The organism is Lysinibacillus sp. SGAir0095 (genome assembly GCF_005491425.1).
Classification (GTDB): domain Bacteria; phylum Bacillota; class Bacilli; order Bacillales_A; family Planococcaceae; genus Ureibacillus.
Map to the genome: position 1 here is coordinate 2,602,472 of NZ_CP028083.1, position 115,343 is coordinate 2,717,814.

119 protein-coding genes and 2 other annotated features (2 of these 121 running past the window's edge) are annotated in these 115,343 nt (G+C 35.9%); of the genes, 15 read left to right on the top strand and 104 right to left on the bottom strand.

Features of this window, described 5'->3' with window-relative positions; genetic code table 11:
* Both secDF and C1N55_RS12815 read right to left on the bottom strand, forming a co-directional pair.
* Nucleotides 1-1,722 carry the 5' portion of a protein translocase subunit SecDF gene (gene secDF, locus C1N55_RS12810; RefSeq protein WP_137729194.1) on the bottom strand. It extends 546 nt beyond the left edge of the window, so the window shows 1,722 of its 2,268 coding nt (coding positions 1-1,722); its start codon is at nt 1,720-1,722; its stop codon lies beyond the left edge, outside the window.
* Between the two features lie 264 nt (nt 1,723-1,986).
* Nucleotides 1,987-2,304 (bottom strand): post-transcriptional regulator, encoded by a 318-nt coding sequence (locus C1N55_RS12815; protein ID WP_137729195.1) that lies wholly within the window; start codon nt 2,302-2,304, stop codon nt 1,987-1,989.
* Nucleotides 2,305-2,396: 92 nt separating this feature from the next.
* On the opposite strand from C1N55_RS12815, the gene C1N55_RS12820 reads away from it, so the two are divergent.
* Nucleotides 2,397-3,914 (top strand): putative polysaccharide biosynthesis protein, encoded by a 1,518-nt coding sequence (locus tag C1N55_RS12820; protein WP_137729196.1) that lies wholly within the window; start codon nt 2,397-2,399, stop codon nt 3,912-3,914.
* Here C1N55_RS12820 and C1N55_RS12825 read toward each other — a convergent pair.
* From C1N55_RS12825 to C1N55_RS20955, 8 genes are all read right to left on the bottom strand, one after another.
* Entirely contained in the window at nt 3,900-4,538 is a 639-nt protein-coding gene (locus tag C1N55_RS12825) for a DUF421 domain-containing protein (protein ID WP_137729197.1), read from the bottom strand. The two genes, C1N55_RS12820 and C1N55_RS12825, sit on opposite strands and share 15 nt — an antisense overlap.
* Nucleotides 4,539-4,758: 220 nt before the next feature.
* A complete protein-coding gene (yajC, locus tag C1N55_RS12830) occupies nt 4,759-5,019 on the bottom strand; it encodes a preprotein translocase subunit YajC (RefSeq protein WP_137729198.1) in 261 nt (86 codons plus the stop codon).
* Nucleotides 5,020-5,162: 143 nt separating this feature from the next.
* Nucleotides 5,163-6,308 (bottom strand): tRNA guanosine(34) transglycosylase Tgt, encoded by a 1,146-nt coding sequence (gene tgt / locus C1N55_RS12835; RefSeq protein WP_137729199.1) that lies wholly within the window; start codon nt 6,306-6,308, stop codon nt 5,163-5,165.
* Nucleotides 6,309-6,402: 94 nt separating this feature from the next.
* Nucleotides 6,403-7,440 (bottom strand): tRNA preQ1(34) S-adenosylmethionine ribosyltransferase-isomerase QueA, encoded by a 1,038-nt coding sequence (queA, locus tag C1N55_RS12840; RefSeq protein ID WP_137729200.1) that lies wholly within the window; start codon nt 7,438-7,440, stop codon nt 6,403-6,405.
* 17 nt (nt 7,441-7,457) lie between these two features.
* Nucleotides 7,458-8,462, bottom strand: a complete 1,005-nt coding sequence (gene ruvB, locus C1N55_RS12845; protein ID WP_137729201.1) for a Holliday junction branch migration DNA helicase RuvB — start codon at nt 8,460-8,462, stop codon at nt 7,458-7,460.
* 12 nt (nt 8,463-8,474) lie between these two features.
* Nucleotides 8,475-9,095: a Holliday junction branch migration protein RuvA gene (ruvA, locus tag C1N55_RS12850; RefSeq protein ID WP_137729202.1), complete on the bottom strand. Its 621-nt coding sequence runs from the start codon at nt 9,093-9,095 to the stop codon at nt 8,475-8,477.
* Between the two features lie 179 nt (nt 9,096-9,274).
* Nucleotides 9,275-10,132, bottom strand: a complete 858-nt coding sequence (locus tag C1N55_RS12855; RefSeq protein ID WP_137729203.1) for a phosphotransferase — start codon at nt 10,130-10,132, stop codon at nt 9,275-9,277.
* Between the two features lies 1 nt (nt 10,133).
* Nucleotides 10,134-11,459: a LysM peptidoglycan-binding domain-containing protein gene (locus C1N55_RS20955; RefSeq protein WP_305036252.1), complete on the bottom strand. Its 1,326-nt coding sequence runs from the start codon at nt 11,457-11,459 to the stop codon at nt 10,134-10,136.
* 146 nt (nt 11,460-11,605) lie between these two features.
* Here C1N55_RS20955 and C1N55_RS12865 point away from each other — a divergent pair, with 146 nt between their 5' ends.
* Nucleotides 11,606-12,139, top strand: coding sequence for a transcription repressor NadR (locus C1N55_RS12865; protein ID WP_137729204.1), 534 nt, complete (start codon nt 11,606-11,608; stop codon nt 12,137-12,139).
* A 61-nt stretch (nt 12,140-12,200) separates the two neighbouring features.
* On the opposite strand, the gene C1N55_RS12870 is transcribed toward C1N55_RS12865, so the two are convergent.
* The 36 genes from C1N55_RS12870 to C1N55_RS13045 form a co-directional block, all read right to left on the bottom strand.
* Nucleotides 12,201-12,587: a thiol-disulfide oxidoreductase DCC family protein gene (locus tag C1N55_RS12870; protein ID WP_137729205.1), complete on the bottom strand. Its 387-nt coding sequence runs from the start codon at nt 12,585-12,587 to the stop codon at nt 12,201-12,203.
* A gap of 13 nt (nt 12,588-12,600) precedes the next feature.
* Nucleotides 12,601-13,473, bottom strand: coding sequence for a prephenate dehydratase (gene pheA / locus C1N55_RS12875; protein ID WP_137729206.1), 873 nt, complete (start codon nt 13,471-13,473; stop codon nt 12,601-12,603).
* Nucleotides 13,474-13,583: 110 nt separating this feature from the next.
* Nucleotides 13,584-14,039, bottom strand: coding sequence for an ACT domain-containing protein (locus C1N55_RS12880; protein WP_137729207.1), 456 nt, complete (start codon nt 14,037-14,039; stop codon nt 13,584-13,586).
* Nucleotides 14,040-14,077: 38 nt separating this feature from the next.
* Nucleotides 14,078-15,367 carry a GTPase ObgE gene (gene obgE / locus C1N55_RS12885; RefSeq protein ID WP_137729208.1) on the bottom strand — a complete coding sequence of 430 codons (1,290 nt, stop codon included), beginning with the start codon at nt 15,365-15,367 and terminating at the stop codon, nt 14,078-14,080.
* A 5-nt stretch (nt 15,368-15,372) separates the two neighbouring features.
* Entirely contained in the window at nt 15,373-15,900 is a 528-nt protein-coding gene (locus C1N55_RS12890; protein ID WP_137729209.1) for a Spo0B domain-containing protein, read from the bottom strand.
* A gap of 321 nt (nt 15,901-16,221) precedes the next feature.
* On the bottom strand, nt 16,222-16,521 hold the full coding sequence (gene rpmA, locus C1N55_RS12895) for a 50S ribosomal protein L27 (RefSeq protein ID WP_036201727.1): 300 nt from the start codon (nt 16,519-16,521) through the stop codon (nt 16,222-16,224).
* A 16-nt stretch (nt 16,522-16,537) separates the two neighbouring features.
* Entirely contained in the window at nt 16,538-16,882 is a 345-nt protein-coding gene (locus C1N55_RS12900) for a ribosomal-processing cysteine protease Prp (protein ID WP_107934609.1), read from the bottom strand.
* Between the two features lie 17 nt (nt 16,883-16,899).
* Nucleotides 16,900-17,208, bottom strand: a complete 309-nt coding sequence (gene rplU, locus C1N55_RS12905; RefSeq protein WP_036201725.1) for a 50S ribosomal protein L21 — start codon at nt 17,206-17,208, stop codon at nt 16,900-16,902.
* 14 nt (nt 17,209-17,222) lie between these two features.
* Nucleotides 17,223-17,300, bottom strand: a sequence feature (ribosomal protein L21 leader region).
* A gap of 43 nt (nt 17,301-17,343) precedes the next feature.
* Nucleotides 17,344-17,982, bottom strand: coding sequence for a site-2 protease family protein (locus C1N55_RS20795; protein ID WP_240758292.1), 639 nt, complete (start codon nt 17,980-17,982; stop codon nt 17,344-17,346).
* Complete coding sequence (locus tag C1N55_RS12915) at nt 17,955-18,506, bottom strand: M23 family metallopeptidase (protein WP_168193855.1); 552 nt, start codon at nt 18,504-18,506, stop codon at nt 17,955-17,957. The genes C1N55_RS20795 and C1N55_RS12915 overlap by 28 nt, the downstream gene beginning before the upstream one ends.
* A gap of 347 nt (nt 18,507-18,853) precedes the next feature.
* The gene (gene minD, locus C1N55_RS12920) at nt 18,854-19,651 is read right to left on the bottom strand and encodes a septum site-determining protein MinD (RefSeq protein ID WP_137729211.1); all 798 of its coding nucleotides are present in this window, start codon (nt 19,649-19,651) and stop codon (nt 18,854-18,856) included.
* A gap of 1 nt (nt 19,652) precedes the next feature.
* Nucleotides 19,653-20,321, bottom strand: coding sequence for a septum site-determining protein MinC (locus tag C1N55_RS12925; protein WP_137729212.1), 669 nt, complete (start codon nt 20,319-20,321; stop codon nt 19,653-19,655).
* A gap of 29 nt (nt 20,322-20,350) precedes the next feature.
* Nucleotides 20,351-20,875 carry a rod shape-determining protein MreD gene (mreD, locus tag C1N55_RS12930; protein WP_137729213.1) on the bottom strand — a complete coding sequence of 175 codons (525 nt, stop codon included), beginning with the start codon at nt 20,873-20,875 and terminating at the stop codon, nt 20,351-20,353.
* Complete coding sequence (mreC, locus tag C1N55_RS12935; protein WP_137729214.1) at nt 20,876-21,799, bottom strand: rod shape-determining protein MreC; 924 nt, start codon at nt 21,797-21,799, stop codon at nt 20,876-20,878.
* A 12-nt stretch (nt 21,800-21,811) separates the two neighbouring features.
* Nucleotides 21,812-22,831 carry a rod shape-determining protein gene (locus C1N55_RS12940; protein ID WP_137729215.1) on the bottom strand — a complete coding sequence of 340 codons (1,020 nt, stop codon included), beginning with the start codon at nt 22,829-22,831 and terminating at the stop codon, nt 21,812-21,814.
* Between the two features lie 515 nt (nt 22,832-23,346).
* Nucleotides 23,347-24,045 carry a RadC family protein gene (radC, locus tag C1N55_RS12945; RefSeq protein WP_137729216.1) on the bottom strand — a complete coding sequence of 233 codons (699 nt, stop codon included), beginning with the start codon at nt 24,043-24,045 and terminating at the stop codon, nt 23,347-23,349.
* A gap of 14 nt (nt 24,046-24,059) precedes the next feature.
* A complete protein-coding gene (locus C1N55_RS12950) occupies nt 24,060-24,647 on the bottom strand; it encodes a Maf family protein (RefSeq protein ID WP_137729217.1) in 588 nt (195 codons plus the stop codon).
* Nucleotides 24,648-24,740: 93 nt separating this feature from the next.
* Complete coding sequence (locus tag C1N55_RS12955) at nt 24,741-25,400, bottom strand: hypothetical protein (RefSeq protein WP_137729218.1); 660 nt, start codon at nt 25,398-25,400, stop codon at nt 24,741-24,743.
* 174 nt (nt 25,401-25,574) lie between these two features.
* Nucleotides 25,575-26,828, bottom strand: coding sequence for a bifunctional folylpolyglutamate synthase/dihydrofolate synthase (locus tag C1N55_RS12960; protein WP_137729219.1), 1,254 nt, complete (start codon nt 26,826-26,828; stop codon nt 25,575-25,577).
* Nucleotides 26,818-28,107: a bifunctional folylpolyglutamate synthase/dihydrofolate synthase gene (locus tag C1N55_RS12965; protein ID WP_137729220.1), complete on the bottom strand. Its 1,290-nt coding sequence runs from the start codon at nt 28,105-28,107 to the stop codon at nt 26,818-26,820. Before C1N55_RS12965 ends, C1N55_RS12960 begins: the two co-directional genes overlap by 11 nt.
* A 285-nt stretch (nt 28,108-28,392) precedes the next feature.
* Entirely contained in the window at nt 28,393-31,044 is a 2,652-nt protein-coding gene (locus C1N55_RS12970) for a valine--tRNA ligase (RefSeq protein WP_137729221.1), read from the bottom strand.
* A gap of 74 nt (nt 31,045-31,118) precedes the next feature.
* Nucleotides 31,119-31,370, bottom strand: a binding site (T-box leader).
* A 274-nt stretch (nt 31,371-31,644) separates the two neighbouring features.
* On the bottom strand, nt 31,645-32,616 hold the full coding sequence (locus C1N55_RS12975) for a hypothetical protein (protein ID WP_137729222.1): 972 nt from the start codon (nt 32,614-32,616) through the stop codon (nt 31,645-31,647).
* 220 nt (nt 32,617-32,836) lie between these two features.
* Nucleotides 32,837-34,123, bottom strand: a complete 1,287-nt coding sequence (gene hemL, locus C1N55_RS12980; protein ID WP_137729223.1) for a glutamate-1-semialdehyde 2,1-aminomutase — start codon at nt 34,121-34,123, stop codon at nt 32,837-32,839.
* Nucleotides 34,124-34,125: 2 nt separating this feature from the next.
* Nucleotides 34,126-35,106: a porphobilinogen synthase gene (hemB, locus tag C1N55_RS12985; RefSeq protein ID WP_137729224.1), complete on the bottom strand. Its 981-nt coding sequence runs from the start codon at nt 35,104-35,106 to the stop codon at nt 34,126-34,128.
* The gene (locus C1N55_RS12990) at nt 35,093-35,860 is read right to left on the bottom strand and encodes a uroporphyrinogen-III synthase (RefSeq protein WP_137729225.1); all 768 of its coding nucleotides are present in this window, start codon (nt 35,858-35,860) and stop codon (nt 35,093-35,095) included. The genes hemB and C1N55_RS12990 overlap by 14 nt, the downstream gene beginning before the upstream one ends.
* A complete protein-coding gene (gene hemC, locus C1N55_RS12995) occupies nt 35,853-36,782 on the bottom strand; it encodes a hydroxymethylbilane synthase (RefSeq protein ID WP_137729226.1) in 930 nt (309 codons plus the stop codon). Before hemC ends, C1N55_RS12990 begins: the two co-directional genes overlap by 8 nt.
* 43 nt (nt 36,783-36,825) lie before the next feature.
* On the bottom strand, nt 36,826-37,653 hold the full coding sequence (gene ccsA, locus C1N55_RS13000) for a cytochrome c biogenesis protein CcsA (protein WP_137729227.1): 828 nt from the start codon (nt 37,651-37,653) through the stop codon (nt 36,826-36,828).
* Nucleotides 37,654-37,983: 330 nt separating this feature from the next.
* Complete coding sequence (hemA, locus tag C1N55_RS13005; RefSeq protein ID WP_137729228.1) at nt 37,984-39,345, bottom strand: glutamyl-tRNA reductase; 1,362 nt, start codon at nt 39,343-39,345, stop codon at nt 37,984-37,986.
* A gap of 265 nt (nt 39,346-39,610) precedes the next feature.
* The gene (gene yihA / locus C1N55_RS13010) at nt 39,611-40,192 is read right to left on the bottom strand and encodes a ribosome biogenesis GTP-binding protein YihA/YsxC (protein ID WP_137729229.1); all 582 of its coding nucleotides are present in this window, start codon (nt 40,190-40,192) and stop codon (nt 39,611-39,613) included.
* 3 nt (nt 40,193-40,195) lie between these two features.
* Nucleotides 40,196-42,514, bottom strand: a complete 2,319-nt coding sequence (gene lon / locus C1N55_RS13015; protein ID WP_137729230.1) for an endopeptidase La — start codon at nt 42,512-42,514, stop codon at nt 40,196-40,198.
* A 282-nt stretch (nt 42,515-42,796) separates the two neighbouring features.
* Complete coding sequence (gene clpX, locus C1N55_RS13020) at nt 42,797-44,065, bottom strand: ATP-dependent protease ATP-binding subunit ClpX (RefSeq protein ID WP_137729231.1); 1,269 nt, start codon at nt 44,063-44,065, stop codon at nt 42,797-42,799.
* A 307-nt stretch (nt 44,066-44,372) separates the two neighbouring features.
* A complete protein-coding gene (gene tig / locus C1N55_RS13025) occupies nt 44,373-45,665 on the bottom strand; it encodes a trigger factor (RefSeq protein WP_137729232.1) in 1,293 nt (430 codons plus the stop codon).
* Nucleotides 45,666-45,771: 106 nt separating this feature from the next.
* Nucleotides 45,772-46,770, bottom strand: coding sequence for a tetratricopeptide repeat protein (locus C1N55_RS13030; protein WP_137729233.1), 999 nt, complete (start codon nt 46,768-46,770; stop codon nt 45,772-45,774).
* Nucleotides 46,771-47,120: 350 nt separating this feature from the next.
* A complete protein-coding gene (locus C1N55_RS13035) occupies nt 47,121-48,002 on the bottom strand; it encodes an NAD-dependent epimerase/dehydratase family protein (protein WP_137729234.1) in 882 nt (293 codons plus the stop codon).
* Between the two features lie 14 nt (nt 48,003-48,016).
* Entirely contained in the window at nt 48,017-49,066 is a 1,050-nt protein-coding gene (locus C1N55_RS13040) for a DUF4097 family beta strand repeat-containing protein (protein WP_137729235.1), read from the bottom strand.
* On the bottom strand, nt 49,067-49,384 hold the full coding sequence (locus C1N55_RS13045) for a PadR family transcriptional regulator (protein ID WP_137729236.1): 318 nt from the start codon (nt 49,382-49,384) through the stop codon (nt 49,067-49,069).
* A 366-nt stretch (nt 49,385-49,750) separates the two neighbouring features.
* Here C1N55_RS13045 and C1N55_RS13050 point away from each other — a divergent pair, with 366 nt between their 5' ends.
* Together C1N55_RS13050 and C1N55_RS13055 are read left to right on the top strand one after the other, a co-directional pair.
* On the top strand, nt 49,751-50,497 hold the full coding sequence (locus C1N55_RS13050; RefSeq protein ID WP_137729237.1) for an SDR family NAD(P)-dependent oxidoreductase: 747 nt from the start codon (nt 49,751-49,753) through the stop codon (nt 50,495-50,497).
* A 122-nt stretch (nt 50,498-50,619) separates the two neighbouring features.
* A complete protein-coding gene (locus C1N55_RS13055) occupies nt 50,620-51,108 on the top strand; it encodes a hypothetical protein (RefSeq protein WP_137729238.1) in 489 nt (162 codons plus the stop codon).
* Nucleotides 51,109-51,150: 42 nt separating this feature from the next.
* On the opposite strand, the gene C1N55_RS13060 is transcribed toward C1N55_RS13055, so the two are convergent.
* From C1N55_RS13060 to C1N55_RS13135, 16 genes are all read right to left on the bottom strand, one after another.
* Complete coding sequence (locus C1N55_RS13060; protein ID WP_137729239.1) at nt 51,151-51,792, bottom strand: PAQR family membrane homeostasis protein TrhA; 642 nt, start codon at nt 51,790-51,792, stop codon at nt 51,151-51,153.
* A 310-nt stretch (nt 51,793-52,102) separates the two neighbouring features.
* Nucleotides 52,103-53,383 carry an L-lactate MFS transporter gene (locus C1N55_RS13065; protein WP_137729240.1) on the bottom strand — a complete coding sequence of 427 codons (1,281 nt, stop codon included), beginning with the start codon at nt 53,381-53,383 and terminating at the stop codon, nt 52,103-52,105.
* A 681-nt stretch (nt 53,384-54,064) separates the two neighbouring features.
* Nucleotides 54,065-54,487 carry a universal stress protein gene (locus C1N55_RS13070; protein ID WP_240758294.1) on the bottom strand — a complete coding sequence of 141 codons (423 nt, stop codon included), beginning with the start codon at nt 54,485-54,487 and terminating at the stop codon, nt 54,065-54,067.
* Nucleotides 54,488-54,586: 99 nt separating this feature from the next.
* Nucleotides 54,587-55,444: a hypothetical protein gene (locus C1N55_RS13075; protein WP_137729241.1), complete on the bottom strand. Its 858-nt coding sequence runs from the start codon at nt 55,442-55,444 to the stop codon at nt 54,587-54,589.
* A 193-nt stretch (nt 55,445-55,637) separates the two neighbouring features.
* Nucleotides 55,638-56,459, bottom strand: coding sequence for a C40 family peptidase (locus C1N55_RS13080; protein ID WP_137729242.1), 822 nt, complete (start codon nt 56,457-56,459; stop codon nt 55,638-55,640).
* 12 nt (nt 56,460-56,471) lie between these two features.
* Nucleotides 56,472-57,239 carry a serine hydrolase gene (locus C1N55_RS13085; protein ID WP_137729243.1) on the bottom strand — a complete coding sequence of 256 codons (768 nt, stop codon included), beginning with the start codon at nt 57,237-57,239 and terminating at the stop codon, nt 56,472-56,474.
* A gap of 8 nt (nt 57,240-57,247) precedes the next feature.
* Nucleotides 57,248-58,180, bottom strand: coding sequence for a S66 peptidase family protein (locus C1N55_RS13090; protein ID WP_137729244.1), 933 nt, complete (start codon nt 58,178-58,180; stop codon nt 57,248-57,250).
* Nucleotides 58,181-58,190: 10 nt separating this feature from the next.
* Entirely contained in the window at nt 58,191-59,132 is a 942-nt protein-coding gene (locus C1N55_RS13095; RefSeq protein ID WP_137729245.1) for an ATP-binding cassette domain-containing protein, read from the bottom strand.
* Entirely contained in the window at nt 59,125-60,183 is a 1,059-nt protein-coding gene (locus C1N55_RS13100; RefSeq protein WP_370452527.1) for an ABC transporter ATP-binding protein, read from the bottom strand. The genes C1N55_RS13095 and C1N55_RS13100 overlap by 8 nt, the downstream gene beginning before the upstream one ends.
* Before the next feature lie 12 nt (nt 60,184-60,195).
* Nucleotides 60,196-61,170: an ABC transporter permease gene (locus tag C1N55_RS13105; protein WP_137729247.1), complete on the bottom strand. Its 975-nt coding sequence runs from the start codon at nt 61,168-61,170 to the stop codon at nt 60,196-60,198.
* Nucleotides 61,170-62,114 carry an ABC transporter permease gene (locus C1N55_RS13110; protein WP_137729248.1) on the bottom strand — a complete coding sequence of 315 codons (945 nt, stop codon included), beginning with the start codon at nt 62,112-62,114 and terminating at the stop codon, nt 61,170-61,172. Before C1N55_RS13110 ends, C1N55_RS13105 begins: the two co-directional genes overlap by 1 nt.
* Nucleotides 62,115-62,222: 108 nt before the next feature.
* Entirely contained in the window at nt 62,223-64,058 is a 1,836-nt protein-coding gene (locus C1N55_RS13115; protein WP_137729249.1) for a peptide ABC transporter substrate-binding protein, read from the bottom strand.
* A 33-nt stretch (nt 64,059-64,091) separates the two neighbouring features.
* The gene (locus C1N55_RS13120; protein WP_137729250.1) at nt 64,092-65,159 is read right to left on the bottom strand and encodes a dipeptide epimerase; all 1,068 of its coding nucleotides are present in this window, start codon (nt 65,157-65,159) and stop codon (nt 64,092-64,094) included.
* Nucleotides 65,160-65,171: 12 nt separating this feature from the next.
* The gene (locus C1N55_RS13125) at nt 65,172-65,966 is read right to left on the bottom strand and encodes a M55 family metallopeptidase (protein WP_137729251.1); all 795 of its coding nucleotides are present in this window, start codon (nt 65,964-65,966) and stop codon (nt 65,172-65,174) included.
* The gene (locus tag C1N55_RS13130; protein WP_137729252.1) at nt 65,963-66,568 is read right to left on the bottom strand and encodes a M15 family metallopeptidase; all 606 of its coding nucleotides are present in this window, start codon (nt 66,566-66,568) and stop codon (nt 65,963-65,965) included. Before C1N55_RS13130 ends, C1N55_RS13125 begins: the two co-directional genes overlap by 4 nt.
* A 425-nt stretch (nt 66,569-66,993) precedes the next feature.
* Entirely contained in the window at nt 66,994-68,043 is a 1,050-nt protein-coding gene (locus C1N55_RS13135; RefSeq protein WP_137729253.1) for a DmpA family aminopeptidase, read from the bottom strand.
* A gap of 258 nt (nt 68,044-68,301) precedes the next feature.
* Here C1N55_RS13135 and C1N55_RS13140 point away from each other — a divergent pair, with 258 nt between their 5' ends.
* The 4 genes from C1N55_RS13140 to C1N55_RS13155 all read left to right on the top strand — a co-directional run bounded on the left by C1N55_RS13140 (nt 68,302) and on the right by C1N55_RS13155 (nt 70,580).
* Nucleotides 68,302-68,475 (top strand): hypothetical protein, encoded by a 174-nt coding sequence (locus C1N55_RS13140; RefSeq protein WP_036201682.1) that lies wholly within the window; start codon nt 68,302-68,304, stop codon nt 68,473-68,475.
* A 185-nt stretch (nt 68,476-68,660) separates the two neighbouring features.
* Nucleotides 68,661-68,951 (top strand): hypothetical protein, encoded by a 291-nt coding sequence (locus C1N55_RS13145; RefSeq protein WP_137729254.1) that lies wholly within the window; start codon nt 68,661-68,663, stop codon nt 68,949-68,951.
* A 184-nt stretch (nt 68,952-69,135) separates the two neighbouring features.
* Nucleotides 69,136-69,405, top strand: a complete 270-nt coding sequence (locus C1N55_RS20800) for a Parvovirus coat protein VP1-like protein (protein WP_137729255.1) — start codon at nt 69,136-69,138, stop codon at nt 69,403-69,405.
* A gap of 152 nt (nt 69,406-69,557) precedes the next feature.
* Nucleotides 69,558-70,580, top strand: a complete 1,023-nt coding sequence (locus tag C1N55_RS13155; RefSeq protein ID WP_137729256.1) for a threonine aldolase family protein — start codon at nt 69,558-69,560, stop codon at nt 70,578-70,580.
* 110 nt (nt 70,581-70,690) lie between these two features.
* On the opposite strand, the gene C1N55_RS13160 is transcribed toward C1N55_RS13155, so the two are convergent.
* Nucleotides 70,691-72,265 (bottom strand): sensor domain-containing diguanylate cyclase, encoded by a 1,575-nt coding sequence (locus C1N55_RS13160; protein ID WP_137729257.1) that lies wholly within the window; start codon nt 72,263-72,265, stop codon nt 70,691-70,693.
* Nucleotides 72,266-72,657: 392 nt separating this feature from the next.
* Here C1N55_RS13160 and brnQ point away from each other — a divergent pair, with 392 nt between their 5' ends.
* Nucleotides 72,658-73,968: a branched-chain amino acid transport system II carrier protein gene (brnQ, locus tag C1N55_RS13165; protein WP_137729258.1), complete on the top strand. Its 1,311-nt coding sequence runs from the start codon at nt 72,658-72,660 to the stop codon at nt 73,966-73,968.
* Between the two features lie 67 nt (nt 73,969-74,035).
* Here brnQ and C1N55_RS13170 read toward each other — a convergent pair.
* From C1N55_RS13170 to C1N55_RS13200, 7 genes are all read right to left on the bottom strand, one after another.
* Nucleotides 74,036-75,609 (bottom strand): IS3 family transposase gene (locus tag C1N55_RS13170; protein ID WP_137729259.1). Its coding sequence is split into 2 segments (ribosomal slippage): nt 74,036-74,970 and nt 74,970-75,609, totalling 1,575 coding nucleotides; the frame shifts between segments, so codons are not numbered across the junction.
* Between the two features lie 163 nt (nt 75,610-75,772).
* Nucleotides 75,773-76,957 (bottom strand): NupC/NupG family nucleoside CNT transporter, encoded by a 1,185-nt coding sequence (locus C1N55_RS13175; protein ID WP_137729260.1) that lies wholly within the window; start codon nt 76,955-76,957, stop codon nt 75,773-75,775.
* 452 nt (nt 76,958-77,409) lie between these two features.
* Nucleotides 77,410-78,306, bottom strand: coding sequence for a transglutaminase domain-containing protein (locus tag C1N55_RS13180; protein ID WP_168193856.1), 897 nt, complete (start codon nt 78,304-78,306; stop codon nt 77,410-77,412).
* 256 nt (nt 78,307-78,562) lie between these two features.
* The gene (locus C1N55_RS13185) at nt 78,563-79,108 is read right to left on the bottom strand and encodes a dihydrofolate reductase family protein (protein WP_137729262.1); all 546 of its coding nucleotides are present in this window, start codon (nt 79,106-79,108) and stop codon (nt 78,563-78,565) included.
* A gap of 56 nt (nt 79,109-79,164) precedes the next feature.
* Complete coding sequence (locus tag C1N55_RS13190) at nt 79,165-80,127, bottom strand: alpha/beta hydrolase (protein WP_137729263.1); 963 nt, start codon at nt 80,125-80,127, stop codon at nt 79,165-79,167.
* A gap of 731 nt (nt 80,128-80,858) precedes the next feature.
* Nucleotides 80,859-82,025: an IS256 family transposase gene (locus C1N55_RS13195; protein WP_137727068.1), complete on the bottom strand. Its 1,167-nt coding sequence runs from the start codon at nt 82,023-82,025 to the stop codon at nt 80,859-80,861.
* A gap of 678 nt (nt 82,026-82,703) precedes the next feature.
* Nucleotides 82,704-84,761, bottom strand: a complete 2,058-nt coding sequence (locus tag C1N55_RS13200) for a metallophosphoesterase family protein (RefSeq protein ID WP_168193857.1) — start codon at nt 84,759-84,761, stop codon at nt 82,704-82,706.
* Nucleotides 84,762-84,932: 171 nt separating this feature from the next.
* Here C1N55_RS13200 and C1N55_RS13205 point away from each other — a divergent pair, with 171 nt between their 5' ends.
* The gene (locus tag C1N55_RS13205) at nt 84,933-85,265 is read left to right on the top strand and encodes a hypothetical protein (RefSeq protein ID WP_137729265.1); all 333 of its coding nucleotides are present in this window, start codon (nt 84,933-84,935) and stop codon (nt 85,263-85,265) included.
* A gap of 117 nt (nt 85,266-85,382) precedes the next feature.
* On the opposite strand, the gene C1N55_RS13210 is transcribed toward C1N55_RS13205, so the two are convergent.
* Nucleotides 85,383-86,276 carry an NAD(P)/FAD-dependent oxidoreductase gene (locus C1N55_RS13210; RefSeq protein ID WP_137729266.1) on the bottom strand — a complete coding sequence of 298 codons (894 nt, stop codon included), beginning with the start codon at nt 86,274-86,276 and terminating at the stop codon, nt 85,383-85,385.
* A 366-nt stretch (nt 86,277-86,642) separates the two neighbouring features.
* Between C1N55_RS13210 and C1N55_RS13215 the strand changes: the two genes are divergently transcribed.
* A complete protein-coding gene (locus tag C1N55_RS13215) occupies nt 86,643-87,266 on the top strand; it encodes a GntR family transcriptional regulator (protein ID WP_137729267.1) in 624 nt (207 codons plus the stop codon).
* A 286-nt stretch (nt 87,267-87,552) separates the two neighbouring features.
* On the opposite strand, the gene C1N55_RS13220 is transcribed toward C1N55_RS13215, so the two are convergent.
* From C1N55_RS13220 to C1N55_RS13295, 16 genes are all read right to left on the bottom strand, one after another.
* Complete coding sequence (locus C1N55_RS13220; protein ID WP_205758472.1) at nt 87,553-88,164, bottom strand: C40 family peptidase; 612 nt, start codon at nt 88,162-88,164, stop codon at nt 87,553-87,555.
* Between the two features lie 6 nt (nt 88,165-88,170).
* The gene (locus tag C1N55_RS13225) at nt 88,171-88,395 is read right to left on the bottom strand and encodes a helix-turn-helix domain-containing protein (RefSeq protein ID WP_137729268.1); all 225 of its coding nucleotides are present in this window, start codon (nt 88,393-88,395) and stop codon (nt 88,171-88,173) included.
* A 9-nt stretch (nt 88,396-88,404) separates the two neighbouring features.
* Nucleotides 88,405-88,887 (bottom strand): DUF2975 domain-containing protein, encoded by a 483-nt coding sequence (locus C1N55_RS13230; protein WP_137729269.1) that lies wholly within the window; start codon nt 88,885-88,887, stop codon nt 88,405-88,407.
* Nucleotides 88,888-89,125: 238 nt separating this feature from the next.
* Nucleotides 89,126-89,497, bottom strand: coding sequence for a VOC family protein (locus tag C1N55_RS13235; RefSeq protein ID WP_137729270.1), 372 nt, complete (start codon nt 89,495-89,497; stop codon nt 89,126-89,128).
* A gap of 110 nt (nt 89,498-89,607) precedes the next feature.
* A complete protein-coding gene (locus tag C1N55_RS13240; protein WP_137729271.1) occupies nt 89,608-89,985 on the bottom strand; it encodes a VOC family protein in 378 nt (125 codons plus the stop codon).
* Nucleotides 89,986-90,247: 262 nt separating this feature from the next.
* Nucleotides 90,248-91,000, bottom strand: a complete 753-nt coding sequence (locus C1N55_RS13245; protein WP_137730647.1) for a GNAT family N-acetyltransferase — start codon at nt 90,998-91,000, stop codon at nt 90,248-90,250.
* A gap of 142 nt (nt 91,001-91,142) precedes the next feature.
* Nucleotides 91,143-92,543: a M48 family metallopeptidase gene (locus C1N55_RS13250; RefSeq protein ID WP_137729272.1), complete on the bottom strand. Its 1,401-nt coding sequence runs from the start codon at nt 92,541-92,543 to the stop codon at nt 91,143-91,145.
* Nucleotides 92,544-92,692: 149 nt separating this feature from the next.
* Nucleotides 92,693-94,249, bottom strand: a complete 1,557-nt coding sequence (locus tag C1N55_RS13255; RefSeq protein ID WP_137729273.1) for a GNAT family N-acetyltransferase — start codon at nt 94,247-94,249, stop codon at nt 92,693-92,695.
* A gap of 70 nt (nt 94,250-94,319) precedes the next feature.
* Nucleotides 94,320-94,892 carry a glycerol-3-phosphate acyltransferase gene (locus C1N55_RS13260; RefSeq protein WP_240758296.1) on the bottom strand — a complete coding sequence of 191 codons (573 nt, stop codon included), beginning with the start codon at nt 94,890-94,892 and terminating at the stop codon, nt 94,320-94,322.
* Nucleotides 94,893-95,421: 529 nt separating this feature from the next.
* Complete coding sequence (locus C1N55_RS13265; RefSeq protein WP_137729274.1) at nt 95,422-95,934, bottom strand: GNAT family N-acetyltransferase; 513 nt, start codon at nt 95,932-95,934, stop codon at nt 95,422-95,424.
* A 123-nt stretch (nt 95,935-96,057) separates the two neighbouring features.
* Nucleotides 96,058-97,023, bottom strand: a complete 966-nt coding sequence (locus tag C1N55_RS13270; protein WP_137729275.1) for a quinone oxidoreductase family protein — start codon at nt 97,021-97,023, stop codon at nt 96,058-96,060.
* 176 nt (nt 97,024-97,199) lie between these two features.
* A complete protein-coding gene (locus C1N55_RS13275) occupies nt 97,200-97,646 on the bottom strand; it encodes an NUDIX hydrolase (protein ID WP_137729276.1) in 447 nt (148 codons plus the stop codon).
* 141 nt (nt 97,647-97,787) lie between these two features.
* The gene (locus tag C1N55_RS13280; RefSeq protein ID WP_137729277.1) at nt 97,788-98,042 is read right to left on the bottom strand and encodes a hypothetical protein; all 255 of its coding nucleotides are present in this window, start codon (nt 98,040-98,042) and stop codon (nt 97,788-97,790) included.
* A gap of 207 nt (nt 98,043-98,249) precedes the next feature.
* Nucleotides 98,250-98,468: a hypothetical protein gene (locus C1N55_RS13285; protein WP_137729278.1), complete on the bottom strand. Its 219-nt coding sequence runs from the start codon at nt 98,466-98,468 to the stop codon at nt 98,250-98,252.
* 262 nt (nt 98,469-98,730) lie between these two features.
* A complete protein-coding gene (locus tag C1N55_RS13290; protein ID WP_137729279.1) occupies nt 98,731-99,096 on the bottom strand; it encodes a hypothetical protein in 366 nt (121 codons plus the stop codon).
* Nucleotides 99,097-99,257: 161 nt separating this feature from the next.
* Nucleotides 99,258-99,764: a nucleoside-diphosphate sugar epimerase gene (locus C1N55_RS13295; RefSeq protein WP_137729280.1), complete on the bottom strand. Its 507-nt coding sequence runs from the start codon at nt 99,762-99,764 to the stop codon at nt 99,258-99,260.
* A gap of 513 nt (nt 99,765-100,277) precedes the next feature.
* Between C1N55_RS13295 and C1N55_RS13300 the strand changes: the two genes are divergently transcribed.
* Both C1N55_RS13300 and C1N55_RS13305 read left to right on the top strand, forming a co-directional pair.
* Nucleotides 100,278-100,787: a DUF2179 domain-containing protein gene (locus tag C1N55_RS13300; RefSeq protein ID WP_137729281.1), complete on the top strand. Its 510-nt coding sequence runs from the start codon at nt 100,278-100,280 to the stop codon at nt 100,785-100,787.
* A 477-nt stretch (nt 100,788-101,264) separates the two neighbouring features.
* Nucleotides 101,265-101,714, top strand: a complete 450-nt coding sequence (locus tag C1N55_RS13305; RefSeq protein WP_137729282.1) for a DUF4429 domain-containing protein — start codon at nt 101,265-101,267, stop codon at nt 101,712-101,714.
* Between the two features lie 293 nt (nt 101,715-102,007).
* On the opposite strand, the gene C1N55_RS13315 is transcribed toward C1N55_RS13305, so the two are convergent.
* The 17 genes from C1N55_RS13315 to C1N55_RS13390 form a co-directional block, all read right to left on the bottom strand.
* A complete protein-coding gene (locus C1N55_RS13315) occupies nt 102,008-102,337 on the bottom strand; it encodes a YolD-like family protein (RefSeq protein WP_137729284.1) in 330 nt (109 codons plus the stop codon).
* A gap of 18 nt (nt 102,338-102,355) precedes the next feature.
* Entirely contained in the window at nt 102,356-102,697 is a 342-nt protein-coding gene (locus C1N55_RS13320) for a YhjD family protein (RefSeq protein ID WP_168193858.1), read from the bottom strand.
* The gene (locus C1N55_RS13325) at nt 102,694-102,915 is read right to left on the bottom strand and encodes a transcriptional regulator (protein ID WP_137729286.1); all 222 of its coding nucleotides are present in this window, start codon (nt 102,913-102,915) and stop codon (nt 102,694-102,696) included. Before C1N55_RS13325 ends, C1N55_RS13320 begins: the two co-directional genes overlap by 4 nt.
* Before the next feature lie 103 nt (nt 102,916-103,018).
* The gene (locus C1N55_RS13330; RefSeq protein ID WP_137729287.1) at nt 103,019-105,340 is read right to left on the bottom strand and encodes a type IV secretory system conjugative DNA transfer family protein; all 2,322 of its coding nucleotides are present in this window, start codon (nt 105,338-105,340) and stop codon (nt 103,019-103,021) included.
* A gap of 12 nt (nt 105,341-105,352) precedes the next feature.
* Nucleotides 105,353-105,613 carry a hypothetical protein gene (locus C1N55_RS13335; protein ID WP_137729288.1) on the bottom strand — a complete coding sequence of 87 codons (261 nt, stop codon included), beginning with the start codon at nt 105,611-105,613 and terminating at the stop codon, nt 105,353-105,355.
* Nucleotides 105,614-105,649: 36 nt separating this feature from the next.
* Nucleotides 105,650-105,886: a Rossmann-fold NAD(P)-binding domain-containing protein gene (locus C1N55_RS13340; RefSeq protein WP_137729289.1), complete on the bottom strand. Its 237-nt coding sequence runs from the start codon at nt 105,884-105,886 to the stop codon at nt 105,650-105,652.
* A 2-nt stretch (nt 105,887-105,888) separates the two neighbouring features.
* A complete protein-coding gene (locus tag C1N55_RS13345) occupies nt 105,889-106,299 on the bottom strand; it encodes a hypothetical protein (protein WP_137729290.1) in 411 nt (136 codons plus the stop codon).
* A 103-nt stretch (nt 106,300-106,402) separates the two neighbouring features.
* A complete protein-coding gene (locus C1N55_RS13350) occupies nt 106,403-106,984 on the bottom strand; it encodes a hypothetical protein (RefSeq protein WP_137729291.1) in 582 nt (193 codons plus the stop codon).
* Between the two features lie 309 nt (nt 106,985-107,293).
* Complete coding sequence (locus tag C1N55_RS20565) at nt 107,294-107,452, bottom strand: hypothetical protein (protein ID WP_168193859.1); 159 nt, start codon at nt 107,450-107,452, stop codon at nt 107,294-107,296.
* Nucleotides 107,453-107,562: 110 nt separating this feature from the next.
* On the bottom strand, nt 107,563-107,775 hold the full coding sequence (locus C1N55_RS13355; protein ID WP_137729292.1) for a hypothetical protein: 213 nt from the start codon (nt 107,773-107,775) through the stop codon (nt 107,563-107,565).
* 141 nt (nt 107,776-107,916) lie between these two features.
* The gene (locus tag C1N55_RS13360; RefSeq protein WP_137729293.1) at nt 107,917-108,789 is read right to left on the bottom strand and encodes an N-acetylmuramoyl-L-alanine amidase; all 873 of its coding nucleotides are present in this window, start codon (nt 108,787-108,789) and stop codon (nt 107,917-107,919) included.
* Nucleotides 108,786-109,220 carry a phage holin family protein gene (locus C1N55_RS13365; protein ID WP_137729294.1) on the bottom strand — a complete coding sequence of 145 codons (435 nt, stop codon included), beginning with the start codon at nt 109,218-109,220 and terminating at the stop codon, nt 108,786-108,788. Before C1N55_RS13365 ends, C1N55_RS13360 begins: the two co-directional genes overlap by 4 nt.
* A gap of 99 nt (nt 109,221-109,319) precedes the next feature.
* The gene (locus C1N55_RS13370) at nt 109,320-109,691 is read right to left on the bottom strand and encodes a hypothetical protein (protein WP_137729295.1); all 372 of its coding nucleotides are present in this window, start codon (nt 109,689-109,691) and stop codon (nt 109,320-109,322) included.
* Between the two features lie 15 nt (nt 109,692-109,706).
* Nucleotides 109,707-110,861: a hypothetical protein gene (locus C1N55_RS13375; RefSeq protein ID WP_137729296.1), complete on the bottom strand. Its 1,155-nt coding sequence runs from the start codon at nt 110,859-110,861 to the stop codon at nt 109,707-109,709.
* A 4-nt stretch (nt 110,862-110,865) separates the two neighbouring features.
* Nucleotides 110,866-112,374 (bottom strand): phage tail protein, encoded by a 1,509-nt coding sequence (locus C1N55_RS13380; protein WP_137729297.1) that lies wholly within the window; start codon nt 112,372-112,374, stop codon nt 110,866-110,868.
* 177 nt (nt 112,375-112,551) lie between these two features.
* A complete protein-coding gene (locus tag C1N55_RS13385; RefSeq protein ID WP_137727085.1) occupies nt 112,552-113,910 on the bottom strand; it encodes an IS1182 family transposase in 1,359 nt (452 codons plus the stop codon).
* A 271-nt stretch (nt 113,911-114,181) separates the two neighbouring features.
* A complete protein-coding gene (locus tag C1N55_RS13390) occupies nt 114,182-114,550 on the bottom strand; it encodes a DUF2513 domain-containing protein (RefSeq protein WP_168193860.1) in 369 nt (122 codons plus the stop codon).
* A gap of 242 nt (nt 114,551-114,792) precedes the next feature.
* Here C1N55_RS13390 and C1N55_RS13395 point away from each other — a divergent pair, with 242 nt between their 5' ends.
* The gene (locus C1N55_RS13395; protein WP_137729299.1) at nt 114,793-115,134 is read left to right on the top strand and encodes a hypothetical protein; all 342 of its coding nucleotides are present in this window, start codon (nt 114,793-114,795) and stop codon (nt 115,132-115,134) included.
* A 74-nt stretch (nt 115,135-115,208) separates the two neighbouring features.
* On the top strand, nt 115,209-115,343 hold the 5' end (the start) of the coding sequence (locus C1N55_RS13400) for a hypothetical protein (protein ID WP_137729300.1). 243 nt of this gene lie beyond the right edge of the window; only the first 135 of its 378 coding nucleotides appear in the window; it begins with the start codon at nt 115,209-115,211; its stop codon lies off the right edge, out of view.

Consider the following 115,343-nt stretch of genomic DNA (forward strand, 5'->3'; position numbering starts at 1 on the left):
AGCTTTAATAGCATTCTTGACCAACTCTTCTCCAACTGTAGGAGATACTGTACTAACACTTGGTTCGTGTCCATAATCTTCTAATACTACTGCCTTATAGTTCAGTATTTCTTGTTGCGTTAAATCTTCTTTATAAGTAACGACAGCCGTATTTTGCTCTTCACCTGAAATAATGACCTTTTCAGAAGGGAAGCCAATTTCGTCTAGATAATCGGTTACTTCTTCCTGAGTAATTTTTTGATTTGCTAGAATTTCTACTCGGGTACCACTTGAGAAGTCGATTCCTAAATTCAACTTGAAAATTCCTAGGATTACAACACCTACAATTAGAATACAAATCGATAATGAATAGAATTTCTTCCGATTTTTAACGAAGTCAAAGCGATCGAAATTCGTAGATAAATCTAGTGTTTCTACTCCTTCTGATACATCATGAACTTTCGATTTACGTACCCCGTATAAAACAGGACTGTTGAAATATCCACTATTAATTAATAAACCTAATAAAATTCGAGATAACCATACAGCTGTAATGAAACTTAGCACAATCGAAATCATTAAAGTTGTAGCAAAACCTTTTACTGAGCTTGTACCAAAGAAGAATAATACAGCTGCTGCAAGTAAAGTTGTTAACTGTGCATCAATGATTGCTGTTAGTGACTGTTTTGAACCATGTTGATATGCCTCTTTGATAGACTTACCCACACGCAGTTCTTCTCGAATACGTTCAGCAGTTAAAATGTTTGCATCCACGGCCATCCCTATACCAAGTACTAGTGCTGCAATCCCTGGTAATGTTAATACTGCGTTTATGGCATTGAATACTGTTAAAACTAAGTAAGTAAATACCGATAAGGTAATAATGGAGACAAAACCTGGTAAACGGTAGTAAAGAACCATAAAGATGAATATAATTAGAACCCCTACTACACTCGCAAATACTGTACTATCTAATGCTTGTTCACCAAATTGTGCACCAACAGAAGTTGAGTAAATTTCTGTTAACTTTACCGGTAATGCACCAGCATTTAATACACTCGCAAAGTCTTTTGTCTCTTGGACAGTAAAGTTACCGCTAATCATGACATCAGTAGTGTTTAAAACTTGATCTACACCTGCAGCAGATATGAATTTCGGATCTTCTTTTTGTGATTCTGCTGCATACGAATCTACGCCTTCTTCAAAATCTAACCAGACTACTAACAGGTTTTGACCAAGACCCATTTGAGATACTTGCTTTGTAACTTCTGCAAATTTTGCAGCATCTTTTAATGTAAGTGTCACTATCGGAAGGTTTTGCTGATCAAATGAAGCAGCTGCTCCACCTTCTTTTAGATCCGTACCATCTAATAAAATATTATCGTTTACATCTCGGAATGTTAAGTTCGCCGTACTTGATAACAATTCGCGAGCGGAAGATTGGTCTTCAATTCCTGCTAGCTGGACACGAATGCGATCCTCACCTTCAACTTGTATACTCGGTTCACTTACCCCGAATTGGTTAATACGGTTTGAAAGTGCTGTAGTCGTATCAGTCATAACATCCTTCGTTATTTCTTGACCATCAACAAGCGACTCTACTTCATATAAAACTTCAAACCCACCTTGTAAATCAAGCCCGAGTTTTACGTCCTTTAAAACTCCTTGTACTGTTGCACCCATAGCAGCAAATAGTACAACTGCGATTAGTACAAAAGTAAAAATACGGCTTTTAAGCTTCATCTGTAAATCCTCCTCAAATTAGTGTATACAGCTTGATGTATACACACTAGAAAAACATCGTTTGCCGCAAATGTCCGCTATATCGATGTCACTTGATTTAATATAATAATTCAAATTCATTATCATATTAGGTAAAAAACTAGCATTTACTATAAGAATTTCGATTTCTATTTAGTTTAAACTATCAAACTAAATGAGTATAGTTTATGTACAAAACTCATTATGAAACACGATTCGCTAGCTGTCAAACCAATATACATGGTTTTATTTATCACCATCTACATTTTTGTGCTTTAATAACGCTTGTAATTCACTATGACTTATGTCTCCGAACCAATTTTCCGAGCGGAATTGCTGTATTTGAAAATAGCTAACAATTTCTGAAGGCTTCACAGAAAAAATCGTCTCTACAATTTCATATAAACGTAGATCTTCTACTTTTTTCTTTCTCCATTTTTTCTTGACGCAAAAATTCCAAATATCCTCCAAGACAATTCCATCGTATTCATAATAATTTATTTCATCCAATTTGCTTTGTAATACTGGTAAAACCTCTCTGTATAGCTGTTCGAACTGAATCATGACAATCCCCCCAACCAATAGTTTTAACTCACTACATTCAAGCATACAAATATTGTATCTGATATTTCTTGAAATGAGAAGGGATTGAATGAATGAGTTCATTTGTAAAAGGAACTGTATTTCTAACGTTTGTTATTTTTTTATCTAAACTGTTCGGCTTCATCTATAGGATGCAGTTTATGCGGGTTGCAGGTGAAGAAGCAGTAGGTATATATATGACTGCCTATCCAGCATTTATCTTCTTTGTTTCCCTATTACAATTAGGTATACCAATAGCAGTGGCGAAAGTTATTGCCGAGCTGCATGCAAAACGAAGAGATCACCAACTAAAGGCTGTTATGACAACAGCTTCCAGATGGGCAATTGTCTCAATTATTGTTTTCACACCACTACTCTATTTATTTATACCATACTTAGCTGGGACACTTTTACATAATGATGCAACAAGATTAACCCTGTATATTGGTTTAGGGGCTGTTCCAATTGTAGTATTTTCTGGTTTAATTAGAGGTTATTTACAGGGCATTGCTGTAATATCTGCAACTGCTTGGTCACAAATGTTAGAGCAGGTTATTCGAATTGCATTAATTACATTGCTATTACCTTTTTTAGTTACTGCCGATAATCCTGCCTTAACTGCTGCATATGCAATGGCAATCACTGCATTTGGTGAAGTTTTTTCTTTCATTTATTTATTCATTCACTACCAATATAAGAAAAAGAAAACAAAGAAAAACGAAGCAGATAAAGCCTATCCTGCAATGCCACTTCTAAGGATTGCTGTGCCATCTGCAGGCAGTCGATTATTTGGTACTTTCACTTGGTTTTTAGAGCCGATTGTTTTCTTAAAAGCACTGACAGTTTCAGGACTGACAGCTGTGGGAGCTACCACATTGTATGGGATCATTTCTGGTGTACATGTTCCATTGCTTCTTTTCCCATCATTTATTCCAAACGCACTTGCTATTGTTCTTATTCCAGCAGTCAGTGATGCGGTTGCAAGAAGTAATGTCCAATTATTAAATGAACGGATTGGTATTTCATTACGTTTATCTTCATTGGTTGGTTGTTATGCCGCCACTTATTTCTTCATCCATGGAGACGAGCTTGCAATGAAGCTCTTTCATTTAGAGGAGAATCGCGGCTTTATGAAAATATTGGCACCGATATTTTATTTTTATTATATTCAAAGTCCACTCCACTCTATTTTACAGGCTATCGATGAAGCACGTCCTGCAATGATGAATTCAATTTATGGTGGATTAGGAAAGCTATTTGTCATGTTTGTACTAGCCTCTCAGCCATTTATCCAGGAATACGGCGCTATTATTGCGATTGGCTTCGGCGTTCTAGTAACTTCCTGCTTACACATAGCTACACTACGTGGGCATAAAATGATTGCCGCTGGTTTTAGATTCTTTGCCATTCCATATGGAATTTTCATTTTAACTTGTTTTATTCAGACCTATCTTATCCCAAAGGTGTCATTTAATTTTTGGACAAACAGTGCCTTTACCTTAATCATCTTGACTCTATTGTTAATTCTGACAAACCAAATTAAGTGGAGTGACTTTAAAGTTTTACGATCAGTCGTTTCACGACGTCTTTAATTGCACATAAATTTTGTTGTTTTCATAACAGCAATAGAAAATATCTTTTATCCTTTCATCAAAACCTTGTTCTTTTAATTCATTATGAAGCCACTCTTTATCTTTGTTGAGGAGTTTTAAATGCTTTTCAACGATATAACCGTCCACAATAAGAGGTAAGATAAGAGGGTCGTCACTTTTTAAAAAAATGGATATTTTTCCTGAGGGTTCTAAAAAAGCATAGTCAATCTGCTGCACAGATGGAACCCTTTCTTCCCGCATTTGTTGAAATAAGTCATCTAAATTGTAACGTTGTTTTCGCATTTCTTCTTGGTCAATAATTCCATCACGGACTATCAGAGAAGGATCACCATCAATTACATCGCGCATTTTTTTACTCTTTAAAGTTAATAAAGAATTTATAAATTGAATGACTAGTAAAATGATAATTGGAAATATATTTTGAAGAATCGGCTTTTCAACATCTTCCAACGCAAAGGCAACACATTCAGCGATTAAAACAAATACTACCAAGTCCATAATACTTAATTCGCCAACTTCTCTTTTACCCATTAGGCGAAAAACAACAATGATAAAAATATACAGAAAGACAGTTCTAATAAGAATCTCAATATAAGTATCCATATCTCCACACCCTTCCATACACATTTTGGGCACACGTGAATATAAGTATTCATTGAAAAGAATTCCTATAAAAAGAACCATAGAACTGATGTTATCCAAAATACCATGTTTAAAATTACGTTTTTAAAAACACCAAGCTCGATTACTTTACCGCTAATAATGAAAAAAGCTTACTAACTCGGTGCTTGTCCGATTTAGTAAGCTTTTGATTTTAGTATTATTATTCAGTAATTACTCGACCAATTGCTTGGCGCTCGAATTTTAAACGAGTTTTACCATCAACAATAATGTAAATAGCTCCATCCTCTAGAGCATCTACTTCTCCATGTAGTCCACCGATTGTTACTACACGGTCACCACGTTTAATGCTATTTTGCATTTGAACTGTTTGTTTCTGTTTCTTTTGTGCTGGACGGATTAAAATGAACCACATCGCAACGAACATAATAATAATTGGAAGTAAACCAACTAAAGTATCCATAGATTTATGTCCTCCTTTCTAAATCTCACTTCTTAAGTATAGTATAGAATGAATAGAAAAAGCGATTTGAAACTATTATTTTTATGAAAATAATCACACTTTTTCATATTCTTCAATATTTCGACATATTAGTGAACTGTTTTTTAGAAATTTTTAGCATCTGGCTTATTAAATCCGTATTTTTCGAAGAATTCTTCGCGGAAATCACCTAGACGATCTTCACGTATCGCTTGTCGAACTTGTTCCATTAATTTTAATAAGAAATGTAGATTATGATAGGTTGTTAATCGAATACCAAATGTTTCTTCTGTTCTAATTAAATGTCGGACATAGGCACGTGTATAGTTTTTGCAAGTATAGCAATCACAGTTCGGATCAATTGGGCTGAAATCACGAGCATATTTTGCATTTTTCACTACTAAACGTCCTTCTGATGTCATTAATGTACCATTTCTTGCGATACGAGTTGGCAATACACAATCAAACATATCAATTCCACGAATCGCCCCATCAATTAATGAATCGGGAGACCCAACTCCCATTAAATAACGAGGCTTATTGTCAGGTAATAGTGGTGTTGTAAACTCGAGCACACGATTCATAATGTCTTTCGGTTCGCCTACAGAAAGGCCACCAACTGCGTATCCTGGGAAGTCTAGTTCCACTAATGCCTCTGCTGAACGTTTTCGTAAGTCCTCAAACTCTCCACCTTGTACAATTCCAAACAATCCTTGGTCTTCAGGACGAGCATGTGCTTCTTTACAACGTTTTGCCCAACGCGTTGTACGGTCAACGGAATTTAACATATATTCATAAGTTGCTGGGTATGGTGGACATTCATCAAATGCCATCATAATGTCAGAACCTAAATCATTTTGGATTTCCATTGCTTTTTCTGGACTTAAGAAAAGCTTGTCCCCGTTTAAATGATTACGGAAATGAACGCCCTCTTCTTCAATTTTGCGAAAGTCGCTTAATGAAAAGACCTGGAAGCCGCCTGAATCTGTTAAAATTGGACGATCCCAGTTCATAAACTTATGAAGTCCACCCGCTTCTTTTACAATCTCATTACCAGGACGCAGCCATAAATGGTAGGTGTTAGATAGGATGATTCCAGCATCCATCTCTTTCAGCTCTTCAGGCGACATCGTTTTTACAGTTGCTTGTGTTCCAACCGGCATAAATGCTGGCGTTTCAAAGGAACCATGTGGTGTATGAACAATTCCAAGTCTTGCTCCTGTTTGTTTACATGTTTTAATTAATTCATAAGTTACTGCTGGTTTTGTCATTAGAAAAATTTCCTTTCTCGTGTGGAGTAAATACAGTACTCCTATTAGTCTTTAGGTTTCCCCATGTTATTAAACAAATTATCGCAAATAACATTTAGCGAGTTGGTCGAATAAACATCGCATCTCCAAAACTAAAGAAACGATATTTTTCTTCCACCGCTTTATTATACGCATTCAAAATGATTTCTCTGGAAGTAAGCGCACTTACCAGCATGACTAAAGTAGACTTTGGTAAGTGGAAGTTTGTAATTAAGCCATCGATTGCTTTATATTCAAAGCCCGGGTAGATAAAGATATTTGTCCAGCCATGCTCGGCTCGAATTTCTCCATCATATTTTTGTGCAATTGTTTCAAGTGTACGTGTAGATGTTGTACCAACTGCAACGACTTTTCCACCATTCTCTTTTGTACGATTAATAATTTTGGCCGCTTCTTCTGTCACACTATAAAACTCGGAGTGCATATCGTGGCTCTCAATTGAATCTACACTTACTGGCCTGAATGTTCCAAGTCCAACATGTAGGGTAATAAAAACAATCTCTACGCCTTTTTCTTTAATCTGTTCCAAAATTTCATTGGTGAAATGTAATCCGGCTGTTGGTGCTGCTGCCGAACCAATTTCTTTCGAATAGACCGTTTGATAGCGTTCCCGATTTTCTAATTTTTCATGGATATAAGGAGGTAGAGGCATTTCACCCAGCTGATCTAATATTTCATAAAAAATCCCATCATAGGTAAACTTAAATACTCGTCCCCCGTGGTCTAATTCACCTATACAAGTTGCTTTAAGCAGACTATCACCAAAAGTAATCTCAGTGCCAACTTTTACTCGTTTTGCTGGTTTAACCAATGTTTCCCACTCATCATCATTACCTTGCTTCAGCAATAATACCTCGATATGGGCACCAGTTTCTTCTTTTACACCAAACAGTCTTGCAGGCATAACGCGAGTATCATTTAAAACCAGACAATCGCCCTTTTGTAATTCATCCACAATATGCGGGAAATGACTATGTTCAATTTCTCCTGTTTTACGGTCAACTATCATTAACCGACTCGCTGTTCTGTCTTCTAATGGAGTTTGAGCAATTAGCTCTTCGGGTAAATGGAAATCAAAATCTTCTACTTTCATTTTTACAACTTCTTTCGTTATGATTGTTCTGGATAAGTATAACCAAAATGGTCATAGGCTAATTTCGTTGCTTCTCGACCTCTAGGCGTTCTTTGGATAAACCCAATTTGCATTAAATAAGGTTCATATACATCCTCGATTGTCTGACTTTCTTCACCAATGGATGCTGCAATGGTGTCAAGGCCAACAGGTCCGCCCCGGAAACGTTCAATCATGCTCATCATTAATTTATGGTCAATATGATCTAGTCCTTGAGGGTCTACTTGCAGTAATTCAAGTGCTTGATTTGCTAATGGATGTGAAATAGCACCATCCCCTAAAACCTGTGCATAGTCGCGAACTCGTTTTAATAAACGGTTGGCAATACGTGGAGTCCCTCTGGAGCGACGTGCGATCTCCCGGGCAGCCAGGCGTTCTATATCAACATTAAACAATTGACTGCTGCGTACAACAATTTCCTCAAGTGCTTCTTCATCATAAAAATCTAGTCTTAATAAAACACCAAATCGATCTCTTAATGGTGCAGACAATGCTCCTGCTCTGGTTGTAGCGCCGACCAATGTAAAAGGTGGTAAATCTAAACGAATTGAACGAGCTTCAGGCCCCTTTCCTACTACAATGTCTAAGCAAAAGTCCTCCATTGCCGGATAGAGAACTTCTTCTATTGCTCGAGGTAGACGGTGTATTTCATCTATGAATAAAACATCTCCTGGTTGCAGGGAGCTGACAATTGCCGCTAAATCACCAGGCCGTTCAATTGCTGGACCACTAGTTAATCGAATATTAACATCCATTTCATTGGAGATAATTGTAGCTAACGTGGTTTTCCCAAGTCCAGGAGGTCCATATAGCAATACATGATCAAGGCTTTCTTGTCGGAGCTTTGCGGCTTCAATGAATATATTTAGACTCTCTTTGACCTTATGCTGACCGATATATTGGGAAAGTTTTTGTGGCCTGAGAGATAGCTCATATTGCTCATCAAAGTCATTCGATTCACTTGAAATAATTCGTTCGGCCATGATTCCACCTCCTTACTTCATTTTTAGCAACAGCTGTAATGCTTGCTTCATATAGCTTTCTGTAGTCGTGAGCTCATCGTTATCCTCTAAACTTGGTCTAATTTTCGTCAATTCTTTATCAGAGTATCCAAGTGCAAGTAAAGCCAAGATTGCTTCTTCTAATTCTTGTTTGTTTGGGTTAACACCGAATAATGGCAATTCATCCTCGGTGCTTGGTAATTCAACTTGATCCAGCAATGAACCCAGCTTACCTTTTAAATCAAGAATCATTTGTCTAGCGGTCTTTTTTCCTACGCCAGGAAACTTTACTAAAAAGGCTTCATCTTCCATCTCAATAGCAGAGATTACTTGTGAAGGATTGCCACTAGCTAATATAGCTAAAGCTCCTTTTGGACCAATTCCCGACACTTGAATGAGCTTACGGAACAGCTCTCTTTCATCAAGTGATTTAAAACCAAATAGCATTTGGGCATCTTCTCTTACATGCATATGTATATAAATTTGTTGAAGCTCTTCTTTTATGCGAAAGGCAAAAGGATTTGACGTAAAAATCTGCCATCCCAATCCTTGCTGCTCCAGAACTACGTATTCAGGTGTGATTCGTTTTATTTTTCCAATTATATAATCATACATCTTTGATCCCCCACATTCACTGCTATAAATTATAGCATATTGTTGGGTTTACCCCGAACAAATTTAATTGACCCTGACACATAGCCAATATTAAAACAAAAGAAAGACCGTCATTTTAGACGGTCGAGTTACTTTTATAATTGATAAGCGATACCTTTATTTTATCATATTATGCGCTTTTAGTGATGATTTGAATGTAATTTTTCAGTTTGTAATATTAATTCAGGCCAATGCCTTAATGCTTTTTCCGTAAACGGCATTAAATAGTCTAAGAAGGCTTCCCTCTCATACTTACCTAATTGCAAAGCATAAAGCCATTCTCTTAAGAGTTCATTAGGATACTGCAAGTAATTGATTTTTGGTAAGCATAAATGATATAAATAAGGATTTTCATTTAATAATTTCTCTAAGTCATAATCAATTGTAGGTAAAACGCGATGCATCCAAAGAAGCATTTCTTCCGCTGAATCACCTACAACCGCCAAATCATAATCAATTAATTTCATCTTTTTGTCTTTGCAAATTAAAAAATTATGATGCACTACATCCCCATGTAACAAGGTGAGCTTTCCATCGATTTTTTGCTTTTGCTTACGCATTTGTTTTAATACCCTACTCGCGAATAAGGTAATATCATAATAAGCATGCTGCAATAATGGAAGCAACTCTTTTTCATTGATTAAAAAGCGTTCTAATCGTGCATTCCATTTTTGATAAAGTTGTTGTCTCGGAAAAATAACCTGGTTTTTCCAATCAATTTTTTTGCTCGTATCATGTAAAGCTTTCAAAATTTTAAAGCTTTGTTTTCGATGAGACTCGATTGAAAAATCCGCACTAAAACTTCCATGTTGCCAATATTGTACAACAAGATCCTCATCCTTGCTTTTAACTAATGGAATAACATATGGAAACTTAATATCCTCAAGCTGACGGTGAATTGCTTTAACTTTTTCTGCAACATTAACGTGATCATATTTCTTTATAAATAACGTCCCTTGTGCTGTCTCTTTCTTCCATATATTGCTCTTGATTTGCATTTTAATAATTCCAAGGTCTGTTTTGTGGTAAATAAGGATTATTAGGATATGCTTGGTTGTTAGATTGCATCGTTTGTTGTGGCATCATTTGTTGTGGCATCATTTCTTGGGACATCATCTGTTGCGGCATCATTTCTTGAGGCATCATCTGTTGCTGCATAAATTGTTGTGGCATCATCTGTTGTGGCATATATTGTTGCATGTAATCTCCGTAAGGGTTTTGAGAATATGGATAACCGCCAGTTCCATAGTTGAATCCATCTTGATAGTAGTCAGCTACTTGCCCTTGATCTTCAGCAGGGGCGTAAGGATTGAAATCTTCAAAACCTTGCGGAGCAGCATTTGTTGCAAAATCTTGGCCATCCATTTGTGCTTTTACCTCAGAAGAATCTAATAACCAATCCGGTAATCCATCATGTTCATCATAAGGACCTTCCATTGCAGGAGCAACATCTGTCATTGGGGCCATATCATAGTTCGGCTCAAAGTACTGCATACCATAAGGCATCATTTCATGAGAAGGATATCCTCCTCCACCACATCCGCAGTCGTTAAACTGTTGTTGTGGCATTTGTTGATAATCATACTCATCGTGACCACATGGGACATGTTGATAATTAGTGTAATCATGACCACATGGCTGTGGCTGATGATAATGCTGTTCTTGGCAACCACATGGGTTATGATAGTATACCTGTTCATGACATCCACATGGGTTATGGAAATGTGCTTGCTCATGACATCCACAAGGTTGTGGTTGCGGTTGTGGACAGCATACATAAATTATTTGAGGCTGTGGCAATGGTACTTGAACGTACTGAACCTCTTTTTCCACGGTTGTCTCGACATCAACTTGCGTTTGTGGTGCTGGCATTTGAATATAAATTGGTTGTGGTGCAGGGGCTGGTGCAGGTAATGTCTTGGGTTGCTGGAAATGCATTTGCGGCGCAAAATCTAATTGAAATTGCGGCGTTAGCTCTACTTTCGGCGCAGGCATCGGCTGTGGTACCGGTGCTGGAATCGGTGCAGTTTTCACAACTTTCGGCACTTCTTTAACAGGTTGAGCCTTTTCAATAGGCTTTGTTTGTTCTACTTTTGGTGCAGTAAGCTTTTCTTTATTTGACATCGGTGCAGTTTGCTGCCCTTTTGTCATTGTTGAATTTGGTGTTGCAGCTCCACCTTCTGGTAAAATAATCTCCATGCCCGGTACAATATAATCAGGGTTAGCTAAATGTGTATTTAAATTTTTTAATTCATCAAGCCCAATCCCATACTGTTTCGCAATTCGCCAAAGTGTCTCACCTTTTTGAACAATATGAATTCGCACAAACATCCTCCTTTTCTCGTTTTATAATATGTGATTCAGATGAAAAGGACACAAAAAAATAAAACGCTTTGTGTGGTTCCTCGTGATAAACTATGAATAATAGCGTGATGTATATACATGAAATTCCATATGAAAGAGGTAATAAAATGAAAAAAATGTTAGGCGAAGATCGTCGACATGAATTGCTCCATATGTTAAAAACCAAAAACGAGCCTATTACTGGAACAGATTTAGCAAAATATGCAAATGTTTCCAGGCAGGTGATTGTCAATGATATGAACTTACTAAAAGCACGAAACGAGCCCATTGTTGCAACGAGTCAGGGGTATATGTTTCTGAAGCGTGAAGATAATCATGAAGTTTTCGAAAGAAAAATTGTCTGTTTACATACAGCGGAGCAAGCAGAAGATGAAATGTTAACGATTGTTGACTGTGGAGTCACATTAAAAAGTGTTATCATAGACCATCCTGTTTACGGGGAAATTACAGCTTCTATGATGTTATCCAATCGACACGATGTAAAGAGTTTTCTTCAGCGTGTTAATGAAACAAAAGCAAATTATTTATCTGTCTTAACAGACGGTACACATTTACATGAGATTTCTGCCCCATCTAAAGAACTTTTAGATCGAGCTGAACAAATGCTAAGGGAAAAAGGATTCTTAATCGAAGAAGAGTAGCAAGAACGATAAGAATAATACTAAAAAAGCGGGCACTCGATTTGCAAGTAGCCCACTTTTTTTAATGTAAAAATCTTTCTAATTCTTCTTTAGTCGGAATTTTGCATTCAGTTTTCTTTCCAAGCTTGTGACGATTTTTAGCAATAAGATCATAGACAGCATCTCGTAAGAAAACTGGGATAATCAGGAATGGATAAAATAACTTCCACAGATGATCTAACTTCTTACAAATTCTTAATGCTGCTGTGGATTTTACATAGCTTTTATCCCCTTCAATGTATATCATACTATCTATAGTTTTTGGGATTTTAAATTCTTCTAACAACTTTTGCCCAATTTCACTTTGAATGGAAGCAAATTTAAAGTACTTGTTTTGATCCCGCTTAATGATAAATTGAACACTAGCATCACAGAAATGGCACTCACCATCAAAAAGAATTATGTTCATTTACTCACCTCTATTACTCTTGTGTTAGATATGTATAATACGTACCAAGAGATTTTACATTACAGCCAAGGGCCTCCAGTTCTTCCATAGCACCCTTCATCATTGCTTCATTTTCATCTGCATGTACGTCCATAATGAAGAAATACTCACCTAATCCTGTTTTCAACGGTCTTGATTCAATTTTGCTTAAATCGAGCTTTCTCCAAGCAAAAACAGAAAGTACTTGATGCAATGCCCCCGATACGTTTACAGGCAATGTAATCATTAATGTTGTCTTTGCATGGCCTAATGATTTCTCTATAGGCAAGCGGGTATTATTTTTTGATAATACAAGAAATCGAGTATGGTTAAATTGAAAATCATGGATATTTCTTTGCACAATTTCTAAATCATACTTCTCAGCAGAGGAAATATTGCCGATCGCCGCAATACAACGATCTGGATTCTCAGATACTAATTTAGCTGCAGCAGATGTTGAGGAATAGCGTTGCAAAGGAACTGAACTAAAACGATAATACAGATATTTATGACATTGTGCTAAAGCATGCGGGTGAGAGTAAATTTCTTCGATTTCTTGCCAATTTTCTTTTTGATTTTTATGTACCATTAAATGCTGTTGAATCTTGGATAAACAATCCGCAACGATATACAAATTGGCTTCGTGATACAAATAATCAATCGTCAAAGGTACCGTACCTTCTATCGTATTTTCAAGCGGGACAACTGCTAAGTCCACCTTTTCTTCGGACACTGCTTCTATACACTCAGGAATCGTTGAAAAAGGCATAAGTAATCCATTAGGGAATAGACTCTCTGTTGCCAAATATGTAAAAGAAGCTTCGGGTCCTAAATATGCTATTCGTTGATTTACCTCTTCATTTTTCACTTTTTTTGCCCCCTTAATTATCTAACAAGTGTCATTATTCAATCATTTTAATATTGAAAAAGAGAGAGCAATAATTAAATCCTGCTCTCTTCTTTTCTTTATTTACTTAATTAAAGTGCTCCTGAACTGATTACCTCAGCCGATTCAACAAATTCCAGTTTTTTCAATTGTTGAATAAGTTCGTCTAGTTCGTATACCATACTCGTAACATCTAAAGATAACGTTACATTTGCCCTTCCCTGAATTGGGATTGTTTGATGGATCGTTAAAATATTGCATTGCGCTACACTTATGATTTCCAGTAAACTTGCAAGTGTTCCTTTTTCATCTTGCAATTGTATAAAAATCGTTAAAATTCGTTCACGTACAATGGAGTGGAAAGGAAAAACAGCATCCCGATATTTATAAAATGCGCTTCGCGATAAATCCACTTCTTTTACCGCATCCCAGATTGAAGAAACTGCTCCACTTTGTAATAGATGCTTGGCTTCTAATGTTTTTTGCATTGCATCTGTCAGCACATCTTCTCGAACTAAATAATACCGTTGATTAGCAACGTTTTTCATACTCTCCCCCCAAAACTCATGCGATTCAAAACTATAATTTATTCTATAAATTCAAATTCGAATTCCATTAAGCGGACGATATCTCCGTCTTTTGCTCCACGTTCACGTAAAGCATCATCGACACCCATTCCGCGTAATTGTCTTGCAAATCGTCTAATACCATCTTCACGACTGAAATCAGTCATTTTGAATAGACGTTCAATCGAATAGCCAGATAATACATAAGCACCGTCATCATCACGAGTAATTTCGAAGTCTTCACCTTTTTTCTCATGCTTATATAGTACAGTTGCATCACTATCTTCGGCAACCACTTCATGTAATTCAAAGTGAGGTGTTACTTCAAGCAAGTCTGCGATTTCAAACAATACAGGCTTAAGACCTTGGCGTGAAACTGCTGAAACAGCATAAACCTTAACAGAATCTCCAACTTTTTCTTTAAATTCTTTTAAGTTTTCTTCTGCATCCGGCATATCCATTTTGTTTGCTACAACAATTTGTGGTCTTTCAGTCAAACGCAAATTGTATTGCTTCAGTTCTTCATTGATTGTTACGTAGTCCTCATATGGATCACGGCCTTCCATACCAGACATATCAATAACATGGACAATTACTCTTGTTCGTTCAATATGTCGTAGGAATTGCATGCCTAATCCAACGCCCTGATGTGCCCCTTCAATCAGTCCAGGTAAATCTGCCATCGCAAAGCTTCGTCCATCTTCTGTTTCAACCATACCTAGATTTGGAACAATTGTTGTGAAGTGATACGCTCCGATTTTAGGTTTGGCTGCCGAAACAACAGAAAGTAGAGTTGATTTACCTACGCTAGGGAAGCCAACTAAACCTACGTCAGCTAACACTTTTAATTCTAATATAACATTTAATTCCTGTCCTGGCTCACCTTTTTCTGCAAGTTCGGGAGCCGGATTGGCAGGAGTGGCAAAACGACTATTTCCACGTCCACCGCGTCCTCCACGTGCTATGACTGCGGTTTGACCATGTTCCACTAAATCTGCAATGACTGCTCCAGTTTCTTCGTTCATAACGACTGTACCTGGTGGAACTTTTACTACAAGGTCAGTGGAGTTTCTTCCGTGCATTCCTTTACTCATCCCGTGTTCGCCACGGTCTGCCTTAAAGTGGCGTTGATAACGGAAATCCATTAGAGTTCGTAGTCCTTCTTCTACCAGGAATACGACATTTCCTCCATTTCCTCCATCTCCACCAGCAGGGCCACCATTTGGTACGTATTTTTCACGGCGAAAGGCGACCATACCATCTCCACCGTCTCCACCCTTCACATAAATCTTGACGTGATCGACAAACATTACATTCACTCCTGTTCTACGCTCAAAGCATACTTCCACTCATTTGCAGTTTGCTCATATGTTTGAACCTTAAAATTATTATTCTCTTCTTGATTGAATAATGGTGCTTCCCACTTCCCCTTTAAGCTAAAAAGCAAAGTGAAAATTTTCTCATTTGATTCAATTGAGATATCTAGCAGCTGTTCAGTATAAGGATCCAGAGAATCACACACATGAATAACTGTCTTTTCTAAGTATTCTACAATTAGTTCATCTTTTTCCAAATCAACTGGAAAAGTTACATTACTATTCAAAGTTGTTTCAAATTCTTGATATCTCCACTGCATAGTCTGTAACCATTCCACCGTTTTAGGTAATTTTAATTTATTGATATTTGAAAAAGTTTTACTCTGCTCTGAAAATTTTTCAATAATTGATTTTGCTTCTTGGACCCTACCTAGATCTAAGTTCATTTTTAGTAATTGAAGTTGATTCATATAATCATGATTAGCAAATTTTAAAACATCAATAACCGAAAGTGTTGAAGTTTTCATATTAGTCCTCCAAACGTAATAGAAAAATCCTACCAATATCTTCATTAGTATAACAAGTTTTTCTATTTTTCGCCTTTCATTGCTCTAAAGCGTGTAGTAATACTATAAGAAAATTTCAGACATTCATAGATAATTTTCGATACCTTCTAATTTAAGACAAGAAATTATACGAACATAATTACTCTAATACATGAAAAAGGACTGCTGGCTAGCAGTCCTTTTTGGCGGATAGAGAAGTATAAGTTGCCTATCCTCATAAGAAAAGACATCAACTCGACCTATTTTAGGTCGAGTTGTGTTTTTCTGATATAATATATACTTTTAAGCTTCTTGAGCTACAGGGTATACACTAACTTTTTTCTTGTCGCGACCTAAACGTTCGAATTTAACAACACCATCCACTTTAGCGTAAAGTGTGTCATCTCCACCACGGCCTACGTTTGTACCTGGGTAAATTTTTGTACCGCGTTGACGGTAAAGAATTGAACCACCTGATACGAATTGACCATCAGCACGTTTAGCACCAAGGCGTTTTGACTCAGAGTCACGTCCGTTCTTTGTAGAACCTACCCCTTTTTTCGAAGCGAAAAATTGAAGGTCTAAAGAAAGTAATAATTTCATGTCGTTCCACCTCCTACTAGGCTACTTGGTTGTAGTTGATTTTAATATATTGTCCGTAAGTTTGGACCATCGAGTACACTTGAGCAGTCATAACTTGGACAATAAGTTGTAATTTTGCATCGACTTCTGCGTCAATATCGGTAGGAAGATCTACGCGAAGGTAGCCTCCACCTTCTGTTGCCTGGTCGATTTTAGGTTCGATTTGTAATAATGCATAAATGGCATTTACAGTGCCAATGGCAATTGTAGATGCACCTGCGCATACTAAATCCTTACCTGTTTGATCATACTCAGCATGACCAGAAAATTCGAATGCAGAAACATGTCTATTTTCATCGTGATGAATTGTAACAGTTATCATTTCATTCACCTCGACTCTTAAGCGTTGATTGTTTCAACAACTAATTTCGTGTAAGGTTGACGATGACCTTGTTTACGACGGTAGTTTTTCTTCGCTTTGTATTTGAATACAGTAATTTTTTTTGCGCGTCCTTCTTTTACAACTTTCGCTGTAACAGTAGCACCTGCAACAGTTGGAGCTCCAACTTTAACTGTTTCTCCACCTACGAATAAAACTTTATCAAAAGTAACTACTTCGTCAGCTTCAACACCTAGTTTTTCAACATAGATCTCTTGTCCAGCTTCTACTTTGATTTGTTTTCCACCAGTTTCGATAATTGCGTACATTAAAATGCACCTCCTCTTAGACTCAGACTCGCCTGTATTGAAAGGTGATCTATTCGATACTTAAGACCTTCCCAGAGCGGTTGTAGCACGGGTGCTACAAACAATAACATTACAATACTATCATAGGACAGACTTTTAAGTCAACCGTTTAATTACATGTTTCTCAAATGCAAAACGGTATTTTCTAAATCTCCACGCATTCACAATTTGTATAAATAAAAAGATACTCAAAACGAGTAAAAATAAAGTTTTTGGCAATAAAATAAACGTGATAAATACAGTAATCATAATTAATATAAGTGAAATCGTTAAATAGTATTCAACCACCCGAATACGAGGGTAAAAAATATGAATAAGTGCCATAATAATACGCCCACCATCTAATGGCCATATCGGGATAAGATTAATTCCAAGCAAGACAATCTGAATTTTCAATAAGGGGTCTGCTAAAAGCGGGTCAAGTAAAGGAATCGCTGCAATACAACAAAGAGTCGCAATCGGTCCACCAAGTGCAATAATCAGCTGCTTTTTCGGATCTATCGAATTACCGCCTTTTAGTTCAATTTCCCCCCCATATGGCATTATCACACAGCGTTCGACCTTCACTTTACAAAGCAAAGCCGCTACGATATGTCCCACTTCATGAATAATTAAGGAAGATAAAATAAGTGCATAATAAGATACATTACCATATAAAACAATAGTAAACAGAATCGGCAAAAATAATGGATGAATGGTCATACGCATCATGATTGCGTATGCTCTTTCATCCATTCTAAAGTCTCCTCTAGGGTTAACACTTTTCCGCCTTCTTCTATTTTTATATATAGATCCCCAGGTTCCTTATTCGCAAGCGTACCTCCTCGTTCAATCGATGTATATGGCAATAATGAAAACGAATCCACATTACCGTAAGTAACAGTAGTATCATCTTCATAAAATACGGAAATTGTCTTGCCTGTATTTTTTGTATGACCTGTATAGACAACAAGTCCATTTTCAATCGCAAGAATCGGGATTGCTTCTTCGAATGTTAGCAGGTACCCTTGGTCAAACGGTTTTACTGATACAAACGATAAAAGCTCTTTGTTTACACTTTCTGATGATACCGTAATCTTCTCATCTTCTTCTTGGCCGAATACTTCTCGTAGCACATTCCGCATAATGGTTAAGTCTTCAGAGCTATAAACAATTTTTTTCACATCTACCGCTAATTGCCCCCTCTCTTGCAAACGAATACCCAATATGACGACCCCGCAGAGAACAATAGCCGCTATCCATTTCCATTTCTTGTTCACTACCTCATCCATTCTCTTTTTTTATAGTATATGAAAAATATGAAAATAGGATTCTAGTGGAAATGAAAAGATACTGTCCAATTACGTCGAATGCAAAAGGAAAATAAATCTAATCCTTTAAGTAGTTGCTGCGATTGTTCCTTGTCGGACGCTTCCACCGGATTTTACCTATTCGGGTCAGAAACTTCACTTTTTCGTTTGGTCAATTAAGGACTGAATCCGTAAACTCATTCTAAGAGCCAGCGCCTACTTTAAGTATTTGGCATATATAGAATTCAACAAAAAAAGACTGCAGTCAACTCAACACTTCCGAGTTTTCTACAGTCTTAGGCTATAAAATTTAATTATTATTTCGAGAAAATAGAAATGAACTTTTTGAACATTCCTTTAGAATTGTCTTCAATAGACATTAATGGAACTGATTCACCCAGAATTCTTCTTGCAATATTACGATACCCTAAAGAAGCCTTACTATTTGGATCCATGACAATAGGTTCACCTTTGTTAGATGAACTGATTACGTCTTCACTATCAATAACGATTCCTAATAAATCAATTGATAAATGCGTTGTAATTTCATTTATATCCAATGAATCTCCACTTTTCATTAAATCTTTACGAATACGGTTAATAATTAATTTTGGCGGTTCAATTGCTTCCTGCTCCAATAGTCCGATAATACGATCTGCATCTCGAACAGCCGAAATTTCAGGAGTTGTTACTACAATAGCACGATCAGCACCTGCTACTGCATTTTTATAACCTTGTTCAATACCCGCAGGACAGTCAATTAAAACATAATCATATTCACGCTTTAACTCGTCTATTAAACTCTTCATTTGCTCTGGTGTAACGGCATTTTTATCCGTTGTTTGAGCAGCAGGCAATAAAAATAGTTTTTCATCAACACGTTTGTCCTTTACTAACGCTTGATGGATCTTACAGCGACCTTCTACGACATCGACTAGGTCATATATAATTCGATTATCTAAGCCTAACACTAAGTCTAAGTTACGTAAGCCAATATCTGTATCTACTAAACATACTTTTTTCCCTTGAAGAGCCAATGCAGTTCCCAGATTGGCAGTTGTTGTTGTCTTACCTACTCCGCCTTTACCTGAAGTTATTACGATTGCTACACCCACATTAGCTTCCTCCTTTAATCGTACTTAATAATGGACGTATTTTTCTTACTTCTTGAACTCGTTCATATGAAATTATGCCATCTCTATTAATATATGCAAAGATTTGTTCAGAATTTTCTTTGACAAATGGTTGTTCATTGGACATAACTTCGATTTGGTCGTCAATTAAAACGTGGGTAGGTTCAAAATGTGACGCAACGATTATAGCCTCTTTATTTCCATTTACGCCTGCATGGGCAATTCCTTTTAAATTACCAAGAACATAAATGCTTCCACCAGCTTCAATTTTTCCATTTGGATTTACATCACCAATAACAACAATATTTCCATCCGTTTTAACTATTTGTCCAGAGCGAATAATCCCAATAAAGGTTTCACTCTGATCTGTTAGTACTTTTTCATTACTTTCTTCAATAGTAATCACATCACTATGCACTTTTGAAACGTGCATATTGCCTGGGCCTTGTACAATTGCGATGAGCTCATTTTGTTGTGCACTCAGTAGGTAGCGATTTCCTAGATGCAGTTGTACATCAACTTTTCCATCGATTCCACCTTCTGAAACTTTGCGTTCAAGTTCTTCCACCAGTTCTGCGTAGGCGCACTGATCATCAAGCCGAAGTACCAACCCCGCTTTAGTCCCCTTAATATGGACAAGCTGTTTATTCATAAGAAAGCGACACCTCACGCTAAATCAATTTAAGAATTATCTCGGGCACGCTGTAACACACGCGCATTGATTAAATATTTAAATGCCCAACCAAGCATTATTAGAAATAATAGGTTTGCGATTATAGTTGGCAGTAAACGGTTGCTTAAAAAATCGCTTACCGGTATTGTTGTAAACTGAATAAAATAAAAGAAATAATATAAAAAAACTTCCATTAAAGCTACTAGCACTACGGATAGGATTGTTGTAACACTTAAATGTTGATGGATAAATTTTACAGTAGACCCAGCAATAAAACAAACAAGTGGATATAAAAAGGAATATAATCCAATAATATCAATGTAAAACACATCATACAAGAGTCCAAAAATTAATCCATACAAACACGCTCTTTTTTTACTATAGTAGATGGAGATAAAAATCAAATAGAGTATAACAAATCGAGGTACTAGCGTTAGAGTTTGCTCTCCCCAACTGATTGGTGAAAACAATGCAAACTCCGGCTCTAACAAAAATAAAACAACTGCTACAAAAGGGATTAAGAATCGTATCATTTATTCTTCACCTTCAGTAGTATCAGTAGTTTCACTTGTACCATTTGTTAAATCCCCATTAGTACCAGCACCATCAGAACCGTCCACTGAGACTGCAGTTCTTTTGGCAATAATCACATCCTCTAGCATGGAGAAGTTTGCAGCTGGTTTTACATAAGCCATTTTTGTAAGGCCATAGTCATCAGTTGTCACTTCAGTTACTTCACCAATTAGGATTCCTTTTGGATTGATTCCACCTAAACCTGACGTCACTACTTGCTCTCCCACATCTACTTTAAAGCTAGAATCGATTCTCTTTAATATTAATTCATTACGTTCAGCGTCATATCCTTCTATTAAACCAAAAACATCCGATTTTTCTCCTTGAACGATAGCAGATACGCGATAATTTGGATTGTTTGAGTATAATAACTCAACTTCAGAAGTAAATGGTGTCACTAAACTAATTTTACCGATTAAGCCATTTGCTGTCATGACAGCCATATTGAGTTGAACACCGTGGGATGAGCCTCTGTTTAGAATTATTTTTTCTTCCCATTGGTCTGGATTTCGGGCAATGACTGTTGCTTTTAGCGGATCAAAATCTTTTAAACTATCTTCTTTGTCTACCAGTTCTTTTAAAGATTCATTTTCAGATTGCAATGTATTAACTTCTGCTTGAAGTACAGCAAAATCTTCCAAACGCATTTTTAAACGTTTATTTTCTTCGTACGTATTTAATAAAGAATTAATATCATTAAAAATACCTGTTATGTAATTAGCTGGCTTTGCAACAATGAACTGAGCAAAGCCAACTGTGTCTTTAATAAATTGTTCCGGAACGCTTGCGTTTTGTCGATCTCGTAAAGAGAAGCTAATCAATGCCACAAGGAAAATTGTGCCAACTAGTAGCAGTATTAATTTCTTGTTCGTAAAATGTGGCATTGCGAATCCTCCTTACCCTTTCATCTGTTGAGAACGAACTAAATCGATATGGTCTAATGCTTTACCTGTTCCAATAGCCACACAATCTAGTGGATTTTCTGCGATAAATACAGGCATGTTTGTTTCGTCACTGATGACTTTGTCTAGGTTGCGTAGAAGTGCCCCACCGCCAGTTAGAACAATGCCTCTTTCCATAACGTCCGCGGAAAGCTCTGGAGGTGTTTGTTCTAATGTTTTTTTCACTCCATCTATAATTGCTGAAATTGCCTCTTTTAAAGAATCCGAAATTTCTTCAGCAGTGATTTCAATAGTTTTTGGTAATCCAGTTAGCAAATCACGTCCGCGGATTTCCATTTTTTCGTTGCTATCATCTACACGGGCTGTACCGATTTCGATTTTGATTTTTTCTGCAGTACGTTCACCGATAGTCAAGTTATACGTTTTACGGATATAGCTGATGATGGATTGGTCCATTGCATCTCCCCCGATACGTACCGATTCACTTGTTACGATACCACCTAACGAAATGACCGCTACCTCTGTTGTACCACCACCGATATCAACAACCATTGAACCAGTTGGATCCCATACAGGTAAGTCTGCCCCAATCGCCGCTGCGAATGGCTCTTCAATTGTAAAGGCTTCTTTTGCACCTGCTTGTCTAGAAGCATCGATTACGGCACGTTGTTCTACCGATGTAATACCATATGGTACACAAATCATAACATTCGGCTTTTTCCAGTTTGAACCTGAATTTTTTAGAGCTTGTTTTAAATAATACTGAATCATTGATGTTGTAATATCAAAGTCAGCAATAACACCATCTTTCATCGGTCTAATGGCAACAATTGACCCAGGTGTACGGCCAATCATATTTTTTGCATCGTTACCAACAGCAACAATGTCCCCAGTTTTAGTATTTTTAGCAACTACTGAAGGTTCTCGTAATACAATCCCTTTTCCTTTAATGAAAACTAATGTATTCGCTGTGCCAAGATCAATCCCGACATCCTTATTTCCTAATCCAAACAAATTTAGTACTCCCTTTCTTTTTTTAAGCAATCTATTAAAGCGCTTAAAATCATAAGAATTATTATAGCTGAAAAGCTCAAAAATTTATAGTGTCACATGTACTGTTCTACCATATTTCTCTAATGATTCATTATTACACGGATAGGTGATTTTATGTTTTGCTGATATCCGCATAAGAAAATTCATCGATTTTCGCTATTATGGCGAAAAATTGCGATTTTCTAATCGACATTTTTCATTTTATTTCGATTTTGCCCATGAAACAAATAAAATAATTATGTAAGTTTTTACATTCATGTAACAAGTGCTCCATTGAAATGACGAAAAATATAAAAATAGGTTCGCTGAAATGAAAATGAAATATAATACGCGTACAATTACAATTTATGAGCTCTTACTTCATCATTTTGTAATAATGTTGTCATTTGTTTGTTATGTGATTTTATTTTAATTTGCCCCCAAAAAAGTCGAATATCCATCAAATCGGACATTCGACTAAAAACTCTTTATGAAAGTTACATATATCCTTTTTCTTTTAGGCTAATGTATTGATGGTCACCAATAATTACATGATCAATTAATTCGATCCCTATAATATATCCCGCTTCTTGCAAACGTTTTGTTACTTCAATATCCTCTGGACTCGGCGTTGCATTGCCACTTGGATGATTATGTGAACAGATAATCGATGCTGCAGAACGCTTCACCGCTTCACGGAAGATTTCGCGCGGATGAACAATACTTGAATTTAAACTTCCTATGAATATCGTTTGTTTATGCATTACTTGGTTTTTTACATTTAAAAATAAAACCACAAAATGTTCCTGTTGAAGCGAAGACATTTCAGGCATTAAAAAAGTAGCAGCATCCTGCGGAGAACGAATGGTAAACCGATCATCGACTTGTTTTTGAGATAATCTTCTACCTAGCTCAACAGCAGCTAAAAGTTGCACTGCCTTCGCCTCGCCAATTCCCTTAATCGACATGATTTCTTCTATCGTTGCGTGTTTCAGTTCATGTAATTTTTCGAAATAATTCAATACACGATTTGCAAGAGTTAACACAGACTCCTGCTTCGTACCTGTCCGCAATAATATCGCTATTAATTCTTGGTTTGATAAACTTTGCGCTCCTTGTCGAATTAACCTCTCCCTTGGCCGATCCTCTACATGTACATCACGTATCATAAGCTCGGGAAATGGGGCAATCGTCATTCATTTATCACTTCCTATAATTTTAGAATGTTTAAGGCAAGTAGTTTTTCAAATAGGCTTGCTAATGGTAATCCGACGACATTGTTATAATCACCAACGATATGATCAACAAAGAGAACGCCATCTGTTTGGATTCCATAGCCTCCTGCTTTGTCAAATGGATCACCAGTCTCGATATAGCTTTCAATTAGTTCTCTTTTTAATTTTTTAAAGAATACTTTTGTTTTCTCTACAAATACGTCTTCTCTACCATCCGGTTGAATAATGACAACCGCAGTCATTACTTGATGAGCGTTTTCTGAGAGTCTAGTTAAGTGTGAGATTGCTTCTTCTTTATCTTTTGGCTTATGTAGTAATGTGTCTTCAAAGACAACTACAGTATCTGCACCAATGATTGTTTTGCCCTTCCCTTTTGTTGCTACATCACGTGCTTTTAATAACGCTACTTCTTGTACATATTCATCCATTGTTTTAGCTTGTACAGACGTTTCCTCTACATCACTTGCGATTACTTCAAAGGGAACACCTAATTTTGAAAAGAGTTCCTTTCTTCTAGGTGATGCAGATGCTAAAACAAGATGCTGATTCGTTTTAAAATTCATTTCCATTCCTCCTATTCTAATGATAGCCGAGGAATGGAAATTTGAAAAATCCTACTCCATTTTCAAATCTAATTTTTCACTTTTTTTACTTGTTTAAAATTCAATTTTCATACAATCATTTTTTTCAAAATAATGAGCAATCAGATGCAAACGAGCTGTACCTAAATCCTGTGAAAAGCTTGATAATGCTGAAGTGATGGCTTGCCAATCCTGTGGAATATTATCTGGGACGTTACCATCTTGAAAATAAAATTTTGAGGGGTCATTGTTTTCTAAAACTGTAGGCAGTCCTTTTAACGTTTCTTCAGTGCAAGCTGATGCTGATAATTTAAAGGTCTTTGCAAAAGAAGTTGGGTCTTCTGATAAGATGAGTTCTTCTCTAATCGGTGTAACTGCAGACCACACATGGTATTTTCCATCTACTTCTACAGTTGCACTTGTATTTAAAACAGGATTTTCCGAGATAAAATCCAATGCAGATTCTTCACTCGTAAAAACTCCATATTGATTCGCGTAAAATTCTACTGAGGAACTATCTTCCACTACTTCATTCGTTCCATCATTGGATGATTGTACGGGGATCACTTCTTCTTCACCTTCCCCTGAACTTGCTTGCTGCTGCTCTTGGTTTGTTGATGAATTCATAGAACTGAGCAAAAGCACAAAAAATACTACACCAGCGAGGCCCGCTATAGAACCAATCACTGCTGCATTTCTCAATTCTCGTCTTCCTATTACATTTGGAAATTTCATATGCATCACCTCATATTTTAACGGTAACAAATCTAGATTAAAAAAAAGCGAGACAGTTGTCGTCTCACTTAAAAAATATTTCGCAAAAAACGCCATTAATCGATTCGTTTCAACATCACCTATTCATACTATTTACAAATGGTGAATATTTAAATCAAATACTTTTCAAAATTATTATTTTAATAATAATCGCTCTCTCATCTCGGTTAGTAAATATAGTGAGCCTGTTACAAAGGTCTTACCGGATTTTGAACTTGCTGTTTTAAGAAATGCAGTATAATCCTTCAACACTGTTGCTTGTGAGGCTGTTGATAGTGCAAGCATTTCTTTTGAAGTCATGGCTCGCTTATTTTCAAAGTCAACAAAGTAAAATTCATCACTTACTTGCTCCAATTGCTGAAGAACTGACTTTACATCCTTGTCGGCTAATACTCCCACGACAAATCGAATCCGCTCGTCTGGAAACTGTTGCTTAATGGTTTGAACAAGTTTCTCCGCACTTGCAGGGTTATGCGCACCATCAAAATAAACATTCGGTAAAACTTCTTCAAAACGCCCAGGTAAACTTGCTGCAAGAACAGCATTTCGAATTTTGTCTACATCAATTTCTAGTTTAAAGTACTCGGCTATTTCAAAAAATGCAGTGATTGCTATAGCCATATTATCAGCTTGGTGACTTCCCGGTAATATTCGAGATAAGTTATTTATTACCAACCCTTTTTCATCGTTTGTATACAGATCATATGTATTTTCAATTGAGACTTCAAATTGATTTCCAAGTGAAATTAAATCTGCTTGTTTGTCATAGACTTCATTTTCAATTACAGTGTATGCATCTATCGGTAATCTCCCCACAACGACGGGGATATCCTGTTTAATAATTCCTGCTTTGTGCTTGGCAATACTCTGAATTGTTGGGCCCAGAAATTTTGTATGCTCCAGAGCAATACTTGTGATGACGGAAACAACCGGGGTAATCACATTTGTACTGTCCTCACGCCCCCCCATGCCAGTTTCCAATAACACTAGATCAACCTCTTGCTGAGAAAAATAAAGAAAAGCAGCACAAGTTAATAACTCGAAATCCGTTAATTTTCCGCTTAGACCCGCTTCTTTTAGCTGTATAAAAAGCCCATCCATTTCTTGTTCCGAGATTGGGTTCCTATTAATTTGTAGCTGATCATGGACATCGACTATACATGGAGACATAAATTTCCCTACAATTAAACCGTGCTTTCTCGCTAATTGTTCTAGAAATGCAATTGTTGAACCCTTTCCATTTGTCCCGGCAACATGCACGAAAGAACAATTTTTTTCAGGGTTCTGTAACAATTGAAGTGCTTCCTTCATGGCACCCAGACCTGGTTTTATCGATACATCACTTTCAACTGCCCACTTTTTCTTATAATCATCTAATCTAGGAATCATACTTATCTACCTTTTCTACTAGTTTTTTGCGCACTTCTGCAATGAAATATAAAGAGCCTGTGATGATTAATAATTCATCTGACTGCAAGGATTTCATTTCATTTTCGATCAACTGCTGCCAATTGTCATTGATATGTATAGTGGGATGCTTTGATTTGGATGCTAGTACATCTGCTTTCGTCGCTCTTGGCAAATTAATTTGAGTAAAGCTCATCGAAGCTGCAACTTCATCCATCAATTGTATACTTAGCTCATGGTCTTTATCTTGGAGCGCAGCATAAATAAATTTATATTTTTTAGTTGGATATACTTCCTTCAAAGTATGAATTAAGCTAATCGTCCCTTCCGAATTATGGGCACCATCCAGTATAATCCGTTCACTCACATTCTCAAAACGCCCTTCCCACTTTGCCTTTTGTAATGCTTTTTTGATAGTCGCTTCTTGTATGGACATATCAAATAATAATGAAGCTGCAATAGCAAGTGCAGCATTGTTGATTTGATGTTCTCCTTGCATTGCTAAGGGAATTTCTTTCATTTGATAATTCCCAAAAGAGAAATTGAAATACTGAGGGGATCCTTTCTTTAAACTTTCTATCTCAATCTCTTCATTTAAGAAGTAGCACTCTGATTGACATTCAGTTGCTTTTTGATAAATTACTTTCTTTGCTTCTAATTGTTTAACTCCCACCACTACTGGTTTTTCTTTTTTTATGATTCCTGCTTTTTCGATAGCTATTTTTTCAATCGTGTCTCCTAAAATCTCTATATGTTCCAGCGATATTGTTGTAATCACTGAAACAGCAGGTGTAATAACATTCGTAGAGTCGATTCGTCCACCAATTCCCGTTTCCATTAAGGCGATATCGATATTCGCATTCGCAAAATATAAGCACGCAATCACTGTCATAATTTCAAAAAAGCTTGGATATTGTCCATCCAATTGATTTTGAATGACGTCATCTACCCTGTTAGCACAGCTTAAAAAATGTGCATCTGTGATCTGTTGGTGATTAATTGTTATTCGTTCATTGACCCGCTCTAAATGAGGAGAGATAAAGGCCCCAACACGCAGACCATGCTGCATTAGAATTTCACGCGTGGCATTCAACGTGGAACCCTTCCCATTTGAACCAGCAAAATGAATAAATTTGACTTTTTCATGAGGGTTGTCCAATTCCAATAATATTTTTCGTACTGCTTCAAGTGGCTCGCCTTTATATGTACTTGCCCTTAAGTTAAAAATAAATTCGGTACATTCATCAATCGAATGAAACATGTCTATTTCTCCTAAGCATTTATAATTTATATAATAAAACTTTCGCATACTCTCTAGCATTTGTAAAATAACAAAACTAGAATGGATTTATTATTTTACAAAGCCTCCATGAAAACTTGAACTAAATCTAAGTAGATCTACCAAGAAAAATCGTAATTTAGTGTTTAGCAACTTTCTAGTATTGATTTATCTATCCTCAAAAGAAAAAAGACTGTAGAACCTACTCGCAATTTCGAGCAGGTCTACAGTCTGTTGCACAAGAACCTAGGACATCAATTAAGTGGATTACATATTGTTCAGTTCTGCTAAGCGTTTTTCAACTGCTTCGTGTTTCTCTTGATACTCCGCTAGTTTTTCACGTTCTTTAGCAACTAAACTTTCAGGTGCTTTCGAAACAAATTTTTCGTTTGAAAGTTTACCATTCACAAGCTTTACTTCTTTTGCCCACTTTTCAAGTTCTTTTTCCAAACGAGAAATTTCTTCTTCTAGATTAATTAAACCTGCAAGTGGTAAGTAAATTTCTGCCCCTGTTACAACCGCTGTCATCGATTGAGCAGGTGCTTCCATCGCTACACCGATCGTGAGGTTTTCTGGGTTACAAAATTTTTCGATGTAGGCTTTGTTAGTTTCTAAAATGCTGGCAATTGCTTCATCGTTCGCCGAAATTGTTAACGGCACCTTCTTACTCATCGGCGTATTTACTTCCGCACGGATATTACGTACAGAGCGGATGATCTCTGTTAAAAGCTTCATGCTTTCTGCATCTTGTGTAAAGTTGAATTCTTCTTTGACAGTTGGCCATGCCGCAACGGTAATCGAGTCCCCTTCATGAGGAAGGTGTTGCCAGATTTCTTCAGTAATGAATGGCATCATTGGGTGAAGTAATCGCATTGTGTTATCTAAAACATATGCCAATACAGAGCGAGTTGTTTTCTTAGCAATTTCATCTTCACTGTATAAAGGAAGTTTCGCCATTTCAATATACCAAGAACAGAAGTCATCCCAGATAAAGTTATAAAGTTCACGGCCAACTTCACCGAACTCATATTTATCTGATAAAGCTGTTACACGCTCAATTGTTTCATTCAAACGAGTTAGAATCCATTTATCTGCAACATTTAAATCACTAGTTAAATCGATTTCTTCAAATTTCAATCCTTCCATATTCATAAGGGCAAAACGTGAAGCATTCCAGATTTTATTGGCAAAGTTCCACACGGACTCTACTTTTTCAGTAGTGTAACGTAAATCTTGACCAGGTGATGAACCTGTTGCTAAGAAGTAACGAAGTGCATCTGCACCAAATTGGTCAATTACATCCATAGGGTCAACACCATTACCAAGGGATTTGCTCATTTTGCGTCCTTCACCGTCACGAACTAAACCGTGAATTAATACATCTTTAAATGGACGTTCGCCAGTAAATTCTTTTCCTTGGAAAATCATGCGAGATACCCAGAAGAAGATAATATCGTAACCAGTTACTAATGTGCTTGTTGGATAATAACGTTTAAATTCTTCATTCTCAAGATCTGGCCAGCCCATTGTTGAAAACGGCCATAAAGCTGAAGAAAACCAAGTATCTAATACATCTTCATCTTGTGTCCAGTTGCTTGCGTCACTAGGTGCATCTTTTCCTACATAGATTTCACCAGTTTCGTTATGATACCAAGCAGGAATTTGGTGACCCCACCATAATTGACGAGAAATACACCAGTCATGGATATTTTCCATCCAACGGTTATACGTGTTTTCAAAACGATTTGGTACAAAATTTACTTTTTCGTCTTCTTGTGTTTGCATGGCTAGTGCTTCTTCGGCAAGAGGACCCATCTTAACAAACCATTGTGCTGAAAGGTAAGGTTCAACTACAGCACCTGATCGTTCTGAATGACCAACTTGGTGAACATGTGGTTCAATTTCAACTAAAACGCCTGCTTCTTGCATGTCTGCGACAATTTGTTTACGGCATTCAAAGCGATCCATACCAGCATATTTCCCAGCAAGATCATTCATAGTTCCATCTTCATTCATAACAAGAATACGTTCCAAGTTATGGCGGTTACCAACCTCAAAGTCGTTAGGATCATGAGCAGGCGTCATTTTAACAACCCCAGTTCCGAATTCCATGTCAACATAAGTATCTGCAACGATTGGAATTTCACGACCAACGATTGGAAGAATTACTGTTTTCCCGATTAAATGTTTGTAACGTTCGTCTTCCGGGTGTACGGCAACGCCAGAGTCCCCAAGCATCGTTTCTGGGCGGGTTGTGGCAACACGTAATTTCCCTGAACCATCTGCTAATGGATACTCCATATGGTAGAAAGCACCCTCTACTTCTTTATGGATAACCTCGATGTCTGATAACGCGGTTTTGGCTGCTGGGTCCCAGTTGATAATGCGTTCACCACGGTAAATTAAATCTTTTTCATATAACTTTACGAATACTTCTTTGACCGCATCAGATAAGCCTTCATCTAAAGTAAAGCGTTCACGGGAATAGTCTAATGCTAAACCTAGCTTTGCCCATTGTGCACGGATATGGCTAGCATATTCACCCTTCCATTCCCAAGTTTTTTCAAGGAATTTTTCTCGTCCAAGATCGTATCTTGAAATTCCGTCTGCACGTAATTTTTCCTCTACTTTTGCTTGTGTCGCAATTCCCGCATGGTCCATACCTGGCAACCAAAGAGCATCATACCCCTGCATACGTTTCATACGAATTAAAATATCTTGTAATGTTGTATCCCATGCGTGGCCTAAGTGTAATTTACCTGTAACGTTTGGAGGCGGAATTACGATGGAATATGGTTGCTTCCCGCTTTCAGGCTGTGCTTCGAAAAATTTCCCCTGTAGCCACCACTCATAGCGTCCAGTTTCAATACTTTGCGGATCATATTTTGTTGGCATAGATAGGTTTTGTTGTTCTGTCATATTGACTCCTCCTTATATAGTTGTTTGGCAAGTAGCGAAATAGAATAAAAATAAAAAAACTCCTATCGCCCTAGTAAAAGGACGAAGGAGTTTTGAATTCGCGGTACCACCTTTAGTTCCGAGTTAGTGTCATCATACATCTACGAATTTCCACCAAAATCTCGGCTCTCAATTAGCTAACGGGTTTTACCCGGCCTTTTGCTACTGCTATTTCACAAAAGCTGCTCCAAGGCTACCTTCAAATGTTGCTAGCAGAAACTTTTCAGCTACCGTTTCCTCTCTATAGCAAGCAAGAACATTTTACTCTTCCTCTTCAACGCATCTATCCTTATTCACTTGTACTTTGCTTCGTCTTGGCTCTTATATTATCAGAGAGACATTTCATAAACAAAGTATAACTGTTCTTAAAGTATAATATACCACCAACAGTTTTCAAGTGACAACATTTTTAATCAAAGGAAGAAAAAATTTAAAGAAAAGATATTGAGCTATTGCTACTACAGAGGCTACATTTTTTCAGCTTGATTAAATATTTTTGATGCATTCAAATTGCGTTTCATCTGCTATTTATAACGAGATAGCATAGGAGTAACTAGCTCATTACTCGCGGTAGCTTTTATTTGAAACATTCAATAGTGTGTAGGATTCAGTAAGCTCATTATAAAAATCATCCGCATCTGTAGGGAAGTATTGATTTTTAGCCTCCACTACTTTTTCTATTTCAATTTTTTCTGCAGTTGGTTCTTCCATTTTAATTTCAACATTATCGTCTATCATTGTGCCATCACTCACATCAACACTTGGTATAGCCTTCAAGCTCGGGCTGTCATCAGCTATACCCAATGAATCCTCGGCTTCATCAGTGTTACTGAAATTTACTTCAGTTGTTTCCTCCGGTGGTTGTCCTTCAGGAATGATCGATTGTTCTGGAAAAATGCCATCCGTTCCGCCAAATTGTATTTCTTCCGTATAGGGTGATTCTTCTTTTGGCAGAAAATCTTCAAATGAAGGTGCAACATCGATTAAAGGTCGTTCAGGCTGCTCATTAACTGGTACTTTTGGAGTTTCTTCAGAAACAGGTAGAGTCTCTTGAAATACCGGCTTTTCAGGTAATGGAATTTGTTGAAATTCTACAGGGGACTGCTCTTCAAATTGAAATAACGCACCTTCGACCGTCTCGTCAAATTGACAATCCACATCCCATTTAAACGTGCAGTTCGAGCCATCATAAACAAAATGGGAAACATCATTAATACTTACTAATGGCGAGCTATCAGAAGCAACCTTATCACGAGGCAGGTCTACCTCTAAGGGCAATGCATACTCGAAGTATCCATTATTCCCTTCAAACTCAAGCTCTTCAATTAATGTACCATCGCTAGTTTCTGGTAGCTCATTTGGATTAAAACGAGCTATCGCAGCAATATGATAGATACCCACTAACCGTAAAGAGTCTTCAGTTTCAATTTGCTGCCAAATTGGTTTAACATCTACAGAAACCACTTCTTCTACGACACCTAACTGTTCTGGAAAAACAAATTGTGTCATCATATCCCAATTAATTTTTTGCATCTGGCATCCCTCCCGTAACTACCATATGCTAGAAGATTATAAGTATGCTTATGTACACATGAAATATCACTTTTAAGAAGCATTTTAGTTATTTGAAACGCCATTACAGACCAATCGAGAAAGCCTTAGAAATACATATTCATTTTAGATAAGAAATTCGATGTAGATTGCAAAAAAAACACCTTTCCATTTTAGAAAAGGTGTTCTACTAGTAAATAGTTTATTTTGCTAGTTTAGCGAATACATTGTGGAATGCTTGAACTGTTTTGGCAATATGCTCTTCAGTATGTGCTGTCGAGATAAATAATCCTTCAAATTGTGAAGGTGGTAGATAGATTCCTTCTTCAGCCATTAACTTAAAGTATTCAGCAAACATGGCTAAATCGGATGTTTTTGCAGATTCAAAGTCTACCACTTCTTCGTTTGTTAAGAATAAACCAATCATTGATCCAGCACGGTTAACTGTATGTGGAATATTGTATTTCGTTGCAGCTTCACGAATACCAGCCTCTAATTGATCTCCAAGCTTTTTGAAATGCTCATAGGATTCAGGAGTTAAACGCGATAATGTTTCAATACCTGCTGTCATAGCTAGTGGATTACCCGATAATGTCCCTGCTTGATAAACTGAACCAGCTGGAGCAATATGTTCCATAATCTCACGTTTCCCTGCGAATGCGCCTACTGGAAGGCCGCCTCCTACTACTTTACCTAAGCATGTTAAATCAGGGTTTACGCCAAAGTAGCCTTGAGCACAATTGTAATCTACACGGAAGCCAGTCATTACTTCGTCAAAAATAAGAAGTGCACCGTTTTCTTCTGTTACTTTACGTAATCCTTCTAAAAAGCCTGGTTTTGGAGGAACAACACCCATGTTCCCTGCAACTGGTTCAACAATTACTCCGGCAATTTGCTGACCAAATTTTTCAAATACAACTTGTACGGCTTCTAAATCATTATAAGCAACAGTCAATGTGTTTTTGGCAATATCAGCTGGTACCCCAGGGCTGTCTGGTAAACCAAGAGTAGCAACACCTGAACCGGCCTTGATTAATAATGAATCACCATGACCATGGTAAGAACCTTCAAATTTTAAAATGATGTCTCTTCCTGTATACCCGCGTGCTAGACGTAATGCTGCCATTGTAGCTTCTGTTCCTGATGAAACAAAACGAACCATTTCAACTGAAGGTACACGGTCAATTACGATTTGAGCTAATTTAGTTTCCAAAAGAGTTGGTGCACCAAATGACGCCCCTTTTTGAACTTGTTCTTGAATTGCTGCTACCACTTCCGGATGTGAGTGACCCAAAATAAGAGGTCCCCAGCTTAGTACGTAGTCAATGTATTCATTGCCATCGATATCTTTAATAATGGCTCCCTTACCTGATTCCATGAAGATTGGGTCGGTATTAACAGATTTAAATGCACGAACTGGACTGTTTACCCCACCAGGCATTAGATTTACAGCTTCTGAGAAAGCTTGAATAGATTTTTCATATGACATAATTATTTACCCTCCAACCAGCGAGCAACATCTTTTGCATGATAAGTTAGAATCATGTCGGCTCCAGCTCGCTTCATACCTAGTAAAGTTTCCATTACAACTGGTTTTTCTTCGATCCAACCATTTTGTGCAGCCGCTTTGATCATAGCATACTCTCCAGATACGTTATAAGCAACGATTGGTAATGTGTAGTTATTTCGAACATCTCGAATGATATCTAAGTATGATAATGCCGGCTTGATAATTAAGAAATCTGCACCTTCTTCAATATCAGACTCCGCTTCACGGAATGCTTCTAATCGATTAGCTGGGTCCATTTGATACGTTTTACGATCACCAAATTGAGGGGCACCATCTGCTGCTTCACGGAATGGACCGTAGTAAGCAGAAGCATATTTTACAGCATAAGACATAATCGGAACATCTTCAAAACCAGCTTCATCTAATGCAACTCGAATTGCTGAAACGAAACCATCCATCATGTTAGATGGTGCAATAATATCTGCACCTGCTTTAGCTTGAGAAACGGCAGTTCGACCTAATACATCAAGAGAAGCATCATTTAAGATTTTCTCTCCTTCTACAACTCCACAGTGGCCATGATCCGTGAATTCACATAGACATGTATCTGCAATCACGATTAACTCTGGATGACGCTCTTTAATTTGACGAGTAGCTTCTTGAACGATTCCATGGTCATGGAAAGCACCAGTACCAACTGCATCCTTTTCAGCCGGCAAACCGAATACAATCACTGCAGGAATTCCTAACTCTACTACTTCATCTACTTCAGCATTTAAAGTATCTAAAGAAAATTGGAAAACACCAGGCATAGAACTTACTGGATTTTTAATGTTTTCGCCTTCCATTACAAAAATCGGATAGATTAAGTCTTCTTTGTGCAAATAAGTTTCTTTAATCATTGATCGCATAGCTTGTGATGAACGAAGACGGCGATGTCTTCTGAAATTAAGTTCTGTCATGTCTATTTTCCTCTCTCATTCGAATTTCCTCTATAACTGCCAACATTGTATAGTCAGCAGGCTTATATGTAACTTGAGCTCCATAATACTCAATTCTCGCTGCTGTAATATGACCAATACTTGCATATTTAGCTTTTCCCCATCCAATAACAGGAGCAATATGCAATGCAAAGACATCCACAGCAGATGGACTTGCAAAAATAATAATAGGTTGGTTTCTAGATTTAACTAACTGAATGAACGGCTCAATCGCAGATAAATTATCTTGTGTTTCATATACAGTCCATTCAACTAGTTCGAACGGTAGCCCAACTCGTAATGTGTCTTTAGCTTTACTTCCTCTTAAGAACATACAGCTTGGATTATTCCCCGCTATTTTCGGAAACTCATTTACAAATACATCGGCACTGAAAACAGTTGGAGTAAAGCTTACATCGAAATGATAGCTCTTCAGTAATTCAGCTGTCTTAGAACCCACTGCGGCAATTTTCCCATTAAAGTGGGAAGTATTCAACTGATGACGCTTGATTTTTGTGCAAAAGGCTTCAACAGCATTTTGACTCGTAAAGATTAACCAATCAAAATTTTTCGCTTGCTCTAATTTCACCTGATCATCTTGTTCAATTATTTCAGCCGTTTCGATAAGTGGATAGGAATAAGCTTCCGCGCCTAATGCTTCGATTTCAAAAAGGACAGTCGTTGTTTTAGAAGAGCCTGTGACAACAACTGTTTTCCCACTAAGTGGATTAAGCATCTAGCTCAGCCTTTACTTTTTGAATTAAATCATAGGCCCCTTGCTCTGTTATAATTTTTGCTACTTCTTTACCTAGTTCCTCTGGATTTGTTCCTGTTAATGTTTCTTTAAAAATCACAGATGAATCAGGGGCTGCTACTAATCCTGTGAAAGTGATTGAGTCTCCTTCAGTTGTTGCATACCCTGCAATCGGTACTTGGCAGCCACCATCCATTGCAGCTAAAAATGCTCGTTCTGTATGAGCTTCATTCCAAGTGATTGGATCCGTTATTTTTGCTAATTCCGCCAAAAGCTCTTTGTCCTCTGCACGGCACTCGATACCTAGTGTGCCTTGTGCAACAGCTGGTAAGCAAATATCTATATCTAAATATTCAGTTACAACATCATCATTCCAGCCAAGACGCTTAAGTCCTGCAGCAGCTAAAATAATCGCATCAAATCCTTCATTTTCTAGTTTAGCTAATCGTGTTTCTACGTTTCCACGAATCCATTTAATTTCTAAGTCTGGTCTCGCTTGTAATAGCTGTGCACCTCGGCGCAGTGAGCTTGTCCCTACAACAGCTCCTTTAGGAAGGTCTGCAAATTTAACATGTCCATTCGATATAAAAGCATCTCTGGCATCTTCACGAGGAGGAATACAGCCGATGACTAATCCTTCTGGTAATACAGCTGGCATATCTTTCATGGAATGTACTGCAAAATCTATTTCTTTGTCGTAAAGAGCTTGCTCAATCTCTTTTACAAATAAGCCTTTACCACCGACTTTGGATAATTGAACGTCTAAAATACGGTCCCCTTTTGTCACAATTTCTTTAACCTCAAATTCAAAAGGAACTCCTGCATTTTTTAGTTCGTTGATGAACCAGTTTGTTTGTGTTAAAGCTAACTTACTTCTTCTCGAACCTACTATAATTTTTCTCATAATGAGCCTACCTTTCTTCTATTGGAACACCTTACTAAATAAATTAATACCAAATGTGGAAGTTAGATAATTTACTTCCTAAAAAGAAATTAATCACTACTAGTAAAAAAGTATAAATTTGTGCCCAGGCAAAATTTAACCCCGTTAATTTCCCACTGTGGTGCAACACTAAAATCAATAAATAAATGATAGTAATAACAAACGACCCTAATATTTTTATATCAAAAATTGACAGCGCATCGAGTTTCAAAAACGCCCATTCAAGCCCTAAAAGCAGGCTAATAAATATAATTGGAACACCAACAAGAATCGAATAAAGCATCCACCTACTTGTCTGATGTAAATCTGGGAGCCTTGACCATAATTTCGTATACTTTTTCTGTTTTAATAATCTATATAAAATTAAATATAAAACAGAGAAAACAAATGATAGAGAAAAAGCTGCATATGAAAGTATGGCAAAGGAAATATGAATGAATAGCATCTCCGATTCAAGTGATTTCACCAGCGGATTCGATACCTGAGTTGGAGCAAATAAATGGATTGTGACAAAAACAAATCCTAATACATTAATAAAAAACACAGGTAAATCTACACGTGCGATACAATGTAAGAGAATAGAAAGTGTCACAAGTAACCAAGCATAAAAATAAATTCCTTCTGTTAATGAAAGAATTGGAAATCGTTTTGTTTCGACAATATACAATAAGAAGAAAATTGTTTGTAATACCCATACAATGGAGATTAACCAAAACCCAAATCGACGAATTTTTACACGTTTATAGAAAAAATCAATGAAATAGAAAACGATACCGGTTGCATATAGGACAACCATTATTTCATAAAGCCCAGCCATTGCTAATTGTGTCATTTCGCTACCCTTCTTCATCTTTTACAACTTTTATGAAGCTAATACCATATTTACAATTTTTGCTTAAAATTATGTAAAATTTCCATCTGCAAAAGCTATAACTGTCTAGCCCAACAATAATAAATTGTTGCATGTAAGCAAATTTGTAAAAATAGGCGTCCTCGTATCTATTATTTTAACATACAGATACGAAAACGCCTCAATTTCATAATCATTATTACGCCTTGACTAAATCGACACTAGTCTTATTTTATTAGTGTGAATCTACTATAGACTTGTACAAAAACTTTTGATTTAAGGATCAAATCTTCAAGCCCAGGTTGAATAAAATTAGAATGACAGTTTTCCATCTAAAACGGATGTTTTCTGTGAACTTTCAATAAACACTTTTTCTTTTTGTTGTTGCTCGTTCACTTCTTCAACAACTTCTTCTTCAATCCCAAAAATTTGTTGGAATAGTTGAAGCTGTTGATTTGCTTTTGGAGAATTTGCCAATTCCTTCGCTTGCAAAATTGGGTCCTTTAGCAATTGATTAATGATGGATTTCGTATGCTTATTTAAAATTTTCATTTCCCGCTCAGTTAAATTCGGCATTTTATTCTCAATGCTTGCCATCGTTTCCTGCTGGATCCGATTTGCTTTTTTACGCAATGCAGAAATCACAGGCACAACCCCAAGAGTAGCAAACCAATCCTTGAATTGAATGACCTCTTGTCCAATCATTTCCGTAATTTCTTTCGCAGCTTGTTCACGTTCTGCTAAATTCGCCTCAACAATTCCTTGTAAGTCATCGATATCATATAAGAAGACATTTGGTAAATCGCTGATATGCGGATCAATATCACGCGGTACTGCAATATCTACCATAAATAGTGGTTTTCCTTTACGTAAACGCTCTACAAATTGCATTAGTTCATAATCAATAACATAGTCGGTAGCACCTGTTGAACTAATTAATATATCCGCTTCTAATAACATACATTGCAATTCTTGCATTGATTTTGCATCCCCGTTAAATTTAGATGCAAGCTTCTCAGCTTTTTCAAACGTTCGATTGACAACTGTAACTTTGCCTACTCCATTGCCATAAAGATTCTGAATCGCTAGTTCACCCATTTTACCAGCGCCTAAAATAGCAACATGCTTATTTTTTAAAGAACCAAAAATCTTTTTAGCAAGCTCAACTGCTGCATAAGAAACGGATACTGCTTTTTCATTTATCGTTGTTTCGTTATGTGCACGTTTAGCAAAAGTAACAGCTTGTTTAAATAGATGATTATAAATTGTACCTGTTGTACCAACTTCTTGAGCATCCAAAAAGCTCTTTTTAACTTGTCCAAGAATTTGCGTTTCACCTAGCACCATTGAATCAATTCCAGATGTAACACGGAAGAGATGATGGAGTGAATCGTCATCTTCACGGATATAAAGATGCTCATCAAATTGCTCAACTGATATATCGAACCATTTAGCTAAAAATTGTTTAATATAATAACGACCTGTATGCAGTTGGTCTACCACTGCATAAATTTCAGTTCGGTTACAAGTTGAAACAATTACGTCTTCTAATATGCTTTTTTCTTTTTTTAATGCTGCCATCGCCTTCGGTAATTCACTCTCAATAAACGACAATTTTTCGCGAATTTCGACTGGCGCAGTTTTATAATTCAAGCCTACTACAAGTGTATGCATGAACTTACACCTCACACGATCTATTTCATAATTTCTATTCTAACATAAAGAAAGCGTTATCCACACTCATTTTGTGAACATGATATGAAATTATTCATCTTTTTTTAAATTAGAATGATTCTAAAGTAAGTGTAACAAATATTACATAATGTTTCAATAAGGATGACTTATAAAGAAATATTGCGAATATTTTATTAGCATAAAAAGACTTAATTAGACAAAATGCACTAGCGAGTCTTCACTAGTGCATTAAAGTATGTAAGCATTACATTCGTTTTTCAATTTCTTGCCAAGCTTGTTCAAATCCAAGCCCAGTTTCAGATGAGAAAACGATTAATGGATCATTTTTATCCATCTCTAATGTTTCTCTAACTACTTTTTTATGCTGATCCCATTTACCTTTTTTAATTTTATCGGCTTTAGTCGCAATTATAATTGCAGGGATGTTGTAATACTTTAAGAAATCATACATCATGATATCATCGTTTGTAGGTGGGTGACGTAAATCAATGATCAATACAACAGCACGCAATACACTACGCGCTGTTATATATCGTTCAATCATTTTCCCCCAGGCTTCACGTTCAGTCTTTGAAACTTTTGCGTAGCCATAACCAGGTACATCTACAAAAAACAATTGCTCTTCGATTTTATAAAAATTCAAAGTTTGAGTTTTCCCTGGTTTTGATGAAATACGAGCTAATGCTTTTCTCCCAATCATTTTATTGATAAATGATGATTTACCAACATTTGATCGACCAGCCAATGCAAATTCAGGAAGTCCATCCTCTGGATACTGCTCTGGCTTTACGGCACTGATGACCATTTCTACATTATGGACTTTCATTGTTTAAAAACCTCCAACAAGCGCTATTTTCAGCACTTCTTCTGCAGATGATACAGGCTTAAACGTAAGTTGTTCACGAATACTCTCTGGAATATCATCAATATCTTTTTCATTATCTTTTGGAATAATGATTGTTGTTAGTCCCGCACGGTGGGCACCTAATGATTTTTCTTTTAGTCCACCTATAGGAAGTACGCGACCACGCAAGGTAATTTCACCTGTCATCCCAACTTCACGTTTAATTGGTTTATTGGAAATTGCTGAAACCAAAGCTGTTGCCATTGTAATCCCTGCAGAAGGACCGTCCTTTGGCACCGCACCTTCAGGAACATGGATATGAATATCATTTTGATCAAAATACTCATTATCAATTTGTAGTTTATCGGAAAGTGAACGTACATAAGATAATGCTGTTTGAGCAGACTCTTTCATTACATCCCCAAGCTTACCTGTTAATATTAGCTTACCCTTACCTGGTGTTAAGGAAACTTCAATTTGTAGAGTATCCCCACCAACAGTAGTATACGCTAACCCGGTTGCCACCCCGATTTGGTTCTCTTCTTCTGCTTGGCCATAGTGGTATCGATGTTTCCCAAGCATTTCTTCTAAGACTTTAGGATTAACCGTTACACGCTTTTTCTCACCTGACACGATAATTTTGGCAGCCTTACGACATAACGCTGCAACTTGCCTTTGCAGATTACGTACACCAGCTTCACGTGTATAGTAACGAATCAAATCAATGATTGCTTCGTCTTTAATGACTAGCTGAGATTTCTTCAAACCATTCTCGCTGATTTGCTTTGGGATTAGGTGATTTTTTGTAATCATTGTTTTTTCAATTTCCGTATAACCAGCAATTGAAATAACTTCCATACGGTCAAGAAGCGGACCAGGAATTGTACTTAAATCATTCGCTGTTGCAATGAACATAACCTGCGATAAATCATACGGCTCTTCAATATAATGGTCACTAAAAGTACTATTTTGCTCAGGGTCTAATACTTCCAGCATCGCTGCAGATGGATCTCCACGGAAATCATTTGACATTTTGTCAATTTCATCAAGTAAAAAGACAGGATTGACTGTTCCCGCTTTTTTCATCCCCTGAATGATTCGACCTGGCATTGCACCTACATATGTTCGTCGGTGACCACGGATTTCTGATTCATCTCGAACACCACCAAGTGACGCACGTACGAAATTACGATTTAAGCTTTCTGCCACAGAGCGAGCTAAAGAGGTTTTACCAACTCCCGGAGGTCCTGCTAAACATAAAATTGGGCCACGAACAGAGTTCATCAGTTGGCGTACAGATAAATATTCTAAAATCCGTTCTTTTACTTTTTCTAATCCATCATGATCGCGATTCAGTATTTCTTCTGCATGCATAATATCAAGGCGATCTTCCGTACTTTCTTTCCACGGGATTGTTACTAGCCATTCAATATAATTTCGAATAACGCCACTTTCTGCACTGGCTGCAGGAAGCTTCTCATAACGATCTAATTCTTTAATAGCAACCTTTTCAGTCGATTCAGGCATACCAGCATTTTCTACACGCTTACGTAACTCTGCAACTTCACCTGTTTTGCCCTCTCTGTCCCCAAGCTCAGCTTGAATTGCTTTCATTTGTTCACGCAAATAATATTCTTTTTGCGTACGTTCCATCGCTTGCTTCACTTTGGAGTTAATCTTTTTCTCAAGGTTTAACACCTCTTGTTCATCGTGAAGACGGATAATTAGATGATCCAAGCGTTTTTTTACATTAAAAATCCCGAGTACTTCTTGTTTTTCTGCAACTTTAAATGGCAAGTGAGAAGCCACGATATCTGCAAGCCGACCAGGTTCTTCAATATCTAAGATTGAATCGATGGTTTCAGTCGTAATCTTGTTTGAGGATTTCGCATACTTTTCGAAATAACTGACAAGCGTTCGCATTAAAGCCTCAATTTCAGTATCCTTTTCCTTATCATCCTCGTGCACTTCTAAATCTACTGTTGTAAAGTCTTTTTGCTCTTGATAGTTACTCATCTTAGCACGACTTATACCCTCAACTAAGATGCGGAGAGTACCGTTTGGAAGTTTTAACATTTGCTTTACATTCACTAAAGTTCCAATTGAATAAAGCTCATCTTCTTTTGGTTGTTCAACACGTAAATCCCTTTGCGTTGCTAAGAAGATTTCATTGTCATTTAACATAGCATGCTCTAAAGCAGCTACTGATCTTGCTCTCCCTACATCGATATGTAAAACCATTGAAGGGTAAACTAATAAACCACGTAGTGGTAATAGTGGTATATTTTCGATTGTTTTACTCATGCGGGTATTCACCTCCATCCACGTTTTCCGAAACAACCCGCTTTGTTAGTATGTCTAAAATCTCAGACATTTCACTTACATAATCATAATAAATTTTGTAATAGTAATTACGATTCCATTAATTCATTTTATCCTACCTACTACTTATTATGTAAATAAATGCTCAAATTAGACTCCTTATGTATAAAGTTTATTTTGGAAGAAAGAGCTGACTTACGACAAGCGTTATTGACGCCAGTTCGAAGTCAGCTCTCCATCCTAACTATACTGAACTCAAGCTACTTAAGCTGAAGTTTTTTTATCGTTCTTTTTTAATTCAGTGCCATCAGCAAGAATTAATTTTGGTGTTTCTTTGTCTGTAATTGTTTCCTTCGTCACAATACATTTTACTATATCTTCACGGGAAGGAAGCTCGAACATCATATCTAGCATTGTCGCTTCAATAATCGAACGTAACCCACGGGCACCCGTTTTACGTTCAATTGCTTCTTTCGCAATTGCTATTAACGCCTCATCATTAAATTCCAACTCAACTTTATCAAGCTCAAGCATTTTTTGATATTGTTTAACTAGCGCATTTTTAGGTTCAGTTAAAATTTGAACTAGAGCGTCTTCATCAAGTTGTTCTAATGATGCTAAGACTGGTAAACGACCGATAAATTCAGGAATTAAACCAAATTTCAGTAAATCCTCTGGAATTAATTGTGAAAGAAGTGAAGCTTTGTCTTCTTCCATTTTCTTTGGATCTGAACCAAATCCAATTACTTTTCTACCTTGGCGACGTTTAATAATTTGTTCAATTCCGTCAAACGCTCCGCCAACGATAAATAGAATATTCGTTGTATCTATTTGTAAAAATTCTTGATGCGGGTGCTTTCTTCCACCTTGTGGAGGAACACTTGCTACCGTTCCTTCAAGAATCTTAAGTAATGCTTGTTGAACACCTTCGCCCGATACATCACGTGTAATAGAAGGATTTTCAGATTTACGAGCTACTTTATCGATCTCATCTATATAGATAATTCCTTTTTCTGCACGTTCAATATCGTAGTCTGCTGCTTGTATTAATTTTAGAAGGATATTTTCAACATCCTCCCCAACATAACCCGCTTCTGTTAGTGAAGTCGCATCTGCAATGGCAAATGGCACATTTAAAATTCGAGCTAAAGTTTGAGCAAGGAGTGTTTTCCCACTACCTGTTGGTCCAATTAAAACGATGTTCGATTTTGATAATTCTACATCATCAATTTTACTGTTCGAATTAATACGTTTATAGTGATTGTACACTGCAACAGCTAATGCTTTTTTGGCGCGCTCTTGTCCAATAACATATTCATCTAAAATCGATAAAATTTCTTTTGGTTTCGGGATTTCTTGAAAATCAATTTCTTCTTCGACCCCTAGTTCCTCTACAACGATTTCAGAACACAGTTCGATACATTCGTCACAAATGTATACGCCTGGTCCAGCTACTAGTTTTCTTACTTGTTCTTGTGGTTTTCCACAGAACGAGCACTTTAAATTGCCTTTTTCATCATTAAATTTGAACAATGTGCTTCACCCCTATTCAAGCAACAATCTTACAAGATTCTGTAATCATTATCAAATAAGTTGTTTTGTATAAGCTCATAATTAAAATATATTATAAGCATTTTTTGTCTATGTATTATTCAGTATGTCAGAATTAAAACATTAACTCCACTAAGAACTATTACTTTAATGTAAAAATTATTAACAATCTGAAATTTTCTAGTTTGAAAACAAGGTACGGTAATAGGCCGTACCTTGTTTATCAACTAATATTAAACTAACATCTTACATTTTTACAAGCAATTACATTATACTGTAAAAATGAATATTATTCAGTAATTTTTGCATTTTCAACTAAGAATTCTACTGTTTTTTGAGTACGAATATCGTTCTCTAAAATTTCAGTAGTTCCGCCTAGAGCACCTAAAATTTGGTCAGCTGTCATACCGAATTGACCAGACATTTTTTCTAACTCAGCTTTAACATCTTCTTCAGTTACTTCGATGTTTTCAGCTTTTGCAATAGCTTCTAGAACTAATGAAACGCGAACGCGGTTTTCTGCTTCTGGACGCATTTGTTCATGTAAAGCATGCTCGTCTTGACCAGAGAATTGGTAGTAAAGGTCTAAAGTCATTCCTTGCATTTGTAAACGTTGACCAAATTCTTCGATCATGCGGTGAATTTCGTTGTGAGTCATGCTTTCTGGAATTTCAATCTCTGCATTTTCAGCAGCTTTTTCAACTAGCTCATCGCGTAATGCACTTTCAACATCTGCTTTCTTTTGCTCAACTGTTTGTTCTTTCATTTTCGCACGTAATGCTTCTAAAGATTCTACCTCTGGGTCGATTTCTTTTGCAAATTCGTCGTTTAGTTCTGGAAGAACTTTTGTTTTAACTTCTTTAACAGTTACTTTGAAAGTAGCTTCTTTACCAGCTAACTCTTCAGCGTGGTATTCTTCTGGGAATGTTACAACTACGTCCTTAGCTTCGCCAGCTTTTAAGCCTACTAATTGCTCTTCAAATCCAGGAATGAATGATCCAGAACCGATTTCTAATGCGTAGTCTTCACCTTTACCGCCTTCGAATGCTTCTTCACCCAAGAAACCTTCGAAATCGATTGTAGCAGTGTCACCAGTAACGATTGCTGCATCTTCTTTGATTTCTAACTCAGCTTTACGAGCTAATTGCTCTTCAATTTGAGCTTCTACTTCTTCATCAGTTACGACAGTTTCGCCCTTTTTAACTTCTAAACCTTTGTAGTCACCTAGTTTTGGCTCAGGTTTTACAGTTACTTTTGCAGTGAAAGTGAAGCTTTCACCTTTTGCGAAGTTTTCAGTTCCATCGATTTCTGGGTAATCAACTGGAGTGATACCAGTTTCATCGATAGCATTTGAGTATGCATCTGGAACTAGAATTTCTAAAGCATCTTGGTATAGCGCTTCTACGCCAAAACGTTTTTCGAACATTGGACGTGGCATTTTACCTTTACGGAATCCAGGCACGTTGATCTCTTTCACTACTTTTGCAAAAGCTTTATCAATCGCTTTATTTACTTCTTCAGCCGGTACTTCGATTGTTAATGTACCAATATTACCTTCTTGTTTTTCCCACTTCGCTGACATATATAATACCTCCAAAATTAGTTTACAATTGTTAGACAAACCACTCGTATCTACGATTTTGACAACCATTTTAGTATAACATAGATACTCGCAGTTTCAACTTTTTTCATACTTCTTGTAGTTCTGTTAACTTTTCGAGAATCTGCAAAAATTCTACCAGCTCATAATCCATTTCTTGAACACTTCCAAACATCGTTCTTACTAAATCAATATAGCTAATCGCCACATCTTCAGTCTCATAATGCAACCATTCAAACGGATAAGTTACAATTGCATGTTTAGAAAGAAGATATTCTACCATTTCCAATGTAGAGGGATCTTTTTCTAATTTCCCGATGATGATTTTTGAAATTGCAATAAACTGAGGCATTTTTGTCGGCAATTCCATGACGGAAGGATTCACATACTTTTCTTGATTAAACTTACTTATCTTTAGGTTTACGTCCACTTGTTGCTCGACAAGTAAAATCAATACAATACTCTTAATAAAAGGATGTGTTGCTTCATTTTCGATAATGGCTTTTAAGTGCTTCACGATTGGTCGAATGTTCATTGTAGTTAGTTCATGTATTCTTGTTAGTTGTTTATTTGGTGATAGAGACATAAACTTTTCAATTTGGAATAATTCCTCATCTATTTCATTGACACTAGTCAAGGTGTCTTCCTGTTTTTTCGCATTGTCAGCAATGTTTGCATTTATGTCTTTTAACCGCTCAAATTTATCGATCTGTTCTTGGGGAATAGCCCCTTCCTCCAGTAATGATGTTATTATAGTTTCCACTTGTTTATATTGCTTTAGCTGCATACAAATCGTTAGATACAATTCCATTACTTCTAAATACATCGTTGGACCAATATTTAATAATTGTTCACAAACTTCCTTAGCTTTTTCAAAGGATTTTGTTTCATATAGCGAATAGGCATAAACACTAAGGGTTACTTCATCGCCTTCGGAATATTTTAATGCTTCTTCAAAGCTGTTATTTGCCAAATCATATTGGTAGTTTTCAACATATTCATGGGCACGAGCAATTAATTTTTCAACTGTACCAGGAAATATTACGACATTTTCGTATGTTGTGTATTTTTTTTGTTTCCTTTTCAAAACGTCTCACTCCCGGAAGTCAATTAGAAAACTTGAAATTATCGAAAAGCCCCATTTCGATAAGCATTTTTAATCTATGAAAGATAAATGAATTTTTTATTTCCTTATCTGCCAATGAAAATATTACCAGTCAATCCATTTTATTATTTTAACATTTTATATTCTATAGGAACAATCTATTTTACCATATACAAGTATTAACCTGTTTTTCCCGATTTTAATCGATGCCAATCGGGGACTAAAGTTTTATATTTAATAGGCGTAATTTGCTGGAATTTTAAAAGATGAAATCAAAAAAGCTACTTTTATAAAGAGTGACCTTTATAAAGTAGCACGATTATTAGGTATTCTTATTTTACTTGCTGAGATAATGTTTCCACAAGATCCGGCAGCCAAGCCTCTATTGACTGGCAAGTAAATCCTGCCTGAATCGATTTTGCCTGAGACATATACCAGTCTTTCGGAACTGCAAACGGAGATCTTGACTCCTCATCTCCAACAAGGGCTATTTTTGCTTTCTTCCCAACATTCCATTCAATCATTTCCATTAATTCTTTTAATGAATAGGTACCAGTTGAAGTTGCATTAAATGGTCCTTCAACTCCTGAGAACCCTGCGAATTGTAAAAAGCGTCCTGCATCGTCGGATAAAATATAAGACATGCGAGCCTCCATATTTAAGAAGCTAATGACTTTTTCTTCTGAAACCCTTTCAATATGAAAATGCAATCGTCTTGTATAATCGTCTTCACCTAAAACGATTGGAAAACGCACGGCAACAACAGGAAATTCAGCCTTTTGAAAGAATACCGCTTCGGCTTGACGTTTCCCTTCACCATAAGAGAAATCCGTTACACTTCCATTTCGAATCTCATAATTATATGGATCAAAATCTCCTTCAGAAAGATTGGCCCCTAAATCTAAATAAGTAGACATCGTGGAGGTGAATACATATTTTTTGGTATTCCCATTAAAAATTTCGCAAGCCGCCAATGCATCATTTGGTGAAAAACAAATATTATCGTAAATAATATCCCATTGTGAGTTTTTAAAGGTAGTTGCCAAATCACGTTTATTTGTTCGATCTACAATGACATGATCTACCTTATCTCCAAAAGAGTGCGCAGTTTTCCCACGAGTTGCAATTGTTACTTCATGCCCCTCTGCTACAAGTGTTTCCACTAGCTTTTTTCCAAAGAATCTCGTACCGCCAAATACTAAAATCTTTTTCACTATGTTATCCCCCTTTATGCTTCCTGCAAAACTGCTGTTGCTACCGTGATACGTCCATTATCAGTTTTGAAACGTATCGGTATTGAACCATCCCCAAATTCAAATTTCTTTCCTTTTTCTCCATAAACACTGACGCGACCAGAATCCGTCTTAACAGAAAGAGAGACATCATTTAACACTTCATCCGTTTTTAAAAGAATGCTTCCATTATCTGTTTTCCATTGCAATGGTTTTGTTACCTGAGGAATATATCCTTCAATCCTGCCGTTATCAGTAGTTGCCCAAATTTCTCCCATTACTTCATTTATTTCTATACGACCATTGTCAGTTGAAAGCTCAAACCTTTCAGCTCGGGAGTGATTTACGCTTACTCGCCCATTATCTGTTGAAGCAACGACATTTGTGAAATTTGAATCATTCAAGATAATTCGTCCATTATCCGATTTCGCTTTTAATGTTCTTGCCAATAATGATTTCATAAATATTTTCCCGTTATCCGTCTCGATTTTTATCTTTTTAGCCTGTAGTGATTCAATTTCAATTTTCCCATTCTCATTCACCATTGTTATTTTTTCATATAATTTTTGAGGCAGTTGAATTGTTACATCAACTGATGCTAAACCAAAGCTAAAATGAATAAAGAAAAATTTCTTAAAACCCTCTTCACGCTTGATGCGAATTTTCAATGTATTTTCGATAACTTCCATTGTAGCCTTCGTTTTCCCATCCTGATCTATCACATTAATAGTTGGTTTATCGTCCTCGGAAGGAATAACAGTTATATTTGCCTTATCAGCTTTAATGTCAACATTTTGAAAATACGGATTTACATCGGGATTCATTTCTACGTGCGAAACAAACTCTTCTTCTGAGTATGCAGCTAAAAGTTCCATTGCCAGCTCATCGACAGGCCCTAAAGATTCAACTATTGCTTCTTCATTTTTACCTTCTGCCCTACCATTAGCAAAATATTCTCTAAAGTCACGTAATATATCTTTTCGTTCGTCTTCCTTTAATAAAAATAATTCCTTCTCAAGTACTTCTAGAAATTTTTCCTCAGACATTTACTTTTCCTCCCCCTGAATTAATTCATTTACACCTTTACTAAAGTTCTGCCACTCCTCACGAAGTTCCTTTAAATTCCCTTTGCCTAAAACTGTAATTTGATAATATTTACGTGGTGGTCCTTCAGTTGATTCTTTTAGATATGTTGTAAAATATCCCTCCGACGTTAGTCTTCTTAATAGTGGATAAACAGAACCCTCTGAGATCTCTATCTGATTTGAAATAGCTTGAACTAGTTCATAACCATACATATCTTGTTGATCTACAAGAGCAAGGACACATAAATTTAATACACCCTTCTTAAATTGAACGTTCAAGTTCTTCACCTCTTCCACTACTGTTCATTATACAGTAGTGTATCATGCACGTATTATTCATTGCAAGGTACTAACTAATATTTATCGAAAAATTCAGATACTATTACTTCTAAATTGTGAAATTTATTTGATAATGAATAATAATTAGCATCAAAACTACTCTAGTTTAAGTTAGTACTGCAACGGGAATGTAAACGTGTGTACATACATTATTTATGTATGGCCAGCCATCTTGCACTATAAGACGAGAGATATGCAGATACAAGAAAGTGGTTGCTTCATAATATCCGAGTCAACCACTTTTCTTTTTAGGACAATTTCATGTATTTTATGATTATCCAATAAAAATAAAAAAGTAGGGATATTATGTTTGTAGATAAAACTGTTATCATCACTGGGGCCGCCATGGGGATTGGAAAAGAAGTTGCAACTCAATATGCACAGGCTGGTGCTTCTGTTGTTATGGCAGATATAAATGAAGAACTAGGTCAATCCATTGCGAAAGAACTTGTTAGTAATGGCTACAAGGTTATTTTCGTTCCAACCGATATACGCAAAGAGCAAGACGTTATTCATTTAATGACATCTGCTGTCGAACACTTTAAAACGATTGATATTCTCATTAACAATGCCGGTATTTTCAAATCAATTTCACCTTATGATATTCCGATGGATATATTTGATAATATCATCAATACAAATTTACGAAGTGTCTTTTTGTGTTCAAGAGAAGCTGCTAAGTTTATGAGATTAAATTCAAAAGGTGGCTCAATTGTATCCTTAGCTTCAACACGTGCATTTATGTCAGAACCTAATTCTGAATCCTACGCTGCAACGAAAGGTGGAATTGTTGCACTTACCCATGCACTTGCCAGTTCGCTTGGAACTGATTCAATTCGGGTAAACTGTATTTCGCCAGGTTGGATTGAAACCGGTGATTATGACGATTTAAGAGAGATAGACCATCTCCAACATTTTTCTGGTCGTGTAGGAAGACCGGATGATATTGCACGTGCTTGTTTTTATTTAACAGATGAAAAGAATACTTTTGTTACAGGCATGAATTTGACAGTTGATGGCGGGATGACAAAAAAGATGATTTATGAAGAATAAAGTGAAGTTGATCGACTAACACCTCTTAGTTAGTCGATTTTTTTGACTTCAGATTTAATAGCAACATTATAAATATACGCATATATTACAAATAGCTTATATCGGGAAAGGAGTTAGCGAACATGAATCCTCCCAAAACAAATTTTTCTAAACCAAAAATCTTTCTTAACCCCCAATCAGATAGTCATGTAAATCAAGACTCTTACAATATCTCGTATTTGGACGAGAAAATTAGTACCGATTTAAAACAAATCATTGAAAAACAAGCAATACTGGAACAATCACTCATTAAATTTCACCAAATAATTAATAATCTCATGCTAAATACAAAATACTCAACTAATCTTTTAAGTAGTCACTTAAAAATTCTTCAAAACACAATGATTGAACTGATGAATAAACCTGTTCAAAATGAAGAGTTCCTTAAAATCATGAGGAAAACTGTGCCATCAAAGAACATAAAGAAAATCTATGTAAACGGCTCCCCCATTGAAGTCAGTGCTTTGCTTGATTTCCATGAACGTAAAAATTCAGTAACCTTTTTAACACCGGATAATCACACATTAATAGTGGATATAACACAGATAAATGGATTTGAACTACAGCAATAAAAAACCTGTACAGATCTCATGTAGGAGTTGTACAGGTTCGTTCTACATATAAAAGTAAACTGTAAGATACATAAACAAGCTACCACCCATTACAAACACATGCCATATCGCATGATTGTATGGGATTTTCTTATTTTTATAAAAATAAGTTCCAATTGTATAACTTATACCCCCTGCTAGAAGAAGGAGAAATCCGTTCATAGTAATAAATTCCAACATCTGCTTATAAAAGACAATCGCAAGCCACCCCATACCTAAATAAACAAGGAGTGATAACCTTTGAAATCGGTGTACAAAGTACATTTTAAAGACAATGCCTATTAGTGCCAATCCCCACTCTATGGAAAAAATTATCCACCCTGATTTACCTCCAATCGCTATTAAGGCAACTGGTGTATAAGTCCCTGCAATCATCAGAAATATCGAGCTATGATCCAGCTTTTTCAGAAAACTTTTATGTGTAGGCCATGCGTGATACATAGTTGATGCCGCATATAAACAAAACATAGAAATACCAAAAATAAGATAGCTAACAAATTCAATAGATGAGCCTTCAACACGCGCTTTTTGAACCAAAAGTAAAGTAGCTGGGATCGAAAGAATTGCACCTATTCCATGACTTATTGAATTCAATAGTTCTTCCTTCTTGCTATAACTACTCTGAACAGCCGTCAATTGTGCCATTTTATTCACCTCATGTTAATACTATCTCATAATGATTCAAATACAAGAATAGTTAGTTGTAACAAATTTCAAATGATATTTGTCATAGAACTTTCAAAGTCTCATTTGATAAAAATAGATATAAAAATTTTACACAAAATGCTCTTTTTGGTCAAAATTACAATAAAATCTCTTAATCAAGTTGACGAGTTACAAAGATTGTATTACAGTTTTCACGAATAACACCTTGTTATATAACAAAACTTACTAAAAAAACCGAATAAGGACATGTGCGAAATGTCCAATATTCGGCAGTTTAACTAATTTTCTATTAAGATGTTGTAGTTGAAAGATCTGCAACAGAATCTTTTTTATTTTGTTCTAAAGATTTTTTCTTTTTATTTACATCAGCACGTAGCAATAATGAAATTAGAAGTGAAACTGCAATCAGACCAGTAAATAGATAGAACACTGGAATATAGCTATCATACATATTTTTCACTGTACTAACGATGATTGGACCAAAAACGCCACCTAAAGACCATGTTGTTAATAGATAACCATGGATTACTCCAAGCTGCTTTGTACCAAATAAATCACTTGCATATGCAGGTAGGTTAGAGAATCCACCGCCATAACAACTTACTACTAAGAAGATGAATAATTGGAAGATGATAACGTTTGTTGTATACGGTAATACTGCAAATGTGATAACTTGAATTGTAAAGAAGATAACAAAGATATTTGTACGACCAATATAGTCAGAGAATGCTGCCCAGATTAATCGGCCACCACCATTAAATAATCCCATTACACCAACCATTGTTGCAGCTCCAGCAACAGATAGCCCTACAATTTCTTGAGCCATTGGTGAAGCAACAGAAATCATCATAATACCTGCCGTTACATTCACTAAGTGCATGGACCAAAGCATCCAGAACTGTCTTGTTTTAACAGCTTCTTTTGCAGTCATTTGCGCTAAATCTTGTTTTACTTTTTTCTCACCAGATTCAGTTGCCTTCTTCATTCCTTCAGGCATAAACCCTTTAACTGGAGGTGCAATATAAGAAGCCCCTAAAATCATTAAGATAAAGTAACTTACCCCTAAGATAAAGTAAGTAGTTGAAATCCCTACACCCTCCATTAAATTTGCTGCTACAGGAGCAGTAATTAAAGCACCTGATCCGAACCCTAATACAGCCATCCCTGTTGCTAATCCGCGACGATCAGGGAACCATTTTACTAAAGTCGATACTGGAGCAATGTATCCGATACCCATACCTAAACCACTTAAAACTCCGTATGTTAACCAATATAACACAACAGAATCCATGAGTATTGCTAAACCAGCACCTGCTTGTCCAGCTCCAAATAATACAGCAGCAACCATTGCTGATTTTCTTGGGCCCATTTTTTCTACTAAACTACCAAAAAGTGCTGCTGCAAAACCAGCAAGACCCATCATAATTGTAAAGGCTACAGTAACGTTCGTTTCACTCCATCCCATCTCTGTTACGATTGGAAGTTTATATACACTGTAGGCATACGCCCCTCCAATTGATAGATGAATTGCTATGGCAGAAAGAGCGATTAACCATCGATTTTTCTTCATAATTCTCTTTTAGCCCCTCTCTTTGTAAATGTGATAAAGTTGTGAACAACTCTATCTCAAGATAACATTTACAAAATGTGAAATGCAATAGTTTTTTCAAAAAAATTATTTGTGTAAAAGAGATTTTTTCTGCATTTCATAGAAAATATGAAGATAAGCGCAATTCCCCTACTTATATAGAAGTAGAAAAATCATTCAAAATTGCTTTCATCCTATAATTCAACGGAACCATGCAAGCTCTTGTTATAAAACAGTTAAAACCTTCACAAAACGACATTTACAGAGATTTTAACACAGATATTAGAGTAGAATTTAAATGCATTTAAAAGTAAATTGCATACATTTTGTAGAATAAATAATATACAAATTATTTATTAATGGAACATCTCGCCAATTTATATACCCTTCCTATTTATGCTATTACATAATAGCTCTATGATATATCAGAATAATTTTTATACCACGAAATTCACGAAACAAAATTATTCCGCTATTATGTAGAATAATTTTTCATAAAAGAGAAAATTTCAATTCCAGATTTTAAAATTTCTTAATCAATTGAATAATTTTGTTGATTGTTGATGGAATACATTTCTGATACAAAACTCCATTATACAAAAAACACCCATTTCCTGAAGAAATAGATGTTCATGTTCTTTATAAAGATATAGCTAGTTTTTGTTACCGAACAAGTTGTACGTCACAGCTTGCTAAACGTACAATACTTTCTGCCACTGATCCAATGACCATTTTTTCAAGATTATTAGCTCCTGTTGCTCCGCAAATCAGCAATTCGACACCAGAAAGGTCTGTTAAGATTTCCTTTGGGGAGCCCTCTTTGACAACAACATCAACAACCGGAACTCCTGCAGCAACAACTTGATTTTTTAGCTGATCCATCTTTGTTAAACTTTCTTGTTTTAATTGTTCAGCGTAATTTAAGTCATAGGCAGAAATAGAACCAAAGGATTTTGTATCAACTACGTTTACTAATTGAATGGTTGCATCATTATCTTTCGCTACAAGAATTGCACGGTCAAGAGCTTTCATTGACTGCTTTGAAAAATCAATTGCTACTGCAATTTTTTGATAATGCTTTATCATAATCGCCCTCCAATATTATCATTATTTCATAGTACCCATTATTATTTAAAATAAACGAAAAATAATGTAATTTTCGGGTAAACACTTAATTTTTATATCTTAACTTAGAGCTACTGCTTTTAGTTTTCTTGCCAGATTATAGAGATCTTCGCCATCCACTTTAAAATCAGTTCCCATCGAAACGGATAACTCGAAATGATTGTCTTTCGTCATCCGGACTTCTCCAACTCCAATAAAATTAACTGTTTTCACCCGATTCAACCATTCTTTAATTGCCCAAAATTTATTTTCATAGCTTTTATTTAAAGGGTCTTTTTGGAAATTATCCAAAAAGACAATTGTCATTTCCATATCTTGATAACCAATGATCATTTCAGCAGCTGAATCAAGTAATTCGATATCTTTTATCAATCCCTTAACAATTCTATTTTTCCCAATATCGGCAGGTCCAATTTCATGGACAAATCTTGATAAAAGTTTTTTTCCTTTAACAGGAGAAAAATCTTCAGCAATTGTCCCACCAAAAAGCGTCATTTGCGCTGATTCAAAAGCATTCGATTTCACTTTACGTTGGCTGATTTTTTTAATCACTGCAGAATCTTGTTCATTCTTCGGAATATTTTGTTCATCCATGACCATTGATTTGTAAGCTCTCATTAATGCATTCTGTTTATGTCTCTTACTAATATTGACCGAAATTTCCATGTCCTTGCCACCAATTTGACGAATTCCTTCCCGCTCTAGATTGTATGGGCAAGTTGGAGTGTGATTGCTATATCTCCAAGTTTTATAATACCCTTTCTTCCCGCTACTATAGGATAATTTAGCAGGGCAATTCTCAGTAGGGCAATATAGCTTGCCCTTATATGCAGCAATATATTTCTTTTTGGTCATTAGTCTAATAGGTATCATCTTCATGTCATCTTCTGTTACGAATCTCGCTTTTGATATTCGCATAAAAATACCTCCAATGAATTGAATTTAGTTTTTACATTGTCAACTACATTTAATTGAAAGAACGCAACTAATCAAAAGACTTATAACCACAATCGTTCGATGCCCTTTTGCAAGACTAGGGAATTGTTATACTTTTCTCTGACGAAAAAAGCACACCATCTTTCGAACATTGATGATGTGCTTCTAGCTGTCATTATTTTTCAGGAAATAAGCTTCCTACTGCCGTAATTGTTGTAGCTAAATCTTCCCGATAATGGGGATGTTCTTTATTTAGACTATTAATGCTTACTTCATTTCCTCCAAGTGAAGAGTGTACATATAAATCGTCACCCATATACATGGCAATATGTCCAGGGAAGTATAAAAGATCCCCTTTTTGTATTTGCTCCATGCTGATTTCTTTGATAGGGAAGCCATCCATAATTTTGGCATCCCGATAGATTGTTACCCCATTTAACATATACGCCATTGAACATAGACCAGAACAATCTATGCCTAAAGGGGATTTCCCACCCCATCGGTAGGGTGCTGTGAGGTAACATAGTGCTGTTTTTACCACTTGATCTCTAAAAACCGCTTCTGAAACTCCTTTAAATTCAACCTTTTCTTTTATCCATTGTTTTCGGGTATACCCTATATCACCTGATGCTAATTGAATCATTGCCCACTCTTTATTCAGGTCTGCATTCGGCAATACTTGAACAATTGAGCCTTTAACAAGTGTTTCAAGTTTTGTACTTTGTATTTTTGGCTCCTGCAATACATCTGCAAAGGCTTGATAAATAACGGAAGTAGCATCCTTTTGCCATGCTTTAACCTTGTTTATGTCGACTAATAAGTCCGAGCCCTTACAAAACCCTTCATAGCGATAAGGAGTTTTCACATAAACCCAATCATTTTCTCGCTGTTCTACTATTTCTACGATCATGCCATATAATCCTTCATCAATTAACTCGGAGTTGGCATTTGGCTCTGAATGTAAATTAGCGACCATCGATTTGATAATTGCCTTCAAAAGAATCTCCCCCTATCCTAAATGGCCATATATTATCCTGGAAATCTTCCCAATGATTTGTTTCGCTTCTTCGTTATTTGTATGCTCAGTGACAAAAACACCAATGATATAATCATTCTTCTCGGTAAAAACAATACCAACATCATGTTCAACAGTCTCTAAACTACCTGTTTTATGAGCGATCTTTATATCGTCAGCAATATATCTTTTTAATGAATCGTTGATACGTTGTCGACTTAATATATTAATTACTAACTCACTATGTTTCTTTGATAATAGCTCGCCTCGATAAATTGCTGTAAAGAGTAATGCCATATCTTTAGCCGTCGTTGTATTGTCAAAGCCACTCTCCAGTTGAACAAAATCCATCATCTTGCGCCTGATTCTTGTATGCCCTAACCCAATTTTTATAAAATACTGATTTAACTTCTCAAAACCCAATAAATCTATGAGAACATTTGTCGCTGTATTATCACTTACAATAATCATCCATACTAACAACTCATGTAAGGTAGCTTCTTCTGCTTCTAGTTCTGTTAACACACTAAATTCAACTCGATTATCTGGAGTAATTTTAACCATCTGAGAGATTGATTGATTTTGATTTTCCAAATGATCAAGTACAGCTAATAGAATTGGAACTTTTATCAGGCTAGCACTAGAGAAAACATCATTTATATCTTTAGATAAAAGCAATTCATTCGTTCTAGCATCGTTTACTATTAATTTAACATTATTGTTAAGTTGTTCTCCTAAAAAATTTTGAATGTCTTTTTCCATCATTGCCCCTATTCAATTACTTCGATTATTTTTGTTTCGGTATTAACAGTAATTGTTCTACCTAAGGGAAGTGACATCGTCGGTAAGCAATGTCCACAGGCAATATCCATTAAAATCGGTTTATTCAATGGAACAAGGATCTCCTCAAAGATTGTTTTTAGACGTAAACTATGCTCTGGACGATTAGCATCTTGTGGCCCACAATTTGTCCATGCACCTAATAAAATACCAACGGCATCATCTAGCTTGCCTGATAGCTTAAGTTGAGTAAGCATTCGATCTACACTTCGTTCATATTCATCTATATCTTCTAAAAATAGAATTTTACCCTTTGTATCTATTTCATATGGTGTTCCAAGTGAGGCGGTTACTAATGTTAAATTCCCTCCGACCAGCTGACCTGTAGCTTTTCCCGGAACAAGTGTTGTCATTTCTTGATTAGATGGATTCGCTAAGTAATAATTCTTGTCTTCTGTCAAAGTAACACTTTTCAAAAATGACGACCAAGTGTATTCATCCATCTCTGGTTTAATGAATTCTGTAGAGGGCATTGGGCTATGGTATGTTACTAAATCGCATAGCTGGTTAAAAGCGATATGTAATGCTGTCACATCACTATATCCAGCAAATACTTTTGGATTCTGTTTAATCATCTCATAATCCAGTAATGGTAATATTTTGGTCGCTCCATAGCCACCTCGAATGCTAAAAATTCCATCTATTGACGGATCACCGAACATTCGATTTACATCTTTTGCACGAAGTTCGTCGCTCCCCGCTAAATAACCATGTCTTTCTCTGCATGAATCTCCTACAACCACTTTATAACCTAGTTTTTCAACTGCTTCAACTGCATGAGGCAAGCTTTCTGGAGGTGTAGCACTTGAAGCACCAATTAGACCAATTGTATCTCCCTTTTTTAAAGCTTTTGGAATCTTCATAAAATATATATCACACTCCTATTGTAAACGTTGTACGATAACGTGAGATTTCTTCTTCATTGGCAAGCACAAAATGACCTTCCTCTATTTCTACAAATGAAGGAGGGTCCAGCACATAGTTATGCTGCGTGGGGTCATAAATTTCAATTGTTTTTGCACGCTCTTTATAAGGATTCGGCTCCGGAACAGCCGAAATAAGAGCTCTTGTGTATGGGTGAATTGGTTTAGAGAAAAGTTTCTCGGTTTCCGCTAATTCTACAATTTCCCCTTTATAAATAACTGCTGTTCGATCAGTAATAAAACGAACAATTGATAAATCATGGGCTATAAACAGATAAGTTAAATCGTTTTGTTTTTGTAAATTTGATAATAAATTTAATACTTGCGCACGTATCGAAACATCTAGTGCCGAAATTGGTTCGTCCGCAATAACAAATTCCGGCTCCATTACCAAGGCACGGGCAATCCCAATCCTTTGCCGTTGACCACCTGAGAACTCGTGTGGAAAACGACTTGCAAACTCTGGAAGTAACCCTACTTCTAACAGGGCATTTCGAACTATTTCCAAACGCTCGGCATCGCTTTTATATCTTTTCGTATTAACTAATCCTTCTGAGATGATATAATCAACCTTTGCTCGCTCGTTTAAAGATGCCATAGGGTCTTGAAAAATCATCTGAATCTTTTGAGTGATTTCTCTGTCCCAATCCTTTGATATCTTGCCATTAATCGGATTACCCTTAAATAATATCTCGCCACCTGTTACTTCATTAATTCGCATAATGGAACGACCTATTGTGGTTTTTCCTGAACCCGATTCCCCTACAAGCCCAAATGTTTCGCCTTTATAAATTTCAAAACTTACATCTCTGATTGCCTGGAATTTATTTTTTCCTTTCCCAAAGGTAACATTTAAATTTTTCACTTCCAGCAATACTTCTCTATCATTCATAAGCGTAACGTCTCCCCTCTTCAAAGAATGCTTGTAAGCTTTGTGGAGGATCTACTTTTGGTGCATCTGAATGCAGTAACCAAGTTTTTGCAAAGTGCGTTTCTGTTACTTTAAAGAAAGGAGGACGTTCAACAAAATCAATGTTCAATGCATATGGATTACGAGGTGCAAACGCATCACCTTTTATCTCCTTAAAGAGATTTGGTGGTGTTCCTTTAATCGAGTATAACTCTTCTCCTTTAGCTCCTAATTGAGGTAAAGAGGATAGAAGAGCCCATGTATACGGGTGTTTTCCATCAAAGAATACTTCATGGGTTTTACCAACTTCGATAATATCACCGGCATACATAACCGCAATGCGATCAGCTACCTTTGCAACAACCCCTAAATCATGGGTAATGTAGATTGTTGTTAGTCCATACAGTTCTTGCAGATTTTTTAAGAGCTGTAAGATTTGGGCTTGAATTGTCACATCAAGAGCAGTTGTAGGCTCGTCACAGATCAATATTTTCGGATTACAAGCTACTGCAATGGCAATGACGATTCTTTGTCGCATCCCACCTGAAAACTCATGCGGATATTGCTTATAGCGTTTTTCAACATCATGGATTCCCACATCAGTAAGCAGCTTTAATGTTTGGTCATATGCCGCTTTCCCTTTTAGGCCTTGGTGTAGGACTACACACTCTTCAATCTGTTTTCCTACGGTTTTTAATGGATTAAGTGAAGTCATTGGATCTTGTGTGACCATTGCAATTTCTTTTCCTCGAATTTTAAGCCAATCCTTTTCTGTACTAAACTCCGCTAAATCGTAATCCTTATAAAGAATTTTCCCTTGATCAATAAAACCATTCTTGTCCAATAAACCCATAATGGATTTTACAAGGACAGACTTGCCCGAACCTGATTCACCTACAATTGCTAAACTCTCCCCTTTGTAAAGATCAAGAGAAATATCACGAATTGCTGTAAGCACTTGGCCACGCAGTTTAAACTTTATGATTAAATTTTGAATAGATAAAATGCGTGACTTTGCGTTGTTGTCTTCCATCGCCATCCTCCTCTACACGTGATTTTTTGGATCTGCTGCATCCGCAAATGCATTACCTATAATATAGAAAGCAATCGTTATAATACTTAATACAACACTCGGGAAAATTAATTGATAACGTAAATCTGGTGACATCATTAATACACGTCCTTCATTGATTAAGTTCCCTAATGATGGTTCACTAATTGGCAAGCCTAGACCGATATACGTTAAAAACACTTCTGCGCCAATAGCAAACGGAATCGCTAAACTCATTCGAAGCATTATAACGGAGATTAAATACGGCAGTAAATTCTTTAGGATAATTCGATAGCTTGGCGTCCCTAAACATTTTGATGCCAGGTTATACTCACGGTCTCTTAATATCACAATTTGATTTCGAATAAATCTCGCCATCTCCACCCAGCCAGTAATACACATAGCTATAATGATGGTTGAAATGCTAGGTCGCAAAATATAAGACATTAAAATCAAGACGATTGTTGTCGGTATATTTTCAACAATGTTATAAACTTGTGTAATTGGTGCTTCAAGTTTCCTAGAAAAGCCCCAAAGTGCACCAACTGAGATTCCTACTACCACTTCTGCCAAAGCAACAACAAAGCCTATAAATAGAGAGGTCCTTGTTCCAGCCCAAATTCGCGACCATAAATCTTGTCCGATTGAATTCGTTCCAAACCAGAAATCCGAACTCGGCGCAATGTTCCGAGCTTGGGAACCCGTTTGTTCATCTATATAAATCTCTGTTGGTGATTTTTGAAATGGTAGATATGGTTGAACGATAACAAAAGTAATAATCAGCCCGACTACTACTAAAAGAAAAACAGCCACACGATTTTTTAAAAACGATTGCCATGTTGAACGCCAATAGGAATAATTTGAATAACCTGTTTGCTCAGCCTTTTGTTCATCGACTACGGCAAAATCAAATAGCTTCTCGTTTGACTTTTGTGAAATATTCGAAATTTCTTCTGAATAAATTCCCATTAACGCACTCCCCCTCCTTTACCAAGCTTGATTCGAGGATCAACAAGTGCCATCGCTAAATCGCCTAAGAACAATCCAATAATTCCAAGAGAGGAGAATATCAAAACTAGACCTTGAACAACGGAATTATCTTGACGTTGAATTACATCAACAAGTAAACCGCCCATCCCTGGAATTGAATATAAGGATTCAACATAAATAGAACCTGTAATAGTAAACAAAATTGTTGCTGGCAAGTACTGTGCCATAGGAATAAAAGCGTTTCGCATCACGTGCTTAAACATTAATGTACGTTCCTTTACCCCTTTAGCTCTCGCTAGTTTAATGTAATCTTTGTTTAGCTCATCGACCATGTAACGACGCATCCACATTGCATATGAGGCAGTAGGAGCCAATGCCATGGATGTTAAAGGCAAAATCCAACTTGCAGAATTATATTCATCAAACAACATAGGTAAATTGAAAATATCCGTCACATACATTTGGATGAAAATATAATAAACAGCAGCCGGTACAGCAACAACGAATACAATGTATCCTGTACCTAAACGGTCTAGCCATCGTCCTTTCATATGGGCCATTAAAATTCCTAAAGGAACCCCAACAATTAGCGACAGTGCAACAGCGCCAAGTCCAAACAGTAACGAATACATTATCTTTTCAGATATGATGGTAGTTACTGGGACATCCGTACGATATGTAACAGAAGTTCCTAAATCACCTTTTAATAAGTCTGAATAGAAATTCCCTAATTGAACAATCAATGGGTCCCGAAGCCCTAAATTTGTTAAATATACTTCCTGTTGTTCTGGTGACATTTTCTCAGCTGCAGCTCCTAAGTATCCTTCTTCAGGCATTAGGCGTAGTAATGAGAAAACAATGGTAATGATGATGAATAGCGTTAATACGGATTGCAACAATCGTTTTCCTATATACCACAACATATTCTAACCCCCCAACAAATTAAGCCAAAGAATGAAGGAAGGAGATGCCAAAGGTGGTCTTTAGTCATCTCCTTCTTCATTACAATAGTTAAAATCTATTTTTTAAAACTATTCTTCTGCATTGGCCAGCGCTTCTGCACGTTCTTGTTCCCAAGCGGCTTGTGCTTCTTTAAATTCTTCGTTACTCATTGGCTTATCTAATACTCTTTGGCCTTTAAACTTCTCAGCCGTTACACCAAATGGAGAGTATTGTGCTTCAAATGGATTTAATTTGGAAGCAATGTATCCTGTACCGCCTACTGCATAAGGAATAACAAATGCCTCTTCAATAAGGAAGCTTTCTGCTTCAGCAAATAGTTCATATCGTTTAGCTAAATCCATTTCTGCTTTAGCAGCATCTACCATGTTTTGATATTTTGATTTTCCATTGGATTCTGTATATCCTTCTGCAAACTCAGGCTTATTATAAGATCCACCTTCAGTAAACGGATCAGTGTAAGAGGCAGGGTCTGCATAATCAGGTCCCCAGTTTACTTCTAATAATGCAAATTTACCTGGTCGACGTACTTCACCTAAGAATCCAGTAGAAGGACCCGCTTCTACTATCACATCAATGTAGTCTGTACCTAGTAAGCCCTCAAGCTGTTGCTCCACCACTTGTGACCGGTTAGCCCAGTCCGGAGAACCCGAGTTATATGGCATTAACACTTTAACTGGGAATGTAGCTTTTCCATCAAGTTCAGCAATTGCTGTTTCTTTAAATTCTTTAGCTAAATCTCCATCAAATGAGTCTGTACTTGTAATATCCGCTAATGGAGCTAATTGTGTATAATCAACGCCATCTACATCGACAAAGTTCTTCGGTGTAATTGAATTATTCAGCATATCTTCCGGGTTGTAAGGTTCTGTTGTCAACATTGCCGATACTCGGTCAAGTGCATGGAAAAGTGATTTACGGAAGTTTTTGTTGTTTACAGCCACTTTCCAGTTTTCTGGTTCATATTCAGCATCAAATTGTGGATCAAAGTTTAATGCATAGAAGTAAGTATAGAAGTTATTTTGACTTTGACGTACTTGAGATTTTTTCTCTTCATCATTAAACCATTCATCGATAACAGATGTTGGGATTAATGCTGAGTCAACTTCTCCACGTAAGAATAATTCCGGTGCTACAGTACCAGCTTCTTTATTGTATTTATAGCGAATACGGTCAATTAACACATTTTCTTTATCCCAATATGTGTCATTTTTTACTAGTACACGTTCATTTTGTGGTTCAAATTTGTCTAGGATGTAAGATCCGTTGTATAGGAAGTTTTCTTTAGTTGTCCCAAAGCTTTCTCCTTTTTCAGCTAAAAATTCACCATTTACTGGGAAGAAACATACATAGTTCAACATGGAAAGGAAATATGGTGTTGGATTTTCCATAGTGTATTCAATTGTGTGATCATCTAATGCTTTTACTCCAACTTCTGCAAAGTCTGTAACTTCACCATTATAGAAAGCATCGCCGTTTTTAACGACAGTTGCAATCCAAGCAGTTGATGATTCATTTTTTGCATCAAGCACATAATTTAAGCCATCTACAAAGTCTTGTGCCACTACATCTGCATACTCTTCTCCTTCATTCGTTACCCATTTGACACCTTCACGAAGTTTAAAGGTCCATACAGTGTTATCTGCATTTGCAGACCATTCTTCCGCTAAACCTGGTTTTACAATTCCATACTGGTCGTACTCAATTAAGCCATCTACTAAATTTGCTGCAACTGCAAATTCATTTGTTTCAGAAGTTTTTAAGTAATTAAGTGTTTTAATCTCTCCTGAATAAACTGTACGGTATTCTGAAACTTCTCCTTCAGAAGACTCGTTTTCTTTGTCGCTACACGCTGCTAGAACTAAGACAGTAACTGTAGCTAAAAGCAATAACCACAACTTTCTCATAAAACCCCTCCTGTTTCTTTACTATCTCTTTTTTTATAATGAAAATCCGATTCCAGGTTCACTTGACATTGTAATGATTTGTCCATTAAATGTCGGACCACCTATCACAGGATCATTCATACATAGCAAAGGCCCATCCAAATCAATCATCGTGATGTTTTTCTGAGATGCAGCAAAATGAGCAGCAGCACTTACACTAATTTTCGTTTCTAACATGCAGCCAATCATGCATTCAATGCCATTCGCTTCTGCAATATGGACAATTTTTTGAGCTTGATAGATTCCACCTGTTTTCATTAACTTAATATTAATTAGATCAGCAGCCCGTTTTTCAATTAGCATGATTGCCTCCTTTGGAGAAAAAACACTTTCATCTGCTAAGATATTGGTTAACGTATTGGATGTTACATAACGCATTCCTTCTATGTCACTAGAATGAACAGGTTGTTCCACAAGCTCGATATTTGTATTGGCATCCTCCAGTGCACCAATTATTCGGACAGCTTGCTTAGGTGTCCAGCCTTGGTTAGCATCTACTCGTAAAGTGGTATTTGGTCCAACTGCTTCACGTATTGCAATAACACGTTCAATATCACCAATTGGATCCTTTCCAACCTTCACTTTGAGTATGTTGAAACCTCGTTCAACTGCACTTAGGCTATCCTTAACCATCTCGTCCACATCATTCACGCTTATCGTGATATCTGTAATCAGTTCCTTTCGGTAGCCGCCTAATAATTTATAAAGGGGTGTCTTATAATGTTTTGCATACAAATCATAAATCGCCATGTCAACCGCAGCCTTAGCGCTGGTATTTTTAACTATACTTTTTTCCATTCGCTCCATGATTGCAGCAATTTCCTCTATATCCATTCCGACAATTGCTGGTTTAATAAATTCAGTAATGGCATGTGATATTGATGCGCTTGTTTCACCTGTAATCACCGCTGTTGGTGCAGCCTCGCCGACACCAATGTGACCATCATCCGTATAGATATAAATTGCAATATTTCGAATATTATCTACAGTTCTTAGCGCTGTTTTAAATGGTGTAATAAGTGGTGCTTCTACCACTCCTACTTGAATATCTGCTATTTTCATTCCATCACCTATCTACGTTAAAAACTGTAATATACGTAAAACTTCATAATAATCATCTGTTACAAACTCTACAGTATTATGCGGCTTAAAAGTCGCCCCTGGGTAGAACGAATTACGAAAGGCACGAGCATGATCACGGTAAACTATTTCGACTACAAATTTTTCAGGCAGCTTTACTTTTAGCGTTTCGCGGTCAATCCGCATGGCTTCTTCTACTAATATTTTAGTTTCTTTAATAGTTAATTTCGGACTTACACTAACTGTTGCACTACCAATGCCTTCTTTAGTAGCAAAAGTAATGATATTTTCATTGAAATCATGAATTTCTTCTGTGAGACCAACATCCCCACTTACAAAGGCGACCGGTACTCCATATAAACTAGCTGCATAGGTATTTATTAAAAATTCACTGACATATTCGCCATTAATTTTTACATCTGCATTCACTACTAATGTGTGAGCTAACGGATTACGATGACTCCCGCCTTTACTGTGGTAGCCAATAAAAATAGCACGGTCAAAGCTTTCATCCAAACCTGCTACCATACACATCGGGTCACCAGTCCACCCTCGGATGACCTTACAATTTACCGGTAAATTTGATATATCAAGATTTCGAGCAGAATCGTGGGCATCTTTCAGCAAAATTTCTGTAGCACCTCCTGCAATTGCACCTTCAATAGCTGCCTCTACTTCCTTTGTCATTTGCTTTAAAAAAGGTTGAATATCTTGTGTATTGAGCTCTGTCTCAATCCAAGCCGTTGTACCAGTAATCCCTTCTATATCTGCACTAATATAAACTTTCATAAATATCGAAACTCCTTTATTTGATTTGTCTCAATTATTGCTTCAATTGCTCCATACTTCGCTTCCGTTGCATTCACTCGCCTTGCCCAGGTTACATTACCATAGTCGTAATGCCACCATTCCTCTGAATAATTCGTAAATCCAACAGCTGTCATCGCATGAAATAAAATACGCCTATTCCTCAAGGCTTCTTCATTTTCATTCGGATATTGCTCATAATAGCAAGTTGCAGATTTTTTGCTCATTTCATCAAATGCACTTCCAAGATCTAACGGGTTTCCTGCTAAATCACCTAAGGTTAAATCAAGAGCTCCACCTGTTAAATGAGGAGAGGTTTTATATGGTTCTATACTTGGAAATGCAACAAATTTCAACGTTTCTTTTAAAACATCTTCTTCCGAAAAATATGGATTTCTTTTCTTTATAACTTGTGAAAATAATTGGAACAAATATTGTTGTACCTGAAGTGGTCTATAACCATCATATAAAATGAAACTATAGTTTTGAGGCAATAGATTTAATGCCTCAATCAATCTCTCATATGTGTTTTTACGAATATAAATCGATTTTAGACTATCGGGAATTCCTTGTTCATAATACATCGATTTTGAAAATACTCTTGGATGAACATCTACAAGATTTACTATTGGTTCATAACTCTCACAAATTTTAGGATTATGGATGATAGCAGACTGTTCTACTCTTGGAATTGGAGTATAAATCTTTTCTAGTATTGGAAATCACCTCACACTATGTAAGAAAATGTATCAAAGAATATGAATATTTTGATTATTCCGTATTTAAAAACAAATCTATCATACTTTACATTTTTTTACTAGGTATTAAATAATATTTATGGAAATTAAATATTTATTTAACATTATTATGTAATAATATATTTCTGCCATCTATTTACCTCGAATGTTACTATTTAAAAGATGTATCCAATTCCAAAAATTACATTTTATATATAAAAAAAGTTATTTAAGGTCTTGGAATTCCTTAAACAACTTAATATACCTAATATTTAAAATTCATATGCATGAACCACATTACCATTTCGACCAGTAGTTGTTTCAGCTTGAGAAAGGGAGTTAAGAATAGCTTCTTCAGTAGTTTCTGCCGCTGCTGCAAACAATTGGTTCATAACTGGGTGATCCTCACGCAGCTGTGTTCGGCTTTCAATCACTTCATTTGATGAATGAGGATTCTTGTGTGCAGTTGTAAAGCCAATCACAATATCACCACTTCCGTGCGCAAAATAGCTTCCCGTTCGCCCCAACCCAATACTGCAACGTTTAATTACACGTGTTAATTGCCTACTGCTAAGGGGTGCGTCTGTTGTAAAAACAATCATTATTGATCCGTCTGTAGGAGAAATTGTGGACTCAATTTGTTTGGATGATAGCTTATAGTTTTCTTTTGCAAACTCTGTGCTCTTTCCGAAATTAGTTAATACCAAACATCCAACCGTAAATGACACTCCAACGTCTTCATCTTCTACAATACGGGAAGATGAGCCAATTCCACCTTTGTATCCAAAGCAAACCATCCCTTTTCCTGCACCAACTGCTCCTTCCTGAACAGCTCCAGCTGATGCTTTCTCAATTGCTTCAATTGCATGACTAGGAGACACATAACACTCTCTTATTGAATTTAAATGGCTATCATTACATTCCCCAACTACAATATTAATGGTGCCGGTTTTGATTCCGATTTCCTTATTAGAATCTAACATGTATTGAAGTGTTCCTTGAGTTACATGAGGCACACTAAAGGTATTAGTTAGCATGATTGGTGATTCGATCACACCGAGTTCATTTACCTGGATAAGCCCGGTGGATTTTCCAAAGCCATTTATTACATAACTCGAGGCCGTCACCTTATTTTGGAACAAATTCCCGCCATGTGGTAATATTGCTGTTACCCCTGTACAGGCATATTCACCTACTTTTCCTAGTTCCTTATCTAACGTTACATGGCCGACCTTAACACCCGAAACATCAGTAATACAATTTTTCTTTCCAGTTGGAAGGTTTCCGATCTTAATACCTAATTCACGCACTTTTTTGCCCATATGTACACCCCTTTAAAACTATTCTATGTACGCCATGTTTTGCCCTTATCCTATTAAAATAAGCTATTATTTAACTTCCACAAAAGACATTTAATTCCTTCTTTGAATACAGACTCAAATTTTTAACCCTTACTTCTCGTTATTATGTGTTAAGACAATACATTTAAACAAAGAAAATCGAATAGTTACTGTGTTTCAATGTCATAATAGGGATGGTGATATTAACACCTACTAACTTTCGATGTGGAGGAAACTTTTATGAACAATTTTCGTGAAGGCTTAATTCCAACTGTACTTGGATCAGCTGTAACTGCAGCAGGGTATGCTATGAAACAAAAGGGTTCTAACCAAATGTTGGCGAATACCATTTTCGGGTTCGGATTAGCACATATAGTCTTAGGTGCAATTGACCTAGTAGAACATCGTCGTTAGTAGCACCAAAGAGCACATTTTGTGCTCTTTTTTCTTTGTTTAGTATTGGCTTTATTTCACTTTTCTCTAAACCTAACCATCATGATTGTTTTTGGTTATTTTTTACTATTAAACTTTTAAGCCTTTCCTCATTGGCTATAGAAAGTAAAAAATTGATACAATGAAATAAAAGGCAGGTGGAAGATTTGATAGATGCAATCGGGGAAACATTGGGTATTATCATAGCCACAGTAGTCATTTGCTCTGTTGTATATTTTGTATTACTCGTTGTTTTTCGAATTATTTCAAATATCTTTTATTTCTTCAAGTGGTTGAAGATGACACCTGCAGAACGTACCTATGAAAAACGCGTTAGGAAAAGAAATTCTCAATCTAAAAGCTCAAGTGGATGGTGGACTTTCGACTCTGGGAGCGGTGGTAGTTCAGACTGTGGCGACAGTGGCGGCGATGATGGCGGTGGTGGTGGCGGCGATTAAGCCACTAAACCATTTTATATTTTTAGTGTATTAACCTCGAATTCCTTTCATAAAGGCGTTTGAGGTTTTTATATAGACAAATCTACAATACAGTTCCTTGTATAAACTAGTTGAAAAGCCCTTACTAGACTTGTCAGAGACACATATGCTAGTAAAACTAGAAATTAGAAAAGAGGTTGTACTTATGAGACCCGGTAGAATTGGTTTCTGCTATCCGGGATACCGTTATTGTGGACCTGGTTGCTCTGGCCCAGGCTCCCCTACAAATCCCGTGGACGCTTGCTGCAAATTCCATGATGAGTGCTATTTATACAATAGAGATAGAAGAACTAGAAGGTATTGCGACGATTTATTTCAGCAATGTTTACAACAATATTCCTTCATGAACAATAAGCTCGGAAAAGATGCTAGATTATTTTCAGGGGCTATTAATATGAAGAATTTTTTCTTTTAATATATACAGGCATGACTACTCAATGAAAAGTATTCATGCCTAGCCTTACAATCTCCTCTTTAATTTTTTTCATTTAATCTAATTTTCGAAACATCTTGAATTTAGAAATTAATGTTATACTAATTAAAAATAGCAAAGAAGGTCCTCTGAAAATGAAATACAGTTTTAAAAATGATTATAGTGAACTTTGCCATCCCGACATATTAGAAGCCTTGCTAAAAGCTAGCAACGAACAAAATAACGGATATGGATTGGACAAGCATTCAGAAGATGCAAAGAAATTAATTCGAGAAAAGCTGGAATGTGATGATTGTGACATTCACTTCGTAACGGGGGGTACTCAAGCAAATGCTTCTGTTATATCTCATATATTGCGTCCCTATGAGGCTGTATTAGCGTGTAGTTCTGGCCATATTAATGTTCATGAAACCGGTGCAATTGAAGCAACCGGTCATAAAGTTTATACTGCTCCGGGTATAGATGGAAAGCTAATTCCCGATGATATTGAAGCTGCATTAAAGTACCATCAAGATGAGCATATGGTGAAGATAGGGATGGTTTACATTTCTCAATCGACAGAGATTGGCACAGTCTATAGTGAAGCTGAATTGAAATCATTATATGATTATTGTAAAGAGAATCGTTTATATCTGTACATAGATGGCGCACGCCTTTCAAGTGGTCTTGCTGCAAGTGATGTAGAATTTAACCACCTAAAAGATCTTTGTGACGTCATGTACATCGGCGGAACTAAAATAGGCATGCTAAGTGGCGAAGCAATTGTGATTTTCAACGAACAGGTAAAACCCTATTTCAGATATCACATTAAAAATAAAGGGGCAATGCTGGCAAAGGGTTATGTATTGGGTATTCAGTTCGAAGCAGCATTTAAAAACAACCTTTACTTTGAAATGGGTATGCATGAGAACGAATTGGCAAGATATCTAAGCAATGAGTTAAAAAGCATAGGCGTACCTCTATTAAACGAATCACCAACAAACCAAATCTTCCCTATCTTTTCTAAGGAACAGGTTGAGCAATTACAAAAACTTTATGCTTTTGAAATTTGGGCGCCTGTTGAGGACAAAATTGCAATTCGCTTTGTTACTTCATGGGCTACTTCAAAAGAAGTTTGTGTTGAACTAATTGAAGATATCAAGACCATAATCTCGTAAATAGTGGGCTATCTACAAAATAAAATGCAATTTGCTCCTTCGCAAATTGCATTTTTGATTTCCAAATAGTAACTATATTAACTAAACAGACATTTAATTTATTCATTACATTAAAAAAGCTCTTCTTTAGCTATTACCACACGATTTCGCCCTAGTTTTTTCGCTTCGTATAGTGCATTATCTGCTACTTCGATTAATTTTTTTGAATTTCCTGCTTGTTTAGGGAACCCTGCAATTCCTGCAGAGAATGTTACAGTTTTCCCTATTGGGCTAGTTGTGCCTTCAACATTTTTACGTAGATGCTCTGCAATGTCGTAGGCTTCCTCAACACCTGTCTCAGGTAATAAAATAATAAACTCTTCTCCCCCATATCGACAACAGAGATCTTGTTCCCTCACGGTTGTCCTCATTTGAATGGATAGAAATTTTAATACATCATCTCCAACAGCATGTCCATAGGTATCATTGATTGATTTAAAGTGGTCAATATCCAACATAATCACCGAGTACATTTTGCCTTGAACCGTCCAAGAATGCAGAACTGTATCCAATGCCCGTCGATTCGTTAAGCTTGTAAGAGGATCAATTGTATTTTCATCCTTTAAAATGCTTACTTGACCATGTAAGAATGAAAAACTTTGAATTAAGGCTTTTTTGATTTGCGATGCTTCATAATACCAAGCATTCAACCTGTTTATATTTCCCATTTCACTTTCATTGATACTATTTTCTGTAAGTGTAGCAATCTGTTGTAATGGTTTTGTGATTTTTGCAGCCAATAATAATACAATGATGATGGAAATTATAAGTAATGGCAATTCGAAATAAAATGTTGTTAAAACTTGATTACCTACAGAATTAATCGCTACCTCGTGTGGGGTCTGAACAACTACCCCCCAATTCGCTTTCTCTAAGGGACTAAAACCAGCAAGCATCTCCTCATCCCATTGATTGGTAACAAGCTGTGCCCCACTATCCCCCTCTTCTATTCTTTGTACCACTTTATTATTTGAAACATCCACGCCGAGTCGTGACTTCACGAGATGATAAATAATTTTACCGTTTGAATCCACTACATATACATTTGAACCATCCTGATATTGATGTTCGCCTAAAATACTCTCAAAGAAGTTTGACTCATGAATATAAATACTACCGTTCACAACCCCCTGATAGTTTCCGTTACTTGTGAAAATCGGATAAGAGACAGTAACTAATAACTTTCCAGTTGTAGCCCGAAATGGATCAGAAATTGAGGGTACTTGATTTTTTATTTGCTGGGTACCTACTTCTGAGGTTATGACAGTTCCTTTAAGTCCATTTTTTTCAGGTGCCCCTGCTAGCATTAACCCATTCTTGTTAGCTATAACTACAGAATTAAATGCATTCTGCTGATATAACAGGCGACTCGCCTCATAATTTAATAATTCTTCATTATCCATTTGATCGGCAATTTTTGCAGCACTGTACTCAAGTACTTGTAATGACTGATCCAAATATAAATTCACAATTTGAGATAGTTTTAATGCATAGACCCGATTTTTTTCTAAGGTCTGATTTTCCAATACATTAATACTCCTTTGATAACTACTATAAAGGCTACTTGCTAGAGATAATAGAAAGGCTAAAATGATTAACCCGATCATTAAATATTTTAGTTTTAATTTTCCACTAAGATTATGCATCCTCTGTTCCCCTAAAAAGACTTTATCAATAAGTTTAATACTAATTATTAATTTTATTATAATTGGAAGACCATTTTTATGAAAGGAGAACCCTACCTAATACTAATTTCATTATTATCTAGTAAGAGGATTTCTAAAATTAATTTCTTCCATTAAATATTATCTTCTCAATAATTTATCTGGCGAATTAAGGTATACATTAGGTGAAGTGTAATAATATTTGTTTGCGTACGAATATTCAAAAGTCTCTATTTTATAACAAAGCCATTAACTATTATTAGCTAACTAGCAACATTCAAAATAAATCTACTATTTCTACTATTTGAATAGTTATGGATTCAACGATTCTTTGTTGTTATAATGCATTGAATTGTATCAAAAAGGAGACATCTATGAACACACTCTCGTATAAAGAATTATTATTTATAGCTTTTATGTTATTTTCCATGTTCTTTGGAGCAGGAAACTTAATCTTCCCTGCCTTTTTAGGAAATGCAGCTGGGACAGAAATGTGGATTTCACTAACCGGGTTTATTATTACTGCAGTTGGTTTACCTATATTAGGGGTGATTGCTGTAGGGAAGGCAGGTAGTTTGAATACACTTTCAACAAGGGTACATCCGTGGTTTGCACTGTTCTTTCCATTCCTCATCTATCTATCTATCGGGCCTGGATTAGCTATTCCACGTGCAGGTACAGTCGCCTACGAAATGAGTATCAAACCATTTTTAGCAGAAGAATTATCGAATAGTTCGATGATGTTGCTTATCTATACAATCATTTTCTTTGCTATCGTTTTATATTTAAGTCTATCTCCATCAAAGCTAGTGGATCGATTCGGAAAGCTATTAACACCTGTCTTACTAATCTTAATTGCGATTATTTTTGTCAAAGCTATTTTGACGCCTGCTCAATCCTTTGCAGCCCCAACAGAAATCTATGCTAATAATGCTTTTTTCCAAGGTTTCTTAGATGGATATTTAACAATGGATGCTTTAGCAGCATTGGTTTACGGTATTGTTGTGGTAAATACTCTACGATTAAAAGGTATTAAGGACGATTCTTCCCTTTCGAAATATATGTTATTTGCGGGAATAGGTGCCGGTATGTTATTGGCAATTATTTATAGTATCCTTACGTATCTAGGGGCTTCCGTCTCCGGATTTAAACAAATGGATAACGGAGCAGAAACTTTAACACTCGTGATGAACGAATTGTTCGGACAAGCGGGTAATATCATTCTTGGCGCTTTATTTACAGTTGCTTGTTTATGTGTTTCCATCAGTCTAATTATTTCATGTGGAGAATACTTTTCACGTCTTATGCCATTTTTTGCTTATAAAACATGGGCTACAATCGTAGCGGTCATCAGTTTTGCGATTGCAAACTTAGGTTTAAATCAAATTTTAGCCATTTCTTCCCCAATTTTAGGTGCAATTTATCCATTAGCCATCGTTTTGATCATTTTGGGGTTATTGAATCGTTTTGCGAATCCATCTATTTATCTCTACGGTATTATTTTCACAGCCATCTACAGTATTATTGACACAGTAAATACTACACTCTTAGGTAGTTCATGGTCTGGAATTTTAAATTCAATTCCTCTTTATGAACAAGGTGTCGGTTGGATTTTGCCAGCAATTATCGGTATTATGATAGGTGCAATTATTGAAAAGCTTAAAGGACCTATTCATGTAAAATAATAAAAAAAGTACCCTACTTGAATGAAGTGCTCCCTGTCAAGTAGACAGGGTAAATAATAAAAATGGTTTATGCGGCTTGAGCTCTGTATTCTAAGGGGCTCAAGCCATTTAATTTTTCTTGGTAACGTTCATTGTTATAGAACGAAATGTATGTATCAATTGCTGTTTTTAATTCTTCATACGTCTCATATTTATGTAAATAGTACTTCTCTACTTTTAATGTGCCCCAAAATGCTTCAATGGGTCCGTTATCAATGCAACGCCCTACTCTTGACATGCTATGACGCATCTCAGCTGTTTCCATAATTTGTTTAAAATGTTTTGATGTATATTGATATCCACGATCACTATGTAATAAGGGAAACTCTTCGAGTTTCAAACTTTGAATTGCCGGTATAACGGTATTAAACACTAACTGATTATTATTAGAATGTCCTAATTTATAGCTCACAATTGACTTATCATATAGATCAATAATTGCACTTAAATACGCCTTTCTACCGTTACCATACTTAAATTCAGTCACATCTGTACACCATTTTTGATTTGGTTCTTTAGCTGTAAATTCACGTGCTAATAGATTTTCTGAAACATAATCTGGCTTAACCTTACGATATCGTTTTGATTTACGACGAATAACCGCTTCTATGCCACAAATCTGCATTAATCGGTAAATACGCTTCTTATTGAATTTTGTTAATCCTTCTTTTTCCCGTTGTCGATTAATTGTCATCGTTATGCGGCGATAACCATAGATCCCATCTACTTGTTTATATAAATTTTTAATCAATTCAACTAGCTTTTGATTTTCGACTTCTCGTTCTGAAAGTTGGCGATTTAACCATTTGTAATATGCTGCACGTGATACTGCAGCTATTTCGCACAGTAAAACAACAGCTAAGTTTTCTTTCTCTGCTATTTCTTGAATCGCCTTATAACGGCTTTGAATACGTATCTTACTTAACGACGCCTCCTTTCTATTTCCTCTAACTTTTTTAAGTATAGATTTTCTGCACGTAATCTTTCATTTTCTCGTTCTATCTGTTGAATTTTTAAACGATATTCATCTTCAAGTGTACGTTCTTCAACTGGTTTCGTTCGCCCACGGCGATCCATTAATGTTTGTTCGCCATTATCTTCAAATTTCTTCACCCATTGATAAACTTGTTGATAAGATACCTTGTATTTTACTGCTGTTTCTTGATAATTCTTTCCATTCGCTATGCAAGCTTTTGCGATTTCAATACGTTCTCCAACTGTCGTTTTTCTTCCTTTAGTCATAGGTTGGCTCATTCCTCTACCCGAATCTTTTAATTCACTATGACTAGTATACTTTTTAATCCAGTTCCTTAAAACGGTTGTACCAGAAAGTCTATATTTTCTCACTGTCTCTCTTAATGAAAGTCCTCCTGAAATATAATCTTGAACCGCAGCTAATTTTAATTCTCTAGGATAGTTATTATGATTTTTGAGCTTTTCGAGACCGTCTTCTCCAAAGAAATGATAATTACTTTGCCAATCTTTAATTGTTCTAGAATCAACTTTATATAATCTAGCGACTTCATTAAGTGTAAAGTAGCTATTATTATAAAAATTTAAAATCTCTAATTTTTCTTCTTTTGAAAAGTGATATTTTTTCATAAAAAAACTCCCAAATAGATTAAACAGATTTTATTTTTTCATCTGTCTACCTATTGGGGAGCATATCAGAAATTTATAAAACTTTCAAATAGGGTACTTTTTCTTTTATATTACAACTTCCAATTAACATGACACTTCTTTAGAGTAGGTTTGAAACTCTTGGTTAAATAAACAAACCAACCAATGTTGCTGTTAACGTTGACACCATTGTAGCAGCTAATAGCATTTTAAGTCCAAATTTCGAAACAACGGAAGCTTTTTCTCCATTAATCGCTTGCATAGAACCACTTATAATCCCGATCGAGCTAAAGTTAGCAAAGCTAATTAAAAATACGGATACTATACCCACTGTTTTCTCAGAAAGTGATGGAATGTGTTCTACGAATTGAAGCATCGCCACAAATTCATTTGTTGCCAATTTCGTACCCATTGTTTGACCAGCTACTAATATATCACTTGATGGCACGCCCATAAGCCATGCAATCGGCGAGAATATATATCCTAAAATTTCAGTAAATGATAACCCAATAATTGCATTGAAACCAGCATCTATTAGAGCCATTAGTCCGACATAAGCAATTAACATCGCGGCAACGATCAATGCTACTTTCCCACCATCTAACGCACCTACTGAAATGGATTCGAACAATGAATTTGCAGGTGAAGCATTTTTAGTATCAATCTCTTCAGTTTTGGCCGTGTTTTTCTCTGGTGCCATAATAATACCAATAATTAAAGCAGATAAAGCATTTAAAGTCATTGCCCCCAATACGTACTTTGCAGGCAACATTGTGATGTATGAAGCCATAATTGAAGCGGATACAGAAGCCATTGAAGAGACCGAAATAACAAATAAATTATTATTGCTCATTTTATGAATATGAGATTTAATTGCCAAAAGCCCTTCCGATTGACCAAAGAATATATTATTGACTGCATGAAAAGTGGTTACACTGGATAACCCAGTTATTTTGGAAAGGAATCCACCTAAATATTTGATAATAATAGGTAAAATTCGTAAATAAGTTAAAACAGAAAGTAACATCGAAGTAAAGATGATAATAAGTAAAACATTTACAAAAAATACTGAATTCCCTTCAGGCACCCATCCACCTATTACAAAGATTACACCCTCACGTCCAATTTCAATAATTGTAGAAAAACCATTTCCGATTGCCTCAATTACTGTTAAGCCAATTGTTGTTTTGAACATGATTATTGTTAGAACCACTTGCATAACTAACATAACTCCAACCGCTCGGTAGTCAATCGCCTTTTTGTCGTTACTCAGTAAGTATGCTAGGCCAAAAACTACAACTAACCCTAAAATTCCGATTAAAATTGACATTATTACTCTACCTCAATTGTTTTAGATTCAGTGTTTCGATACACCATATAGTTGTTTTCCTATCCATCTATTAGTTTCCACATTATCGTTCGAGAACTATTTTTTAACACCCTGCAATAAATGAAAATAAATAATGTATATCGAAAAATTTTATACCACTAGTTTCCTATAGTCAAATAGTTATTAGATACATAAACCAAAGTACTAATTTTCTAAAAATACCTAATGTTTAGTTTTATATAAATTATTAGTATTGTTAACTTTCTTTTAGAATATCGATAAAAAAAGATATTTTAAGAAAAGGGATTATTGATATTTATTTGATATTTCAGTTTTATGATATTTTCTAAAATTCCCAATATAAAAATAATAAATGGACCACATTTAGTAGTCTTAAAAAATGACTTTAAAAGTGGTCCATCACTTACTATCGATTTAAATATCCTTATATTTTATTTCGCTACTGGATAAAAGCCTTTATCCCAAACATAAAATTGATCTGCAGCCTCATCAGTTAGTTTATAGAAGTAAAGACTAACCTGTTCTTCCGATTGTGTCCCCATATCATTACTCGTTGCATCGATATGGCGCCATCCACTTTCAGTTTTTACCAAGTTCCATGCATGGGCTAGGTGTTCTTCTGACTCTGACAGATAACCTACAACATAAAAACTTTCAATCCCCGCTTTTTCCAATAACATCTGCATCGCAATTGCATAGGCTTGACATACGCCTTCACCCATAACAAAGAAGCCATATGCAGAATGAAATCTTACATTTCCGCCATCCACATATTCTATATTCTCAATTACGGCTCGGTGGATAATAGAAATCTTTTCATCAACGGATTTCCCATCCAAGTCAAGTTTAGTATAAAACTCTTCGAACTTCGGTTTAATGGTCACCATTTCGATATTATTGGTAGTATAGCCAATATCAAAGTGAAGGAAGTACCTGCCATCATCTGATTTTTCCACACCATAGGTTATATAACCTACAGTTCCCAAAATCATCGGATTATTATAATAAGCATTCGCTACAAATTGTTCTAATTTTTCTATTTCATCTCCGCGATACGATATAAGGAAATGATGATCATATTCCAGCATAGAGGATTGAATTGTCTCTTGAAGTGCTTTAACATTATTAACTTCTAAAATCGCACCATAAGCATTCTTAATATATCTGTTATCTTCGAATAATTCTAATAGTGTCTTCCCCGTTGTCTCACTTGCATAAGGATAAATTGGGATATCTACTAATTTTGCTACTCTATCAAACCAGTCAAACTTATATGTATTTCCATTAACTGCAACTTCCATCTGTTCAACAGATGTTTGTTCATTCACGTCATCTGTACAACCCACAAGAATAATACATACTAAGATTATGAAAAGTTTCAGATTTTGAATGATGCTCAGATAAACTCCCCCTCTCACCAAAACCAAAATTTGTAAATTCATATGTTATATAATAAATGATTTCTAATGAATTAGCATTAAAATTCGATAGAGTAGATTATGAATAATTTCGCACACATAGTATTTTAACAACAATTTTGCAATAAAAAACGCCTGGATTTAGTTTCCAAACGTTTGGTTTACCTTAATAGTTTTTACTCCCCTTCACCTCATAATGAAGTTCCACAAATTGATTGAAGGTTCTTGTGCCTTTTAATAGGAGATCTAATTGATCGTCTCCCTTTTTGAATAATGGAATCCCATTCCCTAGTAGAGTTGGAGCAATCGTTATAATAAATTCATCAACCAATTTTTCTTCAATAAAGGAGTGTAAGAGCTCACCTCCACCAACAATCCAAATGCTTTTCCCATCTTGGTTCATTCGTTTTTCAGCAAATTTTGTTACATCCTCGTTAACGAATATCACATCTTCCGTATTCTTGAGAGTAGACCTTGTAAATACATAGCATTCTTTATTTTTATATGGGAACTCCTCTAAATCTTGTTCCATTAACCAATCGTAAGTTCGTTTCCCCATTACAACTGTATCTACAGTTTCATAAAACTCTGAGTAACCATTATCTCCATCACCCTCTACTTTGAATAGCCATTCAAGAGAATCCTCTTTTGTCGCAATATAACCATCTAATGTAGTTGCAATAAATACGACCAACTTGCGCTTTTTACTCATCATTTTCTCCTATCTATTAAATTGGAATAGTAGTTCACTTACTTTAATATGTTCGATTACATAAACCGTCCCACAAACTCCCAAATAGTACGCCAGTAAGCCTGAGGATCTACTTTTTCTGCTTCCCCATGGCCGGCGCCGTTGATAATCAATTTTTCTTTTTCAACTGCTGCGGCATCATATACTTTATCTAACATTTCGTAGGGTACAAATGTATCTTGATTGCCATGGATAAATAAAATCGGTTTCTCACTCTTTGCGACCTGGTCAACAGCTGATGCTTCATATAAGTCGTATCCAGCACGGATATTTGTTACGGTATTGGCCGCGTTCATCACCGGGAATTCAGGTAAGCCAAATAAGTCATCCAATTGATACACAAAGACATCACTAACCGAAGAATATCCACAATCTTCAACAATTACTTTCACGTTGGAAGGCAGATCTTCACCTGCTGTCATCATGACCGTCGCACCACCCATTGAAACACCGAATAATACAATTTCAGCATTAGGGTCTACCTCAATAATTCCATTGATCCATTGCAGCATGTCAAGGCGATCATGCCAGCCCATGCCAATGTATTCCCCCTCACTTTCTCCATGTCCACGTAAATCGGGAGCTACAACATGGAACCCTTGTTCATAAAAATTACGAACATACCTAGTCATCCCCTCAGCACTCGATGTGTATCCATGTACGACAATCGCCCACTTATGATTCTCTTTTCCATTTTGATAGAAATCTGCTTGTAAGTTCAGCTGAAGTTTATCTTTTGATACAATCGACATGGCAGTAGCCCCATGATCTGATTCGAACTGATTGTCTGCCAACTCGGCAGCCTCCGCTACTTCGGCCATTACGGCAATACTTTCCTCTAGATGAGGATTGTCATCCATAAATTCTTTTTCATCATTTGCTTTCAAGGCAAAATTATAAAAATAATTCCCCACTCCTATGTAAGTAACCCCCATTACAACAATTAAAAGACCTAAAATAATCGTAATTCTCTTTTTCATAACTCATCCCCCATGGTTATTTATTCAATTTTTTCTGACTCATTTCCTCTATTAAAATGATTAACGGAAATTATTATAATACGATCTTTTGTTCAGCGTGTCGTTAAAAAAACAAAAAAATGCTTAGATTCGGTTGAACACAAGTCCGAATCTAAGCTTATGATTAAGGCTACTATAGTTTCTTAAATTACTTATAACTGCAACATCTCTTTTCGAGGAAATGTCGTAATTCTTTTTGGCTTCTTTGGTCCGCGATTTCGCTTCTTGTGCTTCCATTGTCCACGAGTTCTCTTCTCGCGGACTTTTCACTGCTCTCTTCCGCTTCAATTGTCCACGAGTACTCTTCTCGTGGACTTTTCACTGCTCTTTTCCGCTTTTATTGTCCGCGAGTCCTCTTCTCGTGGACTTTTCACTGCTCTCTTCTGCTTTTATTGTCCACGACTACTCTTCTCGTGGACTTTTCACTGCTTTCTTTCGCTTCTATTGTCCGCGACACAGTCAAGTCCAAGTTATTGTGTAAAATTCAATACGAATGTTTTCAACTAAATTTTAATTGTAAAAATTGGGGGTAATAAATTATCCACCCACTACATTTTTCTCCCTTAACTCCCATGGGTTAATCACTCATATTCCGTAAAGGCTGTCAAAGGCTCTTTTCACTTTGATAGCCTTTACGGAATGTGAGATACTCCCTGGGCGGGAGTTAAGGTTGACAAGATAAATCAGAAATACTATCTAGAAAGTCCTGTTCTTTTTGAATAATCGTTTTCTTGATAGTGCATTAACACAGCACCAACTAATCTAAAGGCAGATTGGGTATTAGGGAAGATACGGATTACGTTCTCTCTTCTACGTACTTCTTGATTTAGTCGTTCCAGAGAATTCGTACTTCGAATATTGACACGTATACCTTTCGGAAAATTCATATATTGAATGGTATCTTCGAAACCTTCATCTAGTACTGTAAGTGCTTTTTCATATCTGCGATCTTCTGCATACTGATTCATTAATTCATCTTTAAATTTGCGCATATCATCAAGGGTAACTGCATCAAAGATACGTCTAATCATGAGACGGAAATCTCCTGAATCCTTTTTCGGCAGCTTTTCAATAATATTACGTTTAAAATGTACGTTGCATCTTTGCCATGTAGTTCCGATGAATTCGCGTTGGATGGCTTTTCGTAAACCTTGGTGAGCATCAGATATAACTAACTTGGGTGATTGAGTTCCTCGGGATTTTAAGTGTTGAAGAAAACGACTCCAGCTATCATAGCTCTCCACATGGTCTACACTTAAACCCAAAATTTCACGTTTATTCTCTTCTGTAATAGCCGTTGCAATATAGACAGCCTTCGATACAACTTGGTGATGTTCACGCACTTTAATATACATTGCGTCCAGAAAAATATAAGGATAGTAAGTCGTGTTTAAAGGTCTGTTTGCCCAAGTGTTAATAATGGGATCTAGTTTTTGAGTCAGTGAAGACACGAGTGATTTTGATACAGTTTCACCACAAAGCTGTTCCACAATTTGAGTTACCTTTCTTGTGGAGACACCATTTACAACCATTTCTATCATCGATAGAATCAACGCTTGATCATGTCTAGCATATTTTTCAAACACACTAGTAGAAAATTCACCGTTGCGAGTTCTAGGAACTTTTAAAGTTAGTTTTCCAACACTCATAACGATTTCACGCTCGTAGTAGCCATTTCGGTAATCGATTCGATCATTCGAACGCTCATAAGCCGCTGCATTTAAATATTCGTCTCTTTCTTTTTCCATAAACTCATTTAAAACTAATACTAAAGCAGATTTAACCACTGTATTTAAGTCAGAATTTAGTACAGAATCTTTTAAAAAGTCCATATCTAAGTTAAACTGTAATTGAGTCATTATTATTCCCTCTTTCATGTTTATCGTCGCTGAAAACATTGTATCCAAGAGAGAATAAAATGACTCTTTTTCTTTTTACACAATTATATGGACTTAATCCGCGACACCTCTTCTCGCGGACTTTTCGCTGCTCTCTTCCGCTTCTATTGTCCACGACAACTCTTCTCGTGGACTTTTCACTGCTCTCTTCCACTTCCATTGTCCACGAGTTCTCTTCTCGCGGACTTTTCACCGCTCTCTTCCGCTTCCATTGTCCGCGATTCCGCTTCTCGTGGACTTTTCGCTGCTCTCTTCCGCTTCTATTGTCCACGACTACTCTACTCGTGGACTTTTCACTGCTTTCTTTCGCTTCTATTGTCCGCGACAACTCTTCTCGCGGACTTTTCGCTGCTCTCTTCCGCTTCTATTGTCCGCGAGTACTCTTCTCGTGGACTTTTCGCTGCTCTTTTCCGCTTTTATTGTCCACGACAACTCTTCTCGCGGACTTTTCACTGCTCTCTTCCGCTTTTATTGTCCACGATTCCGCTTCTCGTGGACTTTTCACTGCTCTCTTTCGCTTCTATTGTCTAAGATTCCTCTTCTCGTGGACTTTTCACTGCTCTTTTCCTCTTCTATTTTCCACGATACCTAACGTTTTGTGGACTAGTCTCACGTTGTTAAACAAACGGTACTCCAAATCTATTTTACAAACCTATTTTCAACATGATTAGCTGAGTAGGATAGAAACCCTAATGTATTCTCTGTTTCAATAATGGAATTGCCCGAAATTTGGTCATAAAGTAACTTCTCTTTCCATAGAAAATCTTTTTCTGGAAGGGAATTTTTTTCTGAATCATGGATTTGATAAGAAGGATCACAGAATCGATAGATTGCTTCTGTTTGTTGCAACATTTGATTGAGTGCTGCTGTAGCTTTTACTAGTATACCGAAGTTCTTAAAACTCTTATTCTTTAACGGGCTTGAGGTAATCTGCTTAATCGATAATTCTTTCCCATTTGAAAATGTATAGGATGAGGTGACTAAAAAACTGTAATGGACATCGCCGGAGAGAATTACAAGATTAATTGGATTCCATTCTGCTAGCTGATTTAGTAGATTCGTAAGACCCTTTCCATTATACCTCCACGCTTCTATATCAAAAATCGTTTGGATATGTGCCCCTAGCTTTTCTAATGTGGGCAGAAATTTAAGAATTGCCTTTTCGATTAAATCAAACCCGATTACGGGGGTTGGTGAGATGATAATTAAAGGATCTCCTTTTTGCCACCCGCTTTTCTGCAGCTTTTTTGTAATTGCTTGATATTCGTGTTCATTAACTAACTGAGGCGGGAATGTCCTTTCCTCCACTAGTTGTTCCGAAGCTTGCGTCTTTGGCTTATCCTCATATTCTCTCAATGTCCTAGTATCAAGAAAAACGGCTTTCGGAGTTGTCGGCGTTACAAAATGCCAAGGTTGATGGTCCCTTAACAAATTAATCCATTCCTCATAATTATTCATCATTTCATTATTTTGTAAATCTCGGAAATACCTTTTTATTTTGAAAATGAAATCATGGCTGAAAACTTCTGGCTCATTCCCCCAGCCCTGAAAGGCAAAATAAGCTGATTGTCCATTGGTCACAATATGTTGTCCTAAAGGTGCGTTTTGAACAGTTTCTTTCCACTCTGCATTTATGTTCCAGTCATCTGTTATATCATGATCATCAAAAATCATATAAGTAGGGATATTTGCGAATAATCTTCTAATTTTATAGGTTTCAGAATGACAATTGCTGATGAGCTTATCATGCTCAATATAACGTTTTTGCAATTGTTTTTTTTCAAGCTTCTTCAGCTTATCGGTCGCTTTTGCTAATTTTAAATGAAATTGCCCCTTTTCAAATGCCTCATCAAAGGATTCCAAGAGATTTACTTCTCGAATTACTTCCCACAAAATCGGACTCCAAGATAATAAATACATTGCCGCATACTCACCAAACTCAATCAGGTGATTGGACCCATTCCGGGATGAAAAGCTCGCAAAGTCCTTCACAATTTCTTTTCTTCCGTTAATGAGCTTTAAATCTCTTAAGCTACCTTTTATCCGTTTATCAATAGATGTCAATTTTTCCTGTACTCCCATCAACGCTTGCCCTAACTGGTTTATCGGGCGAAAAAGTGGATCTGCTACATTATCTGCATAAATTTGATCGCCCATCAAAAAGAGGGCTTCTGGCCTTTCACTTAAGTTACGACTATGTTCTACTAAGAGACGGTCAGCTTTAGCTAAAGTATCTTCGCCTTCACCCTGAGGCTTTCGACAGGACCCAAACAGAAATTTAGCCGCTAGCACTCGCTCCTTTTTGGGGATAAAGAATGTTGGATATTTAAAGGAATCATAAACAATACTTTTGGAATTATCCTGAGACAAAAGACCAAGATCTGCCAAATCAAAGGAATCTTGCTGATTTTGAAAATGTAGGTTGTAACCTATTAATTGATTGGTAGGGAAAAGGTTTGAATCGGGGGTTATTTTGATTAGATTAATAAATAAGTTCTCTCCAAATTGAATAGTTTCTTTTTCAGTTGTTGATTGAATTTTTGAATAGAATTCTTTTTCACCCATTTTGGCTATTTCACACACTTCTGCAGATATGGTAAATTCTTTACTTGTTGCCACCCATATAAATACTTTTGAAGCATCAAGACGCCGTATCATTGGACCAGCTAAAAGAGCAGGAAACAACTCTGAATTCATGTTATTTCTTCCCCTCATTCTAGACTTTTTTTACAATATGCAATAAGCCCAATAAATGTGATGAAGGGTTCTTTAATTTAATACGTTTGCCTCAAGTAAACTCTTAATTTTCAAAAAAATTGAAATCTTTACTTTTTCTGTTTCGTAAACAAATAAAAAGGGGGGATATTTATGAGAAAAAAATATCTAATGATTTTAACAGTTGCCTTTATCATAGAGCTCCTTATTACCTATCTAGTGGCATCATTCTTCTCTGTAAGGATGTTTGAAGTAATGTTCTTCACAGGGGTTGCCTTCACTGTAGTCATTTTATTCTTTACAAGTAGCGGTGGAATCATCTCCAATATGGCCTCTTCTGACGTAAGTGCCAGGACCGGTATCTTGCAAAAAAGTGAACCGTTTATTTTCAAAAGAGGTCCTATTTTTATGGCTTCTGTACTTTTGCTAATAATTGGACTCGTACTGTTTATACTCCTTATTGCGGGCATTATTCCTCCTGCTTAGCATTGATAGACTTTCACTCTTAAGAGCATGGAACCTTTACCATGTTCTTTTTTTGCATAAAAAAACAGCAGACCCCAGTACCGAAATCCACCGCTAACCATTCACTAGATGTAACTTTTAAAAATCTTCATGCACTAAGTCATTTATGACACTCATTGCGACAATACTTCCTTCACTTGCTGCATTGATGACTTGAGATGGTGTGGAAAGTGAAATATCTCCACTCGCATAAACTCCTGCTACATTGGTACGTCCAAAATTGTCTATTTGAATTCCTCCATTATTGTGCTGCTTGCAGCCTAAAGATTGTGCTAGTGAAGATGCTTGTTTTAGACCAGCACTAACGAATCCACCCATTCTCTCAATTTCAGAGCCATTTTTAAATCGAATCGTTTTTAACTTTCCTGCTTCTCCATGTAAAGCTGCTATTTCTTCTTCAATCACTCTAATTTTTTTCCTTGATAATAATTCCATCTGCTCCATCGAGAATACTTTCTTCCCATTCGTACAAACAATCAGATTCTTACTCCAATTATAAATCAATTTTACTTTATGAAACCCACTTGGATTTTCTGTAATGAGAACTAGTGGAAGATCTTTCAACTCCCAGCCATCACAAAATGGACAACTGAACAAGCTTGTGCCATAAAAATCATGAATCCCATCTATTGACGGGAGTACATCAACTAAACCGGTTGATAAAATTATCTTTCGCGCTATATATAGACCGTTTTTTGTTAAGACGGAAAAGGAATTTATTTCTTTTTTAATTTCAAGTACTTTTTCATTTTGAAGTTTGATATTTGGATATTTCATTAAGTCTTGTTGGGCAATTCTTTTAAATTCAGATGGCTTAATTCCATCTCTTGTAATAAATCCATGAGATTCATGAGTTACAGCATTTCTCGGTTTATCTTCATCAAATAAAATAATATTCTTCTTTGCTCTTGCAAGGACAAGTGAAGCATTTAAGCCTGCTGGACCCCCACCAATAATGACACAATCTAACATCTATAACTCCTCCTCTAATAACATCGGGATTTTTATTTGAACTGCCTTTACAAGTTTTGTTAAAATTTTCGAAAGATAGTTTGGAGAGAGATTTTCCATTCGGGGCTTTCCCTTAAGAGTTAATTACAAACACCATTTTTAGTAAAGATTAATTTAGTGATTTAAGCCATTTCATTTTACCTTCACATCTAAATGTAAATGTCACAATTTAGGACATTTGTTATCTGTAATTGATTATTAATTAATACAATTAAAAGTACAAGCTTTAGCATTATTATTGTGAAATGATTTATTAAGTAATCAATTAAAAAAAGTACCTTTTAGAGTATAATTGGTATGTTGAAAAATTTTCGGGGGGCCTACATTATGGTTTCAGACAAAAAAAATGCCCAAAAATACGCTTATGAATATATTCGAGATCGTATGTTGGACGGAAGTTTTAAAGGTGGCATGAAAATAGTTGAAGAACGTCTAGCTGATGAGATAGGTGTTAGTCGAACACCCATCCGTGAAGCAATCAGAAGACTGGAACAAGAAGGATTAATCAAGAAAAAGCACGTCTATAATCCTACTATCGAAGATTTAAAATATTTATATGAGATGCGTATACTATTAGAAAGTTTTGCAGCTGAAAAAGCAGCAAAAAATATGACATCTGAAAAACTAAAAGAACTTGGAAATACGATAAAACAATCTAGAAAAGGTCAGTCAGAAAGTATCTACAATGCAAACCAACTCTTTCATGATCTAATTGTAGATGAATGCAATAATCCAAGCATGATTCATATATTGGAGAAAGCACGTACAATATTCTATTTATTTAGTCTTAAGCTTGATATATATAAACGACCGCATTTAATAGATGAACATGAGGAAATATATATGGCAATTAAGGACAGAAATGAACAGCTCGCTGGTGAACTAATGGCCAAACATTTATATAATGACATGAATTATACTCTAGCCGAGATATCTTCAAAAAAAGAATAGAAATAATAATGAACGATTGAATAAAAGTTAAAACAGAATGTCAGATAGAATAATCTTATGTATTTAGGTCGAATTGCAGAAGTTATCCTCATTTGGAATCTGAAATAGAAAGCCTCCAAACGAATTGATAAAGCCTATCCGCTTTTTAATGGCTAGGCTTTATCCATACTCTTTGCATCAATTACACTCTTGACGTAGGAACTTACTTTCTAGTATTACCTTACCTAAACGAAAAAGCTGACCTCTTGATTAGAGAATCAGCTTTCCATTAGCATAAGTTATAAAATTATAGTGTAAGCTTCTTGTTAGTAAATACATAGTCCAAACTATTTGGTGACACGGACAACAATCCATAATCCAAGAGTGGGTAGTTATACAATCTTCCTTCATAAACTAATTCAAAGCGCGGATGCATCAAAAAGTCATTTGGTGAAATAAGAGCTGATGGAAGATCCCATAAATTTAAGCCACTTCTTTTAAAAACCTCGGCAACAAATTGCGAGCAAAAATATTTATTTTTTTGATTAATCGGAATTCGAATCGCCACACCAACGAGTCCCAGCAAATTATAAGCGTATCGATCTTTATTCGAATTAAAGCATTGAATCATATTTCTAATGGCATTATATTCACTTTTTGAAACTTCTATTTTTAAAAAAAGACATCTTGTGTCATCAAAATAGCGATACGTACCGAAATAGACATCTTCTCTAATAAAACCAGCTATGAGTGGATTTCTAGGATTTTTTCGACCAAAACTGTAAATTTCGTCGAGTTTATCGTCAAAGACAATTGAAACATGGTTATAAGGGGCATTTGTATACCATTTTATAATTTTCGTGAGAACAGTACCGGTATCAGTTAATAAAATATAAACCCTTTTTTTCTCTTCCATCATTTCCCTTTAACCCTGACTATCTTCTTCGTCACTTTTGTATTCTAAAATATCCCCAGGCTGACATTCCAATGCCTTACAAATCGCCTCTAGTGTTGATAATCGAATTGCTTTGGCCTTTCCATTTTTCAAAATAGAAAGGTTGGCCATTGTTATTCCTACCTTCTCCGATAACTCTGTTACACTCATTTTCCTTTTTGCCAGCATCACATCAATATTGATTATTATTGCCATGTTTTCACCTCAGACCGTTAAATCATTTTCTGATTTTATGTTAATAGCTTCCTGCAGTAGTCTTTGGAGAACAGCAGCAAAGACTGCAATAACCAGTGGAATAAATACAAAAACCATTGCAATTAAAATGATACCTGGCGCATCGTCTCTCTCCGCAATCAGGTAAAAGAGTGGCATGCCCACGATGTACAGGATACTAATTGAAATTGCACTGAATTTAATATTCTTTAATGCTTGAACTGAAATTTGCGAAAAAGCTTTATTGTTATCGATATAACTTAAAAGTTTAAAAGCTTGATACAGTGCAAAGTAAAATGGTATTGCTGCTGCATACAAATCAATTAATACTAGATATTGAATAAAAGCATAATCAGGATATAATTCTGCTGCAAAACTTGCTATATTTGGAACCACAAAAATGCACAATGCAAGAACCGGTAAACCCATTAGAATAACAGCTATTTTCAGAAAGAGTGTTGATCCTCGTTCCATCAAAAGCACCTCACTTATTTATTTTCTAATTGAATTTAACACAAAATTTATCGTTTTACAATAAATTTTTATTTATTTAGGTATTATTTTATTATTAATTTTCATTTAAATAAATGATTTTGTTAATAAAATTGTTATTTTTCAGGCAAAAAATATGGGAACGCCCGATTTGGACGTTCCCGTTCTTATTCCGTTAAAGCATCCTTTAATGAGATAAGGTAATTTCTTTATTATAATCTTACCAGTGTACTTGAAGTTTATTACCATTTGGGTCATAAAAGTGGAAAAAGGCATGACCATTATCTTCTTTTATATCATCGACCCTAACTTGATTATCAATTAAGTGTTGATGAAATTTAGATAACTCTGGGCTTGTAAAGCCAATGCTAAATTCTTGTTCATTATCAATTGTAAAATGTGCAAATGTTTCATCTTCCGTTGGAACTAAGATAAGTAAGAAAGGTCCTTCATTTACTTTTAAAATTGCAAGTTCCTCAGTATTGTTTAGTAACTGGAGCCCTAATACATCTCTATACCATTGTGCAGACAGTTCTAAATCTTTTACAGGAATTCTAATATAATGTACTTGTTCAATAAATGATTTACTCATAGCCTTCTCTCCTTTATTTAATCCTGTATATGGAATACAGACTCTGTTTCTGATGCACTCCCTAATAAGTTTATGTTTTCAATATGCCTTACCTAATCAGCAAGCAACTCCTATTGGCAAACACCTAATGGATTATTGTCCGGATCATAAAAAGTGAAGAATCTGCTAGTTCCTTCTCCACCAATCGGATTCACCTTAACCTTCTTTTTTATCAGGATTTTATGCAACTCCTCAATATCTTCAGGGATGAAATTATAATACTTCCCTACCCCAAAATCATTTTTGGGGAATTCCATCGGTTGGTGATTTACTGTCCGAACAAGACATACGACTGTTTGAGCCAGTTCATGAATCTTCATAACAGCAGCCTCTTCTTCAATATAAATAAGCTCGAAGCCAAGTATTTCTTTATACCATTCTGCAGAAATTTTCGGGTCTTTGACTGGAATAAAAACACCTTCCACTCCCTTCAAAAGCTGTTTTGTCATTTAATCCCACTCCTTTTTCCTCTTTAATTCAAATTGTGAATAAAAGCCACATGGATAAATAATCAAATTTAGACATCGTTTTAATTATTGAAATTATGCTGGGGAAGACATTTACAGTAGCATTCTGTTCAAAAATTTACGCAATTTCAGTTAGATTTTTTTGTTTTCAAAAATAGAACGTTGTTGACCAAAACAACGGAATTTTAATACATCTATGGGCAATTGCATAATTCAATGCTATTCATTACTACCAATCTAGAATCTACATAAGCTCCTTTAGACGCTTCATGACCGAATGAATAGTTAATCGATGGAATGTAATGAGGTTTCTCTTATAAATAACTGAAAAAATCCCATAAGGTGTTGGTGAGAGCTCCATTAACTCTTCTCTGTTTTTCAGGTCAATTATGTTGACTTCGATTCCCAACTTGTTGGCACCTGCGATTATATTTTCCGTCGCCACTTCTACGTACGGACATTGGAAAGAGCGTATTATCGTTAGATCTTCGAATCTGGCAACCCTCTCGTCCCAATTAGTTGGGAAGCTTGGTAACGTGTATCTTTTTCCCAGTTGATAAACAAGCAGTTCAAAATTCTTCGGTGCTGTATCCATCAATTGAAAATTATTTTTTAAAAAGATATCTTTGCTCGGAGTCCAAGACGTCTCTGGATTTGTCACCACTACAACACCTTGCTTATGATTTTTTCTTGCATGTTGAAGACAATGGTTAATTAGCTTGGCACCATATCCTTTGCCCGTTTCGCCTACCCAAAGGCAATGGATTACCAAATAATTATCCGCATGAACTACTCTAGAAGAATATTCAGCATCCGTATATTCTATAAAACCTACTTGTTTATTATTTTCAAGTAATTGAACATATTTTAAGCCTTCCTCAAATCGTTCGTTCAGCCACTTGTTTTTATTTATGTACCCAAGCGTTTTTTTCTTACTTCTAAGGCAATAGCTCCCGATACCCTCGAGTATTTCTGTATCAAGCTCCACTACTTGCATACCTGCCAAAAATAACCCCTCCCTAGTTTTCTATATATCTATTTCGAGTAATAAAGTTGTTTCTCCTTTATAGATTTCTTTTAAAATTAAAAAGCATCAATCCTTGATGGATTAATGCCCTTCTTCTTTTTGAAAACTTTATTTAATATTTTTTCAAAAGTTGTCCAATTTCTCTCTCACCTGACTGAATTGCAACCATATATGCATTCATATTTGCAGAATCAGTCAAACTTGGATCTGCTCCTAAATCTAGTAATGCTTGCACAGTACCTATATCTGAACTGTAAATTGCATAAGTTAATGCTGTAGAACCGCCATATTCCTGATAATTTGGATCCGCACCAGACTTAACTAGTAGCTTGACCATTTCTTGGTCTCCAAGTTCAGCAGCCGTCATTAAAGCAGTCATACCATAACTACTTTCATAATTTGCATCAGCTCCTGCCTCAAGCAACAATCCTACTATTTCAGAATTTCCACTTTTAACAGCCCAATCTAATACTGTATTTCCATAATAGTCTTCCTGGTTAACATCTTCTCCGTTTTCGATCATCTGTGATACCTGATCAATTTCTCCATTTGCAACCGCCGTAATAAATGGTGAAATCTCTGCATCTTCTTCGTAGTATTCTTCATCTTCATAATAGTCCATAGGTTCATACAAAAGGAATTCATTCACAGCGTAGTATATTCCGATAATGAATAATACAACTAGTCCAGCTAATGGACCGCTAACTATTATCCAAAGCATCCTAATTTTAATGGGTTCAATGATTCGATGTTGTCTTTCTCCAAAGAGTAATGCAATTTCGTCAATTCGTTTTGGTAGCGCTGGATGGGTAGATAATACTTGGCTTAGCCAAACAAAAAAACCCTTTTCTTCATTTAATTGTTTCATAAATTCTTCTTTATCAACATGTAAATAGAGATGTTTTCCTATCGCAAGCATCGTTAAACTATTTTTAGATGCTTCACTATTTTGAGTGTAATAGGCAGCATAGCGATCACAAGTATATTCACAAGCTCTTAAATAGAGCTCAGCCAAACCAGGTATCCACATAGCAGGTAAAATCAATATTTGTTTTGACAAATGGTTTCGTTTAATATGTGCAAGTTCATGCGCCAGGACAAAGTTGAGTTCATCTTCCTGATTCGTATTTATTAATTCAAAGATTTCCGCATAAATGACTACCATATTTCGTCCAAAAAAACGCGTAGCAAAGGCATTCAGAATACCCCCTGACTGTAACACATAAATGTCTGGAATTTTACTGATTTCCATTTCCCTACATAGTTCTTCCGCTTTACTAAAAACTTCAGGGAACTGTTCCGAACTTATTTTCACTGCATTTGAACGGATATTTCCAATCATAAGGGCACTAAAGAGAAACGACATTAGCATAAATGCAAATAGTACGAATATCCCAACAATCGACATTGCTAATACAACATAAGTTAAGATACTAATTATAAGTACAAGCCAAAAATATTTATTTTCATTTCTATGTATTAATTCATTTGGTAAAATCGAGAGTTCTTTCACTTATTAATCTCCTTAATATAAAATTAACCATATTATAACTCTGACTACTTTCTATTTGATAGACGTAATTATTTCCATAGTTTTCTCTATCTTTAATAAGCACAAAAATAGCTAATCCGGCAAAATTTCAGATTAGCTTTAATGTTAATTCAATAGGCAAGGTTCTCAACTAAAATAAGTAGATAATAACCCATAACCTGTTGAAGTTGTTTAATTGCCTCTTCAAAATCTGGTTGTATTGTGGAAAGCTGTACATAATTTCGTTCTCTTAAGTACGCACTTTCCGCATGCAATAGAATACCGTTTAACTTCAAATCATCCTGTATACCTTTTAATTCAATTGGTAGTTGTACTGTCACAATCATAGGGAAATTAATTGTTGGGACTCCATACCTTTCGACAATTTCTAGATCTTGTAGTTGCATAAATCTTTGTTCTAACAGTCTATAGCGTGCTGGGTACTCTTTTAGTGCATCAAAAGTATTAGCCACTAACATTGCCGGTATGGTAAATGGAGGATTAGATTGTTGATATCTCGCTAGATTGAGGTAAGTTGGCAGTTTTGCCTCTTCCACAAGCTGTTGTGAGAAAATAAAAGCAAGACCGCTCATCGCTCCAATGGCTTTCCCACTTACAGAAGTAGCCAAAAATAATTCGTTCATTGAAAATGGGAATGCCCCAAATGAACTTATACAATCAGCACATAACTTCACATGATAACGTTTTGTCATTTCTAGAATGGGTTCAATGGGGTTCAGTGTACCTGTTGACGTTTCACCATGTACCATTAATACCCATTCATAGTCGCCAGTTTCTATGCGTTTTTCAATTTCAACTAAATCATGGGACACCCCCCAATCTGAAGATAAGGTATCAAAAGAAAGTTCCCAGTTTGTGGCTTGATCCACCAATCTTTCACCAAATTCCCCATTTACTAAAATAAGACCTTTTTTCTGGCTACTTACTTTTAATTGTCCTAACATGACATCATTAGCTAGTGTGCCGCTCCCCACCACAGTAGTAATATGATTCGCCTTTGAGAGCGTTAGTAATTGGTCTTTCATTCTTGCGAATAAATCTCTAAATTCATCAGAACGATGCGATAAACTGGTATGGGTTAATGGCACAATTTGTTTTACTGGCCCTGGGTAAAAAGTAAAGTGGTTCCCCTTAGAAATTCTCTTTTCCAATTCAAGTTCAAATTTTTTTCTAGTTAAAATCATCGGTACAAATTTGGCTTCTTCCGTTCCAACTGCAGGAGCAAATGGTTCAAATCCCATATGCCTATAGAGCTTTTGTTCACGGGTAGTTCCTGATATGACAGCTGCGGAATACCGTTGGTGATAGGCAAACGCATATACTGCTTGTATTAAACGATAGAATACACGTCCCGTACGATATGCCTTTTTTACTGCCAACAAACGTATTTCGGCTAATTTCTCACAATCTTTTTCCTGTAAGTACTGCTCTATTTTTCCAAGCTTTTCATCTAACGAAAAGGGTCGATTATCTCGGAAAGCAAGCATACCTACTATCTCGGTTTCTTTATATACAACTATGTATTGATTTTCATTATGAAATCGGTCCACTTTCCTTCTTGTTTCATTTGGTACATACTGCGGAATTTCCTCCACAAAGGTTTCATAATTCAGTGCAGCTATGTCATCAAATTCCTTTTCCGTTGTCGCAATTTTACACCAATACATGAAATAACCCTCATTCCTTTTGACAAATTTGGTTTAAGAGGACCGTCTTTAAGTAGGCGATATTCCATCCCTACTGATTACTTAGCCCGTTTATGCGGGATAAATTACTGCGATGTTTCCAAATTATAAGACAGATTGACAGAATGACTCCACTATATGTATGCATGTTGCCTTCCCATATAATAGAGGCTATATAAAGAGTGAATCCACCAAGCATTCCGACTGTTAAGTTTCTTACAAATATGAAAAGCAACAATGTTCCTACAATCATCCAAATAAATAATATGGGCTCCAGATATAAACCAGCCCCAATGAATGTGGCAACACCTTTGCCACCGTGAAAACTTAGGAAGACTGGATAAAGATGACCGACAATCACAAAAAGCATACCAATAGCTAAAATCCATTGTTCAAAGTCCATCACTTGACCCAAAATAATGACAAGTATCCCTTTTAGAGCATCACCTAATAATGTAATAACAAATGCCAATCGCCCAAGGACTCGACCTGCATTGCGTGCTCCTAGGTTTCGACTCTTTTGTTGACGCAAGTCAACTCGATACCATTTTCCCACGATAAATGCCGTCATGAAATTTCCTGCTACATAACAAGTCAGCCAATATAGTATTATTAATTCATTCAAGCTATGACCCCCGATCAGAAAAGATTCAATCTATCTTCATTTCATCTCCAATCGGCGTATTATGATAAATCACTGTCACATAAAAAAGAAACTACAACTCTGTTTGGTTGTTCAAAAAGAGAATCTCTTCAAAATTGCTATCTCTATATACCTTTTACGATATTCCACGCATATACAGCCTTACATATGAGAATCTTATTGTTGAATAATTACGAACATTAAAGTCGCAATAATAAAATAACCCAAGAACCGTTCCTTCCCTTTAAATTTTCTTTCTATTAAAAGATACATAATTAAAACAATGAAACACGATGTAAATAAATCTAAAATCAATCAAATCACCCCGCCTAACCATTTTACCATAATTAACCAGTTGTTGATTGATAGTTTTACATAATTTAGAATTGAATCGTACAAATTTTCGATAGCCAATGAAAAGCTTTCCTTTTATTAGGACAACTCCCTTCCCTCTATATAATTGAAAGGACGCAATTCATTGGATAAATGTTCCAAAACTAATTAGCTACACTCAATCAGCAATCATCTTGTAATAATAAACAGTTGAATGGAATAGTCCATCTGATGACTCTGCATAATTAGGGATTTTCCCAGCTTCAATATAGCCCATTGAAGTATAAAGTAAATTTGAAGGATCACCTTCTCGTGTATCAAGAACTATTAATGATCTCCCCTGCTGTATCGCTTGTTCTTCTGCTTTTTTCATAAGTGAACGCCCGATACCATTACGGCGAAAATTAGTATCGGTCATTAGTTTGGCAATCTCAGCTCTATGACGACCGTTTGGCTTTGCACTTAAATGTAATTGGATACTTCCAACAATCTGATTGTTTTTTTTGGCAACATATAATAATACATCTGGACTTAATACATTTTCCCAATATTTTTTAGCATCCGACAGTTGTAATGGAGGTAAAAACCCGATCGATGCCCCATCTTCAACTACCCGAATTAGAAGCTCCGATAGCTCCTCTATGTGATCCTCTATAGAATTTAATCGTTCAATTACTAGATTCTTATTCATCCATTCACCTCATTAACATTTTTTTAATTTCAACAATAGACTTATGGAATACATTTAAGAAATAAAAAAATAGAAAGCGCATTTCATTGTATCTACTTAAAAGAAGGGTCTCTTCCTTCTTCACTATATCTTAAGTAAAACTTTCCCCTCATACTTCCGGCTCTCTATCAACCTATGTGCATCTGCTGCATCACTTAGATTAAATACTTGTGCAATTGGGAGACTGATATGTCCAGAAGCAAAGAGCTCTATTACTTTTTCTGCAACAGGTGCCAAGCGCACTGGATCATGTTTTCTAGTTGTGCCCAAGCTAAATCCTTTAATCGTTCTACAGCTACTATGAACGTCATTTGTTGTAAATGTCCCTGCTTGGCCGCTGCTATTGCCGAATTGTACTAGTGTTCCATAAATTGCCAAGCAATCTAAACTTTTTCTTGTCACCTTTCCTGCAACTGAATCAAAGATTAGATTTGCACCTTGATTATCTGTTTCTCTTAAAACCTCATCTGTAAATGTTTCATAAGTGTAGACAAGATCTGCGCCTAATTTCCTGACATAACTTACTTTTTCTAAACTGCCGACAGTCCCTATTATTTTTTGAACACCAAATAATTTAGCTAGCTGAACGAGCATCGAACCTACACCGCCTGCCGCACTATGGATGACAATGGTGTTCGTTTTTTTTACTTGTCCAAGCTCATGCAAAAGCATATAGGATAGGAATGATACGACTGGCATTGCCGCAGCCTGTTCAAATGAAAGGCTGGCTGGAATCTTGTAAACCAGATTTTCATTGGCTACCACATACTCTGCATATGAACCCGCTTTAGGAAAAGCAATCACCCGATCTCCTATCGAAAAAGGAGAATTCGGATTCGTCATTTCAACAGTTCCAGCCGCATCCAACCCTAATGTTAAAGGGAAAGTTGCTTTATCCTTATTCCCATTTCGGGCTTTAATATCTGCATAATTCACACCTGTAAACGCAACCTTGATCAAACATTCACGATCACCTAATTTCGGTATTTCAAGATCTGTGTATCTAAGTACACCTGCATCCCCATATTCATTCTGAATTATTGCTTTCATATGATTCCCCTCCTTTGGCACTTACCAAAATTTTACCATTAACGGATTTAATAATGAAACTTTATTAATTTTATGGAATCTCATAAGATTTTCTTATTTAGTTAACGAAAATTCTTATTATCCCTTCTACCAATCAATATTCTACGCTGCTAGTGAGGGCTCTACGAATCTCTATATCATATATAATCTAGTATCTTCCTATCCAACGAGTCAAGGTAGCCAATTTCTTCCTCCAAATCCCAGAGCTTTATTTCCGCTATCTCTTCATTTTCTTTAAATGGCTGGATTTTTTCAGTTGTTGTGAAATATACGGGATTAAATTTAATCTCACCACTCATTGTATTTTTTGATTTCAACAATCCCTTAAATTCCATATCTGGTACTACTTGTCCAGTTTCTTCGTAGAGTTCCCGAATTGCACATTCCTTTGGTGTTTCTTCCCTTTCTCGAGTTCCAGCGGGTAATTCCCATTGCTTTCGCCAAATGTTATAGCACATTAGAAATTTCCCATCACATTTTATGACTGCAAATGAACCAGCAAGCGATTGATAATTATCCATTTCTTTCTCTGTAATATTAATAAAGTCAAGAAACACAAATCCATGATAGTTAAGTTTATTCAAATGCTTTCCTCCAGAAATTAATTAATATAGTACTCTAATTCTAATTTTTTATGGAATATTCCTATGTAATAAAAAAATCGCCGAGAAAATTTCTCGACGAAAAATCAAACTGATTAATAAGATGATTAAAGAAAAACAAATTTAGAATGATAACAACTCTCCAGTCATCAAAAAAACAATGCAATAAATGTCTGCGGGTATCCATAAAAGGGTTGGCGCCACTGGATTTAATTTTACTAATAGCCATATGATTGTGTTTTTGAACCCGCCGGTTGCTTCTAATTCAGCTTCCAAGGCTTGGTGTGCATTGCTTTCATTTATTAACTTTACCTTGCTTAGACTAGAGTTATGATAATCGGCCTCCAAAAATGAATATTGAGGATTTAAAATCGTCAAGTCTACACTCCCTCTTATCACTAATAAGTCCTTCACGGAAAAGTTGGAAGCAACAACAAAATAGGCATAAATAATAATTGGTTTTATTATATTCAGGATATATAGTTAACATGACTGTTACTACTCCACATTTTGACGGAATTATATGCAATCCTTTCGAGTACTTCTTCCATCTCAACCAAATTGTTCGATCAGTGTGATGATTTGTTAGAAAGGTTTATAAGGTCGATTAGGGCAATACTTGCAATTAGGGTCACTACATTTCGATTCAGTCCACTCATTACATTCTGGACAAAAATAAGCATCAAATTCTTCATAATAAACTAAATTAGCCTTACAGTTCGAACACCATTGCTTTTGGGCAATATGACCATAAAATTCAAAATCACCAATCTTTACTTTATCATCTACTTGTACTATTTTCATGGTTATTCTCCTTAAAGGCAAATTCAATAGTCGCTAGAGGCTTTATTCAAATTACGATTCATTTTTCACTATCATTTAACCTCAATTAATAAATTATCTATTTTTAGTGGGAGAAGATTGGCTGAACACTAATTTGCAAGTTAGTAACAAACCCCTCCCTTTTCATCTATTATATTGCTCCTTTAAATATTAATTCCATTTATAGCCACCTTTCCAAAATAAAAACCTTCCACAAAAATGGAAGGATAATTGTTTTTAACCATTATTTACAGATTGCACCCATGCTTTCTAAAAAGATTCTGGCATCAGTATTTAGATAATTTATCGTCTCTTTTTTCAGGAGCAATAGCTCGTTTCCTTTTATATTGCGTTTCATACCTCTAATATCAAGCCTGGTTGCGTATACGTTAAGAGTATTTATTACAGTAATCTCCATTTTTGTTAACGATGCTTCTCCAGATTCTAACTGTTCGTATAGAAACTTTAGTAGTTCTCTCGCATTTCTTTTTAAGTGAATTCTATTTTGATTTACTAACTCAATATTTTCCTCGATGTATTTTCTTGCTGTAGTAAATTCTAACTCATCCACTGATTTATTAATTTTTAAAATTAGTTCTTTTATATCCAATACTAAAGCCCCTTTAATTTTTATTCCAACTAGGTATATCGGATAATAATAGGAATGTTTTATATTGAACTTTAGATATATTTAAAACTATAATCATGAGTACCGTATATCATTACTGGGCTATGCAAAAGAACAGCACACTCAAACGAAGGTGCCTAGCATTATTTTATCTTTATATTTTCAATATATATTTCAACATCTTTCAATAACTGTTTAAATAATATCCTATTTTTCTTTGTAATTTTTATTCTTTCATTTTTCCTTGCTGTCTTTAAAGAAAAGTCTTCGTGAACAATAAAGCTTCTAAGATCTGCTAAGATTTTAGTATTATTCTTAAAATTTAAAAAATCACTCATTTTTTCCTCTAAATCAAGAATTACATTAACATCAGATGTATTTCTATATTTCCCATCAAAAATCACTTTATAGATATCTTTTAGCAGTTGTTCAATTAGTGCATACAGCTCAACAGTTAGTGATGCATATTTCCGATCTTTACGGCGACCATATAATTCTTCCAATTCATAATCACTCAATAGCTCTACCCATTTAAAAGTACCGGATTTATTTGAAGTTTGTTTAACAATTTGATGGAATTCCTTTTCAACCAAATAAAGATCCGCGAGTGCATGATCTATTAACTTCTTAATAACCTTCTTTTTACCCAATTAAAACACACCTTCCATCGAATGAATCGTCATTCCCCTTTATTAAAATGAATATTGTTTAATTGTTTAGGAAGATATTTCCTGCACTCTTTTCACGCAATTTTAAGTTTAATAAAAAAGGGTTCTGGATTGATGACCGAATCCTCTAGTGGATTCCCAATTTCTCCACACCCCTTTCAAATACCATACCCGAAAAATACGTCTACCCCCCTATTATTGTTTTACAAAGTTCTTCAATAAAATTTACAGGCAGAATCTTCTGCGTTGGAAATCGGCTGGTTGTCTCGAACAACTTGAAGACTCACTAATCTTCTCTCATAGTCACGTCGCCTAGTAATATATAGGCCATATTTTGAAAAATGAAACCTCTAGTTAATAAGATAGGGCTTACCACGTTTTGCAAAGGTGTATTAGGGATAATTAGACAGTATAGAACCACGCAGCTATTTCTTAAAAAGATCGTTAGCTTTACTATTTCGAGGTCGTAATTTCTAAAATTCGGAGGAAATTGATATGGAATTTCTCATTATTTTATTTGCGAAAGTAATCGAGGTTTCTTTGAGTACGGTTCGGACTGTTTTTATTTCAAAAGGGATGAAGGGCTACTCTTCTTTCATTGCATTCATTGAAGTTCTGATTTGGTTAAAGGTAGTCAGTGTAGTATTAATCGACATTAGCGAAAATCCTGCAAATATGGTCGCTTATGCGATTGGCTTTGCAATCGGGAACTATATTGGCATATGGCTGGAATCCAAATTGGCCATAGGACTTATTACCATTCAAGTCATTGTGGATGAAAGTGTGGGACAAGAATTGGCAAACTACTTGCGAAGCCAGAACGTCGCCGTTACTGTCATGCATGGAGAAGGTAGAGACACTAACCGAAGCATCCTGATCCTCCATTTAAAGCGTAAAATCAAAGATAAAGTGATCCAAGACATTGAGCAAAAAGTTGATAAAGCACTTATTACAGCATCTGATGTAAAAGTCATTCATGGTGGATATGGTTTACTTAGAAAGTAATCGATTATATTTGAATTGCAAAAAAAGAGATGCTTGAGATAGCGTCTCTTTTTGAATGTTACGAATTATCCATTTTATCCATATTATGCTGTTTTATATTTACGATAATGAAAGACTTTGCAATGGATTCGCCCCTAACAAAACACTCAATTATTGTATTTAGAGAAAAACAAAAAAGGGATTCTGCATCGATGACCGAAGCCACGATAGAATCCCTTTCATCACAAATCCATAGGTATCAAGGATTTGTATTCGTTATTATGACGTCCCAGGAGGACATATAATAAAGGTGTACAACCCTATATTTATCAATATACAAAAGCCCATTTGTGTAATAATGGTGTAACATTACAAGTCAGTTTATCCTTATTCAATCGAATTATATATATCTTAGTTACCAATTTTATTTCCAAATTTCATTATAGCTTTTTCTATCTTTTACCAATAAAATAAAATTAATAAAGAGGAGGATGAACTATGGCCAAAGTATTCGAATTTAAATCTAATGGAAAGTTCATTGTGATTGTGGATGATTATAGTGTAAAAGTACAACCAAAAGGAATAATGAACTTTATGACTCTCGGGGGCTCTAAAGGTGAGAAGTCTATCCCTATTAGTTCAATATCAGCCATTCAATTTAAAAAGCCTTCAATAACAACGGGCTATATTCAATTCGCTTATGCAGGATCCATTGAAACAAAAGCTGGCACATTAAGTGCAGCAGCTGATGAAAACTCAATTACGTTTCATAAAAAGGATTTGGCCAAAGCAGAAGAGTTAGTTGCTCTGATTGAAAGTAAAAGACAAAATCCTATAGCCCAAGTTTCAGCAGCAGATGAATTAAAGAAATTTAAAGAGTTATTAGATGAAGGAATTTTAACGAAAGAGGAATTTGAGGCTAAGAAAAAACAGTTGCTTGGCATTTAATATGAGCAGATATAGAAGAGGTCAAAATTGGTCTATAGTCTGGGGATTATATTTATTCTCGCCAATAATCTTATTATTTACTTTGTTTGGATTAAATGTAGTGGCAAACTTATTCTTAGGGTACGTTAGTTTTTTTACTGATGTATTAGGTATTCCAGAAAAGTCATTATTATTGATAGCAGCTACATTTGGCACACCAGTTTTTTTAGTTTTTATAGGTTTTGTTTTATACACAAATCTAAGAGGGCAAATACAATCTAAGAAATGAGTCACTCAGTTTGAGTGACTTTTTATTATTCATAAATATCAACCTTAATGATGTACTTCAAGTACAGTTTAAAAGGAAAATCATCTGTACTAATTTTAATTGCTTGATCATTAGGTAGCAATTCTAGAATCTGACCGTGAAATTCTTCCGACCGTTTATTCTTCCAGTAGTTAATAGAGATATTAGAATTAGCTTGATAAGCAATATTCAAGTCATCAGCTAAAGCATTCAGACTAAACTCGTCATATTGAGGTTCAGTAATATCATTATCGCTTTCGTACCATTCTCTAATATCCCGAACATGCTCAGTTAACATCATGGCAGTCCACTTCTTATTACCTCTATCTTTTAACAAATACGTCCCCACCTTTTGTTAATTTGTTAAACCTAATAATCGTTTTACTTCCACTTCACAATGGTTTTTAAGTGCAATGTTTGAATATCTTTTTTCTGAAACCACCCCCTTCTCTATTACTGAATAAACTGTGAAGTCTCCATCCAGTTTACTTCCTTGTAATTTAACTCCATTCTTCCCCAGGTCAACTTTTATGTTTTTCAATTCGTTATACATCTCGTTAACCTTAGAGTCAAACCACATTTCAAAAGCTCTTTGCATTTTAAAGTTTCCGATATGTTTGCGATCCCTTTCTAGAGTCCTTATGGTTAGATCTAAAATGATTTGTTTATGTATTTGTTCGATATTATTAAAATTCATATCACTTCACGCTCTTTTCGGATTACTGGGACTATGACAAGGACATTTTCGATAATGAAAGTACGAGTTGCATGCTTTAAGAAACAATACGCGCTAAAAGAATCATCTGTAATTTTTGTGACTTTAATACGTCTCTTACTGATCTCACCATTTTTTGCAATGTACATCATTTCAATTACTTGGTTACGTTCCAGCAATTTTACCAATTGAGCTCTCATAATACCCCTCCAACAATCGAACTAACGTTCTTATTTCATTCGATTATAGAACAAATGTTCTTATGTTAGCAATAGAAAAAACCAGGAAATGAATACCTGGTTATCACTTACTTATTGGCTTTGGTAGTTCTGTAATAAATTGTGCATACCCATCTTTTGTTTTGATGTAATTTAAACTGTGGAATCGTTTTAAGTTTTTAAGGTCTTCTGCTTTATAAGGATATAGTTCCTCTTTTAACTCATCAAAGTTCTTTTTGTCACATCCAGCTATCAACATATACGACGCATTAGCACTTCTCAATTCGTCGCGCATATATCTAAGTTGATTGATGTAATGGCAGCTGACAATCGGCTTCATACCAAACTTAGCAATCTGTGACAGGTTTGATTTTAAGAATTTTTCTGTATGTTCAACCTGGTAAATTTCATCTATTAATAAGTTCACTTTTACAAGGTCCTTTTCTTCCTGTAAATCTGCTCTTACTTGTAAAGCTAACCAAATTTTTGTCATCCAGTAAGTTGTGAAAATATCCTTTTCCCCTGCAGTAGTAAACATAGCCTGTGGCATTTTAACCACGATAAGTTGGTTTTTTTGCATTTCTTCTACTAAATTGATATTTTGATCCGTAGTCTTCTTTAACATTATTTCCATGTATGTGTTACGCTTTAGAACACTCAATCGGTCAATGATACCGGCTTGCACTTTCGTACCAATGACTTCACCGTCTTTATTCTTATCGTCTAATTCAAATAAACTATCCATATATTCACTTAAAAATTCTTTTTGCTTCTCTGGTACTCTGCTAATAAAATTATGCCGTGTTTCGTGATTTAACAGAACTGCAAAAACATCTTTTAAGCTGCCAGTTGAAATGTACACAACCAAACATGCACTTTCCAAATAGCGTTCCATTTTTGGAGTAAGTCTACTATTATCCCCGGTATCATTGATTGAGTTGATGAGAGTTAGCGTATTTGAGGTTTGTCGTTTAGCATTCTCATATTGTTTGAATGGATTTGTACTAAATCCAACCTCGTTATAACCAATTCCTTGTATCTTCTCGAAATCAGCACATGATATCTCTAATACTTTTTCTTTTGGGAAGCACGAGGCAATCTCATCTGATAACTCGCATTTCTTGATAAAATCGAAGACGATTACACATTCACCATTATCAATAGCATCCTTACTTAGATTAGCCATCAGCTTACTTTTACCTGCACGAGTCGGACCAATTAAAAGTAACATCAGTTTCTTAAACTGTTCATCATTAGACAGATATGCTTTTTGCTTATGACCTCGATAAGTAACTTCACCAATGCAAATGGATCCGCTTTGTATATCTTTAGGAATTTGTGTTTCCTGTGTATCAATCCTATCCATAAAGGAATATCGTTCAATTAATTCTCGACCAGGTAAATTAATAAAGTTTTGTACCTCTTCATCATATACTTTATTAATAGAGGCACCTGGAAAGCGAGTATCTGTATATTTAAAGTCCTTCTTGTAGCTCTTTTTCGTGAATTTATTATCTGCTGCAATAACTTCAAATGCATCTGCTATCGATGTGGCGTAACTAATTTCACGTACCTTTGTTTTACTTTCACTCAGGACCAATACCTGGCTCTCAAGGATTTGCCCTCTACCTTTTTTCTCGGTGCTCTCACTAATCCGCTTACCGCCATTAAGCTTATCAAGTAGAGCATCGAGTACATTTTCTTCCGCTTTCTTTTCATCCTTCCCCGCTAATATTTCTGTAATATCTTTCATAACACCATCAAGAATTGAGATAAACATTTTGAATATATAGGCCAAACCAGTTTTATTACGTTCAACCGGAACACCTTTTTTAACTTTATCGATTGTACGAGCGTAACTGTGTCTGAAGCTATTCTGGGAAGTTGGTACAAAGTTATAGAACACACCAACTTTATCGCCAGTCTCAAGAACTTCTACCACATTAAGCGTAGCATTCAATAACTCATTACTCGTTCTATTTGTATGAAGACTTAATCCATCCTCTTTTACATAATCCATTTGGTATTTCGTTGCTTTAGACAAAAACTGTGGAAGGTTACTCTCCTCGATATATTCAATTGTTACTTGATTCCAAACGGCACTCATTTTCTCTTCGAATATCTTTTTAATGTAATCAGGGAAAATGAAGTAGAATTCGATTTTTTCTTTCTCCATATAAATAAAGAATGAAATCTTTCCAACAAGTGAAAATTCAAATTTTGTAGGGATAAATAGCTCTTTTCTGAAGAGTTTTAGCTGTTTATGGTTTACGATTCTGAAGTTTGAGAAGATAGATCGATGCATAGTAGAGATGGTTTTTGAGATGAGGTGAGTGTTTGTGTTTCTAATTGAGTTATTCGGTTTTAGCTTTGCGAACAAATAATTAGGTTTAATTACGCTTATCATAAAGTTTCCTCCTTATAACAAACGATACATTTTATCATGATAAATTAACATTAAATCCTTGAAAACAATAAGCGTTATATTTGCAAGTTCATCAGGACCAAGGTTACCCCGTTTTGTTTCAATTTTATTTAAGATGTCAGCAGTAGTCTCGCAAGTGTACCTAATGAACTCTTCGTAATCGAAACGAAAATTACCAACAAATTCGTTTATTTCTGATTCATAATTCGAGATTAATATCTTTCTAATCGTATTAACTTGTTCTTTTCTTTTCAAAAGAATCTCCCTTCGTTTTGAAATTCAATACGTTAATCAGATACCGAACATCCCTTGAATAAAAATATTTATCACCTGTATTAAAAAGAAATAAGGCATTGATTTTTTTACCCCACAAACTTTTGCTATTATTAGTCCTGCGCCCCCATATAGAGCAGCAATTGAACTGAATTCAACAAGAGCATCTTTAAATAGCTCCCACGACACTTCCACAGCTTCCATAAAACGCTCTTTCATCTTTTCAATAACTGCATCTGCTATTTTGTCTACCATTATTAAAGCTCCTCTCTGAAAATCGATTCAATTTCATTCATCGCCCAAGGTAATCCCATTAATACCCCAAAGATTAAAACGTATTGAAGTAGACCCCTTTTCGCTCCTTCGAAATCTTCTTTCATTGAACGACCAACGATATCCCAAGCACCTTTGATTATTACTATCCATTTTGCAATGCCAATAAAAGTATCAAAATAAAATTTTTCTGCCCTTGCATCTAGCCCCCCTGCAGCAAAAACTGATGAATCCATAGTGAAATAAAAAATCGTGCCGGCTATTACAATTTTTATTAGCTTCTTTGACAGATCCGATTTCTTTATTACTGTTTCAAGCTCTTTTTTCGATTCAATGATTAAAGGCTTACGATACGAGACTTTTGTATAGTTTTCTTGTAATTCTTCAAAAATCATTAAAAATCGCTCCTTTTTAGTCATCTTTTCTAAGCTGTCCGCATATGTTGTGGAGAAAACACACCACAACTTCATAGGCTCTTTACAGCCTTTTTTCAACCTCTTATTTAACCACAGGAACTACGTCCTGTAGGACACCGTCTACCCCTTCATCAAGTCTTTTATATTCATCTGCAATGTAAAGTAACAAAGAAACAATACCGTATTCTTCATCAACTGTATAATCTTTGTTAATCGTACGAACAATCTTCAGGATCATATCTTTTCTTTCCTTGTCTATCTTCTTGCTTAAAAACTGCTTAATGTATCGATCAAGAAAAGCATAATCTTTCATACTTTTTTCAACTCCATATGCTACAACTTTTGCTACGCTAGATTCCATTGCAAAAGACAAATGATAAGCATAATCATAAAGCTTACCATTAACTTTCATTGAGATTCTTTCTATATTTTGTGAACTCGACTCAAATTTTTCAGCTTTTTTATTCCCTTGAAAAACAGCCCCGTCTATTTGTATTCCCCTTTTAAAATAAGGCGATAATTCTCGACCTAAACCACAACGAAATGACTGGTTGCATAAATCCTCACAAATACTTTTAACACTGTATCCCGTGACGAAACTAAGCTTGTAGATTGTGTCCTTAACGTCAATGTCTATGAAAGGTTTTACCTCACGTTTTTCCATGTTGCTCACACTCCTTTTGGACATTGGAATTACTGATAGTGATTTATAATCCACTGTCCCGTTGTTTTTTACCAATTTATTCGACAGTAATCACGTTTATTCGTATTTTTTAAAATTATTTTGGAAATACTGATTGTAGTAATATCAAGGAGAGATGATAATGGCAACTAAACAATTTAACGAAGAAGGCTTACGTAAAATTGCAGCAGGAATGAAAAAAGCGACAGAAAAATACGGATTACCTACGAAGAAAAAAGGCGATAAAAAGAAATAAAAAACTGCCCCTCATTAAGAATGGCAGTTAAGCATTTACCTATTTGAGGCAGCTTGTAAGCAACCCCCTAAGAACATTAAAAGAAGTACCCATATTGCACCAGGTGTAGAAATAATAGCGTTATAAAACGCACTAATAACTTCTCCCATTGCAACAAATATGGCACCGTTAATATCAATTTGGTCAAAAATCATTAGGTGTCCCCCTTACTTTTTTACCTAATTATGTATATTTACCTTAAAAATTACAAATGATAAGTCCTTAAAAATAAGAGCCTACCATGATTACTGGAAGGCTCTAATTTTTATCGAAAGATTAAATTATATTGATACACCTGTCCATCGATTTCAATTTGAGGATTTTGAGCGAGGTTTATCATTACTTCAGCATCCTTAAAGAAAATTGGATAAGCCCCATCTACAATTAAAGTAGGATGAATCATTGATATGTGATATTTACTTTCAAATTCTATAACATCTCTGTTTGGTGTTTGAATTGTTACTTTGTATTTGTACATAGCATTAAGCCTCCTTTTTTTAAAAGGATACTATTTCAAGATGGAAAAAGTTGTTAAATTTATCACACATACTTATAAATAGTTTGAATATTTTGTGAACAAAAAAAGAGGACCAGGCTAAATGTCTGGTCCTCTACTCAATTACCCTAATTTATTGTTAGCGTAAGTCAATGCATAGCTTGTTAAATCCCCGTCTGAGTATTTATCTAATTTTGAAAGATGTGTAGCTTTAAAAGTACCATCAGCTACAGCTTTCTTGATTAACTCTTTACAAGAGTACTTCCCTGTATCGTTTAACTGTTGAGCTTTTACTTGCTCTTCTAATACTGCAATTCGTTTAGCTTGAATTTCGATGATTTTTTTCAATTCTTCATATTGTCCCACTGTTAATTCCCCCTTTGTAATTGATACCCCTTGTACTTCGCTCGATTTCTTTAGGCCAACATGCTTTGCGAATGCCTGAGCAATTAACTTACCCGCATTTTCAAGCGCCATATTGTCGCGTAATTTTTTTATATCAATAAAGGAATCCATAAAGCCACCTTCAACTAAAACAGCTGGCATTTTTGTCTCGCGAACAATGTGTAAATTCCCTTTCTTTACCCCTCTATTATTTAAACCATAGGCCTTTACAACTGCAGGATGAATTGCATTTGCTAAAGCTACGCTTTTCGGATTAGGGTTTGTATATACAAAAGTTTCTACGCCTGTATGATAACCATACACACTTGACAGCCCATTATGATGGAATGAAAAATAATAATTAGCTCCCCAGTCATTTGCTCTATCAGTACGTTCTTTAAGAGGCACATCGCGTTGGCCAGTTGGATCATCGAATCGTTTAGAAGCTACTCCTTCATATAGTGATAACTCGTTTGCAAATGCTCGAGCAACATTATCATTGAATTCCCACTCTGGTTCCCCATCTGGTGTACGTTTCCCTGGAGTAGCATACAGTTTTTTCAGTTTATTCTTATAGCCACCATGCCCTGCACAATAACCAACTTTAATCATTTAGTTTCACCTTCTTCATTCAAGCCCGTTTTTTCTTTAACGATTTTTAATAGGTTCTTTATAAATGGAGGCATTGGTGCACCCATCTTTACCCCATTTTCAGTAATTGAAATAAGCTCAACAGCAATATATGCAAAGGCAGCACCATCCCCGATATAACCGCCGAAAATGTCAAAATCAACATAATGGCCAGTCATGAATTCAAGGGCATAGATTAAACCAATTAACATCAAGATATATAACTTACGAACAAATCCTGTCCATCCAATACGACTATTCAACTCTTTGTTTATTCCAGCTGCAACTAGACCGGTAATATAGTCTGCAAGCATAAACAACATGAGAATTGATACCGCAACACCTACTAGATCAAACATGTATGAAGCGATTGCTCCAAGAACTCCTGTGAACACAGCTATTTTATTTTCCATTTACGACACCCACTTAATTTTAGTAGCACTGCTAGGTACAGTGCATTTCTCTATCTCGGTGCAAAATAAAAACCCTCCACCCTTTTCATTGTGGAAGGCTTAAGCAGTTTGTTGTTTCGCTGGATTAGGAACAATTTTATTGAATAAGTTTCGATTAAATAGTCCTCCGCCAAATTCAAAAAATGCTTCTTTGTTAATCTCATTATCTACCTTAAATAAATCAATTTGATTGTGAGTCCCTTTTGACACCTTCAATCCAGTGTGCAGCGTTAACTCATAATCCAAATCTATTAATGCATCTCCGACGGGTAAAATAGCAGTAATGGTATTTAAGCTTAATAATGAATCTCCTACTTTAATTGACACTAAATTGGATCCTTTAAATTTTGTGAATGTACCATCTGAATTAAAATCAGATGTCTGATTCAAAGTAATTATTGCGCCGTCATTTAGTAAAATTTGATAGTCCATATTTATTAATCTCCTTTATTGTATGGAATTTAGTCGTGAGCTCATTGAATTAATAGCATCAGCGTTTGCATCTGCTCCTGAAGATTGAGTAGATAATTTATTTACAACCATAGCATTGATCGCATTTATTGCTTCGTTTAGCTGCAAAGCAAAAATCGGGTTACCTGAGTAGACAGTTGCAAAAGTATAATTAGAAAGGTTTTTATACTGTCTAAAAGCATTAACTCGATTACAAAAGCCTATCCATTCGCTAGCTGGAAAGTAAAGATTTTGACCACTAACTTTCGGGTATGTCCAAGTCCAATCTTGAGGTCTAGTTTGCACGTATTGAATTCTAACGCTACTTGATCTTGCGTTACCTGCCGCATCATAAGCTGTTACTCGCATATAGTAGTAGCTGCCGTTAACAAATTCGTTTCCGTATGCGTCAGATGTAAAAGTTCTATACAAAGCAGTAGTGTACATTCCGTTTCCGTAAGTAGTTCCATTAGGATTACTAATTTCTACATAGTAGGTGTCGAATGATCGCATTCCTATACCGTTATCGTAAGCTGAATAAGCAACTTGCATTCGCCCATAACCATCACCATTCACATAACTAAATACAGGTGCAGTTGTGTCGGCTGCGTAAACGCTATTTGAAGTTCTACCGGAACTTGAACCAGCACTATTGTAACCGTGCACCACATAATAATAGGTCTTGCCGATAGGTAATCCACTAAATGTTAAACTAGTTGAATAGGCAATATATGATGCGTAGAATGCACCGTCTGAATAGAGGTAAACATCGTACTCTGTTGCATTGCTAGAACTTCCCCATGAAGCAACTAGGTATCCGTTTCCATTATCCGTTAAACTTGCATAGGACGGTGTACTAGGTAGTGGTGGCGATTGTGTAGCACCGTATGTTTGCCCCCAATAAATTTCACTGGATGAAGCAAGCGATTGTACCCACGCTTTAATTAAATAAGTTGTTCCTGGGCTTAAGCCGTAAAAAGTATTCCTAGTTAGATCACCAGTTCCACTCGAAGTCCAATTAATTTCACTTACTACTGTGTTTCCTAGAAGTATTTGCGCTCTAAAATTGTAGTATTGGTTAGCAGGTTTCCCTAATCCGTTAATTTCAACTTGTATACTGGATGTAGATGAACCAGAAGTTGTAACTGCCATCTAATCACGCCCAAACTGCAACGGGTTTGTTGTTACCCCAGTAAATACGACTGACACTATTTAAATTTAAGGCATCACAGTTAAAATTAATGTCTCCCCCATATTCACCGTTTCCGCCACTGATACTCGCCATGCTATTAAATTGGATTTTTTTAGCCACGCCAAAGTCATTCAATTCTCCTAGTTGTATGCTGTTCCCTACTTCTATACTCTCGAGAGTTTTAATATTCCCTTTGAATATTGCCCCATCACCAAACACTTGGCCGATAAAATTAATCCTTTCAGCAACTATATCAATCGTTGTAGAAGTTTGATTTATCAAAGAGGCTATCCTATTCCCATTGTAATCTGTCTCACTTACTTTGAATGAGATATTGGTAGCATTCTGAACTATTTGTGATTCTGCTGTTCCCATTCGAGTGTTTAAATCTGATACAGAAGAGACGATACTGTCGGCTTTAATCTCTAATGTTGCTACAGACTCTCCGATTTCTTCAACTTGAAAAGTAATGCGAGTGTCCAGCTTTTCGATTTTACTTCGATAATCTTTTTTAGCAGCAGTGATTTCTCCGATTACCTTATCAACATACCCCTCTCGAATATAGTTGCCAAGAGTAATGGATACGGGTACAAATTGATACATGTCATCAATTTTTTTTAATTCCTCATCGATTTTCAGAACTCTAGCTGACAAATTCATATCCATTTTTTCATAAACCACTCTCACACTCTCTCCAATTTCTCGTGCTTTTGTTTCTGACGGATCCACACTTAAGGTAAACTTAACCTCATCATCGAGAGTTTGTTGAATTATCGCTAACATTTCTTCATGAGTTTCGATTGCTTCATCCTTTATTGATTCCGCTTCAATTTCACCGTAAACTTCAGCAAGAGGTGAAATGTAAGTAACACTGACTCCAGAGGCCCCGTAATAACCTGTAATCTTTGTTCTCAGAGTTGTTGAATCAAAATCTTCGCCAATTGACTGAATGTTGTGAGCGTGACGATAAATAGCACCGTAATCCCCTGATATACGCTCTTGGACACTGATCTGCTTACCAGGTAAGATTGTAAACTCTACTTCAAACAGGTTACATAAATCAGTCATTAACTTCACAATATTATTGAAGCCAAAGCTCTCTACTTCTATAGTTTTATCTACATTCGTTACAAATGACCAATCTGTCCCGTTAAACAAGAAGTTTAATGCTTGTTGAAGCGAAATAGTTCCACCTAACGTACTGTCACGTCTGGTTCCAATGAGATCACTATAGACATGCACGCATTTCACGTTTGCATATTTCGGGCGCTTAGCTAGTTGTTTTATACGGTATTCATGGCCTTCATACTCGATTAAGTGTTCATTCTCCAACAATCTATATCCTGGACTGTTAGGGTGGTTAATCGCCGTGAAGTTAAATTGCATTGTGCTATTCAATTCTAAAATTCTTTTCGGACTTTGGATATGATTCAGAGGTAACTCTTGTGTTTTTGATTTAATTTTTAGTATCAACTGGTATCACCTCGACTTTTAGAAAATTTAAAAAGCACTCTCGAGTGAGAGTGCTCCAGATTGTCGACAAAAGGCCTTCAGAATGGTCACATTCTGGAAGCCTTTTGTATTTTTTGAGATTCTTTTGGGTATTTTTTAGTCCGATTTTAGTCAAAAGTACTCTTCGAGTATTATAATTTAGACCATTTCTGGAGCTTGCCATGTCCAATTGGCAAGCTTCTTTAAATTCATGGCAGCAAAAGTAAGCATCGCCTGCATGGACAATTTTTTAATCCCTCGTAGGGTTGTCCAGCGCATACCATGCTTCTCTTTCGCATCCGCAAAGACACGTTCAATCGTCTCTTTACGTCTCGCATATATTTGTTTGGTCTCGTTTTGATGACGAAGATGATCCGCTTCCTCTACATATTCTGCCCAAATATGACGCTCAATGATTTTCCGGTGATCTTTACTATTCGTACATTGAGTAAGCAAAGGACAGGTTGCACATTGAGAAGGGTTTGATTTGTACTGGCGTTTACCTTCTTTAGTGGTAGTCGAATATTTAAGAACTTGCCCTTCCGGACAAAGGTAGCAATCATAGTACTCGTCATATACATAATCGTGTTTCCGTAAAAATCCATCCTTCGTTTTTGGACGTGTATAAGGGAGTGCAGGTTGAATCTCTTGGTCAAATAAGAATTTAGTAATCGCAGGAGTTTTATAAGCAGCATCGGCAGCAACAGCAAGTGGCTTCTTCACTTTATCCATAATCTTTTCAACAAGTGGCTGAAGCATATGACTATCATGAACATTCCCAGGTGTCACAATCGATCCAAGTATAAATCCATACCGATCAGCTGCAGCATGGAATGAATAAGCAAACTGTTTGGTTCTTTCATCTTTTACATAGTATCCACTTTCAGGATCTGTCGTACTTTGCTTAATTTCCTTCACTTCTTCTTTTTCAAATTTATCAGGTGGAAATGGCTTCTTCCCGTGATCGATACGATCTTGATTCAATTCTTCTTGAAGTTTGGCTTCATATGCACGAGTCTCTTTACGGACAATCTTCTTTTCGAATTTACGTTTATTCGCACTGGCTTTTACATGAGTTGAATCGATGAAGACATGGTCAGCACTTAGTAATCCCTTATCTGCAATTTCTTTAAGAATACGATAGAAAATCTGTTCAAAGATATCAGTATCTTGGAATCGACGTTCATAATTTTTACCGAAGGTAGAAAAGTGCGGGATTTCTGAATGAAAGCCAAACCCTAAAAACCAGCGATATGCCATATTGGTTTCAATTTCTTTTATTGTCTGACGCATTGAACGAATTCCAAATACATATTGCACAAATGTCATTTTAATTAATACAACTGGATCTACACTAGGTCTACCTAGGGTAGAATACAGTGGTTCTACCAGTGGATAGATGAAAGAAAAATCAATAGCTGACTCAAGCTTTCTGACAAGATGATTCTGTGGTACAAGTTGTTCAATTGTAATCATCTCAATTTGATCCCGTTCATTTATTTGATTTTTCGACATCATATCCAATCACCTCAACCTATATTTAGAAACTAGTTGATTGTAGTGTAGGCGGTGACTCCTGCGGGACAAGCGTGACGGCCGATACCCCGCAGGAGCACAGCGACGAGGAGGATTGGGCCACGCCCGCGGAAAGCTTCCGCCGAAACGGAAATCAACTAACTCTATTTTCAAAAGCAATTATCTAATCTATATTTTATAAGAAAAAAGACTGTAGGCAAACTCGAAAATTCGAGTTTGTCTACAGTCTGAAGCACTCTCGAGTGAGAGTGCTCTATTCAATCATCCCTAAACTTTCTTTAACCTTCATTTTCACCAAATCGGTAAGGATTCCAAAAGAAACTTGCCCTAATTCTAAACCCTTTGACTTTAATGAATCTTTGGATTTCTGCCATATTGACTCATTCCTAATCGAATCCAGGAAATCATGACCAGGCCAAGTTAACTGACTATGAATATAAAAAGGTTGGTCACTAGCATATCTTATGTTATTTTCAGTTAAACCAGCTTGTTCCATCAGATTCAATTGGTAAACTACATAATTTCGGTCCATTTCCTCAGGGATTTTTAATTGCGAATGAATGCTGTCTTGGGCTTCAATTAAAAATAATAATTCTCGAATCAATTCCATATCTCTTTTCATCGTCTTCCTCCTCATTATTGTAAGGTTTCGACAAAAATTTGAGTTTACCTTTATGGAATTTTTTCAACTAAGCGTTAATATTTTTTCAAATAATGTTTATTATATTTTCAGCCAGAGGGATAAATATTTTTTTAAAAAACTGTTTACAAAATGGTTTAGTGATTAAATCGCGTTTTTGTAATCATATTTATTATTCTGGAAGAATACAATTATAAAAACAATTTGAAAGGGGTTCTATTTTAATGTCTATGCACTATAGCATACCTGAACAAATATTATTTACAAAACAGGAGTTAGTTGACTTATACCGAAATGGTCTATATCATCAACCCGATCTTGATTCAATGATGTCATATACGATTGAATTTGCTCAATTTTTAAAATCGACAATACCTGAAATCAATCCACAACGTAGCGAAGAAGCTATCGCTATACACTTGATTTATATTGATAACCTTTTACACGGGGTTCAACAAAGATACGCACAAAAGGACTCGAAATATTTAGGTACTAGGACAAGAAAATTGAATCAACCAACAAGTCTTAATCCATTAACAGCTCGATTCACACATTTCTTAATGTAAACCGATTTCCCTAAGTAATAATCCCCAAAACAAATCATAAGATTTAATAATTCAAATAAGAAGGGATTAGATACTTGATTAAACCAAATCCAAAAAGTGATGAATTGGTTTTGAAGGAAGAGATACACTTTACTATTGATGGTATGCCAACTATGAATTTTAGTACAGGCCAACTTGACTCATTTTCTACGTTCCACTACGATGTAAAG

Excerpts from the sequence above, each read along its gene's own strand:
- C1N55_RS12815 (WP_137729195.1), bottom strand. The coding sequence starts at position 2,304 with ATGATTCAGTTCGAACAGCTATACAGAGAGGTTTTACCAGTATTACAA.
- C1N55_RS12820 (WP_137729196.1), top strand. The coding sequence starts at position 2,397 with ATGAGTTCATTTGTAAAAGGAACTGTATTTCTAACGTTTGTTATTTTT.
- C1N55_RS12825 (WP_137729197.1), bottom strand. The coding sequence starts at position 4,538 with ATGGATACTTATATTGAGATTCTTATTAGAACTGTCTTTCTGTATATT.
- yajC (WP_137729198.1), bottom strand. The coding sequence starts at position 5,019 with ATGGATACTTTAGTTGGTTTACTTCCAATTATTATTATGTTCGTTGCG.
- tgt (WP_137729199.1), bottom strand. The coding sequence starts at position 6,308 with ATGACAAAACCAGCAGTAACTTATGAATTAATTAAAACATGTAAACAA.
- queA (WP_137729200.1), bottom strand. The coding sequence starts at position 7,440 with ATGAAAGTAGAAGATTTTGATTTCCATTTACCCGAAGAGCTAATTGCT.
- ruvB (WP_137729201.1), bottom strand. The coding sequence starts at position 8,462 with ATGGCCGAACGAATTATTTCAAGTGAATCGAATGACTTTGATGAGCAA.
- ruvA (WP_137729202.1), bottom strand. The coding sequence starts at position 9,095 with ATGTATGATTATATAATTGGAAAAATAAAACGAATCACACCTGAATAC.
- C1N55_RS12855 (WP_137729203.1), bottom strand. The coding sequence starts at position 10,132 with ATGCAAATCAAGAGCAATATATGGAAGAAAGAGACAGCACAAGGGACG.
- C1N55_RS12865 (WP_137729204.1), top strand. The coding sequence starts at position 11,606 with ATGAAAAAAATGTTAGGCGAAGATCGTCGACATGAATTGCTCCATATG.
- C1N55_RS12870 (WP_137729205.1), bottom strand. The coding sequence starts at position 12,587 with ATGAACATAATTCTTTTTGATGGTGAGTGCCATTTCTGTGATGCTAGT.
- C1N55_RS12880 (WP_137729207.1), bottom strand. The coding sequence starts at position 14,039 with ATGAAAAACGTTGCTAATCAACGGTATTATTTAGTTCGAGAAGATGTG.
- obgE (WP_137729208.1), bottom strand. The coding sequence starts at position 15,367 with ATGTTTGTCGATCACGTCAAGATTTATGTGAAGGGTGGAGACGGTGGA.
- C1N55_RS12890 (WP_137729209.1), bottom strand. The coding sequence starts at position 15,900 with ATGAAAACTTCAACACTTTCGGTTATTGATGTTTTAAAATTTGCTAAT.
- rpmA (WP_036201727.1), bottom strand. The coding sequence starts at position 16,521 with ATGAAATTATTACTTTCTTTAGACCTTCAATTTTTCGCTTCGAAAAAA.
- C1N55_RS12900 (WP_107934609.1), bottom strand. The coding sequence starts at position 16,882 with ATGATAACTGTTACAATTCATCACGATGAAAATAGACATGTTTCTGCA.
- rplU (WP_036201725.1), bottom strand. The coding sequence starts at position 17,208 with ATGTACGCAATTATCGAAACTGGTGGAAAACAAATCAAAGTAGAAGCT.
- C1N55_RS20795 (WP_240758292.1), bottom strand. The coding sequence starts at position 17,982 with ATGGATGAAAGAGCATACGCAATCATGATGCGTATGACCATTCATCCA.
- C1N55_RS12925 (WP_137729212.1), bottom strand. The coding sequence starts at position 20,321 with ATGAATAAACAGCTTGTCCATATTAAGGGGACTAAAGCGGGGTTGGTA.
- mreD (WP_137729213.1), bottom strand. The coding sequence starts at position 20,875 with ATGATACGATTCTTAATCCCTTTTGTAGCAGTTGTTTTATTTTTGTTA.
- mreC (WP_137729214.1), bottom strand. The coding sequence starts at position 21,799 with ATGCCACATTTTACGAACAAGAAATTAATACTGCTACTAGTTGGCACA.
- radC (WP_137729216.1), bottom strand. The coding sequence starts at position 24,045 with ATGACGATTGCCCCATTTCCCGAGCTTATGATACGTGATGTACATGTA.
- C1N55_RS12950 (WP_137729217.1), bottom strand. The coding sequence starts at position 24,647 with ATGAATTTTAAAACGAATCAGCATCTTGTTTTAGCATCTGCATCACCT.
- C1N55_RS12955 (WP_137729218.1), bottom strand. The coding sequence starts at position 25,400 with ATGAAATTTCCAAATGTAATAGGAAGACGAGAATTGAGAAATGCAGCA.
- C1N55_RS12960 (WP_137729219.1), bottom strand. The coding sequence starts at position 26,828 with ATGATTCCTAGATTAGATGATTATAAGAAAAAGTGGGCAGTTGAAAGT.
- C1N55_RS12965 (WP_137729220.1), bottom strand. The coding sequence starts at position 28,107 with ATGTTTCATTCGATTGATGAATGTACCGAATTTATTTTTAACTTAAGG.
- C1N55_RS12970 (WP_137729221.1), bottom strand. The coding sequence starts at position 31,044 with ATGACAGAACAACAAAACCTATCTATGCCAACAAAATATGATCCGCAA.
- C1N55_RS12975 (WP_137729222.1), bottom strand. The coding sequence starts at position 32,616 with ATGCAAAAAATTAATTGGGATATGATGACACAATTTGTTTTTCCAGAA.
- hemL (WP_137729223.1), bottom strand. The coding sequence starts at position 34,123 with ATGTCATATGAAAAATCTATTCAAGCTTTCTCAGAAGCTGTAAATCTA.
- hemB (WP_137729224.1), bottom strand. The coding sequence starts at position 35,106 with ATGACAGAACTTAATTTCAGAAGACATCGCCGTCTTCGTTCATCACAA.
- C1N55_RS12990 (WP_137729225.1), bottom strand. The coding sequence starts at position 35,860 with ATGCTTAATCCACTTAGTGGGAAAACAGTTGTTGTCACAGGCTCTTCT.
- hemC (WP_137729226.1), bottom strand. The coding sequence starts at position 36,782 with ATGAGAAAAATTATAGTAGGTTCGAGAAGAAGTAAGTTAGCTTTAACA.
- ccsA (WP_137729227.1), bottom strand. The coding sequence starts at position 37,653 with ATGACACAATTAGCAATGGCTGGGCTTTATGAAATAATGGTTGTCCTA.
- hemA (WP_137729228.1), bottom strand. The coding sequence starts at position 39,345 with ATGCATACACTTGTAGTAGGCTTGAATTATAAAACTGCGCCAGTCGAA.
- yihA (WP_137729229.1), bottom strand. The coding sequence starts at position 40,192 with ATGAAAGTCCATAATGTAGAAATGGTCATCAGTGCCGTAAAGCCAGAG.
- lon (WP_137729230.1), bottom strand. The coding sequence starts at position 42,514 with ATGAGTAAAACAATCGAAAATATACCACTATTACCACTACGTGGTTTA.
- tig (WP_137729232.1), bottom strand. The coding sequence starts at position 45,665 with ATGTCAGCGAAGTGGGAAAAACAAGAAGGTAATATTGGTACATTAACA.
- C1N55_RS13040 (WP_137729235.1), bottom strand. The coding sequence starts at position 49,066 with ATGTCTGAGGAAAAATTTCTAGAAGTACTTGAGAAGGAATTATTTTTA.
- C1N55_RS13050 (WP_137729237.1), top strand. The coding sequence starts at position 49,751 with ATGTTTGTAGATAAAACTGTTATCATCACTGGGGCCGCCATGGGGATT.
- C1N55_RS13055 (WP_137729238.1), top strand. The coding sequence starts at position 50,620 with ATGAATCCTCCCAAAACAAATTTTTCTAAACCAAAAATCTTTCTTAAC.
- C1N55_RS13060 (WP_137729239.1), bottom strand. The coding sequence starts at position 51,792 with ATGGCACAATTGACGGCTGTTCAGAGTAGTTATAGCAAGAAGGAAGAA.
- C1N55_RS13065 (WP_137729240.1), bottom strand. The coding sequence starts at position 53,383 with ATGAAGAAAAATCGATGGTTAATCGCTCTTTCTGCCATAGCAATTCAT.
- C1N55_RS13070 (WP_240758294.1), bottom strand. The coding sequence starts at position 54,487 with ATGATAAAGCATTATCAAAAAATTGCAGTAGCAATTGATTTTTCAAAG.
- C1N55_RS13075 (WP_137729241.1), bottom strand. The coding sequence starts at position 55,444 with ATGCGAATATCAAAAGCGAGATTCGTAACAGAAGATGACATGAAGATG.
- C1N55_RS13085 (WP_137729243.1), bottom strand. The coding sequence starts at position 57,239 with ATGGAAAAAGACATTCAAAATTTTTTAGGAGAACAACTTAACAATAAT.
- C1N55_RS13090 (WP_137729244.1), bottom strand. The coding sequence starts at position 58,180 with ATGAAGATTCCAAAAGCTTTAAAAAAGGGAGATACAATTGGTCTAATT.
- C1N55_RS13095 (WP_137729245.1), bottom strand. The coding sequence starts at position 59,132 with ATGAATGATAGAGAAGTATTGCTGGAAGTGAAAAATTTAAATGTTACC.
- C1N55_RS13100 (WP_370452527.1), bottom strand. The coding sequence starts at position 60,183 with ATGGAAGACAACAACGCAAAGTCACGCATTTTATCTATTCAAAATTTA.
- C1N55_RS13105 (WP_137729247.1), bottom strand. The coding sequence starts at position 61,170 with ATGGGAATTTATTCAGAAGAAATTTCGAATATTTCACAAAAGTCAAAC.
- C1N55_RS13110 (WP_137729248.1), bottom strand. The coding sequence starts at position 62,114 with ATGTTGTGGTATATAGGAAAACGATTGTTGCAATCCGTATTAACGCTA.
- C1N55_RS13115 (WP_137729249.1), bottom strand. The coding sequence starts at position 64,058 with ATGAGAAAGTTGTGGTTATTGCTTTTAGCTACAGTTACTGTCTTAGTT.
- C1N55_RS13120 (WP_137729250.1), bottom strand. The coding sequence starts at position 65,159 with ATGAAAATAGCAGATATTCAAGTAGGAGTGGTAGAAGCACCACTTATT.
- C1N55_RS13125 (WP_137729251.1), bottom strand. The coding sequence starts at position 65,966 with ATGAAAGTTTATATTAGTGCAGATATAGAAGGGATTACTGGTACAACG.
- C1N55_RS13130 (WP_137729252.1), bottom strand. The coding sequence starts at position 66,568 with ATGTATTATGAACAAGGAATTCCCGATAGTCTAAAATCGATTTATATT.
- C1N55_RS13135 (WP_137729253.1), bottom strand. The coding sequence starts at position 68,043 with ATGGGCAAAAAAGTGCGTGAATTAGGTATTAAGATCGGAAACCTTCCA.
- C1N55_RS13140 (WP_036201682.1), top strand. The coding sequence starts at position 68,302 with ATGAACAATTTTCGTGAAGGCTTAATTCCAACTGTACTTGGATCAGCT.
- C1N55_RS20800 (WP_137729255.1), top strand. The coding sequence starts at position 69,136 with ATGAGACCCGGTAGAATTGGTTTCTGCTATCCGGGATACCGTTATTGT.
- C1N55_RS13155 (WP_137729256.1), top strand. The coding sequence starts at position 69,558 with ATGAAATACAGTTTTAAAAATGATTATAGTGAACTTTGCCATCCCGAC.
- C1N55_RS13160 (WP_137729257.1), bottom strand. The coding sequence starts at position 72,265 with ATGCATAATCTTAGTGGAAAATTAAAACTAAAATATTTAATGATCGGG.
- brnQ (WP_137729258.1), top strand. The coding sequence starts at position 72,658 with ATGAACACACTCTCGTATAAAGAATTATTATTTATAGCTTTTATGTTA.
- C1N55_RS13175 (WP_137729260.1), bottom strand. The coding sequence starts at position 76,957 with ATGTCAATTTTAATCGGAATTTTAGGGTTAGTTGTAGTTTTTGGCCTA.
- C1N55_RS13185 (WP_137729262.1), bottom strand. The coding sequence starts at position 79,108 with ATGAGTAAAAAGCGCAAGTTGGTCGTATTTATTGCAACTACATTAGAT.
- C1N55_RS13190 (WP_137729263.1), bottom strand. The coding sequence starts at position 80,127 with ATGAAAAAGAGAATTACGATTATTTTAGGTCTTTTAATTGTTGTAATG.
- C1N55_RS13195 (WP_137727068.1), bottom strand. The coding sequence starts at position 82,025 with ATGACTCAATTACAGTTTAACTTAGATATGGACTTTTTAAAAGATTCT.
- C1N55_RS13200 (WP_168193857.1), bottom strand. The coding sequence starts at position 84,761 with ATGAATTCAGAGTTGTTTCCTGCTCTTTTAGCTGGTCCAATGATACGG.
- C1N55_RS13205 (WP_137729265.1), top strand. The coding sequence starts at position 84,933 with ATGAGAAAAAAATATCTAATGATTTTAACAGTTGCCTTTATCATAGAG.
- C1N55_RS13210 (WP_137729266.1), bottom strand. The coding sequence starts at position 86,276 with ATGTTAGATTGTGTCATTATTGGTGGGGGTCCAGCAGGCTTAAATGCT.
- C1N55_RS13215 (WP_137729267.1), top strand. The coding sequence starts at position 86,643 with ATGGTTTCAGACAAAAAAAATGCCCAAAAATACGCTTATGAATATATT.
- C1N55_RS13220 (WP_205758472.1), bottom strand. The coding sequence starts at position 88,164 with ATGATGGAAGAGAAAAAAAGGGTTTATATTTTATTAACTGATACCGGT.
- C1N55_RS13225 (WP_137729268.1), bottom strand. The coding sequence starts at position 88,395 with ATGGCAATAATAATCAATATTGATGTGATGCTGGCAAAAAGGAAAATG.
- C1N55_RS13230 (WP_137729269.1), bottom strand. The coding sequence starts at position 88,887 with ATGGAACGAGGATCAACACTCTTTCTGAAAATAGCTGTTATTCTAATG.
- C1N55_RS13235 (WP_137729270.1), bottom strand. The coding sequence starts at position 89,497 with ATGAGTAAATCATTTATTGAACAAGTACATTATATTAGAATTCCTGTA.
- C1N55_RS13240 (WP_137729271.1), bottom strand. The coding sequence starts at position 89,985 with ATGACAAAACAGCTTTTGAAGGGAGTGGAAGGTGTTTTTATTCCAGTC.
- C1N55_RS13245 (WP_137730647.1), bottom strand. The coding sequence starts at position 91,000 with ATGCAAGTAGTGGAGCTTGATACAGAAATACTCGAGGGTATCGGGAGC.
- C1N55_RS13255 (WP_137729273.1), bottom strand. The coding sequence starts at position 94,249 with ATGTATTGGTGTAAAATTGCGACAACGGAAAAGGAATTTGATGACATA.
- C1N55_RS13265 (WP_137729274.1), bottom strand. The coding sequence starts at position 95,934 with ATGAATAAGAATCTAGTAATTGAACGATTAAATTCTATAGAGGATCAC.
- C1N55_RS13270 (WP_137729275.1), bottom strand. The coding sequence starts at position 97,023 with ATGAAAGCAATAATTCAGAATGAATATGGGGATGCAGGTGTACTTAGA.
- C1N55_RS13285 (WP_137729278.1), bottom strand. The coding sequence starts at position 98,468 with ATGAAAATAGTACAAGTAGATGATAAAGTAAAGATTGGTGATTTTGAA.
- C1N55_RS13300 (WP_137729281.1), top strand. The coding sequence starts at position 100,278 with ATGGAATTTCTCATTATTTTATTTGCGAAAGTAATCGAGGTTTCTTTG.
- C1N55_RS13305 (WP_137729282.1), top strand. The coding sequence starts at position 101,265 with ATGGCCAAAGTATTCGAATTTAAATCTAATGGAAAGTTCATTGTGATT.
- C1N55_RS13320 (WP_168193858.1), bottom strand. The coding sequence starts at position 102,697 with ATGAATTTTAATAATATCGAACAAATACATAAACAAATCATTTTAGAT.
- C1N55_RS13325 (WP_137729286.1), bottom strand. The coding sequence starts at position 102,915 with ATGAGAGCTCAATTGGTAAAATTGCTGGAACGTAACCAAGTAATTGAA.
- C1N55_RS13330 (WP_137729287.1), bottom strand. The coding sequence starts at position 105,340 with ATGATAAGCGTAATTAAACCTAATTATTTGTTCGCAAAGCTAAAACCG.
- C1N55_RS13340 (WP_137729289.1), bottom strand. The coding sequence starts at position 105,886 with ATGGTAGACAAAATAGCAGATGCAGTTATTGAAAAGATGAAAGAGCGT.
- C1N55_RS13345 (WP_137729290.1), bottom strand. The coding sequence starts at position 106,299 with ATGATTTTTGAAGAATTACAAGAAAACTATACAAAAGTCTCGTATCGT.
- C1N55_RS13350 (WP_137729291.1), bottom strand. The coding sequence starts at position 106,984 with ATGGAAAAACGTGAGGTAAAACCTTTCATAGACATTGACGTTAAGGAC.
- C1N55_RS20565 (WP_168193859.1), bottom strand. The coding sequence starts at position 107,452 with ATGATTTTTGACCAAATTGATATTAACGGTGCCATATTTGTTGCAATG.
- C1N55_RS13355 (WP_137729292.1), bottom strand. The coding sequence starts at position 107,775 with ATGTACAAATACAAAGTAACAATTCAAACACCAAACAGAGATGTTATA.
- C1N55_RS13360 (WP_137729293.1), bottom strand. The coding sequence starts at position 108,789 with ATGATTAAAGTTGGTTATTGTGCAGGGCATGGTGGCTATAAGAATAAA.
- C1N55_RS13365 (WP_137729294.1), bottom strand. The coding sequence starts at position 109,220 with ATGGAAAATAAAATAGCTGTGTTCACAGGAGTTCTTGGAGCAATCGCT.
- C1N55_RS13370 (WP_137729295.1), bottom strand. The coding sequence starts at position 109,691 with ATGGACTATCAAATTTTACTAAATGACGGCGCAATAATTACTTTGAAT.
- C1N55_RS13375 (WP_137729296.1), bottom strand. The coding sequence starts at position 110,861 with ATGGCAGTTACAACTTCTGGTTCATCTACATCCAGTATACAAGTTGAA.
- C1N55_RS13385 (WP_137727085.1), bottom strand. The coding sequence starts at position 113,910 with ATGATGTCGAAAAATCAAATAAATGAACGGGATCAAATTGAGATGATT.
- C1N55_RS13390 (WP_168193860.1), bottom strand. The coding sequence starts at position 114,550 with ATGAAAAGAGATATGGAATTGATTCGAGAATTATTATTTTTAATTGAA.
- C1N55_RS13395 (WP_137729299.1), top strand. The coding sequence starts at position 114,793 with ATGTCTATGCACTATAGCATACCTGAACAAATATTATTTACAAAACAG.